We start from the raw sequence: 113,489 nt of genomic DNA, 5'->3' as shown, positions 1-113,489 counted from the left end.
TGACGTCCAGCATGGCGAGGAGCGCGTCGTCCGGCTGCTGCTCGTTCGTCTTCTTCGTCCAGTCACCCTGGTAGGGCACCTTCCACGTCTTCAGCTCGCAGTCCTTCCAGCCGCACCGGTAGATGGTGGCATCGTCGTCCGCGAAGGCGTGGGCCTTGAGGAAGGCCTTGTTCACCTGCTCGATGTCCAGGAACACGCCCTGGTACTGGCCATTGAGCTTGAGGCGCACGTAGGTCGCCTTGGACGCGGGCACGCGCATCGCGGCCATCAAGTCGAACGCCATCTTCTCCGCCAGCATCGTCGCATCGGCATACTCGGCCACGAGGTTGAGTGACGTGCGTCCCTCGAACCGGGCGTCCTTCGCGAAGCTCACGTTCCAGCTCTTCTTCGGGAAGTAGCGCGCGGAGGCACCTCGCAGGCGCACCTTCACCTGATACGTCGTCCCGCCCGCCTTGAAGACGGCGTCCTGCTCCGGCGTCCACACGTCTGCCTCGAACTTCTTCATCGCCGCCTCGGGGATGATGAGCTCGTACTCGGGCACGCTCGCTTGCAAGGCAGGCATCGTGAAGGGCCGCTGGGCCTCGGGCGTCACCGGAGGCGGGTCCACGGGCGGAGGGTCCACCGGAGGCGGGTCCACGGGCGGAGGGTCCACGGGGGGCGGGTCCACCGGCGGAGGTTCCACGGGCGGATTTGTCGGAGGCGGCTCCTCGATGATGACGGGAGGCGGTTGAGTGGGTGAGGACGGGGCTCCAGAGCCGCAAGCCCACAGCCACATCACCGGAAGGCAGAGCAAGAGTCGTGAGCGAGTCATCGCCGGGTGTTGAGCAAGGCTCGTGCCTCATGGAGGGAGACGTGCGCCGCTCGAAAGTGAACGAAGCCAGTGCCCTGAGACGCCGTGGGGTGGGTAGTTGATGAAAGGGATTTCCCTTCCTGGTCCGGTCATTTGCTTCACCCTGGAGGGCTGAGGACCCGTCGACCCCTGGGTCGGCGTGAGGGCTTCTTGAGAAGGAGCTGCGTCGCACGCGAGCCTCCCTGGTGGGGCAGGCGGGCAGGCAGGGAAGCCTTCTTCCCTTCTTCCCACCGCTGTTCCCGACGCGGAACGTCGGGCCTAGCTTCTTCAGGAAGAGGGGAGCGCCGCGACAGGGAGACGCCCGCGATGGAGACCTGGAACCAGTCGTCTGATTCCGCCCGCAACCACACGCCGCTGATGGTGAACCGCCGTATCGACGAGCATGTAGAGGCGTGCGTGCGGCACATGGCGACGCACGCGGACCGGCCGGAGATGAGCCGCTACCTCCAACGGTTGGAGCGCGAGTGGGACCTCAACCGCGCTGTCATGGTTGGCACGGCCGCGATGGGGGCGCTGGGCCTGTTGCTGGGCAAGAAGGATGGCGGCCGGTGGCGGGTGCTGAGCGCCGTGGCCGCGGGAGTCCTCCTCCATCACGGCGTCTTCGGCTTCGGGCCCTTGTCCGCTCCCTTGCGCGCGCTGGGCATCCGCTCGCGCCGGGAAATCGACCTGGAGAAGTTCGCCATCAAGGCGCTGCGCGGTGACTTCGAGCGCATCCCCAATGACGGCGGGCCCATGGCGAAGGCCAACGCGGCGCTCGTGGCCGCGCAGTCCTGACGCCGCGTCCCCAAGCATCGCCAGCCCCCGCTCACCCGATGAAGGGAGCGGGGGCGGCCTGTCGCCTCAGTGTCGAGGCGAGGTGTAGCCACCACCCTGCGCCGGCATCAGCGCGGGGGACCCGCCCTGGGGTGGGCCGTTGTTCGTCGCGCCGGTGTTCCCCTGGTCGAAGAAGCCGTTGAGGCCGGCGATTCCCAGCGAGAAGTTCGTCACCCAGCCCGAGTCCGGCTTGCCGGCCTTGGCGCCGATGTCGAGCGGCCTGCCGAAGTGCAGCCGCAACAGCAGGGGCCCCAGCGCCAGGTTCACACCGACGACGGCGTTGAGCACGCGGTGGTCCCACAGGTCCTCGGCGCTGTTGCCCACGCCACCCACGTCCATCGCCGCGATGGCCTCCAAGTCACTGAGGAAGGCCACGCGGATGATGTCGTTGAGGGGCAGCTGCAGCTCCAGCGTGGCGTAGGTGAAGTTGCGGCCGAGCAGCCACCGCTCGTCGCCGAAGTTCACGCCGCGCAGGGTGTCGAACGACGACAGGAAGTAGGAGCGCGCGTAGCGTCCGCCCAGCGTCGTGCCCGCGCCGCCGCGCAGGAACAGGTGGGTGCGGCCGTAGATGGGGAAGTAGCGCTCGGCATCCAGCCGGAGGTTGCCGTAGGCCTCGCTGTCGAAGGGCTGCACACCCAGCGTCATCTCCAACAACGCGGAGCTGCCCGACAGCGGACCGGTGGCGTAGTGGTACTTGAGGCTGTCGTAGCCCACCTGTCCACTCAACTCGGTCTGGAAGCGGATGGAGCCGTTCTTCGCGTTCCACAGCGACAGCAGCTCCCGGTTGGCCTCGTTGCGGTCCGCGAAGAAGAGGCGGAACTCGGTCTGGTCGTCGAGGAAGTACTTGGTTCCGCCCATGCTCAGGTCGCCCTGGACGAAGAAGAACGTGCTCAGGGGATAGCGCAGGCTGCCGAGCGCGCCGAAGTACCGCTCCGCCGACGTGAAGAAGACGGGCAGGTCATCGAACGTCTGGTCCACGCGGAAGCGCAGCGACTGGAACAGACCGCCGCCCCACGTCGTCCGGCCCGCGTCGTTGATGTACAGCATGTAGCCGTCCGTCAAATCGAAGCTGCCGTACACCGCCAGGGTGAGGATGAACTGGTGGTCCCTCATGCGGTCGCTCGCCGCCGCGAAGAGCTGACCGACGAAGCCGCCGCCGCCCGCGCCCGCGAAGCCGAAGATGGGGCCGAACTCCAGGTTCTTTCGCGCGAAGGGCTCGTACGCCTGCGCATCCGTGAGCGGGCGCACCGCCAGCGGGTTGGGCGGCTCCGGAGGAGGCTCCGGCGCCACGTCGAGCGCGAGCATGCGCGGCGGCCTGAGCACCGCGGGCTTCCGCTCACCCGACACGTGGAAGAGCATCCACAGGCCACCCTCGGGGCCGGGGCCCGGCTCGAAGACGCCGGTGGTCAGGTCCGTGCGGCGCACGATTCGCCCGTCCGCCATCAGCTCGTGCAGGTCGGAGCTGCTGTTGTTGAAGGCGGTGAAGAACACGCGGCCGTCGACCAGGGCCAGCGGGTCCGCGTGGTCCCTCTCCTCGCTCGTCAGCCGCTCCACCTGGCGGGGCGCGTCCAGCTTCACGCGGAAGAGGTTGAACTTGCGGTGCGACGTGGCGTCCGACGTGAAGACGATGCCCGCGGGGCCCCACGTCACCTGGCGCTCGGAGAACACGTCGTCGGTGAGCTGCAGGGGCTTGGCGTCCGGGCTCGCGTTCAGGTCGATGACGTAGACGTCGCGCAGGCCCTCGTCCTGGATGCCGATGAAGGCCACGTAGCGCCCATCCGGCGAGAGGGCTGGCGAGTACGCCGCGAGGATGCCGTGCTTGTCGATGCGGTAGGCCTTGCGGTCGCCCACCTCCAGTTGCACCGACGTGCCCACCTCCCGGTCGATGCCGGTGCGGATGGGGTTGCGTCGCACCAGCACGTCGTTGGCGCGCTTCTCCACGGTGTGTTTGTAGTCCTGCACGTAGATGATGTCGCGACCGGTGATTTCGGCGACGAAGGCCAGCTTGTCCTTGGACAGCGCGAAGCTGCGGCCGGAGATGGGGTGCAGCGACTCCACGCCGGGCACGCCGTCACCGGCCACCTTCACCGCCTTGTCCGGCGCGCGCGGGTCCATCACATACAGCCGGCTCTCGCCGGTCTCGGGGACGATGGTGCGCAGCGCCAGCAGGGTGCCGTCCGGCGAGCTGGACATCGCGGTGATGTAGCCCGGGGCCTTGTCGAGCAGGTCCAGCGCGGGCGCGGACTGCTCCGAGCCGAGGTACGTCTTGTAGGCCCGGCGCTTCAGCCAGTTCTCGAACCGCGCGGACAGCCGCTTCGGATCATCCCCCGTCAGGCGCTCCAGCAGCTCCTCGAACTTGAGCGACGGGGAGTCCTTCGAGCCGCCCACCAGCCGGGGCGAGTCCTCCAGCACGCGCTGGATGAAGCCCTTGCCGTACTCCTCCTCGAGGAAGGCCACGCGCACCTGACCGACCTTGTAGATCCACAGGTAGCCGTAGGGCCCGGGGGAGAAGAAGTCGAGGAAGGCGTAGCCCTTGTAGAGGTCCGGATTGACGAGCAGGTCCCGGACGAGCATCTCCGCCTCGGGGTCCATGCCGCGCTTGGCGTAGAACTCGGCGATACCTTCGATGAACCACAGCGGAATCGCCTGGAGGGGGTCGCCGAACACCTTGGCCTGCTCGGCCACGGTGCGCGTCTTCTGGATGGTGAACTGGTGCGCCAGCTCGTGGGTGCTGATTTCCTCGAAGAGTCGGTGATCACCCAGGTACGGCAGCGTGAGCTTCAGGTCCTCGGTGCTGGTGACGCCCAGGGTTCCCTCGGACAGCGGGAAGAGGTTCGTCTGAAGGAATTCCTGGTAGCTGCTGTAGAGGATGTACGGGAAGGTCTCCGTGGGGACGTACTGGAAGGTGTCCACCAGGTACCGGTACGCCTCTTCGATGAGCGGCGCGGCGCGCTCGGCGACGACGCGCTCTCGCTCGTAGAAGTAGAAGCGCACGCCGCCGGCCTTCGCGCCGAGCGACTTCGCATAGGTGTAGTTGAAGCCGCCGTCGGGGTTGCCGCCCAGCGCGGGGCCACCGAGCGCGGGCCCGCTGCCGAGGGCCGGGCCGCCGTCTCCGAGCGCGCTGCTCAGGGGCGTGCCGCCGTCCTCTCCGCCCGTGACGCCCGCGGTGGCGCCCGAGGGAGGCGTGCCGCCGTCCTCGTTGTCCGCGACGGCTCCCGAGGGAGGCGTGCCCGAGTCCTGCGGCTCCGCGAGCTGAGGTGCGGGGCTGGGGGAGAGGGTGGTGGAGGGGTCGGCGCCGGTGGGGGGATCCGCCGGGACTGACTTCGTGTCGCCGGTCTGGGGGTGGGTGGTGGGCGCGTCGGGGTTGGCTCCCCCTTGTGCCCCGGGCGGCTGTTCATGCGCCGTCCTGTCAGGAGGCTTGGCGACCCCGGTGGCCTGTGGGCCCACGAGGATGTCGACGTGCCGCCACTCGAACTCGAAGCTGTTCACCGGCGTCTTGCCCGGGCGACGAGGCACGACGAAGACCTGGGCCAACGCCAGCTCCGGGAGGAGCAGGGTCAGCGCGGCGGCAGCGAGGAGACGGGGGTTCACGAAGGTCACCTCTTGGGGTGGGGTACTGGCGAGACAGGTGCTTCCTAGGAGGCTCGCTCTCAGGAGTGAGCCTATACAAGCGCCTCGATAATTTCTTTTCGTTTACTTGCCGGGCGGTGGACGTCGCCGCTCCCTTGGGGAGAAAGAGGGAAGGGCTTTCGTTGGGTTCCAACGCCCGGTATGCATACGGGCCATGAGACGCTTCTTCCTACTGAGCAGCACGCTGGTCCTCGCCCTGGGTTGCGGCAAGGACGACGACTCCAAGAACAAGGCGGAGTGTCATCTTGCCGCCATCAACCTGTCGGCCTGTCAGCGTTCAAGCCTCGCTGCGGTGCAGTCCACCGGGGTGTGGAACGTCAATGTTGAACTGAACGACGGCTCGGGCTCCGCGGGAGCGCTGAAGTTGTCGGGCGGTTCAGGGGCCCAGATTCTGGGGCTGTCGGTGACGGAGCGGCAGCTCACGGAGGACACCTTCTATCTGGCCGCCGACGTGGTGGACACGTATGGCCGCACGGTGCGTTACGCGTTCGCGGGTTGCGAGGCGAGCGCGCCGACGAAGCTGGAGGGGACGTTCCGTCGGTGTGTGGACGGAGCGTTGGACCTGCAGGGCACCTTCAAGGGGGCTCGCCTGGAGCGCAACGCGGGCGAAGGCGAGTCGTCGGGCGTGGAGCTGGTGAAGGAGCTCGCGTTGCCGCGCGGCGCCGCGCGGGATTTGACGGTGTCGGGTGGCTACGCCTATGTGCCCGCGGGCCCCGAGGGCTTCTTCGTCTTCGACGTGACCAACCCGGCCGAGGCGCGGCGGGTGGGTGAGGGCAATCCGGGCAACGACGTCTACACGGACGTGGCGGTGAAGGGCACCACGCTCTTCGTGGCGAGCCAGAAGAATGGCCTGGCCCTCTACAACGTGGCGAACCCGGCGGCGCCCGCCTTCCTGCGTGCGTTGGCGGACCCGGCGGTGGAGGTGGTGTCGCTGGCGGTGGAGGGGAACCTCCTGTTCGCGGCGTCGCCCGCGCCCAACGGAGAGGTGCTCATCTTCGACGTGACGACGCCGGTGCAGCCGAAGCTGGTGGACCGTTACTTCGTCGAGGGAGCGCAGCCGCAGGGTGGCGAAGTGCCGATGGATGTGATGGCGGTGGGCAATCGCCTGTACGTGAGCAACTGGACCTACGGCGTGACGGTGTCGGATATCACCACGCCGTCGACGCCGAAGCTGCTGGGGCGGTTCAGTGGTGGCACGTCGCGCACGGTGGCGGTGGGCACGGTGGGTGACCGCACGCTGGCCTTCTCCGCTGGCGAGGACTGGGACGCGCACCTGACTGTGCTGGATGTCGCGTCTCCGGCGAACGTGCTCCAGGTGGGTGAGTTCCGGATTCGTCCGGAGGTTTCCATCCGCGCGCTGGCGCTGTCGGGAGCGAAGCTCTACGTGGCGCACTATCAGGATGGCCTGCGCGTGCTGGACGTGAGCAACCCGAGCGTGCCGCGGCAGGTGGCGTACTACAACACCTGGCGTGAGACGGACGCTGGCCGTGGCATCTCGTTCTTCGAGGGGCTCAACAGCGTGAACGTTCCCGGGGATGGGTACGTGTACGCGACGGATTCGTCACGAGGGTTGCTCATCTTCCGCGAGACGCCGTGAGCGTCAGGTCGCACCATCGGTTGAGGCGCCTCGTGAGTGAGGCGCCTCGCCGGTGTCGTGCGCGGAAGGTGCCGCGTTGTGCGGTCGCCTCGTTCGTGAGCCAGTACTTAGCCGGCGTCACGGAGTGAGCAACGAGTTGCCCGTGCCGGACCTGCCGAGGCTGGCGTCACGGAATGAGCAACGAGTTGCCCGTGCCGGACCTGCTGAGGCCGACGTCGCGGAATGAGCAACGAGTTTCCCGTGCCGGACCTGCCGAGGCCGGCGTCAGGGAATGAGCAACGAGTTTCCCGTGCCGGTCTTGCCGAGGCCGACGTCGCGGAATGAGCAACGAGTTTCCTGTGCCGGACCTGCTGAAGCCGGCGTCACGGCGCGAGCAGGGAGTGAGCCGTGCTGGACCTGCCGAGGCCGGCGTCACGGAGTGAGCAGCGAATTTCCCGTGCCGGACCTGCCGAGGCTGGCGCTGCGAGCGAGGCTGAGTTCGACGCCGGCATCTTGCAGTGCGCGTCGCGCGGAATACGTGTCGCTGCGTCCGGCTGCGTCGCGGGCGAGGTTGATCAGGGCACGGGCGCGTTCAGCATGAACGATGACAGTCCCCTGGCCGAACTCGGAGGCGCTGTCGCGGACGCTGGCGAAGGCGCTGTCGGCGATGTCCAGCGCGTTGCCGACATCGTCCTCGCCCTGTTGGAGCGCGGCATCCGCCGCGAGCATCCACTCCCCCGCGCTCTGGATGGCGGCGAGCCGCTGCTGACGTGAGCGCTCGGTTTCGACCGCGCGCTCGCCGAACGTGTCGACTTGCTGCTGCGTGGCCTGGGCGTTCTGTTCAATCTGGGTGTCTCGTGTCTTGAGTTCTTCCTCGAGTTGCTGAAGGCGATTCCGCAGTTGCGTCACCTCAGCGTCCGTGGCGGGCTTGGTGGCCTGGGCCGAAGGATTCGCGGCGGTGTTTCCATTCTGCTGCCCGCTCACGGAAGACTGCTGCTGTGGTTGAGCCGGCGTGGTCGATGTGTCGCCCGACGTGCCCGCGCCGCCCTGTCCATCGAGTTGCTCTGTTTCAGTCGGCCCAAAGCCACCGAGGGAGTCCTGGCTGTCAGGCTGTGTCGTGGTGCTCGTGCCGGAACCACCGGTCGCGCCCTGGCTATCAGGCTGTGTCGTGGCCTCCGTGCCGGAACCACCCGTCGCGCCCTGGTTATCAGGCTGTGTCGTGGCCTCCGTACCGGAGCCCCCCGTCGCGCCCTGATTATCGGGCTGTGTCGTCGTGCTCGTGCCCGAGCCGCCGGTCGCGCCCTGATTATCGGGCTGCGTCGTGGTGCTCGTGCCCGAGCCACCGGTCGCGCCCTGATTATCGGGCTGCGTCGTGGTGCTCGTACCCGCGCCACCAGTCCCCATTGGCTCCACGGGAGCCGTCGTCCCGCTCGTGTCCGAGCCGCCCGTCGCGCCCTGCGCGCTGGGCTGCGTCGTGGCATCCGTGCCCGAACCACCGATTCCTGGCTGGCCAGTGATGTCCGTGCCTGAGCCAGTGATGTCCGTGCCTGAGCCAGTGATGTCCGTGCCTGAAACGTCGGACGAGTCCTGTCCGCTCTGAACCGGGGTCTGCGGCGCCGTGCCGGCCGTTCCATCCAGCGCGCCAGCCTGCGATGCCGACGACGGAGCCACGGCCTCGGTGTTCGAGCCACCTGGCTGCGAAACCCGAGCATCACCCGAGTCATCCGAGCCCGTCCCCTGTCCTGTTGTCACATTGCCCGAACCACCCACGCCCGGGGCATCTCCGCCTGTCGTCCCCGAGGTCGTTGATGAAGCATCGGAGTCATCCGTCCCACTGCCCCCCGTGCCTTCCGGCACCTCGGCGGGGATGGGCTCATAGTTCCGATACGTTTCGTCGATAGCCACTTCGCCGGAAGTCGACGGGGCCTCGCCATCCGGAAGAGCAGGCGTGATGCTGTAGGGCCCATAGGGCGCCGTCCCATCCGCCATCGGAGATTGAAGGACGTAGTTGGGAGGGAGCCATGCGCCGTCCGCTGCCTCGGCGGCCTGCTCGTTCGCATCCCGCAGGGCCGAAGCCGCGGGGCCTCTGTTGGACGGATCCGTGGGGGAAGGGTAGGGCGCCTCGCTCTGACCCTGCGCGAGGCTCAATCCGGCGGCGATGGCGATCCACAGGTGCATGCCGGAAGGATGTTCACTGCATGAATTCTCCGGCACCTCGTCGGCCCAAGCGCCCCTCGTTGGCCCGCCCGGGCGGCGACCTGCCCCCGAAAACGAAGGACCGCGTCCCCGGGAATAGGAGACGCGGTCCCTGAAACTCCACTGCGCGAGGTGTCCGCGTCAGATGCTGATGCGCAACCCCGCGCCCAGCTCGAAGGTGGGCGCCGCCAGGGTGCGGCCATGAAAGGTCTTCTCGCCGACGACGACGTCGGGCACCGAGAAGCCGAGTCGGAACTCACCACCCTTGTGGCCGTAGTGAACGGCGCCATAGGCCTCGACCGTCAGGTAGCTGAGGGCGCGGTGGGTGACGTTGACTCGACTGATGTACGACTTGTCCGAGAGGTTGCTGAGCGTGAAGAAGTTGAAGGACGTGCGCTCGAGCGACCCGGGCCGGTCCAGGAACAGGTACGCGGCACCGTAGTGGCGCCCCAGATACAGCGGCTGGAAGGCGTCCTGCGTGAGCAGGTACGGATAGCCGAAGGAGCTCGTGTAGCCCGTCGAGTTGTAGAAGTACTCCACGCCCAGCACTGCGATGTCGTTGTCGCCGTAAGGGAAGCTGTAGTTGGCGCCACCCGTCACCTGGGGCGTGAGCCCCGAGGGGACATAGGCCTCCACCAGCGACGTGTCCTTGATGATCTCCTCGTACGTGGTTCCGACGGGGATTCGGTACAAGGGGCGCTCGGTGCCCTTCTTGATGCCCACTTCTCCGTAGACATCGATGGGACCCAGCGCCGAGGACACGTCGAACCCGAAGCGCGGCTTGCGGCCCCGCTGTGCCACGGCGCTGGCGCCGAACTCCGCGGGCCCGAGGACGACTTCCGCGCGCAGCGCCCCACCGATACGGCTCAGGCGGTTGACCGGGTCGGCCTCCACGGGGGGCGGAACGCCTCCCGTGTTGTCGACCAGCGCGCCCGCATCGGTGCCCAGGTCATCCATCACCGCGATGGCATAGAAGTTCCAGCCCTTCGCCTCCCAGGGAACGTGGACCTTCAACATGGACACGCCGGTGCGCAGGTCCACGAAGGCCAGCGGATTGCGCCGCTGCGGTGACAGGAAGTCGGTGGGGTTCCATATCTGCCCCGTGCCCCACTTCACATGCTGCTTGCCGATGGTGAGGAACAGGGTCCGTTCGATATCGAAGCGGAGCCAGGCCTGGTCCAGCAGCACGCGAGGATTGGACGGCGTGTTGTTGTCCGTGGTGCCCGTCTGCGTGGCCACGGTGGGGTCGTAGCTCAACCGCCCCACCACGAAGCCCCGCAGCCGGTCCATCGGCCGTGCGTCGAAGTACCCGTCCACCAGGGTGGGCGCGGAGAACGACGTGTCACCGAACGACGTCCCCTCCGTCGCCGCCGCGAAGCCGCGCATGTAGAACTGCCCGCCAATCTTCAGCGGGTCGTCCACGGCCTCATCGGAATCGAAGGCGCTGCGCGTCCCCGGCCCCGACAGCGCCTGCGAGTCCCGGTCTCCCGGCTCGGGCGGAGCCGGGGTCAGCGGCGGTTGCCGCTCGGTCGCGTCGCCCGTGTTGCTCGCGTCGGCATCCGCGGACGGCGCGGGGTCCTCGCCGAACACCTCGTCGTCACTGGGACGCCCCGTCGTGGGAGGCTCCCCGGGCGTGTCCGCCTGGGCGGGTTTGTCGTCCTCGCCCCCGAAGAGGGCATTCTCGTCCGGCCGCCCGGATTGCCCGAGCGCGGTGGTGCCGGCGAGGGCCACGGACAGGGCCGTGGCCAGGGTGAGGTTGCGCGGGCTCATCGACTCTTGCTCTCGAGCCAGGCCTTGGTGAAGAGGTTGGCCTCCAGCGGGCGCAGGTCCACGGACTTGATGAGGATGATGGTGGAGTTGGCCTTCTCCACCTCGTCGTAGAAGCGGATCTCCTCGGGGAACCAGACGTCGGCGCCCTTGGACTCGCTGAAGATCTTCTTCCAGCGCGGATAGAGCGCGGTGCGCATCAGCCGGCCGGACAGGGCGTAGTCCTCGCGCTTGAGGATGTTGTTCGTGTCCTTGTCTATCCACATCTTGACCAGGGGGTATGCCACGTCCACGTTGGGCTTCACCTTCAAGAGCAGCTTGTGGGCGGTGAATTTGCCCAGCTTCGCCTCGCCCTCGTAGGCCGGGTCGAACTCCTCGGCCAGACGGGACTCGTCGAAGTCGGCGCGTCGGCTGTCGGTGCCGGCGATGCGCTCGCGCTCGGTGCGGCGCTCCCACTTGCCCACGTTGGGGTCGTAGCTCCAGAGGTTCTTGTCCATCCGCAGGTAGCCCTTGCCGGCCTCCGTCTTGGGCTTGCTGAAGAGGATCATCAGCTTGTCGTCCGCGTCGCGCCGGTAGACGAACGCCTCGCGTACGTTGTCTGTTTTGTCCTTCTCCTTCTGCTCCATGTAGATGAGCGACTTGTAGTCGCCACCGTTGCGCTGACGGTCATCGATGGTCGCCAGCATCTGCGTCATGGCGGCCGGCTCCAGGGCCAGCGCCACGGGCGCGGACAACATGGCCACGGACAGCGCCGCGGCGGACAGCAGATTCTTGAGGCTCATGGATTTCATCCGATGTGGTGCATCGCCGTCACCGGCTTGAGGCGCGCGGCGAGGAAGGAGGGAATCAGCGAGATGAGCGTGGTGCAGGTGGTGATAAACACCATGGCGCCGACGACGGAGCCCGCGTTCACCACCAGGTGCAGCCGGTCCGACATGATGAACATCGCCACGGCCGCCGGGACGCCCACGTGGGCGGCGTCCACGCCCAGGCAGACGGCCAGCCCGATGAGCGCGCCCGCCAGGGTGCCCAGCGCCCCGAGCGTCATCGCCTCGAACAGGAACATCGCCACCACCCGGGTGCGCTGCATGCCGATGGCGCGCAGCGTGCCAATCTCCCGGGTGCGCTCCCGGATGGCGATCCACAGCGTGTTCATGATGCCCACGCCGATGATGACCAGCAGCACGAAGATGAGGATGCTGGTCAACCCGTTGAGCGCGGTGAGCGTCCAGGTGATGAACGACAGCTCATCCTCCCAGTTGGTGATGTCCAGCTTCTGTCCGGTCCACGCCTCGCGGTTGACGACCTCGAACTTCATCCAGAAGGCGCGAGGGTCATTGTCCATGAGCTGGTGGCCCGCGTCCGCCAGCACCGTGCGCAACCGCGCCTGGACGACGGGCACCTGGTTCACGTCCTTGAGGTACAGGTAGAGGGCGCCCGTGGTGTCGTCGCGCAGCTGGTACAGCGAGCGCAGCGTGTTGGACGGGACGAAGACGTTGAAGTCGCTCATCATGCCCACGTCGGTGGCGATGGCGGCGACGCGGACGTCCACCGTGTTGTTGGTGCCGCGCATGGTGGGGGCGGAGATGGTGACGGTGTCGCCCACCTTCACCTGGAGCCGCTTGGCCTGCTTCTCGAACAGGAGCACCGTGCCCTGCTCGTTCAGCCCGTCCAGGTTGCCCTCGTGGATCTGCAGGACCTGCCGGAAGCCCGGCTCGTCCTTCACGTCGATGCCGCCCACGCCCACCTGCATGGAGGCGGACTCGCTGACGATTTTCGCCCAGCCGCGCCCGCGCTGGACGGCGTAGTCCAGCTCCGGCACCTCCTTGCGGACCAGCTCGAGAATCTTGGGGTAGGCCGTCACCACCGGCGCGGCCTGGCCGGCGGTGACCTTGAAGAAGCCGCCCACGTTGACGTGGCCGGTGGCGAGCGTGGTGGCGGAGCGCAGCATCGTCTCCTTCATGCCCGTGGACAGGCCCATGAGGATGACGAGCAGCGCGGTGACGCCGGCGATGGCGCCGCCCAGCAGCAGCGTGCGCCGCCGGTGGGTGCCGAGGTTTCGGAATGCGATGAGGAAGAGTTGGAACATGGCCTTACTCGTCCGTCTGCATCGCCTGGAGAGGCGACACCCGCGTCGCGAGGAACGCGGGATAGAGGGTGGAAATGGCGGACACCAGGAGGACAATCACGAAGGCCGCGATGAGGTTGCCGGCGCTCAACGTGGGGTAGAGGCGGGGACCGGAGAAGAAGAAGTACAGCGCCTCGTTGCCGGCGGGGATGCCGGCGCTGCCCAGCGCGCTCATGATGCCGCTGCCGAGCAGCGCGCCGCCCACGCCGAACACGAAGCCGAGCAGCACCGTCTCCACCAGCACCATGCTCAGGATGAAGGAGCGCTGCGCGCCGATGGCCCGCATCGTCCCGACTTCGCGCACGCGCTGGAGGGTGGCCATCATCATCGCGTTGTTGATGATGACCAGCGCGACGATGAAGATGATGAAGACGGCGAAGTAGAGCACCAGCTTCGCCATCAGCACGAACTGGCCGATGAGGCCCGCGGCCTGCTGCCACGACACCACGCGCAGCTTCAGCCCCGCCGCCGTGGAGGCCTGCTTCAGCTCCTCCATCGTCTGCTGGAGCTGCTCGGGGTCCTTGAGGATGATGGCCGCGCTGAGCGCCACGCCCTGCTCGATTTCCTGCTGGGAGTAGACGCGCGAGGCCAGGTCGTCCCGGCGCAGCGAGCCCAGGGCACCCTCGAACGCCTTCGAGTCCTCGATGAGCCCCGGCGTGGCCTCCGCCACCAGCGTGTTGCCGCTCTCCTCGCCGAAGAGCGCTTCCTCGGCGTTGGCGCGGTCCACCGCCTTCAGGCCGCTGTTCTTCTGCAGCTCGGCGATCTCCGCCTTGCGGTCCGGACTGAGGTAGCCGTACAGCTCCCGGAAGGACATCAGGTCCATCAGGTTGATGACACCGGCCATGGCGGACTTCTCCAGCCCCTTGAACTGATAGGTGCCGTAGATCTTCACGTTGATGCTCTGCACGTAGCCGGTGCGCGTGAAGGCGGTGATGGTGAGGTTGTCACCCATGCGCATGCGGTACAGCTCCAACAGCGGCGCGAGCTCCGCGTAGAACTGCTGGTAGCGCGTGTCGAAGTTGTCGTCGGTGGTGGTGAGGAACTCCGACAGGAGCTTCTCCAGGGAGGCCTCCTTGCTGCCGAGCACCTTCTGCAGCCGCTCCACCGCCTGCCCCGTCTTGATGGGGTCCAGTTGGAAGAGGATCTCCCGTGGCTGCGTCTGGTTCTCCTTCACCCAGCGCTGCAGCTGCGGGTCGGTGTCGATGCGCTTCTGGTTGAGGTCCCGCTCCTGCTTGATGTTGTCCAGCCGGAGCGCCGTCTTCAGCTTGAGGAAGTTCTCGTAATAGAACTTGGACAGCAGCATGCCGCGCTTGCCCTGGGGCACCGGCTGACCGTCGACAATCTCCATGCGGTCGAAGGTGCGCTGGAAGGAGTCCAGGTCCGTGCCCACGTAGCGCATGTCCAGGAGGTCGCCGTCCGGAAGCTGCGGGGCGATCCGGTTCTCCAGGAACTCCAGCGAGGCGAACGGGTCCTGCTCGAAGGTGTCCCAGAACGCGTCGGTGCGAGCGCGCGCCAGGGCCTCCACCTCCAGCGGGTCCACGGCGGCGGAGCTGAGCAGCTCACGGCTCTTGTTGCGCTGCTCCTCCATGAGCGACACCATCTGCCGCACGTGTGACTTGACGCTGTCGAGGTTCGCGCGAAGGGCAGGGGATTCGCCTTCCTCCGCGCGCTTCTTGTAGAGGTCTCTCAGGCGCGCGAGCGTCAGGTCCACGGTGTTGCCGGAGGTGATGAGCGCGCCGCTGGTGCCCATGGGCACCACCGTCTTCACGTTGGGGTGCTTCTCCAGGACGGGCTTGATGCGGCTGAAGTCGTCCAGCACCGCCAGGTCCGGCTCGCCGCTCATGCCGCCGTACAGGCTCAGCTCGTCCTTGGAGTCGTCCGAGTAGACCTGGAGGTGGCCCGCGACGCTGCCGATGATGCTGCGGCTCATCGCGCTGTCCATGCTGTCGAGCAGCGCGCCGCCCACCACCACCAGCAACGTGCCGAAGAAGATGATGCCGCCGATGAGGATGTTGATCTTGCTGGTGAACAGGTTGCGGAAGGCCACCTGCATCAGCAACCGGAGCTGACCCATGTCAGTGACCCTCCGCGCCCACGGCGAGGGCCCGCTTCGCCTCGGAGGGGGTCAGCCGGTCCAGAATCTTGCCGTCCGCCAGACGCACCACGGCGTTCGCGTGGTTCATCACCTTGGCGTCGTGGGTGGAGAAGATGAAGGTGGTGCCTTCCTTCTGGTTCAGCTCCTTCATCAGGTCGATGATGTGCTGGCCCGTCACCGAGTCCAGGTTGGCGGTGGGCTCGTCCGCCAGCACCAGCTGGGGCCGGGTGACGAGCGCGCGCGCGACGGCCACGCGCTGACGCTGGCCGCCGGACAGCTCGTTGGGGCGGTGCTTGGCGTGATGGGCCAGGCCCACCTGCTCCAGCAGCTGATTCACCCGCTCCTTGCGCTGGTTCTTGTCCAGCTTGCGCTGGAGCAGGAGCGGGAACTCCACGTTCTGGAAGACGCTGAGCACCGACACCAGGTTGAAGCTCTGGAAGATGAAGCCGATGGTGTGCAGGCGCAGGTGCGTGAGCTGGCGCTCCGTGAGCTGCTTGGTGTCCTGGCCGGCGACGCTGACGACACCCGACGTGGCCGTGTCCACGCAGCCGATGAGGTTGAGCAGCGTCGTCTTGCCGCTGCCGGACGGGCCGGCGATGGAGATGAACTCCCCGGGATGCACCTGGAGATCCACGCCTCGCAGCGCCGGGACGACCACCTTGCCGAGGGTGTAGTCCTTGGTCACGTTGGTGATGGAGACGATGGGAGATTGCGCGACTGCGGCGTTCATGCGGTGCGTCCTTTCGATGCCTTGGGGGTGCGGGGCGAGGGGCGGGCGCCGCGCGAGGCGCGCCACCGCTCGGCGATGCCGGCCATTTCGGCCAGGTAGAATTCACAGAAGTCCGCCGCCTCGAGCAGGTGCTGCTTGTGCGCGAGCTGCGGCGCGCGGAGGGCCTCCTGGCACACGCGGACAAACGCCTTGACGCTGTCCTCCGCGGTGCGAAGCCGGCTCTCCCAGCCGTCGTTGTTCACGACGTAGTAGTGCTGCCGGTCTCCGGGCACGCTGGCGGGCTCCACCAGTCCAATCGCCATGCTGGCGCGGATGTTGGTGGACACGGAGGCCGCGCTCACCTTGAGCACGCGGGCAATCTGCTGGAGCGACAGCGGTTGGTCCGTCAGCATCAGGAGCGCGTGGATGCGCCCGCCGATGCGCGTGCTGCCCTGCCGTTCGAAGTACAGCCCCATCGATTCGATGAAGCGCTGCTCCGCGGCGCCCAGCTCCTTCATTCCCGGCCTCCGTCTCACCCGAGGAGGCCGCGCGCGACAGACGTCCGCGAAGGGCCAGGGTGGCGCCCGGCATCTAGTTCGTTCAGACCATTCAGTCAATACTGAATGAAGTGAACGCAAGCAGGGCCCGCGACCTGTGGAGGCCGCGGGCCCTGCTCATCCCCGTCTCGGGGGAAGACGTGCGTCACGGGTACGGGTCCGTGGGCTCAGTACGTGTCGGGGCTGGTGCTCTTGTCCCCGGAGGTGCCGGTCCCCATGTCCTTGTTCTTGTCGGTCCCCATGCCGGAGCCGCCGGTGCCTGGCTCCTCCATCGGGGCGCCCGGGTCCTGGGTGCCCGTGTCCGGGGCGGGCTGGTTGATGGTCGGGTCAGGCGTCATGACGTCCGTGCCCGCGCCGCCGGTGCCCGACAGCGAGATGCTCTTGGCCATGTTCTTCGTTTCCTTCACCTCGAAGCTGGCCCGGATCTCCTGGCCCTCCTTGAGGTCCTTGGCCTTCTTGAGCGTCGGGTCGGTGAACGTCGTGCTCTTGTCGATGTCGAGCGTCACCACCGCGCCCTGCGCGTCCTGGACGAAGACCTTGCTGCTCTCGGCCTTCACCACCTTGCCGCTCAGCTCCTTCTGGCCCATGGCGCTGGAGCCCATGGTGGAGCCAGAGCCCCCCATGGAGCTGTCCTGCTGCATGGAGCTGTCCTGCTGCGTGCTCCCGGTACCTGAGGTGCCCGAGCCACCCTGGGCCGCAGGGTCCTGCTGCGGCTTGGTCTTGTCATCGTTCGCCAGAGCCGCGCCGGACCCCAGCAGCGCCATCGCCGCGAAAACCCCAACCAGCTTCTTCATGGGAGAATCTCCTGTGTGAGTGCGACGGAGGGGTGTGCGTGATGCAATCGGTCCCTCCGCTGTTCCAAAAGCTAGGTGCGACCGTGGAAGGGGACAGGGCTGGGGGGGCAAGGTCGGCGCGTGCCCGGCCCCTCCCCTGCCGGTGGGCCATGGGCCGGGTGGACCCGAGGGCAGGCCTCAGGCGGCTTGTGGGCGGACGGGCTTTTCCCCTAGCGTCACACCGGCAAGCGTCCATCGGCCCCCTGGCCGCTGGCCCGACAGGAGACCCCCTCCGCGATGCCCCCGTCAGCCAAGCCCTCCGCTCCCTCCCCGTCCCAGGAGCTCCCCGTGCCCTCGTACCCCGCAATCGAGTCGCTGCTCGAGGCGACCCCCGCGGAGGACGTCCGGGCGCTGTTCGACCCGCTGAAGGACGGCCTGGCCGCCCTCAAGGGGCCCAAGGTGGACGCGGGCAAGAAGGCCCAGGCCGCGCTGACCCACGCCGAGCAGCTGCTGGAATTGTTGGTGGATACCCGCGAGCGGCTGATCGCCGAGGCGAAGGGTTCCAAGGGTCGGAAATGACGGGGTTTTCCCGTTGAATCGCGGTTTTTCGCCACGGACAGGCAACTGGCGGAGGGCTGGGCCGATAATCAGGGAAAGAGCACTGGATCATCCGGGAGCTCTGTCTACTTCTCGCAGCGCCTGGAGGATGAAATGGCGAAGATCGACAACATGATGGGTCCCGGCGTCCGGCTCTCGACCAACGTCACGACGGCGCGCCAGACCCCGAACACGGGCTTCGGCGCTCGGCTTCAGAACGGCCTGAACAGCGCGGCGGGCGCGGTGGGCACGGGCGTCGGCGCGGTGGCCGGCATGATTCCGGGCGGTCAGATTGTGTCCGCGGCGGTCTCCTCGGTTCACACCCTGTCCAACAACGCGGGCTCTGGCAGCGCGCCCTACGCGGGCGTGATGAGCACCGCGGTCGGCATGGGCGGCGGCACGGTGGCCCCGTCGATGGGTGGCGGCGTCGCGGCCGGCATCAGCGGCGTGGCGGGTGGCGTCGGTGGTGGTGTCGCGGGTCCGGGCACGGGCGCGCTGGGCACCAGCACGTCGGACACTGTCGGCGGCAACTTCTCGCTGAACCAGATGGCGGCTGAGAACTCCAAGCTGCTGAACCTGCAGGCGGCCATCCAGCAGGAGTCGCAGACCTTCACGGCTATTTCCAACGTGATGAAGTCGCGGCACGATTGCATCAAGAACTCCATCAGCAACGTCCGCTAAGCCCTCGGGGCGTGGCGGGCGCGAGCCCGGAGGGGAGGGGAGCGGCGCCGCTTCCCTCCAACCCGGGCCAGGAAAGGAAGAGCGAAGTCCATGGCGGAGAGCGTCTCGGAGATCTCGAACAGCCTGGTCCCCTTGGGGCGCCAGCAGGCCATGGTGTTGCTGGAGGCCGGCTATCTGTGGCTGGACATGGGGCAGTTCGACAAGGCGAAGGAGATCTTCTCCGGCGCCGCGGCGCTGATGCCCAGGAGCGAGGTTCCGCAGCTGGGGCTGGGCGCGGTGGAGTTCGCGCAGGGCCGTCACGACAAGGCGCTGCAGGCCTACCGCTCCGCGCAGCGCCTGGCGCCGCAGGCATCCCTGCCGCGCGCGCATGTGGGAGAGGCGCTCCTGTTCCTTGGCAAGGTGCCGGAGGCGCTCAAGGAGCTGAAGGCCGCCATCGACCTGGAGCCCGAAGGTGACGGGGCCCGTCTTGCGCAGGCGCTCCTCCAGGCGAAGGAAGCGGGAGTCCTGCCTCCCGCGAAGAAGTAGAGGCAGAAGGGGAGCTTCGCCCATGGCTGTCGGTGGCGTTGGACGCGGTGGTGGGAAGGGGCGCGCCGGCGGCGCGAAGGGGGCGTCGTCCGCGGCGCCCACGGGTGGCACGGCCTTTGGCGCCCGGGTGGACAAGGCGGAGTCTCTCGTCGGCGTTTCGGGTCTGGTAGGCTCCAGCAACGTCCAGGGCCCCCAGGCCGCGGATCCGGTCGCCGCGCAGGCGATGGCCATCGCCCGCGGATTGAAGAACGGGGGCTTCAAGAGCAAGGAAGAGGCGACCCGGGCGTTGGTCGCCGAAGTCCTGAAGGAGAAGCTGCGCATGAAGTCCTCCTCCCTCACCACGAAGATCGCGGACGCACTGCAGGATGACCCGAGGCTGAACCAGGTACTCGAGCGGCTGTGGTCCAAGGCCGAGTGAGCAGCGCTTGCCACTGGGCGAAGACAGGAAGGCCATTCTCACCAAGTACGGCCCCTACGTTCGGTCGCTCGCGGCGACCGTGCGCAAGCAGTTCAACGCCCAGCTGGAGCTGGATGAGCTGGTGGCGTACGGACAGATTGGACTGCTGGAGGCCGCTGAACGATTCGACCCGAAGGTGGGAGCCAACTTCCTCACCTTTGCCCACTACCGCATCAAGGGCGCCATCTTCGACGGTTTGAGGAAGATGGGGGTGTTGAGGGGTTCTGACGCCCGCAACGCGTATGTGGGCGAGCGGGCGGCGGCGTATCTCGGCAATTTGTCGGACCGGGAGTCGGGCTCAAGCAACCGGGGCAGCTCATTCGACGATGATGTCAGTGACATCTCGGATGCGGTGCAGGGTCTGGCGATGGTGTTCGCCTCCAGTCTGGAGGGGGCCGACAACGGCGGGTACACCGACGAGTCGCTGCCGGTGGATGTCCGGCTGGAGCAGGAGCAGCTGAAGACGCGGGTGCGGGCGGCGATAGAGAAGCTCCCGGAGAAGGAGCGCAAGCTTCTTCAGGGGTACTACTTCCAGGGCAGGACGCTGGAAGAGGCGGGGTCGGAAATCGGGCAGTCGAAGAGCTGGGCGTCGCGGCTTCATGCGCGCGCCATCGACCGCCTCAAGGAACTCTTGAACGAGGAGGAGGAACTTCCCCCTACCTCGACGGATGCAAGGAGGCTGTCACATGGCGGGTCCGATGGCGGGCATCTCCGCGGCGCAGGTGGCGCAGCAAAAGCTGCAGGATCAGGGCGTCCAGCAGACGAACAAGGCGGGAGCGTCGAAGTTCGACGGAGTTCTCGCTGACAAGGCGCAGGGCGCCGGCCAGGTGGACGCGGCCCAGGGCGTGAACAAGGCCCAGGCGGCGCAGGCGACCCAGAAGACGGACGCCGTCCGCCAGGTGGAGACCGTCAACAAGACGGAGAAGGCGGCCCTGAACAAGGTCAGTGCCACCGCCACCCAGCCGGTCTCCGCGAAGGCCGCGGAGCCTGTCGCCGCCAAGACGGAGACGGGCAAGACGGGCAAGGCCTCCGACATGATGTCGCAGGTGATTGGCGACCTGGAGAAGGGCCAGGGCAACCTGGAGAAGATCATCTCCCAGGCCTCCAGCGGCAAGCAGTTCTCCAACGCCGAGCTGCTGTCGCTCCAGGCGTCCATGTACCAGTACACCCAGCAGTTGGACCTGACGAGCAAGGTGGTCGAGAAGGCCACCACCGGCCTCAAGGACGTCGTCAAGACGCAGGTCTGATTCAGTCCACCGTCCTCGGTGGCGCTTGGATGAAGGGCGGCCTCTCCGAGTTGGAGGGGGCGCCCTTCCGCGTTTTCCGAGGCCCTAGTAAGCTCAATGTGCCCATGATTCGCCGACCGCAAGCGTTCGCCGCCCCGCTCCTCGCCCTCGTGCTCGTGACGGGATGTCACATCGAGCTGCAACATGAGCTGAGTGAAGCGGACGCCAACGAAATCTACGTCCTGCTCAGCAAGAACGGCATCAACGCGAAGAAGGAGAAGGAGGAAGGCGGCAACGAGGTGCGGTTCATGATCACCGTGCCCAAGACGGACGCCGCGGAGGCAGCGGAGTTGCTCAAGCTCAACTCGCTGCCCAGACCCGTGGAGAAGGGGCTGTCGCACTTCGCCAAGGGAAGCATGGTGCCCACCGCCACGGAGGAGCGCGCCATGCTCCTCAAGGCCATGGCGGGCGAGGTCTCCAACGCGCTCAACCAGATTGACGGCGTGTTGGAAGCACGCGCCATCGTCAGCGTGCCGGAGAACAACGACCTGACGCAGCCGGAGAACAAGCCGCTGCCGTCCGCGTCGGTGTTCATCAAGTACCGCATCGTCGAGGGCGGCAAGGCGCCCATCGAGGTCGCCGCCGTGAAGGCCTTCGTGGCCACGGCCGTGCCGGAGATGCGGCCGGAGGCGGTGACGGTGCTGATGACCGCGGCTCAGGGCCCCAAGGCGGAGAAGACGGACGAGAACCGGCAGCAGGACGTGCTGGGCCTGCGGATGACGGCCTCCAGCGCCAGCCAGTTCAAGATCATGCTGGTGGGCGCCTTCGTGCTCATCCTCGCGATGATGGGCCTGACGGGGTGGTCGTTCATGCGCTCCCCCGGCGGTGCCCCCGCGGCGCGTGGCACCCGTCCCCGCGTCCGTCCGCCCGAGGCCTGACGCCTTCCGCGCCCCTCCCGGTGGGGCGCCTTCTTTCTCCCAGCGGGCGTCCGTGGAAGCCCGCGAGGTGACGTTTGGACTCGTTCTTCACCTCGCTCAACAAGCGCCAGAGCATGTTGCTCCTGACCGCCGTCACCTTCGGCGGCCAGGAGAGCTTGGGGGCGATGGAGCACCTCCCGACGGAGGAAGGTGAGCTGCTGCGCCACCGCGCGCAGGAAATCCTGCAGATCCCCCGCGACAAGCGCATCCCCGCGCTGGTGCAGGAGATCAAGCGGCTGGTGAAGGACCGGCGCGGCCAGTTGTGGAGCGCGGAGCCGGAGCGCCTGGCCGCGCTGCTGCAACGCGAGCGCGGTGCGCTGATGGAGATGGTGCTGCGCGCGCTGCCCTCCGCGATGGCGGAAGCGGTGCGGGTCCACCTGCCGCCGTCTCGCGTGAAGCTGACCCGCGAGGTCCGGCCTCAAGTATTGGACATCGTCCGGTGGAAGCTGGAGGAGGCGCTGGCTCGGGAGTCGAGCGCCTCGCAGTCCGCGGGCTTCAAGTTCTCCGACGTGCTCATGCTCCAGCAGCGAGAGCTGCTCACGGTGAGCGACAGGTTGGGCGCGCGCGTGCTCGGCCCGGCCCTGGCGGGCCTTCCCGACGCGGAGCGGGAGACGCTGCTGGAGGCCCTGCCTCCGGACCTGAAGCTCCTGGCCGGCAAGTCCGTGGCGGCCAATGCGCCACGCAAGCTTCCCGAGGAGGACGCGCGCGCGCAGCTGGAGCTGCATGACGGACTGAAGAACCCGGCGGGCTCCATCCGCAGCGCGGGAGTCCAGCGGCTGGCGCGCGCGTGCGTGGCCCAGTCCCCTGAGTTCGCCGCGCGCATGCTGGAGAAGTACCGGGGTGAGTTCGGCAGCCTGGTGGCGAAGTGGGTGCGCGAGGAGCGCATCCGTCCCACCGCGCGCGGAGACGGTGGCCGCACCGACATCGTCATGGACCTGGAGCGGCTCGCCACCCGGGGCCTCATCGAGCGGCCCGTGCGTCTGGCGACGCCTCCGCCGCCGCGTCAGTCCGCCGTGCTTCCGCCGCCCCCTGGCGCACGCAAGGCCGCGGCCGCCGCGGCTTCCTCCGTCGCGCGTGAAGCTCCCGCTGGAGGGACCCGTGAGCCCGGCGCCGCGCCTCGAGAAGGAACAGGCGTGGCCCGTGAGCCGGCGAAGGCCGCCGCCGCCGCGCCTCGAGAGGGGACGGGCGTGGCCCGTGAGCCGGCGAAGGCCGCCGCCGCTCCTCGAGAAGGGACAGGCGTGGCCCGTGAGCCCGCGAAGGCCGCCACCGCCGCGCCTCGAGAGGGGACGGGCGTGGCCCGCGAGCCGGCGAAGGCCGCCACCGCCACGCGCCGGCCTCCAGGCGCGGAGCCCGCGGTGCGGCGTGACTTCATGGCCGAACGGGCCGCGAGGAGCGCGGGCGCCATGTCCAGTCGCGAGCCGTCGCGCGTCGCGCGTCCCAAGGATGGTGCCTCGGACGGCTCCGCGGTCCATCGCATCCCTCCTCGCCGTGAGCCCACGTCCGCTGCGCCGGCCCCGGGTGCTCCGCGTCGCGAAGGCACCTCGGCGGGTGCTCGCCGAGAGCCTCCTGGCGCGCCCGTCGCTCGTCGCGAGCCAGGTGGCCCCGAATCCCGCCCCGGGCGACCGGACCCGGAGGGGGCCCGCATCGGTCCTCCTCCCTCGCGTCTGGGCCTGGGGGGACCTCGGCCCCGGCCCGCGACCCCCGCGGGGGAGCCAGAGGCGCCTCCGGCTCGGGAGCGCTCGCGCGTGGGCCCCGCGGCGGAGGGTTCCCGCGTGCAGCGCCCGCCCGAAGAGCTGTCTCGCTCCTCTCGCGTGCGGCCCCGTCCCGATGCCGCCCCCCCGCCCCGCGAGGACCCGGAGGGCTCTCGGGTGTTCCGCTCGCGCTCCTCGGTCAGCGTCAAGGCGGTGCGCCCGGACCCGGCCCGGGAGGGCGCGAGCCCGCAGGAGAGGCCTCCTCGGGTGCTGGCCGGGCGAGCGGCTCCCGCTCCGGGTGCGCCCCCAGGGGTTCGGGAGGGCACGTCGGTGCAGCGCCGACCCCGTGGGGCGTCCGACACGGACGGCCCGGTGCCTCCTGGCTCCGGTGGGCGTGGACCGCGCGGCGGAACGCGCTAGCATCCGGCCCGCAAGGAGCGGCGCATGGCGATCGGCAAGGTGATCAAGGGTGACGGGACGGCGGAGCCGTCTCTCGTGTCGGAGCGGCCGGTGTTGCGGCCTCCGCGCGCGGGGGTGATGAACGCCGAGGTCTTCGAGGCCCGCCAGGGAGCCCAGGGCATCATCGAGGAGGCCCACCGCGAGAAGGAGCGCATCCTCGCGGAGGCCCAGCGCGAGCGCGAGGAGCTGCTCGTGAAGACGCGGGAGCAGGGGCGCCAGGAAGGGCTGGCCCAGGCCACGGAGATCATCCTCCGCGCGAAGATGCAGGCCGGGGAGCTGTTGGGCACGTACGAGAGGGACATCATCGCCCTGGGCCTGCGCGTGGGTGAGAAGATCATCGGCCGGAGCCTGGAGAAGGACCCGGACCTGATGCTGGAGCTATGCGCGTCCGCCATCGACAACCTGCGCAGCGCCCGCGCCATGACCCTGCGCGTGCACCCGAAGACCGCCGCCGTGCTGCGCGCCAAGAAGCCCATTTTGATGGAGCTCATCGGCCGCGCGGTGGACCTGGCCATCAAGGAGGACCCGGAGGTCGCTCCGGTGGGTTGCATCGTCCAGACGGAGTTCGGCACGGTGGATGCGCAGCTGCCCACGCAGCTGGAGATGCTCCAGAACGTGCTGCTGCCAGACCAGAACGGCCCGAAGGAAGGCCCGGCCTAGCCGGGACGGAACCACGTCCATGGCCATCGACCTTTCGCGCTATTTCGACCTCATCCAGGACGCCCAGACGGTGCGCGTCCGGGGCCGCGTCACCGAGCTGACGGGCCTCATCATCAAGGCGAGCGTCCCCAACGTCCGAGTGGGCGAGCTGGTGCTCATCAAGAGCCGCGGCCGCGGCCCCGTGAAGGCGGAGGTAGTGGGCTTCCAGGGCGACGAGGTGATGCTCATGCCCCTGGGCGAGCTGTACGGCATCGGCCCGGACAGCGAGGTCATCCCCACCGGCAAGCCCCTGAGCATCAAGTGCGGCGAGGCGCTCCTGGGGCGCGTGCTCAACGGCATCGGCGAGCCCATGGACGGCAGCGAACTGCCGGCAGAGGGCCTCATCGACTGGTCCGTGGACCGAAACTGCCCGGACCCGTTCACCCGTCAGCGAATCGAGCGGCCCCTTCCCCTGGGCGTGCGCTGCATCGACGGACTGCTCACCGTGGGCGAGGGCCAGCGCGTGGGCCTGTTCGCCGGCTCCGGCGTCGGCAAGTCCACGCTGATGGGACAGATAGCGCGCAACACCCAGGCCGACCTCTGCGTCGTCGCCCTCATCGGCGAGCGTGGTCGCGAAGTCCGCGAGTTCATCGAGGACGCCATGGGCGAGGAGGGCATGAAGCGCTCCGTGCTGGTGTGCGCCACTTCTGACCAGCCCAGCCTCGTGCGTCTGCGAGCCGCCTACGTCGCCACCGCCATCGCCGAGTATTTCCGGGAGCGCGGCGGCAATGTGCTCTTCATGCTCGACACGGTGACGCGTCTGGCGCGTGCCCAGCGTGAGATTGGCCTCGCCGTGGGGGAGCCCCCGGCCCGCCAGGGCTATCCACCGAGCGTCTTCTCCATGCTGCCGCGCATCCTGGAGCGCACGGGCAACTCGGAGAAGGGCAAGTGCACCGCCATCTACACCTGCCTCGTGGCCGGCGGTGACATGGAGGAGCCCATCGCGGACGAGGTCCGCGGTATTCTCGACGGCCACTTCATCCTCAACCGCGCGCTGGGCGAGCGAAACCAGTGGCCCGCAATGGACGTGCTGGCGAGCCTCAGCCGTGTGATGAGCGGCATCGTCTCCAAGGAGCACAAGAAGGCGGCGGGCAAGCTGCGAGAGACGCTGGCCACGTACGAGAAGCAGCGCGACCTCATCCTGCTGGGCGCCTACCAGTACGGGACGGACCCCCGCACGGACTACGCCATCGACAAGTACGACGCCATCATCGACTTCCTCAAGCAGGACACCCACTCCAACTCCGGCTTCGAGGAGACGGTGGAGCAGTTGATCGCCCTCTTCGAGGAGTGAGGGACAGGGGTGCACCCCGGTAAATCCGGGGTAGGATGGGGGTCACCATGCCCCCGTACCGGTTGCAAACCCTGCTGGAAATGCGGACCCGGGCCAAGGAGGAAGCCGAACAGGCCTTCTCCGACGCCATCAAGGCCCTCGAGCGGGAAAAGGTGGAACTCCAGCGGCTGATTGACGAGCTGGAGCGCCGCAAGCGCGAGCGCAAGGAGAAGGTGGCCGCCTACCTCAAGGAGGTCATGGCCAAGGGCGCCGGCATCAACGGCATGAACATGATGGGCCGCTTCGAGGAGCGCCTGAAGGACGAAGAGGCGCAGGTGGCGCTGGAAGTGGAGCGTCAGCGGGAAGCGGTGAAGGTGGCCGAGCGACTCGTCGAGCAGCGGCGGCGGGAAATGGCCGAGGCGGCCAAGGAGCTCAAGGCCATCGAGAAGCACAAGGAGACCTGGCAGAAGCAGGTGAAGCACGAGCGCCAGCAGCGCGAGGAGTTGAGCCAGGAGGAGATTGGCAACGCCTTGTTCCTGGCTCGGCAGCGCAAGTAACCTGCCGCCACCCCTTCCCTCGGGAACGATGTCATGAGCCGAGTCGACGACGACCGTGAAACAGCGCGCCTGGCCGAGCGCATCATGCAGGAAAAGAAGCTCGCCGAGGGCCAGGCGAAGAAGCGGACGGAGGGGGCCAGCGCCTTCCAGAAGCTGATGCAGCCCCAGGCCCAGCCGCAGGCGACGGCCCCTGCTCCTGCGCCCACGCCGCAGACGCCGGGTGCCTTCGCCAGGCAGATCCTGGCCAAGGCGACGCAGGAGGGGAAGACCTTCGGGGAGCAGGCCCAGCAGCCGCAACTGGGTGGCAACCCGGCGGGTCTGGCGCAGACGCAGCGCCGAGCGGACAGCGGGGCCACGGAGGCTCGTTCCGGCTCGCGCGCCGCGGATTCCAAGGAGGACAAGCGCACGTCCGAGGGGCGCGACAAGGACATGAGCAAGGCCGAGTCCGCGCTGGGACAGGTCAGCTCGGAGAAGGGCGCGCTCATCCGTGCGGATGCCGACGCGGGCGGCGGCAAGGGCAGCGGGGGCGGCGGCAAGGACAAGAAGGAAGGCGGCGGCGCGGAGATGGCGCCGGGGTTCCGGTTCAACCCCGCGCTGATGGCGCCGGTGCCGGTGGCCAAGCCCAAGGACACCGCCGGCTCCGAGCGGCTGCGCGCCATGGCCAGCGAGATTGCCCAGAAGATCGTGGACCGCGTGCGTGTGGGCACCAACGCTGCGGGCCTCGCCGAGTTCCAGATTGATTTGCGCGGCGACGTGCTCAGCGGCCTGTCCATCAAGGTCAGCGCGCGCAACGGGAAGATCTCCGCGACCTTCAGTGGCACCAACCGTGACGTGCTGAAGATGCTCGAGGAGCACAGCGAGGGGCTTCGCACCGCGCTGGGCGGCCGTGGCCTGAAGCTCGAGACGGTGCGCTTCGAGGCGAAGACATGAGCGTGGAGCCGGAGGACGAAGGTCCCGGCGTGCATGAGCGGACGATGCTGGTGGACCTCCGCCAGCTCAAGCCGGTGCGTCCGCCGGAGAAGACCGAGCGTCCGGAGAAGGTCGAGCGTTCCGAGCGAAGCGAGCGTCCGGAGAAGGTCGACCGGGGCAGCTGGCGACCCTTCCAGTTCAAGGGCCTGGAGAAGGTGTCCAGGGCGCAGGGGCTCCTGGCGGAGCGGCTGCGCTGGCTGACGCCGAACGATGGGACGCTCGGGGCGGTGTCCGCGCGGCTCAAGGGCCTGTTCGACGCGGAGGTGCGTCTGTCCCTGGAGTCCGTGCAGGTGCGGCCCATGGCGGAGCTGCGTCGGTTCCTGGGCGACCCGACGTTCCTCGCGGTGCTGGCACCGGGGGCGTTGCAGGGCAGGGCGGTGCTGGAGGTGGAGCTGTCACTGGCCCACACGGCGGTGGACCTGCTGCTGGGTGGCGCGGGCGAGACGGTGGGCCTGCGGCCGCTGACGGACATCGAAGAAGGGGTGATGGGCTACGTCATCCTGGAAGCGCTGCGGGTGCTGGTGCCCGCGCTGCAGGCCGGGGTGCCTCGCCCGAGGCTGGACGGCGTCGCGCGTGGCGTGGACGAGGTGTCCGCGCGCCTGGGCGACGACGGGCCGATGCTGGCGGTGCACCTGAATGCCACGCTGGGGCCGCACAGCGGCATGGTGCGGCTGGTGGTGCCCTCGGCGGTGTTGGAGGCGGCGGAGCCCGCGGTGGAGAGCGCCCAGCGGCGCGCTCGGGCGAAGGCGGACCTGGCGGTGCATGCGCGCCGGCTGTCCGCGGTGCGAAGCTGGCTGCGGGCGGAGATTGGCACCGCGGAGCTGACGTCCAATGACCTGGCGAGCCTGCGGGTCAAGGACGTCGTCCTGGTGGACGTGCTGTCGGCGCGGCCGGACCGGGGCGAGCCTGGAACGGCGCAGCTGCGCGTGGGCGCGGGGCGCTCGGGGCACGCGGAGGCCCAGGTATTCGTCGAGGACGGGCGCTACAAGGCCCGCATCACCGGCATCATCCCCGGGGAGTCGGGGAACCCGCGCTCGGCCACCGAGGAGGGTGGGGGGCGGGAGCAGGAAGAGGACTTCACCAACCCGGAGCTGGACGTTCCTCCGGAGCTCGAAGGGGCGCCCTTGGACGACGTGAACAAGCCGGACGGAAGCGACCTGCTCGGCGACGTACCGCTGCAGATCGCCGTGGAGCTGGCGCGCATCCCCGTCACCGCGGAGCAGGTGGTGGGCATGCGGGCCGGTCAGGTCATCGAGCTGAGCCGGGGGCCCGGCGAGCCGGTGGAGCTTTCCATCAACGGCAAGGTGGTGGCCCGAGGCGAGCTGGTGGAGATGGAAGGCCAGCTCGGCGTGCGCGTCACCACCCTGGCGAGCTGAGGACTTCATCCGCGACGGAAGCAAGCGGGCGGGAGCGGGCTGCCGGACGGGGGCCCGTGGCGGTCCTCCGGCCTTTGAACTAGCCTCGCCCCCATCCATGGCAGTCCTCCGCACCCCCCTCATGCGCCTGTCCCTGGGCGCCGCGCTGCTGCTCGCGCCCTCCACCGTGCTGGCCCAGGCGCCCTCCGCGCCCGCGCCGAGCGCCACGGCTTCGCCCGTTGCCGCCGTTCCGGCTTCGTCGCCCGAGGCCCAGAAGTCGGCCCCGCGGAGCGCCACAGCCCCCGCTGTCGCTCCGCCTTCGTCGCCCGAGGCCAAGAAGTCGGCCCCTAGCGCCACGGCGCCCGCCGTCGTTCCCGAGGCCCAGAAGTCGGCCCCGCCGAGCGCCACGGCGCCCGCCGTCGTTCCGGCATCGTCGCCCGAGGCCAAGAAGTCGGCCCCCAGTGCGACGGCGCCCGCCTCGGCGGACAATGTCCGGGTTGCGGCGCCTCCTTCCGCGCCGAGCACTCCAGTGGCCCCCGCGCAGAAAGCGGTGGTGGTGCCAGGCTCCACGGCATCAACCGTCCTTCCCACCCTGGCGGAGGGCTCTACCGAGGCTTCCGCTTCAGCAATGCCGGGCGCGGCGCCCGGGTCCGCGCCCACGCCAGAGGCATCCGCCGCATCGCGTCAGAAGACTCCGGGCGCGGAGCCACGCTGGGAGGACCCCGCGCTTGAGGGCGCCGCGGCGGCGACGGAAGCGGAGGCCGAGCCGGAGAGCATGGGGTGGATGCTCATCCGCACGCTGCTTGTGCTGGGCGCGGTGGTGGCGTCCATCTACCTCACGCTGAACGTGGGGTTGCGCCGGCTGATGGGCCTTCAGGGGGCCGTGCCGGGCAAGCAGACCGTCGTCACCGTGGTGGAGCGCCTGACGTTGGACCCCAAGCGCGCTCTCTTCGTGGTGAAGGCCGCGGACGAATACCTGCTGGTGGGCGGCGGCGAGGCGGGCCTGCAGCTGCTGTCGAAGCTGGATTCGGAGGCAGTGGAGCGCATCCGCGCGCAGCGCCCGCAGACGAACGTGGTTCCCCTGAGCCCTTTCCTTCAGAAGCTCCTTTCCCGCCGCTCCGGGGGCTCGTCGTCCCAGCCCCCCGGCGCCTGATGGCACCCGTCCCGTGAACGCCCAGACTCCTGCCCGCTCCTTGCTCCCGCGCGTCTCGCCCTGGCTCTTCGCGGCCGCGGTGTCGCTGCATCCCTTCATCGCCCTCGCGCAGAAGAAGCGCCCCGGCTCCATCCCCGACTCCGTGGCCAACGAGGCGGTGAGCGCCGACACCTTCACGTCGCGTCCGCTCATCCTCATCCTCGCGCTCGCGGCCATGGGCCTGGTGCCCTTCGCGCTGATGATGGTGACGAGCTTCGTGAAGATCTCCGTGGTGCTCTCCATCGTCCGCTCGGCGCTTGGCACCCAGCAGATTCCGCCCACCCAGGTCATCACCGGGCTGGCCGTCATCCTCACCGTCTACATCATGGCCCCCGTGGGCATGACGATGTACCGGGCCTCGGAGCTCAACGTCTGGGATTCGTCGGGGGCGGGCGCGTTCTCCTCGGCGAAGGTGGGCACCCTCCTGGACGGCGCCGACCGCGCCAAGGAGCCCCTGCGCGACTGGCTGATGAAGAAGGTCACCCTGAAGGACCGCTCGCTCTTCTTCAACCTGGCCAAGAAGATGCGTCAGGGTGAGGACCGGGACTCGGTGGACAGCAAGGACTTCATGGTCATCGTCCCGGCCTTCGTGGTGTCGGAGCTGAAGGAGGCCTTCCAGATTGGCTTCCTGCTCTTCGTTCCCTTCATCGTCATCGACATGGTGGTCGCCAACATCCTGCTCGCGCTGGGCATGCACATGCTGTCGCCCACCACCATCTCCATGCCCTTCAAGCTGCTCCTGTTCGTCCTCGTGGACGGCTGGTACCTCATCGCCAAGGGCCTGGTCGTCGGCTACCTGTAGGGAGGAAGGCACCCCATGAACCAGCTCACGTTCATCACCCAGGAGGCGTTGTTCCTGGTGCTCGTGGTGTCGGCCCCGCCGGTGTTGATGAGCCTCATCGTCGGCTTCATCATTTCGCTGTTCCAGGCCACCACGCAGATTCAGGAACAGACGCTCACCTTCGCGCCCAAGGTCATCATCGTCTTCGGCGTGCTGGCCATGACAGGACCGTGGATTGGAAGCCAGCTGGTGCGCTTCACCTTCCACGTCTTCGACCGGTTCCCCGCGCTCATCAAATGAACGCCGCGGACCTCGTGTCCGAGCTGGCTGCTCGGACCAACTTCTCCGCCGCCATCTTCACGGTCGCCCTGCTGATGTGCCGGGTGATGCCGGTGCTCATCTTCAGCCCGTTCCTGGGCGGCGAAGTGGTGCCCACGGAGATGAAGATGGGCATCGGGCTGACGCTGGCCATCGTGCTCTATCCCTCCATCGCGCACACGGTGACGACGATTCCCCTGACGGCGCTGCCGTACATCGCGCTGATGGCGAAGGAGGTCTTCATCGGGTTCTGCATGGCGTTCATCGTCAGCAGCGTCTTCGAGGCGGCGCGCATCGCGGGCACTCTCACGGACACCATGGCGGGCAGCAACAACGCCCAGCTCTACGTGCCGCAGCTCGGCCAACAAGTCTCCCTCTTCTCCAACCTCAAGGTGCAGCTCTCCGTGGTGCTGTTCCTCACCCTGGACGGGCACCACCTGGTCATCCGCGCCCTGGCGGAGAGTCTCGCGGTGGTGCCACTGGATGGCTTCCCACGCTTCAGCCATGGCTCGTGGACCTTCTTCGACGTGCTGGTGCGTGTCTTCGCGGACATGCTGCGGGTGAGCCTGGCCCTGTCCGCTCCCGCGATGCTGGCGACCTTCCTCACCGACGTGGCGCTGGGCGCCATCAACCGCGTGGCGCCGCAAATCCAGGTGTTCTTCATCTCCATGGCCATCAAGCCGCTCGTCGGCGTGCTCATCGCCTTCCTGGTGATGGGGGCGCTGCTGGCGCGCATCCAGGACGAGCTGGCCCACATGCTGCGGGTGCTCACAGACGCCCTGCGGCTGCTGGCCTGAGCCCCCTCCCCGGGAACGCGCGCCCATGTCCGACGACAGTGGAGACAAGACAGAAGAACCGTCGCAGAAGAAGCTCGACGACTCTCGCAAGAAGGGTCAGGTCTGGAAGAGCAAGGACCTGAGCGGCGTGTCGGTGCTCGTCGTGGGTCTGGCCGCCGTGAAGGCGACCTGGGACAACGTGGAGCGGGAGATCTCCAGCCTCTTCATCTTCAGCTTCGACCACCTGGCCAAGGGCGATGACCTGGGGGATGCCACCGGGCAACTGCTCTACCTGGGGCTTCGCGCGATGTTGCTCGTGACGTTGCCGGTGCTCGCGGGTGGCGCGCTGATTGGCGGGTTGATGGAGTTCCTGCAGGTGGGCTCCCTCTTCACGTTGGATCCGCTGATGCCCAAGCTGGACAAGCTCAACCCGCTGGGCGGGTTGAAGAACATGTTCAGCAAGAAGTCGCTGGTGGAGCTGCTCAAGAACCTCATCAAGATCTCCATCACCGCCAACGTCGTCTACGGCGTGGTGCGCGACGCCATGCCCATGGTGATGGAGACGGTCCGCCAGGACACGCACACCATCATGGTCATCATGGGGGAGCTGGTGACGCGCGTGGCCACCCGCGTCGCGCTGCTCTTCGTCCTCTTCGCCATCTTCGACATCTGGTGGCAGCGCAAGTCCTTCATGAAGGACATGATGATGTCCAAGGACGATGTGAAGAAGGAGTACAAGGAGAGCGAAGGCGACCCGCACCACAAGGCCAAGCGCAAGGAGTTCCACCAGGAGATCATGGAGGGACAGCAGATGGAGGCCGTGCGGGACGCGGACGTCATCGTCACCAATCCGGACCACGTGGCCGTCGCGCTCAAGTACGACCGGGAGAAGGACGGCGCGCCCCGGGTGCTGGCCAAGGGCATGGACCACAAGGCCGAGCGCATCAAGGGCATCGCCCGCGAACAGGACGTCCCCACGCTGCGCAACGTGCCCCTGGCCCACGCGCTCCTGCGGGTGGAGGTGGGCCACGAGGTGCCCGAGGAGCTCTACGACGCGGTCGCCGAGGTCCTCAACTTCGTCTACGACCTGAAGAACGGCGGTCCCGCCCCGGTGGCCCGCGCGTGAGCGGCCCTGGAGCGGTTATCATCGGCAGGACTTCTCGGAGCGCCCCATGAGTGACGACGCCGAAATCGCCATCGCGCTGAAGTACGACAAGGAGAAGGACACCGCCCCGCGCGTGGTGGCCAAGGGGCTGAGGCTCAAGGCGGAGAAGATTCGCGCCATCGCCAAGGAGCACAACATCCCCATCATGCGCAACGTGCCCCTGGCCAACGCCCTGTACCGGGTGGAGGTGGGACAGGAAGTGCCCGAGGAGCTCTACGACGCGGTCGCCGAGGTCCTCAACTTCATCTACGAGATCCAGCGCGAACACGCGGCCGCCGGAGGGCGGTAGGGGAGGGGGGCTGGACGGCCCCCCCCTTCCTGGAGTGAGCTTCGGAGTTCACGATGGCCAGAATCAATAATCAGCCCCCCGGACCCCAGTGGCCCTGGGGGGGACCCCGCAGCGTCCGTGAGCGCCTGGTCGACCCTTCCCAGGTCGACCGCAAGAAGCTGCGCAAGACGGGCAATCCCAAGAACCCGGCGCTCGCCTCCGCGGCGCTCCTGGACTTCATCGGTCCCGCGCACTCGTCGGAGGAGCTGCGCCTGCCCCTGCCCCCTCATCCCGGCGGGCATGACGCGGACCTGGAGGGCTTCAGCGACCGGCCCCACCTGGCCAGCGTGGCGGGGCGGGGGAGCGACGAGTCGCGCCACCTGATGGAGCGGGGGCTGACGCGCATCAACGCGTCCCCGGACCGCCTGGAGCGCCTCAAGGCGCTGCTCCAGCGAGAGTCCTCCATGCTCACCCTGGTGGACCAGGTGAACGAGGAGACCAAGGAGATCATCCGGCGCATGTGGGCCGAGCAGAAGGACGAGGGTTACTAGCGCATGCCGGAGGAACCTCAGGACGAGGCCCAGCTGGCGGCTCGGCTCCAGCGTTGGGCGGATGGCAAGGCCACGCTGCGCGAGGTGCGCGGCTATTCCAACGACGAGCTCTACGCCATCGCCAAGACGGCGTACTACTTCTTCTACCAGGGCCGCATCAACGAGGCCCGGACGCTCTTCCAGGGCCTGTACGCCGTGAATCCCACGGACGGCTACTTCGCCAAGGCGCTGGGCGTGGTGGAGATGGCCGCGGGCAACGGGACGGGCGCCCTGGCCGCCTTCGACGTCGCCGCCAAGCTGTCCCCCCAGGATGCGTCCGTCTACGTCGGCCGCGCCGAGGTGAAGCTCGCCCTGGGCAAGAAGGACCTGGCCATCGAGGATCTGCGACGCGCCGCGGCAATGACGCCGGTGGATGATCCGGTGGTGCGCAAGGCCGGCGCCATGCTCACGGCGCTCGGAAAGCGTTGATTCTGGCTTGTCCCGGCGTCTGGTTGTGGCCAGACGCCGGGTAGGTGAGCCCGGAACAGTCTGTTAGGCTCGCCAGGTAAACCCCAACCCCTCGTTGTGGAGAGGTGGAGTCAGTCAATGAGCACGCAGAAGGCGAAGATGGGCCCACTGCCTCCGGAACCCGCGGAGCTGGTGGAGAAGCGCGACAAGTTGCTGGCGGAACTGGAGTCGCAGTCCAAGGTGGCCCAGGGCACCTTCCTCCAGGTGGTTCGGACGATGAAGATGCTGGTGGCCTCCACGACGCCGGGCACTCCGTTCGACGAGAAGCTCTATGGCGACGTGTCGGGCGCCCTCCAGCGCTTCATGGCCGACCCCATCCTCCCCGTGCCTCCCACGCTGGGCCTCGTGGTGTCCTACCTGTCGGAGCGCCTGAGCACCTACGGGATGACCATCCAGAACGCCGTCAAGGAGGCCAATCCGGAGCTGCACGCGAAGTTCGCGTTCGCTCCCCCGGGCGCGCAGGCCCCCGCGGCCCCCGCTGCTCCGCCGGCTCCTGCCCGCACGTCGGGCGCCCCCGCCGCCAAGGACGGCTTCGAGAGCGCTTCCAACAAGCGCTCCCTGTCCCTGGACCCGGAGGCCAGCCCGCCGCCCCCGGCAGATCCGAAGAAGGAGCAGCAGCAGCTCGAGTCCTTCAAGGCCTGGATGAAGAATCCCAGCCTTGGAAAGCTCAAGGGTTAGGCCCGTTTCCCGGGGGGGACCCGGGCCTCGCGAAAAGGCCGGAAATGATCCCGGTTAATTCGCAGGAAACTTCCGAGCCCCTCCCCCGATAATCTTTTTGTAGCCGCCGCTGCACTTCATCCCGCAGCAAAACCGAATCAATCACTGGAGAACGACCATGAGCATCTCTGCCAACTTCAACGCCGCTGCGAGCAGCATCCTGGCCGGTTCCAAGGCCTCCAACGCGATGATCGCCGCCGCCCCCGAGGATCAGCGTCCGTTCCTGCAGGCGCAGGAGCAGATGCAGCGTGAGGCGAAGCTGGTCGAGCTCATCTCGAACTCCATGAAGAAGATCGAGCAGATGCAGAGCGCGATCGTCGGCAACATGCGCGGCTAGTCGTAAGCCCGCAGCCTGCTGCACCCTGGCCTCGCAACAGCTCCTGGAGCTGGTGCGGGGCCAGTTCATTTCCAGGGCCCGGTGGAAGCACCTCGTCGGCTTGTCCGAAACTTTCCGGCCCCGTCTCACGAGAATTCCTTCACCCCACCCCTTTTGGAGAAATCCATGGTCGCTCCTGTCAATGGCGGTTCCCGTTCCACGTCCACGGCGAAAACGAGCCAGGCGGAAGCCACGCCGTCGGATCCCAAGGCCGAGCAGGCCAAGCAGCAGGCCATCATCGACGACATCGGCAAGAAGCCGGAGACCAAGCTGACCACCGAAGACCGCGCCAAGTACGCGGACGCGGTGGGCACGAACCAGGTCCTGCAGAACCAGCCGTTCCTGAGCTTCTTCTCCAAGTCCACCACGGAGAGCCTGACCAAGAAGCTGGACGCGGACGTGGCCAAGTTCACGAAGGAGAACCCGAAGGCGTCGCTCAAGGACATCGAGTCGCACGTCAAGGACCGCTTCAAGGCCCAGATGTTCAGCGCGGTGGTGGCCCAGAAGGGCGTGGACATGGCCATCGCCAACCTGAAGAAGCAGCTGCAGAAGATTCGCGACGGCTTCGACGAGTAGTGCCTTCTCGGCGTCCCCTGACTGGTGGGCTCGCTGGAGGCGGGCTAGACTCCAGGCCGCCTCCGTATTCGCCCCGGGAATGAGTCCAGATGACGACGACCCAAGCCAAGGCGCCGGTCTCCAATAATGATGGGAAGCCGCTGTCCGGCCCGGAGTTGCTCGAGCGGGCCACTCAGGGCTTCGACCTGTTCCAGGACGGCCGCTTCCAGGAGTCCCTGGCCGTCTTCGAGCAACTCGCGGCCATGGATGGCTCCGAGGCCTACTTCCAGACAGCGCTCGGCGCCTGCCACCTGGCGCTGGAGAACCTGGACCAGGCGGAGGCCCACTTCAACCGGGCCATCGAGCTGGACCCCACGGACCTGACGCCGTTCGTCAACCGGGGAGAGGTCCACCTGCGCCAGGGCAAGGTGATGGAAGCCGCCCATGACTTCAACCACGCGGTGTCCCTGGACCCCGAGGGCAAGGACCCGCTGAGCGCGCGTGCGCGCATGCTGGCGGCCGCGGCCCTGGAGAGCGTGGAGGAGGCCCAGGGGGTCTCCGACGGCGACTCTGGTCCGGACGGACGTTAAGCCCTCCCTTCGCATCTTCCGACGGACACCCCGCCCGGCTCGTGAGGCCCCCCTTGGGCCCGGGGCCGGGCGCGGACTAGGATGGCTCCCCGCTGATGTCCGCCTCCAATCCGAACAGCTTCCTCTCCAAGTACTCCGACATCGTCCTCGCGATTGTCGTGGTGTTCATCGTCGGGATGATGATCGTCCCGCTGCCCACGCTGCTGCTGGACGTGCTGCTGACGCTGAACATCAGCATCTCGGTGGTGCTGCTCCTGGTGTCCCTCTACGTGCCAGCGGCGCTGCACCTGTCGGTGTTCCCGACGCTGCTGCTCATCACCACGATGTTCCGGCTGTCGCTGACCATCTCCACCACACGTCTCATCCTGCTCACGGGCGACCCGGGAGAAGTGGTGGTGGCGTTCGGCAACTTCGTGGTGCAGGGCAACTTCGTCGTCGGCGCCATCCTCTTCATCATCCTCGTCATCGTGAACTTCATCGTCATCTCCAAGGGCTCGGAGCGTGTCGCCGAAGTGGCCGCGCGCTTCACCCTGGACGCGATGCCGGGCAAGCAGATGTCCATCGACGCGGACCTCCGCGCGGGCTCCATCGACCAGGACCAGGGCAAGAAGAAGCGCCGTGACTTGGAGCGGGAGAGCCAGCTCTTCGGCGCCATGGACGGCGCCATGAAGTTCGTGAAGGGCGACGCCATCGCCAGCATCATCATCACTGTCGTCAACATCGTCGGTGGCCTCATCATCGGCGTGACGCAGAAGGGGATGACGGCCGCGGACGCGGCGCAGAAGTACACGCTGCTCACCATCGGTGACGGCCTCGTCGGCATGATTCCCGCCATCCTCGTCTCCACCTGCGCCGGCATCATCGTGACGCGCGTCGGTGGTGATGAAGAGGGCGCGCACCTGGGCAAGGACATCGGCACGCAGCTCACCGCGTACCCGAAGGCCATCGCCATCGCCGCGGGCATGCTCATCGTCCTGGGCCTCGTCCCGGGTCTGCCCAAGATTCCCTTCTTCCTGCTGGGCGCGGGCGCGGGCTTCGGCGCGTGGACGATGCTCAAGAAGAAGCGCGAGTCGGAGATGGTGGAGGAGGCCGGTCCGGCCATGGAGTCGGACCTGGGCACGCCGATGTCCTCGGAGCCCGCGCCCAAGGAGCCGATGAATCCGGACTCCGAGCTCTTCATCCCCGTCGTCACGCCCATCGTCCTGGAGGTCTCCGACGCGCTGGTGCCGTACGTGGACTCGCGCCAGGACAACGGGAAGTTCCTCTTCGAGCTCATCCCGTTCATGCGCGACGGCCTCTTCATCGAGCTCGGCGTGCGCTTCCCGGGCGTGCGCGCGCGCGGCAACTCGTCGCTGCCGCCGGGCGCCTACCAGGTGCAGATCAACGAGGTGCCCGTCGTCACCGGTCAGGCCACGCTGGGCCACGTGCTCGTCAACGACACGGTGGACCGCCTGCGCCTGATGAACATCCAGGGCTTCGAGGCCATCAACCCCGCCACCCGCCAGCCGGCCGCGTGGGTGCCCGAGCAGCACCGCGACACCCTGGAGGCCGCGGGCCTGACGACGTGGGACGTGCCCGGCTACATCATCCTGCACGTGGCCGCGGTGCTGCGGCGCAACGCGCGGGAGTTCGTCGGCGTGCAGGAGACGCAGACGATGCTGGAGCAGTTGGAGAAGGCGTTCCCCGCCATCGTCAAGGAGGTCATCCCCAAGGTCGTCAACGTGCTGAAGTTGACCGACATCCTCCAGCGGCTCGTGGAGGAGGAGATCTCCATCCGTGATTTGCGCGGCATCCTCCAGGCCCTGGCGGAGTACGGGCAGGTGGAGGCGGACAACGTCATGCTCACCGAGCACGTCCGCGCCTCGCAGCGCCGCTACATCTCCCACAAGTACGCGCGCGGCAGCGGCACCCTCGTGGTGTACCTGTTGGATCCGAACATCGAGGAGGCCATCCGCGGCTCCATCAAGCGGACCTCCGCGGGCGCGCACCTGGCGCTCGAGCCGGAGCTGGCGCAGGAAATCGTCCAGGCCGTCCGCTCCGAGTGTGGCCACCTGCCGCCCAGCGCCCAGCGCCCCGTCATCCTCACCGCCATGGATATCCGGCGCTACGTCCGCAAGCTGCTGGAGTACGAGTTCAACCCCTCGTTCTCCGTCCTCAGCTACCAGGAGCTGTCCCCCGAGCTGAACATCCAGCCGGTGGCTCGCATCTCCACCCGGTAGCCGCGTTGACCCGGGGTCGGTCCTCGCCGACCCGTCACCGTTCTGATCGGAATCCTTGCGCTTCAACGCAACTTCCGACGCGCGCTGTCGAGAATGGAAGTACGGCGGGAATGCGCGCTTCAGGGCGTGGGATTCCCCGAGATTCGGGAGGAAGTCATGACGAGTGTCACCCAAGCCGGCAACGCTCCCCGTACCACCAGCACTGGCAACACGAAGGTCGGGCTGAGTGAGACGGAGCTGACGAAGAACCTCGGGCTCATCGAGAACACGGTGGAGCGCGCCCTCTCGGAGATCGAGTCGGCGGTGAAGCAGCTCAAGCAGCTGGACGAGAACTCGTTCGCGGCCGGGGCTCCCCGTCCTGGCGACACGGCCTCGACGGCGGGCACGGGCGGCGCCTTCCCCACGGAGAAGCCGGTCCTCACCGAGGACACCTTCCGTCCCCCCGACAAGCTGAAGGTGGACGACAAGGGCACCATCACCACGCCGGGCGGCTACAAGATTGAGCAGCTGGGCCAGTTCGAGTGGAAGATCTCCGGCCCGGACGGCAAGAACACCCGCATCTGGGGTGACCCGCACGTCGACGAGAGCGACGGCGGCAAGTTCGACTTCAAGCGCAACACCACGTTCAAGCTGCCGGACGGCACGGAGATCAACTGCTCCACCGTGCCCTGGGGCAACGCGGGCATGACGGTGACGGGCAAGCTGGACATCACCAACGGCGCGGACCACATCGCCGTGACGGACATCGACAAGGGCAAGGGCAAGGTCGGTGAGCTGACGAAGGACGGCTACGAGACGACGGTCGCCTTCCAGTGGGACGACGCGTTCAAGAACAACAGCCGGGACTTGCTCGTCATGGGCAAGGACTCCGACGACTGGGCGAACGTGGGCAAGGAAGTCATCGGCGACGAGGGTGGCGGCGCCACCTTCAAGCACGGCAAGGATTTGGAGTTCCAGTACAAGGAGACTCCGTCCCTGCTGACGATGCTGCCCGAGCCGGCCAAGGAGAAGAAGGACGCCAAGACGGCGGACGTGTCCAAGCAGCGTGACGCGCTGATGCAGCAGATCTCCGACCACGTCAGCCGCGCCATCTCCGAGCTGGGCAAGTCCAAGGAGTCCGAGAAGGACCAGCCCATCGAGGACCGCTTCAAGTCGGTCACCAAGATGTTCAAGGCCTTGGATGAGATCAACTCGCTGAATGATATGATCAAGCCTCGGAACGTCTTCTTCTGACCTTGACCCGCAGGTAGAGGGGCCCACGCGTGGGGCCCCTCGCGAGGTGGCCGTGAGCAGCAAACCGGAGAGCGAAGCCCCGTCGGATGTTCGGATTCCGAAGGCCCTGACGGAGAAGCTCGTCCGCGGGGAGCTGCAGTTGGGCCAGTTCCTCGGGATGACGCGCGAGCGGCTCTTCGACTACGCCGGCATGGGCCACAGCATGCTGCAGGCCGGCCGCACCCGCCTCGCCCTGGAGATCTTCCAGGGCCTGGTGACGGCGGCGCCCCGTGAGCCCGCCTTCCTTACCCAGCTGGGCGCTACCTACCTGACGCTGGAGCGCACCGACGAGGCGTTCGACGCCTTCCAGCGCGCGCTCGCGGTGGAGCGCTCCAACGTGGACGCGCTGGTGGGCCGCGGTGAGCTGCTGCTGCGCCGGGGCAACATCCCCGACGGGCTCAAGGACCTGAGCCGCGCGATTGAACTGGACCCGAGGCTCCAGAAGCGCTCCACCCAGCGCGCGCGGAGCACGTTGCTCGCCCTCAAGTCGCAGGCGGAGCAGATCAAGGGACGCCCGGCGTCCTCGCAGAAGAAGTAGCGGTCGGCGGCGGATCAGCGTGGGGCGCCTTCACCTGGCGCTCCCTGTCCGCGCGCTCAGGCGCCAGCGACCACGGCGATGAGCAGCACCAGGAACACCAACCCCACCAGACCCATGACGACGAGCGGGACGAGCTTCTGCTTGTCCTTGAGCGCGGCCAGGGCTCCACCCGGCGCCACCTCGTCGGGGAGGGACGTCTCGGCGGAGGGCTGGATGGGCTCCTCCGGCTCCGGAGGGACGGGCTCCGGCTCGGGCTCCGGGGGCGCGGGTTCGGGCTCTGGAGGCGCGGGCTCCGGCTCTGGCTCCGGGGGCTTCACTTCCTTGCGCACCGGGGCGGGACGCTGGGGCGACGGGGGCGGGGCCTTCTTGATGTCCGTGGCGAGCTGGACCTGCTCCTCGGCGGGCTCGCTCGGGTCCACGTAGAGGAAGCGCGTGCCGCCCACCTCCAACTCGTCGTTGTCCTTGAGGGCCCTGCGGTTCACCCGCTTCTTGTTGACCTTGATGCCGTTGCGGCTGCCCAGGTCCTCGACGTGGGTGCCGGACCAGTCGCGGCGAATCTTGGCGTGCTTGCGGGAGGTGAGGTCGTCCTTGAGGACGATGTCCGCCTCCTTCTCGTCACGGCCGATGACGAGCTCCTTCGCGTCGGCGATTTCGATGCGCTCGCCTTCGCGCGGGCCGTTCATGATGCGCAGGTAGCGCTCCTCGGCGCTGGACAGCCCCCTCATCACGTCCTTCAGGTTGCCCCGGGCGATGAAGGACGTCTTCTCCGAGTTGACGTCGCCGTTGAGCTCCGTGACGCGATCAAACTTCACGTCGTACTGGGCGATGGCGATGACGTCGCCGTTGCGCAAGAGGCGCTTCTCGCCCTTGGGCAGGGGCTTGCCGTTGATCTGCGTGCCGTAGGCGCTGCCCAGGTCCTCGAGGAAGAAGAGGTTGCCCTCCTGGACGATGCGCGCGTGGTTGCGCGACACCGCCTGCTGGGCGAGCACCACCTGGCAGGACTTGTCCCGTCCCAGGGTGATGACCGAGTCGCCGAGGACGAGCTCAGTGCCCTGGGCTCCGGCCTCGCTGCGCTGCGTGACGGTGAGACGGACGCTCATCGAGGGGGTGGTGGTACGTGCGGGAAACGGCGGGGCATCAGAACGTCGCGTTGCTCAGGTACTTCTCGCACGCCTGATACTCGGTGGGGAACTCTTCCGACGTCGCGTACTTCAGGAAGTTCTTGCAGGCGATTTCCGCGTGCTCGTGCTTGTTGGCGTCCTGGAAGAGCTCGAAGAGCCCGTAGTGGCAGGGGGCGAACTTCGACTCCAGCTTCACGCACTTCTTGTAAGTGGTCTCCTCCTCGGCCAACAGCCCCTTCTCCCGGAACTGGCGGGCCAGCATGAACAGGGCAGGGGCGGAGTTCTCCGCCTGCTGTGTGTCCTTGACCTCCTTGAAGGCCGCGTCCGTGAGCGCCGCCTTGCGCTGGGCCAGCGCGAGGTTGTTGGTGCAGTTGGTCGCCTTGGGGTTGAGCTGGGCGCAGTTGGAGAAGGCCTCGCGCGCATCGGCGTAGCGGCTCAGCTCCATCAGCGTGTTGCCGTAGTCATGCCACGCGTCGGGGTTGTTCGGGTCCAACGCCACCGATTGCGCCATGGCCTCCGCCGCATCCTCGAACTGGTCCTCCCCGAAGGCGATGATGCCCAGCGTGTGGTGGGCCGCCGCGAGGTTGGGGTTCACGGCGAGCAGGGTGCGCAGCTCCTTCTTGGCCTCCGTGAACTTGCGCATCTTCATCAGCGTGTACGCCAGGTTGTAGCGCGTATCCAGGTTATCCGGATTTACCTTGAGGGCGCGGCGGAAGTTGTCGTGCGCCTTTCCGTAGGCGCCTTCCTCGTTATAGATGGCGCCGAGGTTCTGGTAGGCCTGGAGGTGCTCCTGGTTGTAGCGGAGCGCCTTGATGAAGTGCTTCTTGGCCTCGTCGTTGTTGCCGTTGGCCATGGCGATGAGACCCTTGTTGACCCACAGGTCGGCGTACTGGGGGGAGAACTCCAGGCCTAGGTCGCAGTACACGTCCGCGCGGACCAGGTCGCCGTTGTGCAGTTCCTGGGTGCACAGCTCGTTGTTGATGAGGGCGCGCTCATGGGGCGGCGGCGTGGTGAGGCAGCCGGCGAGCGGGAGCGTGAGGACCAGGGAAAGCGCGGAGGCGAGGCGGGCAAGACGCATGGCCGGCCGAGTGTAGGAGAGCGCCCCCTCCCGTGCAACGCCCCGGCGGGGCTGAATCCGGGCTGATTTCCGGGGGTTGCACCGGTTAGAGTGGACGCCCATGCGTACCTTGCTCTGCACTCTCACCTTCACCCTGGCCCTGCTTGGGGCCGCCCCGGCTCACGCCCAGTTCGCCAATCGCAGTCTCGGGTTGTCGCTGGGGTACATGGATTTCAACCGCACCAACGGGTTGGATGACGCGTTCTTCGTGGGCATCGACGCCAGCCTCTACATCGAGAACGGCTTCGAGGTGGTGTCCCTGTCGAAGATCGCCTTCCCGCGCGACTCGACGGACCCCAACAACAAGCGCGTGGTGGGCCTGGCCCCGTCGCTGGGCCTGCGCTACCTCCTGCTCGAGGAGAGCATCCGCCCCTACGTCGGCTCCGACATCAGCTACCTCGTGGTCTTCAAGGAGAGCACGAGCAACTTCGTGGGCATCGGTCCCAACGTGGGCGTGGACTTCTTCACGTCGGACTCGGTGAGCGTGGGGTTGCGGGCGCAGTACAACTTCTACATCGCCCTCAACGAGAAGACGCAGACGTCGCTGACGCTGTCCGCGGGCATCTCCGCGTACTTCTAGCGACTCACCCCAGGGCCCGGGCGCGCGGAGGTTGGGCGCCGCGCGGGGCCTTGGAGGGCAGCAGGGCGGCGGCCACCAGCAAGGTCCACTTCTCGTCGGAGAGGTGGTCTGGCTTCTCCATGGCCAGCGCGTCCTGCAGTCGGGCGCCCAGCGCGGCGAACAGGCGCAGCCGGGCCTCCATCCGGAGCTCCTCGCGGCGCAGGGCCGCGGTGAGCACCAGCTCCCGCTCCTCCGTGGACAGCCGCTTCACGCGAGAGACGAAGAGGGGGTCCGCCAGCAGGCCCTCCTCGCCGGAGGCGTTGATGGCGGAGGGCACCTTCAGTCGCCGCTCGCGCACGACGATGGTGCCGGCCAGCATGTCCCCCAGCCGCTGCTGCGAGCCGGACACGAGCGCGGCCACCCCACCCACGAGGTAGAAGAAGGGGAGCCGGTCCACCGGACGCGCCAGGTTGCGAAGGGCCGCGTGGTAGAAGCCGATGCGCACGCCGCTCTCCTGGATGACTCGCAGGGAGAGAGCGCGCTTGCCCACCGTCTGACCGCTCCAGGCCGTCTCCAGGGTGATGCCGTAGCCCCAGTCCACCAGGAAGTAGACGACGATGCCCAGCGCGCTGGCCACGCCGGGAAACGCCGACATGATCAAGCCCAGCCCCATCATCACCGCCAGGCTGACGGTGAGGACGATGACCGCGTCGAGCAGCCACGCCAGGAAGCGTGAATACAGCCCCGCGAGAGTGAAGCGGAACTCCACGTACTCAGGTGTGAGCACCGTGTGGGTGCCGTCCAGCAGGGTGTCTGTGGCCATCGTCACCGGCGCAGTGTAGCCGCGTCCCCGCACCGGCGGGGGTCCTCCGAGGTTGCTCCGGGTATGTCCCGCTGACACCTCCCGCCTCATGCCAGCCCGAACACCAGGCAGGAGGGAGCCAAGGGGGGCGCAGGCGGGCGGCCGACTGTGTTATTCATGGCTGTCGGGGTGGTGGGGTAGCCTCCCCGCCCCTCGCGAATCCGTGGCCCCCTCCGACACATCATCTTGGAACCGCCGATTGTGGCCGGCGGCTGCCTTCCAGTTCGCGCTCATCGCCGGGGTGACGCAGCTGAAGACGGCGGCCAACGCGCTGGTCCTGTCGCGCTTCGAGTCGCAGGCGTTGCCCTACCTGTACCTGCTGGGGGCCCTCATCACCGCCGCGCTGACGGTGCTGCCGCGCTTCAAGCCGAACTCGCCACTGGACTCGCCGGGCGTGCTGACGGGGCTGGGTGGGGTGATTGCGCTGGGGCTGGCCGCGGCGCTGTCCGCGGGGCAGCGCACCCCGGCGCTGGCGCTGTACCTGTTCGCGGACACCTTCTCCACGTTCGTGTCCTTCCGGTTCTGGTCGCGGATGGCGTCGGCCTTCGATGCGCGGGAGGCCCGGCGGGCCTTCACGGCGCTCAATGGCTTCGCCATGGGCGGCGGCATCGTCGGCGGCCTGTTGGTGCAAGGCCTGGCGGAGCCGCTGGGCACACCCGCCATCGTGGTGAGCGGCGCGCTGGGCCTGCTGGCCGCGGGTGCCATCTTCCACCACCTGTATCGCGGCGTGCCTCCGCCTCCACCGCGCGGCCGTCCGGCCCCCACGTCGTTCATGGCGTTCAGCTACCTGGCGGAGAGCCCGTACGCGCAGGTGCTCGCGGCGCTGGGCATCTCCTTCGCGGTGCTGTCGTCCTTCGTGGACTACCTCTTCCGCCTGCGCCTGGAGGGCACGCTGAGCGAGGACGCGCTGACCGCGCTCTTCGGCTCCCTGCAGCTGTGGATAGGCATGTTCTGCGTGGCCTTCCAACTGCTCCTCACGCAGCCGCTGCTGCGACGGCTGGGGCTCCTGCGCTACGTGGCACTGGTGCCGTTGGTGCTCGCGCCGCTGGCCGGGGCGACGCTCCTCACGCCCAGCCTGGCGCCCGTGCATCTGCTGCGCCTGGTCGAGACGGCCGTGAGCTACTCCATCCTCCCGGTGGGCATCCAGTTGCTGTACGCGGCGGTGCCGGATGATCAGCGCGAGGGCCTGCGTGTCGCGGTGGACGGACTGCTCCGCAAGAGCGGCGTGGTGGTGGCCGGTCTGCTGCTCATCGGCGCGGGGCGCGCGGCCACGGGCGCGACGATGGCGTTGGCGGTGATGGGCATGTGCCTGGGGCTCGTGCTGCTGCTGGTACGACTCAGGCCGGCGTATGTGGCGGCCCTGGGCGAGCAGGTGGGCGCGGCCGAGGACGAAGAAGTCGCGCTGGATGGCGAGGAGGAGCAGCGCCTGCTGGCGGAGGCCCTGTCCGCGCCCACGCCGGACCGCGTGCTGCGCGCGGTGGACCTGATGGCGCAGGCCGAAGTACCGCTGCGACAGCACCTGCCCGCGCTGCTGCGCCATCCGCACGAGCGAGTGCTCGAGCGGGGCGTGGCCCTGGCGCTGGAGCTGGATGCGCGGGAGCTGGCGCCGGTGCTGGAGCGACTGGTGGAGGAGGGGCCCCGACGCCCTCGGGACCAGGCCGTCTGGGCCCTGGCCCGCCTGTCTCCGGAGCGGGCAGAGCGGCTGTTGCCGGCGTTGCTCAACCACCCGGACGTGGGACTGCGGTGCGCGGCCATCGGCGCGCTGGTGAAGACGACGGGGAGTTCGGTGGCGCTGGCCTCGCTCCAGGAGTTGCTCGCGCGAGGCGAGGGCGCGCCCGTGGTGGAGCGTCGCGAGGTGGCGAAGCTGCTGGGGCGGCTCCAGGACACGCGCTTCACCGATGCGCTGGCGCGCTACCTCGATGATGGGGACAGCACGGTGCGCCGCGTGACGCTGGCCGCGGTGGGTGAGGGTGGCTATGTGGACCTGGCCCCTCGGCTGTTGCCGTTCCTCACCTGGCGCGAGGAGCGCAAGACGGCTCGTGAAGCCCTGGTCGCGCTGGGCGACGTGGTGACTCCGCTGGTCGAGGAGCACCTCAACAACAAGAAGGCGCCGCTGGCGATGCGGCTGCAACTGCCTCGCGTGCTGCGCGGCATCGGTACGCCGGCGGCGCTGGATGCGCTGCTGTTCTCCAACGTGCGCGACGATGCGTCACTGCACTTCCGCATCGGCGCGCAGCTGTCGCGGCTGCGGGATGAACACCCCGAGCACCCGGTGGACGTGGACCGCGTGCGCGAGGCCCTGGTCCGGCGACGCGACGTGTATCGGGCGCTGGTGGGGGCCTATCGCGACGTGCGCGCGGCGCTGGGTGACGGCTCGCTGCTCACCCGTGCGGTGGGCGACCGGTTGGACCAGGCGCTCGAACTCTCGTTCTTCCTGCTGGGGCTCCTGGACTCGTCGCATCGCATGCGCGGCATCCACTACAACCTGGTGGGACAGGATGCGCGTCGACGCGCGTTGGCGCTGGAGCTGCTGGACAACCTGCTCTCGGAAGAGGACCGCGAGCTGGTGATGGAGCAGGTGGAGGCGCACCATCGGGAGTTGCCGCCGGGGGCCTCAGGCCGGTTGTGGCGCAGGCTGGCGGCGTTGGTGCAGAGCGAGGATGTGGTGCTGCGCGCGTGCGCTCGACATATCGCGCGGGTGAATGGGCTGGATGTGCTCCCGCAGGAGGGTGAGTTGAGCGACCGGATTGTCCAACGGATGTTCGCCCTGGAGGGCGTGAGCGTCTTCTCGCAGAGCGACGTGGACGACATCGCGGCCATCGCCGCCGTGGCTCGCGAGGGCGCCTTCCGCGCGGGTGAGCGCATCTACGCGCAGGGTGACCCGGGCGACGCGCTCTACGTCATCGTCGAGGGCGCCATCGACGCGTTCCACGACGGCGAGCACGTGCTGCGCTTCCAGGGCAAGCAGGCCTTTGGAGAGGTGAGCCTGCTGGACGGCGCGCCGCGTCCCACGGACATGGTGGCCGCGGTGGACACGCGCGTGCTCATCATCGACCGGCGAGACTTCCTGGACCTGCTCGCGGACCGGCCCGAACTGCTCACCGGCTTCTTCCGCGCGGTGAGCCTCCAGCTCCAGGCGCTCATCGCGCTGCCCGACTCGCGCGAGACGGGCGAGCGACTGGAGATGACGGCGCCGCTGCCTCCCGTGGCTCCTCCGCTGCCCACGGGCCCCGCTCCCGATTCCCCCGAGCCGACCGAGAAGCGCACGCGCGGCGGCGACGCCTGAGCGTCGCCGCGGAGCTCAGCTCGAGCGGATGGTTTCCTCCAGCGGTCCAGGGACGCGGGGGCTCGAACCCGTGCCCTGTCCTTCACGGGCGCGTCTGGCGCTCTCCTCCCGGAGGATGTGCGCGGACGCCACGGGGATGAGGGGGCGCACGAAGAATTTCAGCGGCGCGAACGAACCCACGAAGCGCACCACGGTCAGTCCCGCATAGGCCCACGGATGGCGCTCCACCGTGGCCACCGGCACGAAGACCTCCGTCGAGCGCCGGGTCCACATCGCGCCATAGCGTTGCAGCACATTCCACCGCAGCCCGGGCACGCGGGTGGTGAGGAAGGTCCACGCGCGCAGGAACCAGGGAGGCCGCTGGCCCGCCATCGGCTCCCAGGCCTGGGCGCTCTTGGCCGCGGTGAACACCATCAGCCACCACGCGCCCCACAACGAGGTGATGGTGGTGATCAGCGGACTGCTGAGCCCCAGGCAGAAGAAGGGCGAGACAACGAAGGCCGCCGCCGGCACGCCGACCGCGAACAGAATCATCGCCCTGACCCGGCGCCGCACCTTCTTGCGCATCCACTGCACGTTGAGGCGGATGTGCGGCGTGATGGCGTCGTCTTCCGGCGCCACGCGCGTCAGGAGGCTCGCCTCCCGGGAGATGACATCGTGGTAGTCGCGCGACAACGCGATGATGACCCACTGGGCAAGCTGCATCGCCGCGAACAACGCTATCCAGAAGGGGATGCCGACCACGGAGAAGCCCTTGAACGTCGGCCCCGTGGAGCCCTTGTCTTCAGCTTCAGGATGACGCTGGCGCGGCGACTTCCCGGGCTCGGACTTGAGCTTGCCCGCCTTCGAGGAATCGCCCTCGGGCTTCTTGGGCCTGCGCTGCACGCTGGACCCATCCGAAGACGCACTGGAGACGGCTTCGGCCACCAGGGCCATCACCGCGTCCGAGACCTCGGTGCCCGCGTCCGGGTTGTTCGCGGCGGCCTCGATGTCTCGAAGCCGTCGCTCGATGTTCATCGCGATGCGGGCTTCAGGGTCCTCTTCGTCCGCGGTGGCCCGCGACGGTTCCCGTGGGCTTCTGTCTTTGTCGGAAGTCGGAGCCGCGTCCGTGTTCTTGCCCTGGACGGTGGGTTCCCGTTGCCTGGCAGGCGCGGCCGAGACGTCGGCGGCAAGCTCCGAGGGCGTCTCGCCGTCCTTCGCGGCTCGTTCCGGAGGACCGGCTTCGTTCGTGTCCACCTTCCCGCCCTGAGCCTCGGGGGCTTCGTCGGCACCGGGCGCGAGGGCGACGGCATCCGGGTCGGCGGGGTCCTCGGCCTCGCCCGCTTCTTCGTCCTGGGCGTCTGAATCCAGCTCCGCCGCCGCCGTGGCGCGAGCCGTGTCCGCCGGGGCCTCGCCGTTCCGACGCTGCTTGCGAAGCTCGCGGGCGGCCGCCCGTTCCGCCTTCCTCGCGTTCTGCTCGGCCACCACCGACGCGACCTTCTTGAGCGCCGACGACACCTCGGCGGCGACGGCTTCGTCCTGGGAATCCTCCACCGCATTGGCGGCCTTGTTCGCCGAGCCCATGCACGTCAGGGACAGCGCCAGGGCGACCACGGTCTGCATCAGCCCCACGCGCAGGTACTGACGGCGCGCCACCGGGTCTCCCAGCAGGGCCCGGGCAATATGAAACGGAAGGCTCAGTCCATGGATGAACTGTCTCAGCCGGCCCCGGGGAACGACCTCCGAGCCCTGTTCCTGGAAGTGCACGGCGCCTTTTTGCAGTTCTTCCCAGAAATGCTGGGCCAGCACGCGGCCAGTCTGGTTCTTTCCGCTCGCGGCGTCCTGCTGCTGCTCCCCTCGTGGTGAGGGTGGGCCCTTGGGGTCCTGTTCATCTGACACGCCAGTCACCGTATCACGTCCCGAGTTGTGCTAAACGGCGCGCTGTGAGCTCGAACCCCTGCTACCGCCCCCGTCCCTCCCGCCAGTCGCGCCTTTCCGGCGTGCTGGTTCTCGCGCTCGGCGCCCTGGCCGGCTGCGAGAAGAGCAGTCCTCCCCCTTCCGCCCCCGTCGCCGAGCAGCCTGCTCCCGCGCCGGCGAAGCCCGCGGTGCCCAGTGAGGTGACGTTGCTCGTCACCGGTGGCACCTTCGGCCAGCTTCAGCCGGTCGATGGCAAGGGTGGCGCCGCCGAGTTGCTTGGTCACTGGGTCAATGACGAGAAGCACTGTCCCGGCCCCATCAAGGATGGCCAGGCGACCTGCGCCGACTCCGGCACCCTGGCGCTCGCCACGGGCGACCACTGGAACGGGCCGGCCCTGTCGTCCTTCTTCCTGGGTGCCCCCACCGCCGAGGTCATGGGCCGCATGGGTTATGCCGCCTCCGCCATGGGCAACCATGAGCTGGCGTTCGGCAAGGACGTCTTCCTCAAGAACCGCGCCTCCGGTGGCTTCCCGTTCCTCGCCGCCAACCTCCGCGTGAAGGACCCGGCGCTCGCGGGCGACCTGTCCCTGCCCGCGTTCCAGGTGTTCGACCGCCGGGGCCTGAAGGTTGGCGTCGTGGGTCTCGCCTCGGAGAAGACGGTGCGTACGGCGATGGCTGGCCGCGCCGAGGGCCTGGAAGTCACGGGCTACGAGGAGGCGCTCAACAGCGCCATCCCCGAGGCCCGCAAGGCCGGCGCCGACACGGTCGTCGTCGTGGCCGACACGTGCGTCACGGAGCTGCAGCCCATCGTGGCCAAGCACCCCGAATGGAAGCTGTCCGTCGTCGCCGGTGGCCGCTGCCCGCAGCAGGTCTACTCGAAGGAGAACGGCGTCATCTTCGCGTCGCTGGACCGTGGCTTCGCCAAGTACCTGCGCGCGCAGATTTCGTTCGACCCGGCCAAGCCCGCCGGCGAGAAGGTCACCAACATCGAGGGCAAGCTCGTCGACGTGGCCGGTGGCACGCCGGACGCGGAGACCGCGCAGCTGGTCGCCAAGTGGAAGGCGCAGCTCGACGAGGTGCTGGGCCAGCAGATTGGCTTCACGAAGACGGGCATCACCCAGGCCTCTCCGCAGATGGCGAAGTGGATTGGCGGCGCGGTGCGCGAGTCGCTCGGTACGGACGGGGCCATCCTCAACAAGGGCGGTATCCGTGGCGACCTGCCGGCCGGCCCGGTGACGCGCGGCAGCATCTACTCGGTGATGCCGTTCGAGAACTCGCTGCTCGTCGTGAAGCTCAAGGGCGAGGACCTGGCCAAGCAGCTGGCCAACCCCAACGCCCTGGTCTCCGGCTTCACCGCCGCCGGGAAGAACAAGTTCAAGGACGCCAAGGGCAAGGCCCTGGACCCGGCGAAGGAGTACTCCGTCGCCACGGTGGAGTACCTGTACTTCGGCGGTGACGGCTTCGAGTTCGAGAAGCTCGCCCCCGAGCCCACCGAGACGGGCATGGCCTGGCAGACGCCGGTGGTGGATTGGACCAAGCAGCTGGAGTCCAGCGAGAAGAAGCCGCTGGAGAAGCAGCTGAAGTAACCCGCGCTCACGCGTGAGGTTCTCGAGGCGCCGGTCGGGCCCCCTTCCAGGGCTCACCGGCGCTTCGTCGTTCCGGCGCTACTCGCCTCCGGACGGAGACGTCGACGCGGCGGGAGAGGCTCCACACACCGCCTCGTAGCGAGCCAGGGTGTCGTGCACCGTCTGGCGCAGCCGCTCCGGCGTGCCTTCGTAGAGCACCTCCACCGCGAGCTGCTGCGTGGCGAGCGCCTCCTGGCAGCGGCCCAGCTGGAAGAGGATGGTGGAGTAGGTGTCGAGCACGCTGGCGTTACCGGGCGCCAGCGCGACGGCCCGCTGCGCCGCCCCCAGCCCCTTCTCCGGCTGCGCGGTGCGTGCGTAGTAGCGGGCCAGTCCGTTCTGAGTGCCCACGCTGTCGGGCACCAGCTCCGCGGCGCGCAGGCGGGCGGCTTCCTGCTCCTCGGTGGCGTAGCCCGCGGCATCCAGCGCCTGGGCGAGCGCGTCCCACGCGAGGCCGCTCTCCGGCCTGCGGCTCACCAGGTCCCGCGCGAAGCCGAGCTGCTGGTCCGGGTCCCCCATGGAGCGGATGCGCAGGAGCGCCACGGTGAGGTTGCCCGGGTCCTCCTTCAGCGCCTGCGCCATCTCCCATTCGGCCTTCTCCTGGCGCGCCTCGGCGGGCGCGGCGCCGGGTGTCAGGAGGATGAGGCGCGCGCGGACGGCGTGCACCTCCGCGGGGTCCAGGAGTCGGGTGTGGATGTCGCTCGACACGGGCAACAGCGGCGCGGTGATGCGCGGGTAGTGGACGTGTCGTCCGCCGTGGGCGTAGGCGTGGACCTGGCCCGCGATATCCTTCACACCCCGGAAGGACTCGTCCCAGGCGCTCCTCGGCTCCTCGCCGCGCATGAGGCGCTTCTGGAAGCGCTCGAAGCGCTCGGAGTGCTGGCTGATGAAGAAGTGAACCCAGAGCCACGCGGAGGCGTAGTACTGCCGCGACTCCGCGCTGCTCATCAGCCCCCGCCGGTCCCACTCCCACAGCTCGTCGAGCGTGCGCCAGCCGCTGCGCTTGACGTGGTCGAGGAACGGCGCGTGGAGCGCTCCGAGGATGACCTCCCGTCGCTCCGGCCTCAGGGTGATGGTCTCCAGGTAGGTCGCCAGCCCCTCGGACAGCCAGCGCGGCTGCCGCACCAGGGCGAACTGCGAGAGGTAGTGCGTCAGCTCGTGCGCCTGCGTGGAGATGTCCGCCGCGTCCTCGCTGAGCGCGTAGCTGTTTCCCGCCATCACCAGCAGCGGGCCCTCGGATGTGGTCGCGGAGAAGCCCTCGATGCCGACGTTGGTGAACTCCGACAGCTCCCGGCGGTTGCGCAGGACGATGACCTCCACCGTTCCCGGCGGGTCGAAGCTGCCGCCCCACGCCTGGAGCAATCCCTGCCGCAGCATCTCCAACTCGCGCGCCGCGTCCTCGGCCGTGTCCGTGTCCAGGTCGGTGCGGATGCTGAAGTGGGGGCTGCGCACTTCCACCCAGGGACGGCCGCCCTCCAGGGGACACAGCGCTCGCATGGAGCTGCATCCCGATAAACAGGCCAAGAGCCATCCCAGGAACGCCAGCCGACACGTCATACCCCTGTTTTCCCACAACCGGCGCCCGTAGGGCAGGGTGGGCGTACGGCCCTCCTGGGCTAGACTGTCGTCATGGAGATGGCGGAGTTCATCGAGTCGCGTCGACCTCGGTGGGAGAAGCTCGAGAAGCTTTTGGACCAGTCCGAGGTCCGCGGCCTGCGCGGCCTGAGCCTCGATGACGCGCGAACGCTCGGAAAGCTGTACCGCGCCGTGTCGAGCGACCTGCTCTGGGTGAGGGCCCGCAGCGGCTCGGCCGACGTCAGCGCGTACCTGAATGACCTGGTGGGGCGGGCCTATGCGCTCACCTATCCGGGGCGCCGCCCCCGGTTGGCGGACGTCTGGGGTTTCGTGGCGCGAGGCTTTCCCGCGCTCCTGCGCCGCGAGTGGCGCATGTACGTGGCGGCGGTGCTGCTCTTCCTGGCCGGCGTGGGCTTCGGCTACCTGGGGATGATGGTGGACCCGGACGCCGCGCACTACCTGGTGCCCGCCGAGCACCTGGACATGGACCCCGTTCAGCGCGCCGCCAACGAGGCCGCGGGTGACGGAATGTCGGCGGGCCAGCAGGCGCACTTCTCCTCGTTCCTCTTCACCCACAACATCCAGGTGGCCTTCCTGTGCTTCGCGCTGGGCGTGACGCTGGGGCTGGGCACCGCGGTGATGTTGTTCGTCAACGGCCTGTTCCTGGGCGCGCTCGCGCACGTGTACGCGGCGAAGGGGATGGCCGGCTGGTTCTGGGCCTGGATTCTCCCCCACGGCATCCCTGAGATAACGGCCATCTGCATCGCGGGCGCGGCGGGCCTCGTCATCGCGCGCGGCCTGGTGGCCCCCAAGGGACTGCCACGAGGGCAGGCCCTGCGCGCCGAGGCCGTGACGGCGGTGAAGCTCCTGTTCGGGACGCTGGTGCTGTTCGTTCTCGCGGGCTTCATCGAAGGCACGGTGTCGCAGATTCATCCGCCCAAGCTGTCGGTGGCCTTCAAAGTCACGTTCGCGCTCGTGGTGGGCAGCGGCGTCTATTCGTACCTGCTGTCGGACTGGCTGCGAGGTTCGCGCTCGGACGACGCGCGGCTGGATGCTCCTCGGGCGTCCTGACGGGCTCCCCGACTCGCGGTGCGCGTCTGTCGCTCGACAGGCGAGGGCGAGGCTCCACGCGCCCTGTCCCCGCCCGTGCTACACGGGACTCGTGTCCGAGCCGCTGCTCCTGCCCCTGCTTCCGCGCGAACCCGAGGTCGTCATCGAGTGCCCGCGCTTCTCGTTCGTGAAGCGACGCGCGGACGGCTCGGTGGACTTCGTGGCGCCGCTGCCGTGTCCGTACAACTACGGCAGCATCCCCGGGCTGATGTCGGACGATGGAGACCCGCTCGACGCGGTGGTGCTGGGCGCTCGGTTGCCTCGAGGCCAGCGCGTGCGTGTGCCCGTGGTGGCGGTGCTGGGCTTCATCGATTCGGGGCGGGGCGACCCGAAGGTGATTTGCAGCCTGGGCGAGTTGAGCGACACGGAGCGGCTCGGCCTGGAGTCCTTCTTCCGCGTCTACGCCTTCTTCAAGCGCGGCCTGCACCTGGTGCGGGGCAACGTGACGGACACGCGCTTCACGGGGTGGCTGCCGGTGACGTCAGCGTCTTTCGCATCCTGAGCACGCGGTAGTTCAGCTCGCCCTGCCTCATCGGGCCCACCCATTCCTCGTCCTCGAAGCCCATGCGGCGCCAGAAGCGCAGCGCCGAGGTGTTCGGCTCGGAGACTCCGACGCGCAGCACGTGCATGCCCTCGGAGCGCAGCCAGTCCTCGTAGCCGTGGAGCAGCGCCGCGCCGAGCCCCAGCCCGCGCACGTGGGGCGCGAGCAACATCAGTCCCAGGTACGCCTCCCCGGGCTTTCGATAGCCCTGGAGTCCTTCGAGGACGCCCACCCACTGGCCCGAGGTGTCGCGCACCGCGATGAGATGGCCCGCCTCGGAGGGCACTCCAGGAGGGCGTTCGAGGGGAAGCTGCCGTCCCTCGTCCGGGCGCGCGGGGCGGCCGAAGCACAACTGGAAGAAGTCCTCGCAGCGCTCCAGGAGCGGCTGGAACCGCTCGGCTTCGGGGTCCTCGATTCGCTCGGCGGTGAAGGAGCCCTGGGCCTGGAAGAGGGGGCGCATGGTGCCAGCCGCTACAGCACGCCCCGGGCCTTGATGTCGAGGTATCGGTTGACGGCCGCGAGGCTCAAGTCATCCGGTTGAACATCCAGCATCTGCACGCCGCCCTGACTCACTCGCGCCTTGAGCACCTCGCGGTCCGCGAGCAGCTCCGAGGCGACCGCGTGCTGGAAGGATTCCTCCGGCCCGGGCGGTGGCGTGCGCAGGAGCTTCTGGAGCGCGGTGTCCTTCACCGACAGGCAGAGGGGCACATGGCGCCGCGCGAGCCGGTGCAGCGGGGCCACCATGGTGGAGGCCTGCTCCTCGTCGAGGAAGTCGGTGAAGACGCACAGCAGGCTGCGCCGGGTGAGGCGGACGTTCAGCTCCTTGAAGAGGGCCAGGTAGTCCACGTACGTGAGGCTGGGTGTCGTGGAGTAGAGCGCATCGACCATCTTCCGGTACTGGCCACGTCCGGCCGCTGGGGGCAGGTAGGTCTTCACGCCGTCCGCGAAGACGGCCAGTCCCACCCGGTCTCCATTGCGCACGGCGACGAAGGCCAGGAAGAGCGCGGCGTTCACCGCATGGTCCAGCTTGGTCAGGCCGTCCACCTGCGCCGCCATGGAGCGACCCGCGTCCACGCAGATGAGGATGGATTGTGAGCGCTCCGACTCCAGCACGCGCGTCACCGGCTTGCCCCGGCGGGCGGTGGCCTTCCAGTCCACGTCGCGCGCGCTGTCTCCCTGGGCATAGTCGCGCAGGCGAGCGAACTCGCTGCCCCGGCCATCCCGGCGCAGCTGCCGCAGGCCCAGGTTCACCAGGTCCAACGCGGCTCCGGACAGCAACAGCCGGTTGGCGCCACGCAGGTCCGGGTACACGGAGATGGCCTGCGCGGCGGGGAACACGCGCTCATGGGAGACGAGGCCCAGCGGGCCCTGGACTCGCGCGTACACGTCCCCGAAGTCGAAGCGCCCGCGCTTCGCCGGCGTCACCCGGTACACCCAGCGCGTCTCGCTGTCCGCTTGGAGTTTCAGCGGGGCTTCCTCGGGCGTGGCGGTGAAGGACTCCGGCACGCCGTCCTTGAGCCGCACGCGCACCGTGCGACCGCCGCGATGCACCACGCGCAGCTCGACCTTGTTGGGCACGCCGACGTTGAGCCGCTGCGGCAGCACGCGCCGCACCTCCAGCTTCGCCGAGCGGGCGCTGAAGAAGTCCAGCAGGGCCAGCGCCAGGGCCAGCGCATCCAGGGCGACCACGGCGCCGCCCAGGCCGGGAAAGAAACCCGCGGCCATCATGGGCAGGGCCAGGAGCGCGAGCAGCCCCCAGAGGCGCCCGGTGGGAATCACCGGGGGACCTCCACGGCCTGCACCACCTCGCGCAGCACGTCCGACGGCGTGGCGCCATCCAGCTCCGCGTCCGGCGACAGCAGCAGACGGTGCTTCAGCACGGGGCCGGCGAGGAAGCGCACGTCATCCGGCGTGACGAAGTTGCGTCCGCGCAGGGCCGCCAGGGCCTTGGCCGCGAGCAGCAGATGCACACCCGCGCGAGGGCCCGCGCCCAGCCGGATGCGACCGGAGGCGCGCGTCGCCGACACCAGCTTGCGGATGTAGCTGAGCACCGGCGGCTCCACGTTGACCTCGTTGAGCGCGGCACGCGCGGCCAGCAGGCCCTCTTTCGTCACCGCGGCGCTCACGCCAGCGCGCGCCAGGTCTCCCGAGTCGAAGCCCCGGTGCACCGACGCCAGAATCGCGTCCTCTTCCTCCGGCGCGGGGTAGCCCACGTCGATCTTCAGGAGGAAGCGGTCCAGCTGCGCCTCGGGCAACGGGTACGTGCCCTCCGACTCCACCGGGTTCTGCGTGGCGAACACCGTGAAGAGGGGCGACAGCGGCAGGTTGCGGCCCTCCAGCGACACGCCGCGCTCCTGCATGGCCTCCAGCAGCGCGGACTGCGTCTTGGCCGGGGCGCGGTTGATTTCGTCCGTCAGCAGCAGGTCCGTGAAGATGGGACCGCGCACCAGCACGAAGCCCTGCGTCTTCAGGTCGAACACGCTGGTGCCCAGGATGTCCGCCGGCATCAGGTCCGGGGTGAACTGGATGCGCTTGAAGTCGGAGCTGATGCTTCGCGCCAGCGCCTTGGCCATCAGCGTCTTGGCCACGCCGGGCACACCCTCCAGCAGCACGTGGCCGCCAGCGATGAGGCCGCAGAGCATCAGCTCCAGCACCTCGTCCTGGCCCACGACGGCCTTGCGCACCTCGCGCAGCACGCCCTCGCGGATGGCGTGGGCGGCCTGCACGGCGGAGCCAGTGGGCACGAGGGTGGAGGCGGGGTCATTCGCGTTCATGGGGTTCCGGGAGTGCTGCGCCGGGCGGAGCCGGCGGAGTGAAGGCGTTGGCGCAGGCCCGCCGCACGGGCCGCGAGCTGCTGGAGGTCGGAGTCGTTGGCCGCGGTCTCGGCGCGGGCGGCCACGTCATTCAGGCCGCGCGCCAGGTCCTCGCGTCCGCGCTCCTTCAGCGCGTCCGAGACGGCGGTGTGCGCGGCGTGCGCGGGCAGCCCCGCATGCAGGGCCAGCTCCTGGGTGAGTCCACGCGAGACAAGCTTCGCGGCGAAGGCGTGGTGCCGCCCCTCGCGATACAGCCGCGCCATGGCGAACAGGGCATCGGTGGCGCCAACTCGAGCGGACTCGGGAGGAGGACGCGGGGGGCCAAAGCGCTTGAGCGCCACGGACCACAGCGCCACGCCGACGAGCAGCTGGAGCACCGCGAACTGCAGCCCGTAGCGCCGCGCGAAGTCCACCACCGAGCGCTCGTTGGTGAAGCCGTGATGGAACTCGTCGAACTCGTAGGGGCCCGGGCCCAGCGCGCGCAGGGAGGACAGCCAGAACTGCGCGTTGTCCGCGCGCGCCAGCGCCCCATTCATGGCCAGCTCCGGCGCGCCCACCACCAGCACCCGGCCCTGGCCGTGAGGCACCACCGCCGCCACCATGCGTCCCAGCCGCTCGTCCTCGAGCACGGGGACGGCGTTCTCCGGCAGCTCCAGATAGGCCTGCACCTTCACCTCCACCCGCTCCACGCCCAGCGTGTACGGGGAGGGGAAGGGCGGCACCAGCGTGCGCATGGGCAGCGTCGTGTCCGCCTTGGTGAGCTTCACCCCCAGGGCATCCAGCAGCGGGTTCTCCCGCGAGCCCCAGGGGACGTAGACCACCGTGCCGCCCGCCACCACGCGCTCCAGGAGCTCCGTCACCTCGCGGTCGTCCAGGTGGCTGGCGCGAAAAGCATTGAAGCCGACGCGCGGCACGTGCTCGTCGCCCAGGCCCGCATCGGGCTCGGCGGCGAGCTGCGTCTGCTCCAGGTCATCCTCGCGCGAGCCCTCCACCTCCACCGCCAGCAGCACCGGCGTCGAGGTGTCCGCGCCGGTGATGCGCAGGTCCGCCATGCGGCGGGTCACCGGCAGGCCGCTCTCCTCGGCCAGCAGGAACAGGGCGCGCGCGCCGTCTTCGTGCGCGCGATAGGTGGACAGGGTGTCGGCGAACTCGCCGCGCTTCGCGCCCTTCACGAGCAGCGAGCCGAGCACCGCGGTGAGCACCAGCCCGCCCACCACCAGCAAGGGAAAGCGGTCACGCACCGGCGGCCTCCAACGTGGCGGGCGCGGCCAGCATGGGCGCGGTGAGCGAGCGGAACTCCTGGTAGCCCGACTGGCCCACCGGGGTGTTGCCGTACCAGGCGAAGTCGAAGCGCAGCGTCAGCTCGCGGAAGCGGGGCTTCCACTCGGTGCGCCCCTTGAACTGGCTCAGGTAGTCCCAGTTGGACAGCGTCACGTCGTAGAGAATGGCGCCGTCGCGATGCAGCCGGGACAGCAGCGCCAGGTAGAGGCTGCGCACCGCCTCGCGGTACTCCCCGCGCGCCGCCAGCTCGTCCGCCAACTGGGCCCAGCCCTCCGGCGGGCGCGACAGCGCGTGCGCCGGGTCTCCCGCGAGCGTCGTGGCATCCAGTGTGGAGACCTCCAGGCCCGCCTCCCGGTGGCTCGGACGGGATTTGCGCAGGGCCCGCATCAGCACCACGCCCAGCACCACCACCGTGAGCCCCACCAGCATCACCACCAGGACATTGGCCACGGCGCCGCCGGTGACGGCGGGGGGCGCGACGTCCACCGGGGCGGGGGCCTCGTCGCGCTTGAAGAACTCCTTGAGCCACTCGCCCAGCTTGTCGATGAAGCGGCGCCACCAGCCCGGAGGCTCCGGGGGCGGCGTGGGCTCCTTGGTCTCTTCGTCTCGGGGCGGCGCCACGGCGAACTCCGGCCGCGCGAGGATGTCGCGTGCCCGCGCCGAGGCGACACGTGCGTCCGCCTTCTCCTGCGCCTCCACCGTCGACGTGGCCTGCGTCAGGCCTCGCTCCAGCGCGGCCAGGGCCGACTCGCAGTCCTCGTTGTCGTACGCCTGCCGCTCCACCGCGCGCACCAGCCGGTCCAGCTTGCCGCGCTCACCGGGGCCCAGGGCGCCCATGCGCTCGAAGCGAGGGTCGCTGGCGGTGTCCTCGCCCTCGCAGGCCTGTGCCACCTGGCCCAGCCGCCGCGCCGCATCGCGCCCGGAGGTGACGGGAGGACGCGGCGCCACTTCGTCCGCCCGGGCGGGGCTTCCGACGAGCAGTCCCATTCCCAGCGCCACCGCGAGCACGGCCGCGCTGCGCGGGCCCAGCGGCTTGCCGGAGTCTCGCGTCGGGAGCTGCTGCGCGGCCGCCATCAGGTCGAGCCCCTCCTGCCTCACCCGGCCATCCACCAGCAGCAGCGTGGCGGTGGCGGCGCGCACCGGCTCGAAGAGGGCGAACGTCGTGGCCACGAGGAACAGGAGCCAGGGCGCGTTGTCCAGCGAGGCGAAGCGCTCCGCGAAGGTCAGGTCGATGCCCAGGAGCTTCCGGGCCAGCATCAGCAGGAAGTTGAACGCGATGTGCAGGTTGAAGAAGACCAGGACCTGCACGCTCATGAGGATGCGGACCATCGTCGCGGTGCCACGCGCCGGGCCCAACAGCCGCGAGCAGTGCCCATACAGCCCCAGCACGCTCCCCCGGCCCTGCATCACCGCCGCGTAGCCCACGCTCGCCGAGGAGAACACGACGTAGGCCACGCCCAGGCCGAACAACAGGGCCATGCCGTCGAAGACGAAGAGGTAGCCCACCGCGACGCAGAGCGAGGGCAGGCGCCCCAACGCGGCCTTCAGCGAGTCCCACGTCGAGGGCTCGCCTTGACCCTCCAGGAGCTGGGCCTGGATGTGGTGACACGCGGCGCCCTGGCACACGCCTCGGAGGAACCACGCCAGCGTGAGCGCCAGCGTGGGCAGCACCAGCGGGCGTCCCAGTCGCACCGCCTCCGCCAGGTACAGCATGGCGGCGACGACGGCCGCGCCGCCGGGCAGGGTGAGGGCCCAGACGCCCGTGCTCCGGGCGCACAGGCGCAGCGCCGCGTCCATCAGCGAGACGGCGTTGCGCGGGCGCAGCTCGAGCGCGGAGACGGCCATGGGCTAGCTCGCCACCACGGAGGCGACCAGATAGATGCCGCCCCAGACGAGGAAGAGCCCCACCAGCGCGAGCATCCCGTTGCCCACCGTCCACTCACGCCGCTCACCCGGGCCCTCCAGCGCCTTGAGGCGCCGGCCCAGACAGCTCGCGCAGCGGTTGATGCCCTCGAACTGCGTGGTGCATTCCCGGCAGATGACCCGCCGGCACTCCACGCAGATACCGAGGCCGGCGCGCTCCGGGTGGTAGTGGCAGCGGCCCGAGCCCTGAATCATGCCGCCACCTTACGCAAACCCGGGCCCGCCACACCACCCCCGCGCGCTGTCTCGGAGCTCGGCTCAGAGCTCGTCCAGGAACTCGTCGTTGTAGGTGTACCGCGACAGCCGCTTGACGAGCGCTTCCATGGCCTCCACCGGCTTCACCGCGTGGAGCATCTGCCGCAGCTTCTTCACCTTCTCGTACTCGCGCAGGGTGAAGAGCTTCTCCTCCTTGCGCGTGCCGGACTGGGCGATGTTCACCGCGGGGAAGACGCGCTTCTCCGCGAGCAGGCGGTCAAGCGTGACTTCCGAGTTACCGGTGCCCTTGAACTCCTCGAAGATGACCTCGTCCATGCGGCTGCCGGTGTCGATGAGCGCCGTGCCGATGATGGTCAGCGAGCCCGCCTCTTCCGTGGCGCGCGCGGCGCCGAAGATGCGCTTGGGGCGCTCCAGCGCGCGGCTGTCCACGCCGCCGGACATGGTGCGGCCGGAGTTGTCGATCTCCTTGTTGTAGGCGCGCGCCAGACGGGTGATGGAGTCCAGGAGGATGACCACGTCCTTGCCGTTCTCCACCAGCCGGCGGGCGCGCTCCAGCGCCAGCTCCGCCACCTTGAGGTGGTCGGCGGTGGGCCGGTCCGAGCTGGAGGCGACGACCTCCGCCTTGATGCTGCGGCGCATGTCCGTCACTTCCTCGGGCCGCTCGTCGATGAGCAGCACCATGACGTGCGCCTCCGGGTGATTGGAGATGACGGCCTGGGCGATGCGCTGGAGCATGATCGTCTTGCCCGTCTTCGGCGGGGCGACGATGAGCGCGCGCTGGCCCTTGCCGATGGGAGACACGAGGTCCAACACCCGCGTCACCATCTCCTTGTGGCCGCACTCCAGCTTGAGCCGCTCGGTGGGGTCCACCGACGTCAGGTCCGCGAAGTGCGGCAGCCGGGGCGCGCCTTCCAGCGGGCGGCCGTCCACCGTGTCGACCTTCTGGATGATGCCCTTGTGGCCGCGCATCTGCGCGAAGGCCGTCAGGTACTGGCCCTGTCGCAGGCGCAGCTTCTGCACCAGGTTCTTGGGCAGCTCCGGGTCGTCCGGCGCCGCCAGGAGGTTTCGCTTCACCTGCCGCAGGAAGGCGTTGGGGCCCTTGGCCTCCGTGTCCAGCACGCCCTCCACGGGCGCCAGGTTCGACTGCTGCGCCGCCTGGCCCTGCTGACCACCGCCGTGGTGCTGGCGCGAGTGCTGCTGGCCGCCACCGTGGCCGCCGCCCTGCGGCTGCTGCTGACCCTGCTGGGGCTGCTGCGGGCCCTGCTGCTGCTGGGCCTGACGCTGCTTGTGCTGCTCCAGCTCCTGCGGCGTCAGGAAGACCTGGACCTGCTGCCCGTCCGGGCCCGGCTGCATCCGGTACGCCTGGCCATCCGGCGTGAAGAGCACCTGCGCGCCACGACGACGACGGCGCCGACGACGGCGGCGTCCACCGGGCTGGCCGGGTTGTCCGCCGGGGCCACCACTGGCCGAGGCGCCACCGCCTTCGCCCTCGTCTCCACCCTCGTCGTCGCCTTCATCGCCGCCATCGTCGTCCGCTTCGGGGGGAGGGACAGGACGGGCGGCCGCGGGCGGCGGCGGGGTATCACGTGGATCGCGGTTATCGGAGTTTTCGCTCATGAGGTTTCCAGACCGTGTGCGCCCCACACGGGCCATCCCGAGGGGAGGGCGGGGGGACGCAGGGTGACTCAGGCTGTGGGACAGGGAGCCGGGCGCGGGGCCCTGAGACACGGAAGGCCGAACCGCCGGTCCCTGGAGCACCCTGACGGCCCGAAAGCCGACCAGCGTGCATGAGGAACACTAACAGAGGACGCCCGGCGCGCTCCCGGTTTTTTCGCCCGGTGTTGGCGGGCGGACCCCGCCCAACCGTGGCGTCGTCAGCGAACGGTGAGGGTGAAGGGCATCATCGCCTTCATCCCCGGGCGCAGGAGCTCCAGGTTCACCCCCGCGTCGCGCGCCAGCTGTCGCAAGGCGGCTGGGAAGGGCTCGGAAGGCGCCGGGAGCAGGGCAAGGGCCGCTTGCACGCCCGGCTCCCCGCCCATGCTGGAGAAGAAGCCGCGCGCCTCGCCCATCAGCACCAGGTCCAGCTCCTCGGCCTGGGGGACGCCCGCGTGTTTGCGAGCGGACTCCACCGCGTCATGCAGGCCGCCCAGCCGGTCCACCAGTCCCCGCGCGAGCGCGTCCGTGCCGCTCCACACCCGGCCTCGGGCGATGGCGTCCACCTCCGCCTTGTCCTTCTTGCGCGCGCGGGCCACCTCGGTGATGAACATGTCGTAGGACGCGTCCACCCACTGCTGCACCGCCGTCTGCTGCTCCGGCGTCCAGGGCTGCCAGGTGTCGAAGACGTCCGCCATGGGAGAGCGGCTCAGCGTCTCCTGGCTGATGCCCAGCTTTTCGCCCAGCAGGCCCTGTAGCGCGGGCTTGATGTAGAAGACGCCGATGCTGCCGGTAATCGTCGTGGGCAGCGCCAGCATCTCCGTGGCGCCCATGGCCGCGTAGTAGCCGCCGGACGCCGCCATGTCCCCCATGGAGGCGATGACGGGCTTCACCTTCGCCGCGTCCAGCACCGCCTGGTACATGAGATAGGAGGCCAGCACCTCGCCGCCGCCCGAGTCCACGCGCAGGACGATGGCGACGACGGACGGGTCCGACTTCGCCGACTCCAGCGCGCGCACCACCGTCTCCGCGCCGGCGATGCGGCTGAAGCCCAGCGGGTCCTCGCGGCTCTTGCCTCCGGCGATGGTGCCCAGCACCGGCACCACGGCGATACGGCGACGCTTGCCCCAGCGGTCCTCGCGCTCGTCGCGAGGCGCGTACGCCGCGCTGAAGCGGGCCCGAGGCGCCATCTCCCGCACCTTCCCGTCCAGCTCCGCGGGGTGGATGATGGCGTCCACGAAGCCCAGCTCCTGGGCCCGCTTCGGCGTGGGCAGGCCCGCCGCCCACAGCTCGCGCAGCTTCTCCACCGGCACCTTGCGCGACTCCGTCACCGCGCGCTCGTACCAGCTCACCTCGTTGTCCAGGTACGCGCCCACCGCCTCGCGCGACGCGTCGCTCGGCTCGCTGAGGGTGAGCTGCTCGGGGGCCGTCTTGTACTTGCCCACGCGCGCCACGTCCCACTTCACCCCAAGCTTGTCCATCGTCCCGCCGTAGGTCTGCAGGTGCGCAGCCAGGCCGTTGATGTGCAGGAAGGACTCCGGCACCGCGTAGATGCGCTCCGCCGCCGTCGCCACGAAGTAGCCCATGTCATCCACTGACAGCAGCACCGCCATCACCCGTTTGCCGGACGCGCGCAGCCGCAGCACCGCCTGTCGGAGCTCCTCCGCCTTGCCCCAGTCCACCCCCGGCAGGCCCTCCATCTTCAGCACCACGCCCGACAACCGCTCGTCCTTCGCGGCCAGGTCCAGCCAGCGCGACAGCCGCAGGAACGGGTCCGCCTCGCTTACCCCGAGCACCGCCAGGAGCGGACTGCCGCCGCTGGCCAGCACGTCGTTCAAGTCGAGCATCGTGACGACGCCCCCGGGCGGACGCAGCGAGCGATAGCTCTCCGAAGACAGGCGCACACCCAGGACATGGTCCGTGCCGTCCTCGCCGCCGCCCGCCGCGTACGTGACGCCGATGTGCCCGGTGTCCACCGTCGCCGCCAACTGGAGCGCCAGCGGTACGCCGCTGACGAAGCCGTGCGACACGCCTCCGCCCAGCCGCAGCCCTGGAATCACCTCCGCCTGGAGCGTGTACGTCGCCTGACCCTGGCGGAAGGCCCCCTCGGAGAAGAGCCAGTCGATGCCCAGCGTGAAGCGCTCGTCCAGCGGGCGCAGGCCCAGGCCGAAGTCGTACTTGCGTTTGACCTCCAGGCTCCCCTCGGTGGGCGCGTTGAGGTCCTTCACCACCGCCGCCAGCGACAGGGCGCGCACGGGCCGGGCGGTGAGGCCCACGTCGAACGTGTCCAGCGCGTCGATGTCGTCATCGTCGGAGCTGAAGCCGTGCCAGGAGCCGCCCAGTTGCAGCGTGGGCGAGCCCAGCGACAGGCCCAGCGACGTGCGCCGGTAGTCCGGCTCGTGACGCCCGCGAATCCACTCCATGGACGCGCCCAGGCCCAGGCCCAGGAGCTGCGCGCCCAGGAAGACGCCGTCCGCGACGCTGTCCCGCTCCAGGTTGCGCTCGTGCAGGTAGAACAACTGCCCGGAGCGGACGAAGCCCAGCCCGGCCGGGTTGAGCGACAGGGCGGTGGCCTCGTCCACCAGGGCCGCGCCAGTGGGCGGCAGCGTCATCCCCCGCGTGGGGACGGGGGCCTGGACGATGGTGCTCGTCTGAGCGAGCGCGAGCGACGGGAGCAGCAGCAGGAGGGCGAGCAGGCGCATACGCGCCAGGACTCTAGGCCGCGCCCGCCCGAGGACAAGCGCCGCGTGTCACCAGTCCTCGGTTCCGGACACCCCGTCGAGCGGGTCATCCACCTTCTTCTTCTTTTTCTCCTCGGAGCGGGTGCGTCCGCCGCGGTCCTCCGCGCCCCAGTCCTCGGTGCCGCCCCGGTTGTCGAGCGGGTCGGAGCTGCGCACCACCTTCTCGCCGCCACCCTCGCTGGTGTTCACCATCTGATTCACCATGCGCTCCATCTCCTGCTTGAGCTGACCGAACTCGTCGCCCTGGAGCACCACGCGGCGGCTTCCGAGCTTCTTGCCGTTGCGCAAGTCGTAGTAGCCCAGGATGAGCTCGGAGCCCTCGCCCGAGGCCTTCACCGTGCCCACCATGGCGCGCTCCAGGCCCATGGACTTGCCCAGCCCCGCCACGCCGTTGGCCTGGGGGATGCCACGCGACACTTCGCTGGCCACGCGGTCCAGCTGCGCGTCGTAGGCCTTGTACGAGGCGGTGGGCACCAGCTCCGTGCTCACCTCCACGTCGTCCGGCGTCACCTCCATGAGCTGGCCGAACTGGCGGAAGCCCGGCCGTTCGATGCGCAACAGATGCTTGCCCACCGCCAGCGCGGGAATCGTCACCGGCGTGTGGCCGGCCAGTTCACCATCCACGTAGACACGGGCGCCAGCGGGCCGCGACTTCACCGTGGCGCTGCCGCGCAGCTGGGACGTGCGGCCGGTGGCCACCTGCACGCGCAGGGCGATGAAGTCCCGGCTGAAGCGCTTGGGGTTGAGCTCGAAGGTCGGCGACACGGCGATGAGGTCGATGAGGACGAGCTTCGCCTCCTCCACGTCGCCACGCAGGTGCAGGAGCGCCGCGTACAGCGCCAGCGACTCGCACAGGGGCGAGCAACCCCTCATGGACGACGGCGCGCCGTTGAGCTCCTTGAGGGTGGCGCGGACCTTCGCCTCCGCCTCGTCGTACTCCTTCTTGTCGAAGGCGGCGGCGCTCTCCGAGTACCCCTTGCGGGCACGCTCGAGCGCGGACTGGGCGGCGGGGTCTCCGGGCAGGCCGAAGAGCTCCTCGGGTTTGCGCACGGTGAAGCCGGAGAAGTTCCCCAGCGCCTCGTTCATGTAGCCCTCCATCTGGACCGCGTTGGCCTCGGAGGCCGGGTCCATGGGGACGAGGAGGCTGGAGACACGCCGGGCCGGGGCGGGGGACGCCGCCAGGGCGAGCGAGGGAAGCAGGGCGAGGACGAGGGCTCTCATGGGGTAACCTCTGAAACGAGCGACGCGAGCGGCGAACCGTCATTCAACCCGTGGCTCAGAAGCCTGTTCCTCCGGTGATGGGATTGAAGGGACGGCCCTTGTCCTGGGTCGCCACGAAGACGGCGCCCGCCGTCACCGCCGCCACGCCACCGACGGCGGCCCAGAACCAGGGCCGCTTCAGCAGGGACACGCCCGTGCCACCGCTCTCCGCGACGCGGGGCGACATGGCGCCGTGGATGAAGTCGCGGACCTGCTGCGCGGCCGCCTCGGGGCCCCGCTTGCGGTCCTTGCCCGACAGGTCGATTTCCACGCCGCGCAGCCGGGCCTGGGTGCGCACGTCCCAGACCTGGAGCTCCGCCTGGAGGCGGCCCTTCTTGTCCTGGGACACCGCGGCCAGCACCAGGTAGCGGGCATCCAGGCGCTCGGCGATGGCGCCCGTCTCGGGAGGCAGCGTCTCGCTGTCGAAGGCCTCTTGCGAGCCGGCGCGCACGGCGGCCTCGCGGATGGCGGACAAGCCCGGCCCGGGCACAAGCGTCGCCTTCACCTCGGCGCTCCCGGTGGACTTCACCTCCGCGTACTGGGCGAAGGACGTGTAGCCCGGCAGCGTCACGATGACGGCGTGGTGGCCGGCGGGGACGGACACGCCCTTGAGTGGCGTGACGCCGAGCTCCTGGCCGCGCACGTGGACCTGCGCGCCCGCGGGCTGGGACTCCACGGCGAGGGTGCCAGCGGGCCGCGCGCTCACTTCGGCGCGCGCCTCGTCGAAGGCCTTCTGCACGTCCTGACCGAAGAGCGCCTTGTCCGGGCGGGTGGCGGGCTCGGCCACCACGGAGCGGATGAAGGACTCCTTCGCGCCGGCCGTGTCGCCATTGAGCATCCGGGCCGCGCCGAGGAACAGGAACGCCTCACCCAGCCGCTCGGGCCGCAGCTCACCGGGGGCCTGCTCGTACGCCTCGGCGGCCGCGCGGAACTTCGCCTCGGCGACCTCCGGGTCCAGGTTGTCGTAGGCGGCCCGGCCGTCCTCGAACAGCCCGTCGGCCTTCGTCAGCGGCGTCGGCTCCGGGGGCGGGAAGGCCGCGCCCAGGTCCACGAACTGCACGTCTCCGCCGCGCTGCAGGTGACGCGTCAATTCCGTCTCCAGCTTCAGCGCCGCGGCGGACGCAGCCGAGGCTCGGGCGACGGAGAAGAGCGCCACGGGGCCTGTGGACACGGCGGGCGTGGCGGCCAGCGACGGCCTCGTGCTGGGCTTCTCCGGCTCGGTGGCGCTCGGAGGGGGCGGCGCCACCGGCGTGGCCACCGCGGCGGGCGGAGGCTTCGCGGCGGGCGCCTCCGGCTTGTCGGTGGGGTGCGGCTTCGAGTCCGGCTCTCCGAAGACCATGGGCTCCGGGGACGCGACGTCGTTCGTGTCCGCCGTGTCCGTGTCCTCCACGGGCGGGGCTTTCTTCACGTCCCTGCCCGAGGGCTTCTTCTTCTTCACCACCTTGGTGGGCACGGCCTTCTTGCGCGCGGACTTCTTGCGCGTCGTCTGGGCATGAGCGGGAAGGACGGCCAGCAGCAGGGTGAGGAGCAGGGCGATTCGGCGGAACGTAGTCACGGCGCCGGATGCTAGCCGAGCGAGGGGAGCCCCGTCACGGCCCTCCGCCCCGGGGGCAATCCGGGGCGGGGGGGACCCGCGGCAGGATGACGGATGGCTAGACGTCCAGCGCTTCGACCTCGCCCGCGCGCTCCATGATGAACCGGAACCGGGCACTCACGTCCTTGCCCATCAGGTCATTGATGACGCGGTCCGTCTCGATGGGGTTGTCGATCGTGACTCGCAGGCTCATCCGGTTTTTCTGGTCCAGCGTCGTCTCCTTGAGCTCGTCGGCGGTCATCTCACCGAGGCCCTTGAAGCGCATGATGTTGGGCTTGGCGTTGCCCTTCACCTTCTCGCGGATGATTCTGTCGCGGTCCGCCTCGTCCAGCGCCCAGTACGTCTCCTTGCCGATGTCCACGCGGAACAGCGGAGGCTGGGCGATGTGGATGGCGCCGCTCTCGATGAGCGGGCGCAGGTGCCGGTAGAAGAACGTCAGCAGCAGCGTGGCGATGTGGTGCCCGTCGCTGTCGGCGTCCATCAGCAGGAAGACGCGGCCGTAGCGCAGCTTGGTGATGTCGAAGTCCGCGCCGATGCCGCAGCCCAGGGCGCTGACGATGTCCTGGAGCTCCTTGTTGCCCGCGACCTTGTCGGTGGACGCCTGCTCCGCGTTGAGCACCTTGCCCCGCAAGGGGAGGATGGCCTGGGTGCGCCGGTCGCGGCCCTGCTTGGCGGAACCACCTGCCGAGTCACCTTCGACGAGGAACAGCTCGCTCAGGTTGGGGTCCGTGGACGAGCAGTCCGCCAGCTTGCCCGGCAGGTTGAGCCGGTGGCTGACGGCCGTCTTGCGGCTGACGGCCAGGGACGCGGCGCGACTGGCCTCGCGAGCGCGGGCCGCCAGGATGATGCGGCCGACGACGGCCTCGGCGATGCTCTTGTTGTCGTTGAGCCACTTCTCCAGCGCCGGGCGCAGCACGCCGTCCACCTGCGCCGTCACCTCGGGGTTGTTGAGGCGCGACTTCGTCTGGCCCTGGAACTGGGGCTCCACCACGTACACGGACAGGATGGCCGTGATTCCCTCGCGGATGTCCTCCGCGGTGAGCGTCACGCCCTTGGGCGTCAGGTCGTGCGTTTCGATGTAGTTGCGCACCGCCTTGACGATGGCGCCCTTGAGGCCCGCCTCGTGCGTGCCGCCCATGGGGGTGGGCACGCCGTTGACGTAGGAGCGGATGTGCTCGTCCGTGGCCTCCGTCCACCCCAGCGACGCCTCCAGCCGCACCCCGTTGTCGCGCGAGTGGTAGAAGTTGGTGCTGCCCACCGGTACCAGCGGCTTCTGCCGCTCCGTCACCACCTTGGTGAGGTACTCGGCGATGCCGCCGTCGTGCTTGTACGTCACCGACGTGGCGGGGCTGGCCGTCTCATCCTTCCAGATGACGATCATGCCCTTGTGCAGGTAGCTCTTGGCCTCCAGCCGCTCGCGCACCAGCTCCGCGTCGAACTTCAGCTTCTCGCCAAAGATTTCGGGGTCCGGCTCGAAGGTGATCGACGTGCCCGTGCCGCGCGCGCCGCCGTCCGCCTTCAGGGGGCTGGTGGGCTTGCCTCGCGCGTACGTCTGGATGTGGCGCTTGCCGTCGCGTTTGATCTCCACCGTCAGCTTGCGGGAGAGCGCGTTCACCACGGAGCTGCCCACGCCGTGCAGACCGCCCGAGTGGGTGTAGTTGCCCTGCTCGAACTTGCCGCCCGAGTGCAGCGTCGTGAGGATGACCTCCACGGCGGGCTTCTTGAGCTTGGGCATGATGTCCACGGGGATGCCGCGCCCGTTGTCCACCACGGTGATGCTGCGGCCATCCTTGTGGAGCGTCACTTCGACGGTGGTGGCGTGGCTGTTGATGACCTCGTCCACCGAGTTGTCGAGGATCTCCCACAACAGGTGGTGATACCCGGTGCCGTCCGTCCCGCCGATGTACATGGCCGGGCGCTTGCGCACCGGATCCAGGCCCTCGAGGACCTGGATGTCGGCGCCTGTATAGCTTTCCTTCTTCGTCGCCATGGCGTCCTCTGGCTAGTCCTTCTTCTCGGGCAACGGGATGAAGACGACGGGCCGGGCCACGTCCTCCACCGCGTCGCGCTTGGACATCTCGTGGCCCTTGCCGCCGCGGCCCGTCACCCCGTACTTCGCGGGGGCGAGCTGCAGCTTGCGGCCCTTCTGCGTCTCGAAATCCAGCTTCGCGTCCTTCTGGTTCGGCGCGGTGACGAGGAAGTCGACCACCTGGTCGTCCGCGTCCACCTTGATGACGGTGACGCCCTTGCCAGGGCCGGCCAGCTCGTTGATCTCCGCCGCCTTGCACACCAGCGCGTTGGTCTTCTTGGTGAGCACCGCGAGCAGGTCCTTCTCGCCCACGGCCTGCACGCCGATGATCTCATCGCCCTCGCCCGTCTTGGCGTAGCGACGTCCGGCGCGCGTGGAGACCTCCAGGTGAGGCTCCAGGAGGAAGCGCATGCCCATGCCCTGCTTCGTCACGCCCAGGAGCTTCTGCGGACTCGCCAGCCGCGTGTCGAGCGAGAGGGCGGCGACCACGCGCTCGCCGTCGTCGAACTTGAACAGCTTCTGGACGGGGTCGCCGTAGCCGGTGGAGGCGGGGATGTCGTTGAAGCGGGTGACGTAGGCGGTGCCGAAGTTGCTGAACAGGACGAGGTTCGCCTTCAGGCTGCCGGCGAGCACGGCCATGACGGCGTCGCCCTCGCGCAGGCGGGTGGAGGACGGGTCCTTGACCTCGCGCACGCGCTTGACCCAGCCGTCGCGGGTGATGACCACATGGGCATCCTCGTCCGCGATGAACGCGTCGGCGTTGAACTCCACTTCCTCGGAGCCCGCGCCACCAATCTTGGTTCGGCGCTTGTCGTTGTAGAGCCCCTTGATTTCGGCGAGCTCGTCCTTGACGGTGCCCCAGACCTTCTTCTTGTCCTTGAGGATGCCCTCGATGCGTTTGATCTCCGCGCGCTTCTCCTTGAGCTCCTTTTGGACGACCAGGATCTCCAGGCGGGCGAGCTTGTAGAGCTTCATCTCCAGGATGGCATCCACCTGGAGCTCATCCAGCTTGAAGCGCACCATCAACTTCTGGGCGGCGTCCTGCTTGCCCTCGGACTGGCGGATGATGCGGATGATCTCGTCCAGCGCGTCGTAGGCCTTCTCGAAGCCCTCGAGCAGGTGGACGCGCTTCTGCAGCTCGCCCAGCTCGTGCTGGTAGCGCCGCGTGACGATGCCGAAGCGGAAGTCGAGGAAGAACTGGAGGATGCTCTTGAGGTCCAGCCGGCGCGGCGTGCCGACCTCGGGGTTGTCGTCGCTGGGGACGAGGCAGGTGAGGTTGACGCCGAACGTCGTCTGCAGGGGCGTGTGCTTGTAGAGGTACGCCATCACCAGGTCGGCGTTGGCATCCTTCTTCAGCTCCAGGACGATGCGCACGTCCTTGGTGGACTCGTCGCGCACGTCGACGATGAGCGGCAGCTTCCGCTCGCGCACCAGGTCGCCAATCTTCGCGACCAGGGTCGACTTGTTCACCGTGTAGGGGATGGACGTGACGATGATCTGCGTGCCGCCGCGCTTGAGCTCCTCGGTGTCCCACTCGCCGCGGATGCGGACGCTGCCCTGGCCCGTCTCGTAGATGTCGCGCAGCTCCTTCTTGTCATTGAGGATCTGCCCGCCGGTGGGGAAGTCCGGGCCCTTGATCCACTTGAGCAGATCCTTGGTGAGCAGCGCCGGGTTCTCGATGAGCGCGACCAGCGCGTCCACCAGCTCGCCCAGGTGGTGGGGCGGGATGTTGGTGGCCATGCCCACGGCGATGCCCGTGGTGCCGTTCATCAGCAACTGCGGCACCCGCGAGGGGATGACGATGGGCTCGTTGCGCGTGCCGTCGTAGGTGGGCCGGAAGTCGACCGTCTTGCGCTCCAGCTCACCCAGCATCTCGGTGGCGAGCTTCTCCAGTCGGCACTCGGTGTAGCGGTAGGCGGCCGCGGAGTCGCCGTCGAGCGAGCCGAAGTTGCCGTGGCCGTCCACCAGCGGGTAGCGCAGGGAGAAGTCCTGCGCCATGCGCACGAGCGCGTCGTAGATGGAGGCGTCGCCGTGCGGGTGGTAGCGACCCATGATGGCGCCGACCACCTGTGCGCACTTCTGGTACTTCGTGTCGAACGACAGGTTCAGGTCGTTCCACATGCCGTACAGGATGCGGCGCTGCACGGGCTTGAGGCCGTCGCGCACGTCCGGCAGGGCACGCGAGGTGATGACCGACAGGGCGTAGTTGATGTACCGGCGACGCGCCTCGTCAGCGAGCGAGGCGGGGATATATCCATCTCCACCACCCGCCGAGCCCGAGGCTCCACCCCCGCCACCCGCGCCTCCCTGCTTCTTTGGCGTCTTCTTTTCGGCTTCTGCGCGCATGCTCTTCAAACCCAGGTGAGAACGTCTCGTACCCGAACGCGGTGCGTGACTCGCGCACTCCGCGCCATGGAATCTGGAAGCTGTAACAAAGCGGCGGGACTACCATGGCCCCCTGACAATTGGAACGAATTCGGGGGGTTGCGTATCCTCGGAGGCATCCTACCTGAAAGCCCGTCCAGTTCGGTCCCAAGGTGAAACATCCCTGTAACCCCTTGGAATTCCGAGGGCGAGGGCCCGTAGGACTCACCTGGGGACGGGACGGTGGGTGCGGGTAGGAGAGGACGCCCGGTTGGCTCCTGGGAGGCCCTGGGCAGGTAGGACAGGGTGGGCTTGCTCCCTTGCCCGGGCCTCGACGCGGCGTGCTGGAGACGGGGGTATGAAGCAGGGCGAGCGATGACCCAGGTCCATTCCTTCTACCGTGCGCTCGCGCCTCCCGAGCCCCTGCGCCCGTTCATCCAGGCCTTCTGGCTGTACGACGGGTATCGGCCCGGGCATGGGCTGGAGCGAGTGCTGCCCACGGGAACGCTGGAGCTGGTGATTCCTTTGGCGGGGCAGCGACTGGAGTGGCGGGAGCTGGATGGTGAGGCGGGGGCGTGCGCGGAGGCGTTGGTCTCTGGTCCTCGGCGCGCGGCGTTCGATGTTCCCACGGCGCAGCAGTCCATGCTCGCGGGCGTCCACTTCCGCGCGGGGGGCGCCTGGCCCCTCTTGGGCGTTCCCCTGGATGCGCTGGCCGGGCGGCACGTGGAGCTGTCCTCGTTGTGGGGGCCTGTCGCGACGCGGTGGGTGGCGCGACTCTCAGAGGCGTCGAGTGACGAGGAGCGTTTCGCGATTCTGGGCACGGCGTTCCTTGCCCGGCAATCGTCGCTCCGGACCGTGCATGAGGCGGTGTGGACGGCGCTGGGGCGACTTCGAGCGAGTACGGCGGACGTGCCTGTCTCTTCGCTCGTCGCGGGCTCGGGCTTGAGTCACCGCAGGTTCATCGAGTTGTTCCGGCGCGAGGTGGGACTGACGCCGCGAGACTTCCTCCGGGTCCGCCGCTTCCAGCAGGCACTCCAGCGCACGAGAGAGGACGCGACGGCGTCGCTCACCTGGCTGGCGCATGAAGCGGGGTACTGCGACCAGTCCCACTGGTTGCTCGAATGCCGGAAGCTCTCCGGATTGGCTCCGGGGGCCCTGTCAGCGGCCGCTCGCGGCGCCACGGCGCTGCCGCCCGAGGAGCGGGGTCAAATGCTTCCTATTGGGTGAGGCACTGGCGCGCGCATCTTGCCGCGCATGAACGTCATCCTGGGTGCAACGGGAGTGGTGGGAAGCGCGGTCCTCGACGAGCTCGTGAAGCGGGGTGTGCCCACGCGGGCGGCGTTTCGCTCGCGAGTACCGGACCCTCGCGCCACACAGCATGCGCGTGTCGACTTGAGCACGGGCGAAGGACTGGAGGCATGTCTGGACGGTGCGCGGACGGTGTTCCTCGCGACGGGGGACATGGTCGACCAGGTTGGCGCCGAGGTGCGAGTCATCGAGGCCGCGCGTCGCGCGGGGGTGAACAGGCTGGTGAAGCTCTCGATTCTCTGTGCGGGGAGCGAGGCGTTCTTCCTGGCTCGTGTCCACTGCGCCATCGAGCGTGAGCTGGAGCGCTCGGGAATCCCGAACACCGTGCTCCGGCCTGGGGGCTTCATGCAGAACTTCGTCACGTACTACGGCCACGCGCTGAAAACCGAAGGGGTGCTGCGCCTGCCATGGGGCGATGGAGAGGAGAGTCCCATCGACGCGAGGGACATCGCCCGCGTGGCGGCGGTGTGTCTGACGTCGGAGGCATTCACGGGGAGGCACCTGGACCTCTGCGGCCCCAAGGCGATGACGTACCAGGAGATGACGCGCGTTCTCGGTCAGGCGGCGGGCCGCGAGCTCAGGTACGAGTCCATCCCTGACGGGGTGTTTCGCGAGGCGATGCTGCCGTATGCCGTGAGCCCCGCGCACGTCGAGGGGCTCATCGACATGTTCCGCTTCCACCGAGAGGGCCGGGCACCCAGGGCCAGCGACGCGGTGCTCGAAGTCACGGGCGCCCCGCCGCGCTCGTTCGAAGACTTTGCTCGGGAGCATGCCGGGTCATGGCGCGAGGACTGAGGCCCGAGCCGGGGGAGGGCCTGGTCCACGGGCTTCGTTTCAGAGGCAGCCCCGCGCGCGGGTGGGTTCTCCCTTGGGTTGCTGTGGGGGCGCGGCGCTCCCCAGGTCCCAGTCGTCGAGCCGGTCGATGTCCGTGATGGCGCCCGCGAACAGGCCGAGGGCACCGCGGCTCTTCGCGCGAAAGGTGCCTCGCACGATGACATAGCGAGGAGGAGTGCGCTCCTTCGAATCCCACGCCTCGCCGAGCACGAGCCACACCGCGCTCATGGGAACGCCATGCTGATGGTCCTGGGGATTGAAGTAGAGGGCCGTGCCTTCATGTTCGAAGGTCCCATAGCCGACGACCTCGACGCGCTTGCCGTCGTAGGCTTCAGGGGCCGCGAGCAGTCGTACCACTGAGACGGACTCGACAGCCGGAGAGGGGGCGCTCGCGCCTGCGACGGCCAGGTAGACGACGAATGCGATGGTGACGGGCTTCATGATTCGCGCGACTCAGCGACAGCCCTGCGTCCGAGTGGGCTCATTCTTCGGCTGCGTGGGGAGCGCGGGGGAATCCATGACCCAGTCCTCGAGGCGGTCGATGTCGGTGATGGCTCCCGAGAAGAGACCCATTGCACCGCGGCCCTCCGCGCGAAAGGTTCCTCTCACGACGACGTAGCCCGGAGGCGAACCCGCTTTGGGCGCCCCCGTCTGTCCAAGCACGAGCCACACCGCGCTCATGGGAACGCCATGCTGGTGATCCTGGGCGTTGAGGTAGAGCGCCGTGCCTGTTGAGTCGAAGAACCCGTAGCCGACAACCTGGACGCGCTTGCCGTCGTAGGCCTCGGGGGCCGCGAGCAGTCGTACCAGGGAGACCAGTTCGAAAGAAGATGCGGGCGCGTCCGCACCCGTGACGGCCAGGTAGACGACCAGTGCGATGGTGACGGGCTTCAGGGGGACTCTCCCGACTGGGTTGCCTCCCGCGTGGAACCATCAGCGTTCCGCGCGAGAGGAGAACGTCTCGGTCGTGATTCCGCTTCAGGGCCGAATCCGCGTGCGGATGGCAATCGGGTGGGGGTACCACCGCCCGATTTCAGCCCCATTTGCGCGCGAGAGATAGAAGGTCCCTAGGGAACTCGACCACTTCACGCGCCGCGATTCGAGCGAGGAGCCGTGCCCCGTGGGCTCCGCGTCAGCTCAGGGCGTCGCCTTCGGCGCCTTGCCCCAGTTGCCGTCCTTGAAGATGCGCACGCCCCGGCCACCGCCGCCGCCAATCATGCCGGGCACGGTGGCCTGGATGGGCTTGCCACCGGGTGGCTGATAGACGACCCGCGCCTTGCGCGCGGACGGAATGGACGCGTGGGTGGTGTCGATCAACAGGTAGACCGTCTTGCCGTCGGACTGGATGCGGTCGGTGTCGTGCTTGTGGCTGAGCTCGGCCAGCAGCTCGCCGTCATCCACGGTGCTCGCCTCGCTGCCCAGCAGTCGTACCTTCACTCGCAACCACGTCTGGGCACTGCCGCCGCCCCCGGACGCATAGTCGCGCACGCCCTGGATGATGACGGCCAGGTCGGCGCCGTTGCCCGGGGCCCCCTGCGCGAGCCGCAGCCCCGTCTGCTTGCTGGAGTCCGTGTCGATCAACAACGTGGCGTTGGAGCAACGGCTCTTGCACTCCTCGCCCCAGGGGTCCTTGTCGAAGCGCAACCGCATGGCGAAGTCGCTGCCCTGCGGCGCGATGACGGCGTCGACGATGACCGGACGCTCCCCGTCCGCGGGCGCCGTGTACTTGAAGGTGGACCGTTCCTTGGCGACGACGCTCGAGCCGGCGAGGAGGGTGCAGACGAGCAACGGCAGAGAGCGCTTCACGGTGGGTGGACCTCCGAGAAAAAGACGCCCATTCAAGAGGGAAGAGGCCGTGGCGGCAAGTCTCAAGCGTTAGAGTCTTCCCGGGAGGTATGAGAGATGCGAATTCCCTACGTGCGTCAGCTCAAGCTGGGGCCCATGGACAACTTCGTCTACCTGGTCGGCGCGGCGGACTCTCCCGACGTCGTGGTGGTGGACCCGGCGTGGGATGTGGAGGCGATTGAGCGCGCGGTGGCGCAGGACGGCAAGCGCCTGGCCGGAGCCTTCGTCTCGCACTGCCACTTCGACCACATCAACGGTCTGCCGGATTTGCTGTCGCGGCATGACGTGCCCGTCTACGCGCAGCGCGCGGAGGTGGAGTTCTCCGCGGAGTTGCGCGAACTGAAGGACGCGCTGCGTCCGCTGGGGCCCGGGGACGCGGTGCCCGTGGGCGCCGAGGTCTTCCAGGCACTGCACACGCCAGGGCACACGCCGGGCTCCCACTGCCTGCTGGCCGGTGACGCGCTCGTGTCCGGGGACACGCTGTTCATCAACGGCTGCGGCCGGTGCGACATGAACGGGGGAGACCCGGAGGCGATGTACCGCTCACTGTCTCAGGTGCTGCTCAAGGTCCCGGACTCGACGCGGCTGTTGCCAGGGCACGACTACGCGGACGTGCCGGTGGCTCCCCTGGGTGACGTGCGTCAGAAGAACCCGTACTTCGCCTTCCCCGACGTGGCGTCGTTCGTCGCGTTCCGAATGCGCCCCCGGAAGTGAGCACTCCGTGAAGCGGGACCGGAGGGGACACGGCCCTCCGGTCCGCTCCGGTGCCGACTACGGACGCTGCTGGGCGAACATCCAGTCCCAGAAGCCCTGCAGGCCGTAGGTCTCGGACCAGCCCATGTGCGCCGTGCCCGGGTACAGCACATAGCGAACGATGGAGCTTCCCGTGGAGGTGACGCCGGGTTGCGAGGTCCAGGTCTGCGTCGTCTTGCTGAACAGGTACGTCGTCGTCTGCGTGGATTGGACGAGGGGCGGGAACGCCCAGTAGTTGTAGTTCTTCGTCACGGGGAGCACCCAGGACTGCTCGCCCCACCGGTCCCCGTAGCTGCTGGCGGCCCACACGGGGACGTCCTTCATCTTCGTGAGCGTGTCACCCGGGGCGCCGATGTTGGAGGCGATGGTCGCCAGCGCCGCCAGCTCGTTTCCGTAGAGCGTGGCATAGCGCCAGGCACCCCAGCCGCCCATGCTCAACCCCGTCAGATAGACGCGCTTGGGGTCCACCCGGTAGTTGGCGACGATGTACTGGACGAACGGACGGATTTCCGTTGGCGAGTAGTTGTCCAACCCCTGCGGGACGAAGATGAGCGCCTTCTTCTGGCCGTAGTACGTCTTCCAGGTGGTGCTGTTGCGGATGTTCCGCAGCGCCCCGTTGCGCGTCACGACCTCGTAGAGCGCCGTCGGGTTCTGCGCGACGCCCAGCTCGCCGATTCCGTTCAGGTGGATGACGACCGGGTACGTCTCCGTCGAGGTGTTGTAGCCCGGAGGGATGTACTCGCCATAGGGAAGCGGCGAGCCCGCGGGACTCGGCATGTGCACCGAAATCTGGTCTTCGACAGGGGTGATGAGCGGGGCAGGGCGGGTATCGAGTTCCTGGGCGGGAGTCTCTTCCTGGCCCGGCCCGCAGGCCGTGAGGACCGCTACGAAGACGGCGAGCGCAACGCTTCTCATGAATCCACCTCGAGGTGTGGGAGGAGTGCGGCCCTGTCTGTCTATATCTGGATTCACAAGCCCACCAGTTTCTGTTGTTTCTTGAGTTGCAATTGCATGTCCGTGGATGGAGCGTTGACAGAGGCGCGAAGGGGCCGAGCGAGGAGGAGATGGCGTGCCCGACGCCCATGTCGTAAATGTCCTGTCTGGTCGAATCCTTGTGGCGCCACACGTTGGAGAGTTCTCGGACATGAGTGGGTTGACGGATGCGGAGTTCCTGCGCGACGCCTACATCCAAGAGGGCCTGAGCCCCGTTCCTGGGGTGGTCATCGCCGCATGCACGGTGGGGGATGACTACGACAACCCCGGCAATCGCATCGGCGTGCGCAGGGACGGCGCGTGGCTGGAGTTCGAAGTGTTCGGTGAGGCGGTCCTCTCCGTGGATGCCACGGAGGCGGGACTGGCGTACGTCCTCGGAGAGAACGGGACGGTGATTCGCTTCGACTGGAAGACGCCGAGGACACGGGATGCGCTGAAGGCCTCTCGCAAGGTGTTCAAGAACGCGGCCGTCGAGGACCTCGGGCCGCTGCGTCGACTCCGCGTGCTGGGGAACGACGTCGTCTGTGTGGGCTCGGTGGGGCAGGCCTACGTGCTGGGCAAGGCACGTTTCAGCACGCTGCCCCAGCTCACCATCGACGGGGAGGACGTCACCCTCGAAGCCCTCGCGGGCCACGGCCGCGACGACTTCATGGCCGCCACCTCCGAGGGGCATCTGGCGCACTTCGACGGAAAGCGCTGGCGCCGCATCTCGCTTCCGCTGGAGACGGGCTTCAATGGCGTATGCACGCTGAAGAGCGGCTATGCCCTCTGCGGTGGCGAAGGCGCCGTCCTGCTGGGAAGCGGCGACGACTGGCGCGTCATCCGGCCTCCCGACACCGAGCGCGACTACTACGGAATCGCGACGTTCCAGGACCACGTCTACGTGGCGCATCTGGGAGGCATCGACCGGGTGGTCGGCGACAGGCTGAAGCCCGTGGCCATTTCCAAGGCGGACTCGCTGCGCTTCACCGGGCTGCGCGGCGCCGGTGATGGCGTGTGGGCGCTCGCGGACCGGACCGTCGGCTGGATTCACGACGACCGGTGGCACACGGTGGCGGCCGAGCCTCCCTCCGAGTGAGCACGGTCCCGGTTCCTTGACGCGGGACCGGAGGCGACAGCGGCCTCCGGCCCACTCACGTCACCCTGCGACTACCAGTAGACGGCGACCGACGAGACGCGGTCGTTCCACGAGTGCCAGCGGCGGAACGGCCACCAGCCCGTGTACCAGCCGTAGCTGCCCATGTTGCCGACGGCCCAGGCGCGCGCGACCCAGAGTTGGTGACCGCCGAAATAATGGTGCTCGGTCATCACCGTCCAACGGCCACACTGGGTGCTCCACATGGAGGAGATGCGGTCGTTCCACCAGCCCAGCGTGTTGTAGCCCCAGCCCGGATAGACGGAGAAGTTGGCGCCGCCGTACCACGAGTGCTCGAAGAAGACCGACCAGGGGTTGCACGGCCCAAGCTCCGCGCCCGTGGGCTGCTCGGAGGGAAACTGGCCCGTCTGGTTGAAGTACTTCGTCACGTCCGCCGTGGTGCGGAAGCCCTGCACCACCGCCTGCTCGGCGGAGCGGGCGTCCAGCACGTAGTGCGACAGGTGGATGTCCTTCTCCTGGATCTGCTTCGCGGTGTACTTCACACCGTCGACCAGGATGGGGAGCTCCGGAAGGAAGCCCTCCACGGGGGCCTGCTCGATGTCCTCACGCGCCGAGTCCTTGAGCACCTTGCTCAACGGAACGCGCACCATCTCTCCATCCCTGCTGGGAATCTCGCCCGTCTCGTGCGGGGGCACCGGCTCGATGTTCTGGGCCACGGCCGTGCCACCGGTCAGCAGCGTCGCCAGCGTCAGCGAGCCAATCAACGTCTTGAGCTTCATGTCTGCTCCTGGGGGTATGGGATTGCCCGTAGCCGGAAATAGCTACGTGGCCCGCACGTATAGTCCGTCTGTTTTGCACAAGACAAATCCGTGAAATTCCGTTTAGCGGATAAGTCTTGACCCACGTTCGGACGGACCCGGGTGCGTGCGGAATGGCAATCCCTCGCAACCTCCTGGCCCCTGGTGGAGGGCGACAGTCGCCACGGAGGATGACCGTCGCCTTGGAATGAGCAGGCCTTCGCTCAGGGGGTCAATTCAGGCGCGGATGGAAGAATCCAGCCTGTCTTTGCTGGGCGAACATCCAATCCCAGAAGGCGAGGTTCTCGTACGTGGGCGTGCCGAAGTCGGTGCCCTGGGGGTGCACGGTGAAGCGCAGGGGAGAGGTCCCCGCGCCGTGGGCTCCCGTCTGGGTGGACCAGGTGTCGTTGGTGGCGTTGAACACGTACGTGAGCGTCGCGGCGGGCGCGGCGAAGGTCAGGTACTGGTCCCAGCCATACGCTTTCGTCAGGCCGCGCAACCAGGAGTGCTGGGCCGTCCACGCGTCGGCTGTCTGCCAGGCGTCCACCATCCACACGGGGACGTTGACCAACTGGGTGAGCGCGGGGCCGGGGCCGCCCAGGTTCGCGCCCACGGGCGCGAGCGCGGCGATGCGGTTGCCGTGGCTGTGGCCATAATTCCACGCACCGGAGCCGCCGAGGACGCGGCCCGTGACGTAGATGCGCGACGGGTCCACGCGGTAGTTGGCGATGAGGAAGTCGACGAGGGCGTTGAGCTGCGTGGCGTCCCAGTTCGCGGAGGCGCGCGGTGCGAAGACCATGGCCTGCTTCGTGCCGAAGTACGTCTTCCAGGTGGCGTTGTCGCGGATGAGCTTGAGCGGGCCGTAGCGGGACACCATCTCCACCAACTGGGCCTCGGTGCTCGTGGTGCCCATCTCCCCGGAGTCGTGGAGCTGGAGCACCAGCGGATAGGTCGTCGTCGGAGACGTCAGGTAGCCCGGAGGCAGGTACTCCGCGTAGGCGTACGGCGCGCCCGTGGCGCTCGTCAGCCGGCCGACGAGCTGGTCCTCGGTGGTGATGGGCAGGCCCGACGAGGACACGCGATAGGTCGCGGTGACGGTGGTGGCCGCCGCGGGCATCGTCAGGGTCGTGGTCGCGGACGTCAGGTTCGCCACCGTGGCCCCGGTCCACTGGTCGAACACGTAGCCAGAGGCCGGAGCGTCGGCGGTGAGGGTGACCTGCGTGCCGCTCGTGTACTGGCCGTCTCCCGAGCCGCTGTTGACGGTGAGGGTGTACTGCGTGGGCGAAGACACGCGGTAGGTCGCGGTGACGGTGGTGGCGGCCGCGGGCATCGTCAGGGTCGTGGTGGCGGACGTGGTGCTCGCCACCGTGGCACCGGTCCACTGGTCGAACACGTAGCCAGGGGCCGGAGCGTCGGCGGTGAGGGTGACCTGCGTGCCGCTCACATACTGGCCGTCACCCGCGCCGCTGTTGACGGTGAGCGTGTACTGGGTGGGTGGAGGCGGCGTCGTGCCGCGCTGCTGCGCCAGCATCCAGTCCCAGAACGCCTGCGTGCCGTAGGACTCCGACCAACCGGTGTGGTCCGAGCCGGGAATCACGATGAACCGGGCGATGGCCGTCCCCGTGCTCACGGCGCCCGCCTGCGACGTCCACTGCTTCGTCGTCTTGTCGAACAGGTACGTCAGCTTCTGCGAGGTGTTGGAGATGTTCACCACCTGCGACACGTCGTAGTTCTTGGTGTAGCTGACCAGCCAGGCCTGCTGCGCGGCGATTTCGTTGTAGCTGCTGGAGGCCCAGATGGGCACGTCCTTGAGCGTGGTGAGCGTGTTGCCCGGCGCTCCGATGTTGGTGGCGAAGGGGGCGATGGCCGCCAGCTCCGCGCCATACAGGTTCGCGTACCGCCACGTCCCCCAGCCGCCCATGCTCAGGCCCGTCAGGTACACGCGCGTGGGGTCCACCCGGTAGTTGGCGACGATGAACTGCACGAACGGACGAAGCTCCGCGGGCGAGTAGTTGTCCAGGCTCTGCGGCGTGAAGACCATCACCTGCTTGTTGCCGAAGTACGTCTTCCACGTGGCGCTCGCGCGGATGTTGGCGAGCGCGCCGTGCCTCGTGGTGATGGCGTACAGCTCCGCCTCCGTCGTCGCCCGACCCAGCTCTCCCATGCCGTTGAGGTGGATGATGGCCGGGTAGCTCTGGGTCGACGTCAGGTAGCCCGGAGGCAGGTACTCGGAATACCCGAGGGTGGCTCCCGAGGCGCTCGGCAGGCGGGTGACAATCTGGTCCTCCACGGTGATGTTGACCGCGGAGCGCTGGACGTCGAGCGCCTGGGCAGTCGTCTCTTCGGGGCCCGTGCCACACGCGGCCAGGAACGCCACGACGACGCTGAGTACGACGCTTCTCATGGAACACCTCTCGAGCGGGAGTACGACCCGACCCACTCTAGTAGGCGTTCTGTAATTGTTTCAATGTTGCGTTTGCCACGGAGTATGAAGTGGCGGCTCAGGCCCGGCGGGCCCGGGTGCCCACCGGGGGCATCTGGATGCCCCGGGGTCGAGCGTGGAGGGACCAGTACGCGGCGACGACCAGCAGGCCCACGGCCAGCAGCGTCCACAAGGCGGCCCACACGATGGAGGGCACGTAGGTGACGTCGGCGAGCAGCGCCGCGTCGCTCTGCGCGCGCACGGTGCTGTTCCAGAGGTCATCGCGGAGGTCGAACACCGCGTACAGCGCGGTGAAGGCGGCGATGAAGAGGTTCAGGAGGTCCACCGCGCCATCCGGCAGCCACTTCGCGCACGCGCCCATCACCACCGCGGTGCCCACGCAGAAGGCCAGGGTGAACATGTCGCCCGCGTACAGCAGGCCCATGATGACGAGCCACGCGGAGGCGGCCACGAGGACGCCCCGGCGGAGCTGGAACCGGAAGGTGGCAATCAGCAGCCCGGCCCCGGCCACCGCGCTCCCCAGGTAGCCTCCCGAGTACAGGACGACCTGTCGCAGCACGCCCGGTGGGAGGCGGGACATACACAGGCCCCCCTGGTCGGCCATCAGGTGGATGCGGTCCACGGACCCACCCAGCAGCAGGGTGGCGAGCGCGTGCCCGCTCTCGTGCATCATCACCACCAGCACCTTGAGGGGCCACAGGACGGGCGAGTCCCAGAAATACCAACCCACTCCCAGCATGGCGAGCAGGAGGGCCAGGCGGCCGAGGTCGAGCTTTGCTCCGCTGGCGGTCCTCATCGTTTTCCGGGCCTCCCCTCCATCAGACACCCCAACACTTAAGCTCGGTCCCTCTTCCCGGGAAACTCCTGGCTTGCCGCGAAGCGTCGGACCCTCCGAGGGGGTCGCCTCCGGGCGCCGGACGGGGTAGGGAGTTCTCCATGAAGAAAGCGCTGCTCCTGCTCTCGCTCGTGGCTGCCCCGGCTCTGGCCGGGGAAGGGAAGTGGACCCCCCAGCAGGTGCTGGACCTGGACCCGGCGTGGCTTCGCGCCCAGGGGCTCCAGGTCTCTCCCCGGAAGCTCTGGGACCCCAAGCGTGGCACCGGCCTGCTCGCGGGCGCGGTGAACGTGGGTGGGTGTACCGGCGCCTTCATCTCCTCCACGGGCCTGGTCATCACCAACCACCACTGTGCCTTCGGCGTCATCCAGGAGCACAGCACGCCCCAGAGGGACCTCATCACCCAGGGGTTCCTGGCCTCGGAGCGCAAGGACGAGCTGCCCGGAAAGGGCGCGCGGGTGCAGGTGCCCCGCAGCTTCACGGACGTGACGGCGCAGGTGCTCGCCGCGGTGCCGCAGGGCGCGGACGACCTGGTCCGCTACAAGGCCATCGAGCGCAAGCAGAAGGAGCTGGTGGCCGAGTGCGAGAAGCGCCCCGCCACGCGCTGCCAGGTGTCCACGTTCGACGGCGGCGTCAACTACACGCTGGTGGACGCGGTGGAGCTGGTGGACGTGCGGCTCGTCTACGCGCCGCCGCGCGCGGTGGGCGAGTACGGCGGCGAGGAGGACAACTGGATGTGGCCGCGCCACACCGGTGACTTCGCCATCGTCCGCGCGTACACCGCGCCGGATGGGGCCTCGGCGCCGTACAGCGAGAAGAACGTGCCGTTCAAGGCGGAGTTCTTCTTCCCGCTGGCCACCGAGGGCGTGAAGCCGGGCGACTTCGTGATGGTGCTCGGCTACCCGGGCCGCACCTACCGCGCGCTGCTCGCGGAGGAGATGGCGGAGCGCCAGTCGCGGCTCTACCCGCGCATGCGCGACGTGTTCGGCGAGGCCATCCGCATCCTGGAGGAAGAAGGGGACAAGGACCCGGCCGGGAAGATCGCCGTCGCGTCCACCGTCAAGAGCCTGCACAACGTGCACAAGAACGCGGGCGGGCAGCTCGCGGGGCTCAAGCGCGGGAAGCTGGTGGAGAAGCAGCACCAGTCCGAAGCGGACGTGGCAGCCTGGGCCGGCAAGAACAGCGCGAAGTGGGCGAGCGCCCTGACGGCCCGCGACGCGCTGCTGGCCGAGCAGAAGGCGAACACGAAGGTATTCGAGCGCGAGTTCCTGCTCGGGTCGACCTCTCGGCTGGCCCGAGGCCCCGCGCTGGCGGTGACGCTGTCGCGGCTGGCCGCGGAGCGCGCGAAGCCGGACCTGGAGCGCCGCCCGGAGTACATGGAGCGCGAGCAGGCCCGCATCAAGGACCGCCTGGAGCGCGAGCAGAAGAACGTGTTCCTGCCGGCGGAGAAGCGGCTGCTCATGGCCTACGTGCGGCGCGCGCAGGCGCTGGGCGCGGACGAGCGCATCGCCGCCGTGGACAAGCACTTCGGCAAGGTGTTCGTGGAGAAGGACGTCGCCGCGAAGGTGGACGCGCTCTATGCCGTCACCCAGGTGCTGACGCTGTCCGAGCGCATGAAGATGGCGACGGAGACGGTCGCGCAGCTGGAGGCGCGCAAGGACCCGATGCTGGCGTTCGGCGCGGACCTGGCGCGGGAGCTGGAGGCGCTGGACGACGTGGGAGACCGTCGCCAGGGCATGTCGCTGCGGCTGCGTCCGGACTGGCGCAAGGCGGTGCTGGCGCATGCGGGCAAGCCGGTGGCGCCGGATGCGAACGGGACGCTGCGCGTGACGTTCGCCAAGGTGCAGGGCTACTCGCCGAGAGACGGCGCGGTGTACACGCCGCAGACGACGCTTACGGGCATGCTCGCCAAGCACACCGGCGAGGAGCCCTTCGACGTGCCGGAGCGCGTGTCGAAGGTCGCCGAGTCCAAGCGGTTTGGCGCGTGGGCGGACAAGAAGCTGAAGGACGTGCCGGTGAACTTCCTGGCGGACGCGGACACGACGGGTGGCAACTCCGGCAGCCCCACGGTGAACGGCAAGGGGCAGTTGGTGGGCGTCAACTTCGACCGCGTCTGGGAGAACGTGGCCAACGACTTCGGCTACAACCCGGACGTGGCCCGCAACGTCAACGTGGACGTGCGGTATGTCTTGTGGATGTTGGACCAGGTGGAGAACGCGGACACGCTCTTGAGGGAGCTGGGCGTGCGCAAGGGCCCGAAGGTCGCAGGGGAGACGCGCTGATGACAGACCCGGCGGACACCGCTCCGCCCCTGCCCACCTTCCGGCCGGAAGAGCAGGTGTGCGGCAACTGCAAGCTGTGGAGCCCTCACTCGGTGGATGAGCGCCGGGGCTGGGTGGGGCCGTGTCGGCTCCAGTCCTCGCGGGGCATGTTCCCTCCGTCCGCCCCCATCTGTGACAAGTACGCGCCCCGAGGCACGGCCGTGGCCCCGGCGGCGCATTCTGCTTCGCGCGAGCGGACCGCGCGCAGCGTGGCCCCGGTGGTGATTCGCCGCCGGGTGGACCCCAATGAAGTCGTGGACCTGGAAGGGCTGAACATGACGCGTGAAGAGTTGATGGACATCTTCCGGGAGGCGTCCGGCCTGACCGACGCGCCCCCGCTCGCTGGCAAGTGGGAGGGCGGCATGGTGCGCCTGGTTCCGGGCAACCCGGAGCTGCAGGCCAAGGACCTGCCCATCGACAGCCTGTTCCACAAGGTCGTCATGGTGCGCGACAGGCTCCGAGTGCTCGAGCAGAAGCTCAACGCCCATCCGAAGCTGTCCGATGCGGAGAAGGTGGAGATGCAGAGCTACATCACCCGCGTCTACGGCTCGCTCACCAACTTCAACGTCCTCTTCAAGGACAAGGGTGACCAGTTCGTCGGCGCGAAGGGTGACGAGTAGTTGAATAGTGTCGATTTGACACGAAGGTGGCGCCGGGTGTTGACTGGCGTCATGTCCTCGACTGGCAGACCGGCGGACCACGCGGAGCGGATGTCGCGAGCCCTGTTGTCGTTGGAGGGGCTCTCCGTGGGGGATGGCTTTGGCGAGCGGTTCTTCGCGGCGCGGAGCCTGGTGGCGGAGTGGGTGGAGGCGCGCAGGCCGCCTTCCGCTCCGTGGCCGTACACGGACGACACGGAGATGGCGCTCTCCATCGTCCAGGTGCTCGACGAGCACGGGCAGGTGGAGCAGGAGCGGCTCGCGCAGCTGTTCGGCAAGCGCTACCGCGCCAATCGCTACCGGGGTTATGGCGGCACGGCGCTGGATATCCTCGAGCGCATCCACCTGGGGATGCACTGGCTGCCCGCGTCGTCCCAGGTCTTCGACGGCACGGGGTCCAAGGGCAACGGCGCGGCGATGCGCGTGGCTCCGTTGGGCGCCTACTTCGCGGGCGACTTGCGGCGCGCGGCGGACGAGGCTCGGTTGTCCGCGGAGGTGACGCACTACCATCCGGATGGACAGGCGGGCGCCGTGGCCGTCGCGGTGGCGGCGGCGTGGGCCAGTCAGGACGCGGCGACGCGCGGGCGGGCGCGCAACCTCTTCGACGTGGTGCTGGAGTACACGCCGAACGGGGCCACGCGGCGCGGGCTGGAGAAGGCTCGGGGCTGGTCGCTGGAGACGACGCCGACGGCGGCCGCGAAGGAGCTGGGCAGTGGCTTCCAGGTGCTGTCGGAGGACACGGTGCCCTTCGTGGTGTGGTGCGCGGTGCGGCACCTGGAGCACTACGAGGACGCGTTGTGGTCCACGGTGTCCGGGCGGGGCGACATGGACACGACGTGCGCCATGGTGGGCGGCATCGTCGTGCTCGTCACGGGCAGGGCGGCGATTCCCGCGTCGTGGCTGGAGGCTCGGGAGAAGCTCCAGCTTCGGGCGCTGGAGTAGCGCCGTGTGCCTCAGGGGTGGTGGCCGCGCTCTTCCATGAGGCCGAAGGTGCGCTGCCGGGCGCGGTGCAGGGTGCTCTTCACGGTGCCTTCGGGGATGCGCAGCAGGCGGGCGATTTCGGGGTAGCTGAGACCGCGCACCTCGCGAAGGTGGAGGACCTGGCGCTGCTGCTCGTTGATCTCCTGCATGGCGTCGGTGAAGTGGCGCTCCAGCTCCGCGCCCACCGCCTGGACTTCGGGCGTGAGGGGCTCGGAAGGCTCCAGGCTGAGTCGCTCGCGGCGCTTGCGTGCGCGCAGCCAGTTGATGCTGCTGTTGACCATGACGCGGTGGAGCCACGTGGTCCAGGCCGCGCGTCCGCCGTAGCCAGGAGACTTCCAGGCGAGTCGGGCGAAGACGTCCTGCACCACGTCCTCCGCATCGTCCGCGTCGCCGACGATGCGGCGGGCGATGGCGAGGGCGCGGGCACGGTGCTCGTTGTAGAGCTGAGTCAGAGGCGGAAGGTCGATGACTGCGGCGTGCATCACGGGTGGGCTCCTGAACACCCCAGCGGGGACCTCCCTTGGAACGAACCGGTCGCGAAAAGGGTCTATCGGCCCGTGGCGGTGGGGTTTTTCCACCGCACATCTGGCGGTACGGACAGGAACCCGGTGCCGGGTTTCCGCTCGTACTTCAGGGCATGAAGGTGGGTAGGCTCACGGTGTCCTGGGGCCGCGTGGCGCGGGACGTGGGCGGGGTTCACGGGGTGTTCTGACGGCCGGGTCGAACGCCGCCTGGCTCCGTGTCATTCACGGAGGAAGGTCGTGGATGGACAAGAAGATGAGGCTGGGCGGTGGGGTGGTGGACTCGTTCCGGATTCCGCCCATTGAATTCGTGCGGGGGGAGTGCACGAGGCTGGCGATGCCGTCATATGGCCCAGCGCTCCGTCGCCTGCGGGACGCCCTGGATGTGATGACGGGCGCGGGGGCACTGCGTGTCACCGTGGCGAATTCGTTCACGGACCGGGGGGGCGGTTGGTGGGACCGACTGAGGCGCCTGACGGCGGCCCGTGCGGTGGCTGAGGAGTTGCGCCAGCCCATGGAGGTTGGCCGAGCGCTCTGTGTTCAGCTCGGTATCGACCCCGACCGATTCCCCACCGCGCTGAATTGGCTGGAGCGGAAGTTGCTCGACTTCGAGGTGGCGACGGCTTCGACGGACATCGTCATCGTCGCCGACTCGGGGTTGGGCGTCGTCAAACGGGAACGGTTCCTCGCGCACGTCGACGCGGCGCTGCGGTCCGAGCGATTCGCGGTGTTGATGCTCGACGGGCCCCGCGACGCGGTGCGCCCGCCGATGATTGCCTGGAAGGATGTCCCCAAGCCGTGGGGCCTTTGAGCGAGACCCGGCGCGCCCGCCCTTCATGACGCCTGAAGGGCGGGGCTGTCGTGGGCGCTACTCCTGCTCGTCCTGCTTCGTCAGGCCCCAGTCCTTCAGGCGCTTGAACAGGGTGGAGCGGGCCACGCCCAGCTCGCGAGCCACGCGCTCGCGGTTGTTGTTGTACCGGCGCAGCGCGGCCTCGACGATCTGCCGCTCCAGCTTCTCCAGCATCTGCTCCAGCGTCATCCCAGGAGGCAGCTCCGGCACCGCGATGCCGGTCTCCTTGTTCATCTCCTGGTCGAACGTCAGGTCCGCCGCGTCGATGACCGGGCCCTTGCGGAACAGCAACGCGCGGTGCACCACGTTGCGCAGCTCGCGGATGTTGCCCGGCCACATGTGTCCGCGGAGCCGCTCCACCGCCGCCGCCGAGAAGCTCACCGTCTGCCCTCGCGGCGCGTACACCTTCACGAAGTGCTCGGCCAGCGCGGGCAAATCACTCTTGCGGCTGCGCAGGGGCGGCAGGTGCAACGGAATCACGCAGAGGCGGTAGTACAAATCCTCGCGGAACTTGCCCTCGCGAGCCGCCGCCAGCAGGTCCAGGTTCGTCGCCGCCACCACCCGCACGTCCACGTGCATGGGCCGGCTGGCGCCCACACGCTTGATTTCTCCGCTCTCCAGCGCGCGCAGCAGCTTCGCCTGCAGGTCCAGCGGCAGCTCGCCAATTTCGTCCAGGAAGAGGGTGCCGCCGTCGGCCTCCTCGAAGGCGCCCTTGCGCGCGTTCGCCGCGCCCGTGAAGGAGCCCTTCTCGTGGCCGAACAGCTCGCTCTCGATGAGCTCCTTGGAGATGGCCGCGCAGTTCACCGGCACCAGCGGCTTGTTCGCCCGCTGTGAGCACTGGTGGATGGCCTTCGCCACCAGCTCCTTGCCCGTGCCGGACTCGCCCAGAATCGTCACGGCCGCCGTGGAGGGCGCCACGCGCTCGATGAGGTCCGCCAGCCCCTTCACCGCCGTGTCGTTGCCGATGATGCCGTGGAAGGAGGCCACTTCCTTCTTGGACCCCGTCGCCGCCACCTCCAGCACCAGCTCCGTCTCACCCACCCGCAGCGTGGTGGGCAGCGTGACTTCCGCCTCGAACAGGCGCACCGGCCCCAGCCACGTGCCGTTGGTGGAGCGCAGGTCCACGACGTGGAACGTGCCTTCCCGCCGCGTCACCTTCAGGTGCTTGCTGGAGGCGAACCGGTCCTGGAGGACCAGGTCACAGCCCGCGTCCTTGCCCGCCGTGAAGCTGTCCCCGGTGAGCCGGTGCACCGACTCGTTCAGGCCCTGCTTCACGCGCACCTGCGCCGGCTGCCAGCGCGGCACCTGCGCGTCCTTCTGGATGGACGTGGTGTGGCCCACCTCGGTGGCGACATCCGCGCCCTCGCCGCCGCCGCTCAGGCGGAACACCGCGCGCCACTGACCGAGCACCAGGTCGGCGCCGTCGGGCAGCTCGGCGTCGGTGACGGACGTGCCGCCCACCACGGTGCCCTTGCCGGAGAGGTCCTGCACCCGGCACCGCGTCCCGTCCCACAGCAGCGCCACCTGCTGACGGCTCACCTCCGGGTCCGGAATGGCGACGTCGCTCTGCTCGCCGCGCCCGAGCACCAACCGTGCCCGGTCCACGCCCACCCTCAACACCTCCTCGCCACGACGAAAAAACACCAGCTCCGGCATCCACGACCCTCCTGTGCGCCCGCGCTTTACACGTCCCGGCGCGCTGACTTCAACCCCACGCGTCGGGTTGGGCGCGCCCCCAGGTGCCGCGTGCTACCGACGGGGCAGGAAGGTGGGCCGGTTGAGGAAGCCGCCGAGCCTGGCCGCCCGGAAGCTCGGGTCCTTCTTGTCCGGGGGGAAGATGGTGATTCCCGCCGCCAGGAGGCCCAGCCGCTTCTGCGCCTCCGGGTCCAGCCGGAGATTCACATCCATGGCGGGCTCGCTGTACTCCAGCCGCTTGCCCAGCTTCAGCGTGCCGGTGGCCAGCGCCTCCACGTCCTCGCCCTTCAGCCGCAGCTCCTGCACCGTGCCCAGGCCCTTCTCGAAGTTGATGCGGCCCACCAGCGCGCCGAGCGCCACCTGCGGCAGCTCCATGGGCATCGAGTTGCCACCGCCCATGGGGATGGACGCCTTGCCGCCCTTGATGATGAGCCCCTGTGAGTCGAGCGTCAGCTCGCCGTTCGCCTGGGACAGGTCCGGCTCCGGGCTCTTGCCCTTGGGCAGCGTCAGCGCCAGCACGCCATTGAGCTCGCCATCCAGGTCCATCCCGAGGAAGGCCGGCAGGTTGCCACCACTGGCCTTGAGCCCGTCCAGCTCCGCGCGGACCTTCATGTCGCCCAGCCAGCCCATGGAGCCCGCCACCGTTCCACCCAGTGCGTTGGCGCGAATGGCCAGCCCCGGCGGGAAGAGGGTGGGGCGCACCGCCACGCTGTCGATGACCACCGCCTCGCCCAGCTCCGCGGCGCCCGGCAGGGTGCCCTCACCGCTGACGAGCATCGCCAGCGTCTCCGCGCTCAGCGGCTGGGGCGGCTTGCTCACCCGCACGTTGGTGGCGGTGACACCCGCCAGCCCCGGCCTCAACGAGCCGATGCGCACGGCGAGCCCCGCCTGCGCGGCCTCCGAGACCAGGCGCGTGCGCACCGTGTCGTACGGGAAGGTGATGAGCAGGCAGAGGATGAAGGCCACGAGCGCGAACGCGCCGTAGCCCAGGATGATCTTCCAGCGCGCGAGCTTGGTGTCAGAGGACATGGGTTATTGCTTCATCCGGTAGGTGGCCACGGTGGTCCACGCCGTCAGCGTGTCGTTCGGCCTCGGTTCGATGCGCAGGTACTTCACCTTCACCACGCCAGGACCGCTCTCCACCGTGCGCATGAAGTCCGTCAGCTTGCGCAGGTCCACGTCGGAGAACGTCAGCTCCACGGAGCTCTCCATGATCTTCCCATCGCCCACGCCCACGTCGCCCTTGGGCGTCATGTTGGGCACCTGGAGCCCGGCCGCCGTGGCCTTGTCCTCGATGTAGGTGATGAGCTGCACGTTGCTGGACGTCAGCTGCGTCTCCACCGCCTGCCGCGACGCCTGCGCCTCGCGATAGCTGGCCGCCAGCGCCTGCACCTCCTGCAGCTTCGCCAGCTTGTCCTGTGTGCGCTTGCGGTAGCCGGACGCGGTGTTGGCGAATGTCATCAGCACCGCGAACACGACGAACACCGCCACCGCCGCGCCGGCGATGGACACCATCCGCCGCTCACGGTCACTCAACCGCTCGAACCACGTCTGCACCGGCGCGAGCACTTCCTGAAGCCTGGCCATGACTAGCTCTCCCCCCCTTCCGCACCAGGGCACTGCACCTGCACGTCCAGGCGGAACGTCACCTTCTGCCCGTCGCGGGTGCGCTCCACCTTGCCCTGCTTCACTTCCTTGAAACACGCGTGGTTCTTGAGCGCGTTGGACAGCGTATCCACCTGCTTGGAGGAGTCCGTCTCCCCCTGGAGGATGACGCGGTCCGTGTCGATCTGGATGCGGTCGAACTTCACCGGCAGGTCCGTGGGCACCTTCTGCGTCACCTCCGCGAGCAGGTTCACCGCGGACATCCGGGGCAGCGCCGCCGCCGGGCTCTCCACGCCCTTGAGCAGGTTCAGCGCGCGGTTGTAGTCCTTCTCACACTTGCCGAGGATGCGCTGGGTCGTCTCGCACAGCGCCGCGTCCACCTGCGCCTCGCGCCGCGACAGCACGGAGTTGCGCACCACGCCGAAGGCGATGAGCAAGAGCAAGAGCGTGGCGGCGAAGGACGCCAGCAGGCCCAGCTTGTCCTTCACGTAGTCGAAGTCGCCCTTGAAGGCGAGGTCGTCGCGTCGGTAGTTGAAGCGCGGCGCACGCGCGCCCGTGGCGTTGCCTCGCAGCGCCAGCGCGTAGGCCTGCGCGGCGGACGGCTGCTCCGCGGAGGGAACCGCTTCCGAGGTGTCCGCGGGAAGCGCCAGCACGCGCACCGGCAGGTTCAAGTCCCGGGAGAGCTGCTCCGCCAGGCCCGGCATCCGCGCCGAGCCGCCACACAGCACCAGCGCGCCCACCTGCTGGCGGCTGCGCGCCGTGTAGGCCTTCAGGGTGGGGCGCAGCTCGCGCAGCACCGGCTGGAGCCCGCGCACGAAGGCCGCCGCCGCGCGCTCCGCGTCCGGCCCCTGCGCCGCGCTGGCCATGGCCCCGTGCTGCTCCTTCCAGTGATGCGCTTCGGCGAGCGAGGTCTGGAACTCCGTCGCCAGCGCCTTGCTCAAGTCCTTGCCGCCGCCCGCGAAGGTGCGCGCGAACTGCACGCCCGTGCCCGGCCGGCCGATGGCCACCGAGGTGCGCTCGTGGCCCATGTCGACCACGGCCACCACGCCTCCCTCGCCGCTGCCCTCGAAGAGGCTGGCGGCCTGCTGGAGCATGTTCTGGTAGGCCAGCGCCGGGTGCGTGACGATGCGCGGGTCCACCTTCAGCTCGCCCAGCAGGTCGAGCAGCGACTTCAGCTCCGCCCTGCGCACCACGCCCACCAGCAGGTCGCTGGCCTTCTCCTTGCCGTCCGTCTCCTTCTGGCCCACGACCTGGTAGTCGTAGACGACGTCGGAGATGTCGAACGGGAGCAGGCTGCCAATCTCGAAGGGCAGCGTCGCTTCAATCCGCTTCCCGTCGGAGAACGGCAGGCTCAGCGAGTGGGTGATGAGCGCGGGGCCGGGCAGGGCGACCACGACCTGGTCGGCGTGACCTGGTGGCAGCTTGCCAATCAGCTCCTGCACCGCGGCGCGCAGCGTGTCGGCGCGCTCGCCCTCCTGGGCGCGGCGCACCTCCACGTAGCTCCGGGTGGCGTGTCCTTTCGTCCGCGCCTCCAGCACCACGCCCTTCACGGAGTGGCTGCCCAAATCGAGGCCAAGAATGCGGGCCATGCTATTCCTCTCTCCAGTACAGGAGCCTGCCCAGCGTGTCGTCCAGCCGGACCACTGCGGTCAGCGTCTTCTGCACGTTGCCCGCCTCTCCCACGGATTTGATGGTGAACGTCTGACTCTTGTCGCCGATGAGGCGATTGCCCGCCACGTTGGACTTCACGGCGGGATTGACGACGATGCCCGCGCTCTCCACCACGGCGACGAAGTCCTGCACGCCCATGCCGAAGAAGCTGAACATGCGCGCGCTGCGGATGCGGGTGATGAGCTCGTTGAGGAACACCGGGTCCTTCAATCGCGGGTCCGGCCGGGCCGGGTCCGCCACGGACATGATGGCCAGCCCCATCATCACCGGGTCATCCGTGTTGATGTTGGGCCGGGAGTTGATGTCCGGGTACACCGTGAGCCTGTCACGGAACGCCGACATGAACTGGTCATTCACCCCGTGCACCCGGTACAGCTCGTCGATGCTGTCGAAGCGCGCGTTCTTCGGCTCGTAGCTCGGCTCGTAGCGACTGTAGGGCGAGCCCTCGTCGGAGAAGCCGGAGGGCATGGGGTTGACGGGGTCCGCCGGGTTGATGGTGGAGCCCGTCTCGTCGTCGTCCGCCCAGTCCTTGATGGCCAGCATCACTTCCCGCGGATTGCCGCGGACCTTGTTCGCGTCGTCGCGCTCCCAGAGGAACTCGAAGCGCTTGTCTTCGAGCATGTCCAACATCCGCAGCGCCGTGGGAAGCGCGTCGCCCGCGCCCGCCACCAGCCGGTGCACGTTGAGCTTCTCCTCCTCGTCGGAGATGGTGGACAGGAAGCAGCCCTCGAAGCCGCCGAACGAGCGGCGCGTCATCTGCTGCGACATCTCCCGCGACGCCGGGTCCTCGCCGTCCTTCATGTCGAAGTTCGGGTCGTCCTCGTCCACGGGGGCCAGTGGCGGAGCGTCGTTTTCGGGCTCCAGGCCCTCGCTCTTCACCATGCCCTTGAGCATGTGGCAGTCCACCCGCGCCATCTTCCAGAGCTGGAGGTTGAGCGACGTCGGCTGCGGGGTGTTGCCCTGATTGCCCTGGTTGCCCATCAGGCTGCCCAGCAGCGACGCGGGGTTGGGGATGGGCGTCTGGTCCACCTGCTTCTGGAAGCGAAGCAGGAGCCGCGACAGCGCCACGCCCGAGCGCGCCATGTAATACGCGCGCACCTCGTCCCGCTGATTGGCCGCGAGTTGGAGGTCGACCCGGCTGTTGTAGGCGAACTCGGTGGCGATGACCGTGAGGAGCGCGATGGAGACCACCGCGATGATGAGCGCCACGCCACGCGGGCGCCGCTCCCCACCAGGGCCGCGCGCGGCTCCGGACGTGGGCGGACTGGGACGGCGCCGCCGGGGCGTCTGCTGGAAGAAGGGCAGGGGCATCAGTACCTCGGCAGCTCGGTGTTCAACATGATGCGCGCCTGGGTGGAGTAGCGCGCCTCCTTGCCCGTCTCGTCCACGGCGGTAATCGACATCCGCACGCGCGTGGGCAGGATGGTCTTCTGCTCCGTGCGGCGGGTGTCCCACTCGTCATCCCATTCCTTCTTCTCGGAGTTCCAGTACTCGAACTCCAGCTTCTTGGCGCCCTCGAACAGCACGTCCGTCGTGCCGCCCCGGTCCATGCGGTCATCCACGTTGGGATTCACGCGGCGCTTGAGGTCCACGCGGCCCTTGGCGGCCCGGTCGTCGGAGGCCTCCAGGAAGTACTCCACCACCGCCTGGTCGGACTCCTTCACGTCCGTGTACAGCCGCTGGTGGGCGAACGTGGTGAACAGCAGTCGGTCGCTTTCGCCCACGAAGTTGGTGGGGCGGTCCTGCTGGTCGCGGAAGCGCTTCAGGTCGAACCTGTCGCTCACGTACGCGGAGCCAATCTCCCGGGCCATCCGGTTCATCGCCACCCGGACCTGCCGGTAGCGGTCCGCGTCCTCCTCCACCGACTCCTTCGCCGTCAGGCCCGTCTGGAAGGCCATGGCCACCACCGTGCCCATCAGGGCGGTGATGGCCACCGCCACCATGACCTCCATCAGCGTGAAGCCGCGCGCGCGCCCGGTCCTCATCGGTCGTTCCTCTGCTGCATGCCGGGGAAGTTCGGAATCGACGGACGACCGCCTCCGAAGATGCCGCCGCCCGGGTTGGGAACGACGCCGCCGTTACCGCCGCCTCGCTGCGGCTGGCTGCCGCCATTGGCGCGCTGCAGCCACTCCGAGCGGCGCATCAGCGGCTTGCGCGTCTCAGGATGGAGCATGGTGCCGTTGGGGCCGGGGATGGGGTTCTGCACGATCATCCCCGGGCTGTCGGGGTCCACCCACTGGTTGTCGGCGCCCGGCGTGGTGCCCTGCGTGGCCGTGAAGCCGCCGTTGCGGTCCGAGCCCGGCCCGAGCGACACCACGTGCGTCACCAGGTCGATGCTCTCCAACTGGGTGCCCTCCTGCCAGTACACGGTGAGGTGCACCTCGCGCACCGTCTGGGTGAGCTGCTGCACCATCTGCGTGAACATGGGCTGCGCCATGCCCATGGCCGCGCCCCCCAGGCCTCCGCCCGCGGGCTGCGGTCCACTGGAGGCGCCATCCTTGCCGCCACCGGCACCTCCGCCGAACAGACTGGCGATGCCGCTCATCGGGTCATCCGAGTCCCCTCCGCCGATGGGCAGGTTGAAGAGGGCGCCGATGAGCTGGTCCGGCGACACGCCGTCCAGCTTCGGGGCGATGATGCGCGCCTTCCACTTGAACTGGGACCAGCCCTCGTCGGAGAAGTCGCCGGACTCCTCGTCGTCGTCGGGCGAGAAGCCGTCGTCGTAGAGCTTCTGCTCCACGTCCGTCATCTTCGCGCGCGCCAGGAGCGAGGCCACCGTGAGGCGCTTGGTGTAGACGTGGTTGGACACCGCGCCCGCGTTCAGGTCGAAGATGGCCATCAACGCGAGGCCCAGGATGGCCAGCGCCACGACGACTTCCAGCAGCGTGAAGCCCGAGGCGCGCCTCATCGCGGCACCTCCAGCACGTCGTTCGCGATGGTCACCTTGCCGGTGAGCGGGGACACGTCCAGCGTCCAGGCGTTGTCGCCCTGGCTCACGTACACGTACGCCTTCTCCGTGTACCCCTGCGGGAAGAAGTAGAGGTACGCCACGCCGTTGTCGACGGCCTCCTTCTGCTGGCGCGTCCACACCGACACGCGCACGTCCGCGGGCAGGTCCCTGGCCGGCACTTCCTCCGAGGTGAACGAGGAGAAACGCGCCGCGTTCTGCACGCGCTCCTTTTCTCCGTCCATCAGCTCCTGCGCGCTGGGCGCGTCTCCGCCCGAGGCCACGTAGCTGCGGCGCTCCTCGTTGCCCTGGGTGTTGCCCCGGTTGGAGCGCCGGGCCTGCTCGCGCTCGCGGTTCTCGTCGCGCAGGGCGGTGTCGCGGTCCCTGGACGTCGTCACCGCGCTCTCGGCGCACTCGGCATGGTAGCGCGTGGCCTTCTCCTCCTTGGGGTCCGGAATCTCGAAGACCAGCCGGCACGTCTTGCCGCGCAGGGCCGCCGAGTCGTAGAGCGAGCGGATGGTGCCCGCAAGCTCCCCCGCGGCGCCCTTGGCCTTGGCGCCCGTGAGCGAGCCGATGCCCATCACCGCCGCGGAGAACAGCATCGCGACGATGATGATGGCGATGGAGATCTCGATGAGCGTCAGGCCGCGCTGGGCTCGGTGGAGCGTGCGCCGCCCGGTCGCTGTCCTGACACGCGTCATGGTTGCCCCCAGTCCGTCAGCACGCCCCCGCTGCTCAGGTCAGCGTCCGTTCCCACGCCGCCCTTCTTCCCGTCCGCCCCGTAGGAGATGACGGCGCCATTCCTGCCATCCATCCAGTAGACGTACGGGTGACCCCACGGGTCCAACGGCACGGAGTCGATGAGCTTCGCCTCGATGAGCGGCGTGAAGCCCTGCTCCTTCGACGGGAAGCGCCCCATCAGCCGGTTGTGCGCCTTGAACAGGCCCTCCAGCTTGCGAATCTCTCCGCGAGCCCGGCGCTGCTCCGGCACCAGCGAGCGGTCGTCCGTCACGTACACGAGGACGAACGCCAGCACGGTGGCCACCAGGAAGATGGCCGCCAGCAGCAGCCGCCCCTTCGTCTGGGGGCGCAGGGCCCCCGCGGGCGAGGGCATCTGGGATGGAAGTGAGGTTTGCACGTTCATACCCGAAGCCCTGTCAACACGCGGGGTGCGCTACTTCTTCACTTGTTCTTGGCGGAGGCGCCGTCCGCGGAGGAGATGTCCGCGTCGTTGCCCTCGCCGCCGGCGGTGCCGTCCGCGCCGTAGGAGATGATGACGGGCTTGCCGCCTTCGTTCAGGTACACGTAGTCGTTGTTCCACGGGTCCTTGGGCATCTGCTCCAGCGACTGGGTCTCCACCAGCGCGTTGAGGCCCGAGGACGTGTCCGGGTACTTCCCCTTCTTCGTGTAATAGAGCTTCAGCGCGCCCTGGATGCTCTTGATATCCAGGGAGGCCCTGTCCCTTCGGGCCGCCTCGAGCTGCGGAATCACCGCCACGCCGACGGCGGCGGCGATGAGGCCGAGGATGGTGATGACCACCATGATTTCGATGAGGGTCATGCCGCGGCGGTTGCGGCGGCGGCGCTGCTGCGAGTGGGTGTTCTGGCTCATGTCTGCTCTCACCTCGGGGTGACTTTCTGGCAAGCCACCGCATCGTGTTCAGGACTTCCTGTCAGGGTGCCCGGGGCCCGTCCACCACCCCTGCGGGCGGCACGGGGGCTCGGGGCCCGTAGAGTCGGGCCCCCACCGTCACCAGCGCCGCCGCGAGGGCAATCATCGCCGCGAGCGTCGCGCGCTGAATCCAACGGTCGAGCGTGTCATTCGTCATGTCCCTGGCACCTCACCGGATGGCCGAGTTCACCTGGAGAATCGGCAACAGGATGGAGAGGGCGACGAATGCAATCACCGCGCCCATCACCACGATGAGCAGGGGCTCGAGGAGCGAGGTGAGTGCGCCAATGCGCACGTTCACCTGCGTCTCGTAGTTGTCCGCGACGTTGGTGAGCATGTCCTCCAGCTGTCCGGAGCGCTCTCCAATGGCGACCATGTGGTACACCAGCGGCGGAAACTCCCCGGAGCGCTTGAGCGGAGTGGCGATGCTCTCGCCCTCGCGGATGGAGTCGCGGGCCTTTTCGATGACTTCGGCCAGCACGGTATTCGTCATGATGGCCTTGACGATGTCCATGGCCGCCAGCAGCGGGACGCCGCTCTTGAGCAGCGTGGACAGCGTGCGGGCGAAGCGGGAGATGGACAGCAGACGGACGAGGCTGCCGACGACGGGCGCCTTCAGCACGAAGCGGTCCCACTTCGGCTTGCCCTTGGGGCTCTTCGTCCAGCGCATGAAGAGCCACACGCCCAGGGCCATCATCGGCACGGCGACGAACCACCAGTTCTGGAAGAAGTTGCTCGTGGCGATGAGGATGCGCGTGCTCAACGGCAGCGTGGCCTTCATCGTCTCGAAGATCTTGGTGACCTTCGGCACCACGAACACCATCAGCGCCACGAGGATGCCGCCGCCCACCACCATCATGATGGCGGGGTAGAGCATGGTGCTGAGGATCTTCTGCTGCAGCCGGGCCTGGTTCTCCGTGAAGTCGGCCAGGCGCGTGAGCACCGCGTCCAGCGCGCCGGACGCCTCGCCCGCGCGCACCATGTTCACGTAGATGTTGGGGAAGATTTTCGGGTGCTGAGCGAGCGCGTCCGCCAGCGTCGAACCCTCGTTGACGCGCTGCTTGATGTCGGAGAGGGCGCGCTTGAAGCGCTCCTTCTCCACCTGGTCGACCAGGGCGGTGAGCGACTCCACCAGCGTGACGCCGGCGCCCAGCAGCGTGGACAGCTGCCGGGTGAAGATGGCGACGTCGTCGGTGTTGACGCGGCCCCGGCCCAGCTTGCGCAGGTCGATGTCGCGCGACACCTGCGCCGCGTTGGCGCCCTTGGACACCGCGCCCCGGCTGCCTTCCGCCTGGGCCAGCACGTCCGTGAGGAACACGCCGTCGGCGCGCAGCTTGGAGCGCAGCGTCTTGGGCGAGTCGGCTTCCAACAGGCCCTTGATCTGCTTGCCCGCGGAATTGAGACCTCTGTACTCGAAGACCGGCATGGCTCGATGACCCCGGCCCCTCCCAGGGAGGAGCTGTCGGTTACATGTCCTCCTGGGTGATGCTCAGCACTTCGGCGATGGTCGTCTCGCCCAGCGAAATCTTCCGCGCGCCGTCTTCCAGCAGGGTGATCATCCCCTTGCTCGTGGCGGACTTCTTGATGGTGGAGGCGTCCACGTTCTTCAGCACCAACTGGCGCACGTCGTCGTCCACGGGCAGGAACTCGTAGATGCCCGTGCGGCCGCGGTAGCCGTTGCGGTTGCACGTGGGGCAGCCCACGGCCTTGTAGATGCGGTCCGTCCCGTAGCGCGCCTTGAACGAGGCGAGCGAGTGCCCCAGCTCCTTCAGCTCCACGTCCGTGGGCTGGTAGGCCACGCGGCAGTCGGGGCACACCCGGCGCACCAGTCGCTGGGCGAGGATGCCGGTGAGCGACGAGGCCACCAGGAAGGGCTCCACGCCCATGTCCACCAGACGGGTGACGGCGCCCGCGGCGTCGTTGGTGTGCACCGTGGAGAGCACCAGGTGGCCCGTGAGGGAGGCCTGGATGGCGATCTCCGCGGTGTCCTTGTCGCGAATCTCGCCCACCATGATGACGTCCGGGTCCTGGCGGAGGAACGAGCGCAGGCCCTGGGAGAAGGTGAGGCCGATCTTCGGGTTGATGGCCATCTGGCCAATGCCCTTGAGCTGGTACTCGACCGGGTCCTCGACGGTGAGGATGTTCAGGTCGGAGGTGTTGATCTTCGACAGGGCGCCGTAGAGCGTCGTCGTCTTGCCGGAGCCCGTGGGGCCGGTGACGAGGACGATGCCGTGCGAGCGCTTGATGACCGCCTCCATCGCGTGGAGCGTCACCTGGCTCATGCCAATCTCCGCCAGGTCCAGGAGCGTCGCCGTCTTGTCCAACAGACGCATGACGATGCGCTCCCCGTTCGTGGTGGGGATGGTGGACAGACGGATGTCGATGTCGCGGCCGGCCAGCTTGATGCGGATGCGGCCGTCCTGCGGAAGGCGCTTCTCCGCGATGTTGAGCTGCCCCATCACCTTCACGCGGCTGACGATGGCGTTCTGGTAGCGCTTGGGCGGCTTGATGACTTCCTGGAGCACACCGTCCACGCGGAAGCGCACGAGCAGCTCCCGCTCCATGGGCTCGATGTGGATATCGCTCGCGCGCTCCTTGGCGGCGCGGAAGAGCACGGAGTTCACCAGCCGGATGACCGGTGCCTCGTCGTCCGTGTCCAGGAGGTCCTGCGGCTCGTCCAGCTCGTGGGCGAGCGCGTCCAGGTCCTGCGTCTCCATCTCGTCGACCAGCTGCTCGGCCTCGTTGATGGAGCGGTCATAGACGCTGTTGATGGCGTCGGTGATGGTGGAGGCCAGCGCGAGCCGGGGGCTGATGCTCTGCCCCAACAGCAGCCGCGCGTGGTCCATGGTGGACGTGTCCAGCGGGTCCGCCACCGCCAGCACCACCGCGTCACCCTCCACGGACAGCGGGAGGATGTGCGACTGCTTGGCGAAGTTGATGGGGATGCGCTTGACCAGCTCCGCGTCCACCTCCTCCGTGAAGATGCGCGCCAGGTAGGGCAGGTCCAACTGGTGCCCCAGGGCCTTGACGACGTCCTCCTCGGAGACCGCCTTGAGGCCCACCAGCACCTCACCGATGCGCCCACCCTTCTCCTCCTGGGCGGCGAGCGCCTCGTGGAGCTTCTCCTCGGTGAGCGAGGGGACGAGCGCGCGAAGGATTTCCCCCAGGGGCCTTCCGCAGAGGAAGGCCTGCCCGTGGGCGACGACCTGGGTGGAGTCGTTCCGGGCGGTGGCCGCGCCGGGCGCGGCGGTGGCGAGGGTGGGGTCGGCGGTCACGTTCATGGGCTCTTAGTTCCCCGATTCAGGCTGGATGCGCAGGCGCTCTGGCGACGCGTCTCCGGAGGACTCCGGAGACGGCGCTTCGGGCGTCGGGGCCGCGGGGGCTGACTCTTCGGAACCCGCGGGGGGCGGAGCCACTTCCCGCACCTCCGGCTCAGGCGACGGGGCAGGCGTGGGCCGCGTGGACGGCGCGGAGTCCTGGCGAGCAGGCGAGGAGGAGCTCGGACCGATGACCTTCTCCCCGTGGAGCCCGGGGCCGCCGTTCTCCGCGCGGTTGCGCTCCCGGATGACGGCCTGGTTCATGCGCGACAGCGGACCGGGCTTGCGGCTGAAGTCCACCGCCACGTCGTAGCCCGGCACCTGGCCGTAGAACTGCTCCACGAACTGCTGCCGCTCCTTCATCTTGCGCTCGAAGATGGTGCGGAAGTCCTCCGGGCCCCGGATGATGTAGGGCGTCAGGAACAGCAGCAGGTTCGTCTTCGTCTTCTTGCGCGACGTCTCCCGGAAGAAGTTGCCGATGATGGGGATGTCGCCGAGCACCGGGACCTTGGTGACGGACTCGATGGTGCGGTCCTGCATGATGCCGCCCAGCACCACCGTCTCCTGGTCCTTGGCGATGACCGTCGTCTTCGCGCTGCGCTTGCTCGTCGTCGGACCGAGCACCGGGTCATTGGAGGCGATTTCCTCCGTCTGCTCCGTGATGACCATGCGGATGTAGTCGCTGTCGTTGATCTGCGGCTTGACGGTCAGCTTCAGCTCCACGTTCTGGCGCTGGATGGGCGCGTACAGCGAGCCCAGACCGCCCAGACCGGCGAGCAGCGACGGATTGAGGCCACCCGCCGCCCCGCCAGCGCCGCCCACCTGGGAGCCCAGCGAGGAGGGCGAGAAGCCGGACTGGAAGGGCACGTTCTGGCCCACCGTGATTTCCGCCTCCTCGTTGTCGCTGGTGAGGATGTGCGGCGTGGAGAGCACGTTGACGTCGGAGCTCTGCTGCATCGCGTGCAGCACCACGCCGAAGGCGGGGATGTCCAGGCCCAGCTTCTCCAGCGCCGGAATCACCGGACCCTGAAGGCCCGCGAGGAAGCCGCCGAAGGACGCCAGGTTCGCCAGGCTCAGCGAGGGCGGAAGGCCCTGGCCGCCGTTGTTGGTGCCAATCAGGCCGGGCGCCGCGCCGCGGTCCGTCTGGAGCGCGAAGCCGCTGTGCAGGTTGACGCCGAACTCGGCGTTGCGGTCCAGGTTCACCTCCATGATGACGGCCTCGACGAACACCTGGCGGCGCGGCGTGTCGAGCTGCTGGATGACCTGGACGATGTTCTTGTAGTCCGTCTGGCTGGCGACGATGACCAGCGAGTTGGTGCCCTTGTCGGCCGAAATCTTCACCTCGCCGCTGAACAGCTCCGCGGCCTGGGTGGTGCCGGCGGGACGCGGGGCGCCCTGGGGCATGTTCGGCATCGGCGAGCGCGGCCGGTTCGCGGTGCCCTGGGCCAGCGACTGGAGCGTGCTGGCCAGCTCCTCCGCGTTGGCGTTCTCCAGGTAGTAGACGTTGATGCGACCGCCCGTGCCGGAGGGGATGTCGATCTGCGTGACGATGTCCTGGATGCGCTCGAACGCGGCGGGGCTGGCCACGATGATGAGCTTGTTGGTGCGCTCGTCCGGGATGATCTGCGACAGCGTCACCGGTCCGGCGGACGCCTCCTGGCCGCCCGAGGCGGGCTGGGCAATCACCTCACCACCGGGCTGTCCGGCGGGCGGCACGCCCTGGGTGAAGGTGCCGGGGCGCTGACCGGGACGGGCGCCCTTGGCCTCGAAGAGGCGCTGCACCGTGGTGGCCACGTCCTGCGCGGAGGCGTACTGCACCTGGATGACCCGCAGCTCGTCGCTGGCCGCGCGCGTGTCCAACTGGTCGATGAGGCGCTCCAGGCGGTGGATGTTGGAGCCCACGTCGTTGACGATGATGGTGTCCGGCGGATACGGGATGGTGTCGCCGTCCTTGGAGACCAGCTGCTGCAGCACCCCGCGCAGGGGCTCCACCTCCACGTTGCGGATGCGGAACAGCTTGGTGATCATCTGCTCGTTGGTCGTGTACGGCTGGCCATCCTCGACGATGGTGGGGATGGGGTTCTGCTTCGCCGAGCGCTTGTCGACGATCTTCATGAACCGGCCGTACTGGTACGCGGCGAGCCCGTTGGCGTCGAGTGAGGCCAGGAAGGCGGAGTAGAACGCGTCGGCGTCCACTTCGACGCGGCCGTTCTCCGGGCCGATGATGGAAATCTTTCCGCGCACGTTCTCCGGGAGGATGAACGTGCGGCAGGTGGCGTCGGCGACCGTCTGGACGAGCTTTTCGATCTCCACCTTGTCGAAGTAGATGCCGTAGCGCGCGTTGCGCCGGGCCTCTTCGCACGTGGGCGTACGCCGGGAACCCTGATTGGACTCGTCGGCGCCCGGGGGCGACGACTGGGGAGTGATGGTCCGCTCACCCGGCGCTGAAGGCGCGGAGGTGCCGGGCGGAGGGGGGCGGCGCTGCGCCTGCGCGGGGACGGCGAGCGCGAGGCACAGGCAGAGCATCCAGGACGGGAGCGTCTTCATGGAGGAGCGGGCGCGGCGTGGGGTTTAACGGACGTTGTAGGACTTGCGGATCGGCGCGCCGTTGCGCTCGATCTCGATTTCAATGCGGGATGAGTCCTTCATCTTCGAATACACCTCGAGCGCCTTCTCGGGGCTGTTGAGGTCGAATCCGTTGATGCGGCGGATGACGTCGCCGTTCTGGACTCCAATCTTCGAGTAGATGGAGTCCGGGCGGATGGAGAAGAGCTTGAACCCCACGGCCTGGCCGTCCTTGAAGGCGGGAACGATGCGCGCCTGCATGGCCACGTCGTTGAGGTTGTTGAGCGTCTTGTCGATCTCCGCGCGAGGCACTTCGTACTCGTTGTCGCTGACGGCGCGGATGCCACTGGTGGACGCGGTGTTCGCCTGCGCCACCGGAGGCGTGGGCGGCGTGAAGGCCTGAGCGCCGTCGCCCGGGTTGCCGTCGATGAACTCCTTGCGGCCGCCATTGAGGACGATGACGCGCTCACGCTCGATTTCGAGCACGGTGGCGCCCTGCAGGGCATTGCCCACCATGTACGTCTGCGAGCGCTGCGTCACCATGTCCTGGATGGAGGCGAAGGACCAGTCGGGGTTGCCCGCGACGAGCGTGCCCAGGAGCTTCACGCGCAGGCCGCTCTTCACGGGGGCTGCGTTGGGGTCGACCTGAGGCGCGGTGGGTTCCGCCACCGCGACCTCCGGCTCCGGAATCTTGATGCCAGTCACCCGGGACAGCTGCTCCATGTCCGGCAGCGCCAGTGCGGACTGGGCTGGCCGGGCGTTGGCGGGCGCGCGCGCGGCGGCCCCCGACGTGGGCACCGGGGAGATGGCGGACTCGACGAACAGGTTCACCGTCTTCGCCGCCAGCAGCGCGACGAGGAGGACGAACAGCAGGTTCACCGTCCAAAAGTATTTTCGAAAGAAGAGTTCCATCACGCTTCCGAGAGAAAGCCGAACCCGTGGAGAGCAAGCCAGGTGCCACCGCGGGCCAGTGGGGCCAATCAAGGGGGACGGCCAAGCGCTCGAAATTATTCCGGAATGAGGGACAGCTCCGGGCGACTGAGCGAGCTGCCCCGAGCCTTGGGACAAATTGTCAAAGCCAGGTGGGGGCCTTTGTGACGGCCTGTCAGTCCTCGCTTCCGGCGGGGGGCTCGCCGCCGTTGGACTGCTCGCGCTCCAGCTTGCGGTAGATGGTGCGGGCCGCGATGCCCAGCAGCCGGGCGGCCAGCGTCTTGTCGCCCTTGGTGTGGCGCAAGGTCTCGTGGATCACCCGGCGCTCCACCTCTTCCATGGGCGTTCCAATGGGAATGACCAGCTGGGAGGCGGCGCCGAGCGGGCCCTTGCGCACCGACTCGGGCAGGTCGCTGGCCTCCAGCACCTCGCCCCGCGCGAGCACCACCGCGCGCTCGACGGCGTGCTCCAGCTCTCGCACGTTGCCGGGCCAGGCGTAGTTCTCCAGCGTCTGGAGCGCCTCCGGAGAGAAGCCGCGCAGCACCTTGCCGTTCTTGGCGGCGAAGCGGCGCAGGAACGCGTCCGCCAGCAGGGGGATGTCCTCCCGGCGCGAGGCCAGCGCGGGGACGCGGATCTCCACCACGTTGAGGCGGTAGTAGAGGTCCTCGCGGAAGCGCCCCTCGGCCACCTCCTTCTGGAGGTCCTTGTTGGTGGCGGCCACCAACCGCACGTCCACCTTCACGATCTGCGTGCCGCCCAGCCGCTCGATTTCGCCCTCGGCCAGCGCGCGCAGGAGCTTCACCTGGGCGGGCAGCGGCATCTCACCGACTTCGTCCAGGAAGAGGGTGCCACCATGGGCGCGCTCGAAGCGGCCCTCGCGTCGGGCCACCGCGCCGGTGAAGGCGCCGCGCTCCACGCCGAACAGCTCCGCCTCCAGGATGTTCTCCGGTAGCGCGCCGCAGTTGACGGCGACGAAGGCGCCCTTGGCCCGGCTGGAGTACTCGTGCACCGAGCGCGCGGCCAGCTCCTTGCCGGTGCCGGACTCGCCCAGCAGCAGCACCGTGGCGGTGGAGGGCGCGGCCTGGCGGATGGTGTCCAGCATGGCGCGGAAGGCGGGGGACTGGCCCACCATGGTGCGCCCGCCCGCGGCGCTCATCTCCGCCAGCTTCGCCTTGAGCGTCTGGTTCTCCGAGACGAGGGCCCGCTTCTCCAGCGCCTTCTGCACCGCCTTCACCAGCGCGTGGCGCTTGAGGGGCTTGGTGATGAAGTCGTAGGCGCCGTCCTTCATCGCCGCCACGGCCGTCTCCACCGTGCCGTAGGCGGTCATCAGCACCACCTCCACGTCGGGGCGGATGGTGCGCGCCGCGCGGAGCAGCTCCTGCCCGTCCATGCCGGGCATCATCAAATCCGTCACCATCACCGTGACTTCCGGACGGCGCAGCATCTCCAGCGCCTCCGTCCCGTTGGCGGCGGACAGCGTGGCCATGTTCTCCCGCTGGAAGATGCGCGTCACGGAGTCGAGGTTGGCGCGGTCGTCGTCGACGACGAGAACGGTGGAGGTGGTCATGATGGGCGCCGCTTCTTGCAATCCCCGTTCCCTACGCGTGCTCGTCGTCCGACTCGACAGGGCCACCGCCCATCCGGCCGATGTCCTCGCGCTTGACGGACTCCAGGTTGAACTTGAGCGCGCTGGCCAGCATCCGGTCCAGCGTTTCGTCGAAGTCGGGCTTGCCGCCATTCTTGCGGAAGCGCAGGAAGTTGATGCGCGCGACGACGAAGTTCTTGAGGTAGGGGCTCTGCAGGCCCCGCTCCTTGAGGCCGTTGACGACGGCCACCACGGCGTCGTCCAACTCCAGGAGCCGGTCCGCCCGGGCCTCTCTCAGGGCGAGCGCGGCCCCGAGCGGCTTGTCGAGGAAGTCCTCCACCACCTTGACGAACGGGTGGTAGGCGCCCGCGGAGAAGCGGGGGCGCTTCTCGTACGCGGCGCCGAGCGTGACGAAGGAAGGCTCCTCGAACAGGTGCGCGAAGGCGGTCTCCTTGCCCTCGCGGCCCGCGCCGACGAGGCCCCGGTACATGCGGACCACCTCCAGCGAGCGCTCCTTGAGGTTGTGGGCCTTCTCCGTGTTGAGGGCGAGGATTTGGTAGGCCACGTCCTCGTCGGGGAGCAGCAGGGCGATGATGGACTTGGCGCCCAGAAGCTTGCTTGCGTGCAGGCGGTGGTTGCCGTTGGGCGTCCAGTACTTGCCGTCCTTGCGCACGGCGATGACGGGGTCCAGGAAGCGGTCCAACCGCTCCATGGCGCTGGCGAGCCGCTTCACGTGGGGCTCGGACAAGTCCCGCTGGTAGGGCGTGGGCTCCACCTTGTCGATGGGCAGCACCGCGAGCACCACCGGGTGGCCACCCAGGGGCTCGCGGTAGACGCCGAGCACCTCGCCGCCGTCGGTGCGCACGGCCTCGAGGATGTCGATGGGGTACTCCACCGAGTCGCTGGCCACGTCCGCGGGCGTCAGGCCCCGGGACTTGGGGTCCGCCTTCTTGCGGCGGGGCTTGCGAGGGGTGGTGGCCGGCTTCGCCTTCGCGGCGGCGGCCGTCTTTTTTCGTGCGGACTTCGCTGCCATGGGTGCGCCCTCCTGCGCTGCGGACGAAAGGTGTAGCCGGAGGCCCTGACATTCGCCTCCCCCAACACGTGGGGGAGGGGGCCTCCCGCGTCGCCCACGCTAGGGGGACGCGGGAGGTAGGGCTACTCTCCCGAGAGGGTGAGCTGCCGGAAGCGGACAGTGGGCGCGCCCACGGTGCCGCCTCGGAACTGCAAATCGTTGCCGACGCCGTCCATGTCCTGGAGCATCTTCAGGACGTTGCCGGCCACGGTGACTTCCTGCACCGCGTGCGTCAGCTCGCCGTTCTCAATCCACAGGCCGTTGGCGCCCGCGGACAGCTCGCCCGTCACGGGGTTTGCCCCATGGCCGAGCAGCGACGTGACGTAGAAGCCCCGGTCCACCTCGCGGATGAGCTGCTCGGGTGGCGTGGTGCCCGGTTCCAGGTACAGGTTGCTGGTGCCGATGGTGGGCAGCGCGTTGTAGCCGCGCTTGGCGTTGCCCGTGGGCCGCGCCTTCGCCTTGCGCGCGGTGAAGGCGTCATAGAGGAAGTTCGACATCACGCCCCGGTCGATGATGGGGGTGCGCCGGGTGGGCACGCCCTCGCCGTCGAAGGGCGCGGTGGCCAGGCCTCGCGGCAACAGGCCGTTGTCCACCAGCGTGACGTGCTCGCTCGCGAGCCGCTTGCCCTGGAGCGACGCCAGCATGCTGGCCTGCTGGTGCACGGCGTTGCCGCTGGCCGCCCTGGCCACGCCGGACATGAAGGACGCGGTGACGAGCGGGTCGAAGAGCACGGGAACCTGCTGCGTCTTCACACGCTTCGCGCCCAGCATCCGCACCGCGCGCCGCGTCGCTTCGCGGCCGATGGACTCCGGCGAATCCAGGTCCGCGAGGAAGCGCTTGTAGTCCAGCCAGTAGCCCTTCTGGAGCTGGCCGTCCGCGGCGGCCACCGGCAGCGCGTACAGGTACACGTACGTGCCCGAGTAGCCTCCGGCCATCCCCTCCGACGACGCGACGTACACCTCGGACATGAAGTCCCCGGCGCCCACCGCGTTGAACGTCGTGACGCGCGAGTCCTCCGCGCGGCCCGCCTTCTCCATCTCCAGCGCGGCCTTCACCTTCCAGTCGCCGGGCAGGTTCGCCACGGCCGGGTCATACAAATCGCCCGTGTCTCCGTAGCGGCCCAGTTCCTTCGCGCCGGGCAGGCCGTTGAGCTTGCTGGGCGCGGCGGCCTCGGCCAGCTTCAGCGCCTGGTCCACGAGGTGCTCCAGCCCCGAGGGCTCGAAGTCCGACGTGAAGGCGAAGCCGAGCCGGCCCTTCACGACGACGCGCAGGCCCACGCCCTTGGACGTGGACTGGGTGAGGTCTTCAATCTGTCCTTCGCGCACGCGCACGTTGCTCTGGCGGCTCACCTCCAGGAAGGCTTCGGCCTGGTGGGCGCCCTTCTTCGTGGCGCGCTGGACGATTTTCTTCGCGAGCTTCTGGTAGTCCATGGTGTCTGGCGCTCTCTCTCAACCGACCTGGGTTCCGCCCACGGTGACGTTGTCGATGCGCAGCGTGGGCAGGCCCACGCCCACCGGCATCGACTGCCCGTTCTTCCCACACACGCCCATGCCCGGGTCCGGCTGCGGGTCGCACCCCACGCGGGACACGTTCTTCAGCGCCTCCGGCCCCACGCCGATGAGGATGGCGTTCTTCACCGGCCGGCCCAGCTTGCCGTCTTCAATCTGGTACGCCTCGCTCACCTCGAAGACGAAGTTGCCGTTGCTGATGTCCACCTGCCCGCCACCGAAGGTCGCGCAGTACAGCCCGCGCTTCACTTCCTTCAGGATGTCGTCGGGGTGGTGGTTGCCCGGCGCGAGGAACGTGTTCGTCATGCGGGGGATGGGCAGGTGCCGGAAGGACTCGCGCCGCCCGCTGCCCGTGGAGCGCTGCCCCATCAGCTTCGCGTTGAGGCTGTCGTAGAGGTAGCCCTTGAGCACGCCGTTCTCGATGAGGACCTTGCGCTCCCCCGGCGTCCCCTCGTCGTCGATGTTGATGGAGCCTCGGCCGCTGGCCACCGTGCCGTCGTCGATGACGGTGACCAGCTCGGAGGCCACCTTCTCTCCCAGCTTGCCGGCGAACAGCGACGTGCCCTTGCGGATGAAGTCCGCCTCCAGGCCGTGGCCCACCGCCTCATGCAGGAGGATGCCGCTCCAGCCGGGCGCCAGCACCACCGTCTGCGGGCCCGCGGCGCAGTCCACCGCGCCCAGCGTGGCCACCGCCTGTCGCGCCGCCTCACGGGCCACTTCCTCCGGGGGGAAGGTGGCCCAGTGGGTGAACGGCACCCGACCGCCCCCGCCGTACATGCCCGTGCGCCGCTCGTTCTTCTTGCCCTGCACCACCACCTGCACGGAGATGCGGCACAAGTCCTGGGTGTCCTCGGTGTAGCGCCCCTCCGTGTTGGCCACCGCGAGGCGCCGCGTCTGGTCCGCGTAGGCGCCATTGACCTGCGTCACCCGCGAGTCGAACGCGCGAGCCGCCTGGTCCGCGCGCGTCAGCAGGGACGCCTTGAGCGACACCTCCACGTCCGACAGCGGGGTGGGGACCCGGTAGTGGCTGGGCACCGCGACGCGGGAGACGGGGAAGGCGCGCTCGGAGCCCTGGCCCTGGGCAATCATCGCCGCCGTGGAGGCCGCCCGCAGCAGCGCGGGCTCGTCCCAGTCGTCGGAGAAGGCGTACCCCACCTTTCCTCCGGAGATGACCCGCACCCCCACGCCCTGGACCAGGCCCGTCTGGGCGCTTTTGATGCGCGACTCCTCCAGCACCACGCTGGTGCTGTGGGTGCGCTCCACGTAGACCTCCGCGAAGTCACCCCCGCGCTCCATGGCCACGGCCAGCAGTCGCTCGAGCAGCGACTGGGGCAGCAGGGGAACGGGCGAGGGCCGCCGGGCCGCCAGGGGGGCGAGCTGGGAAGAAGGGGCGCGTCGGGTCGGCGCGGACGCTCGGGGCATTCAGGAACTCCCTCGGTGAAGCGGTGGGGGGGTGTGGAAACCTACATAGGAGGGGAAATCTCCGGGAGCAACGGACAATGGCCGCCCTTCTTTCCCCGCGGGCTGGCCTGTCGCATTCCCACCGTGGGGGCCGGCGCTTTAAGATGGCCGACGTTTCGGAACCTGGACCCCACCCCATGCCTGCTCGTCCTCCATCCTCTCCTCGCGCTGGCGCCGGCCGTTCCGGCGGTGACGCGGGGGCGGACTCTCCATCGGCGAAGCCGTCAGCCCGGGCTCGCCCTCCGCGCGAGGCGTCACCCGCCGACGAGGATTTCGCCGCACCCCTCTCCGGGGAAGAAGGCTATCCCGACGGCCCCGCGAACCCGGAGCTGTACGGTGACGCGCAACCTCCCCGCTCCCGCACGGATGAGACGCGCGTGGGCGCCGTGCCGGAGTCGCGCGAGGACGCGGTGCGCCGCGACGACGACGACGACAACTCCGAGTCCACGCGCGCCGGTCCGCCCGTGCAGATGCTGGTGCTGGCCGGACCGGACCGGGGGCGCAAGAAGCGCTTCCAGGGCGTGCGGATGGTGGTGGGGCGCGGCAAGGACTGCGATTTCGTACTGGACGACCAGTCGGTGTCGCGCCGGCACCTGGAGCTCGTCTACGGCCAGACCGGCGTGGCGATGCGAGACCTGGGCAGCATCTCCGGCACCCAGGTGAATGATCAGCGCGTGGACGAGTGTCTGCTCAAGCACGGCGATGAAATCGCCATGGGCAAGACGCGCCTTCGCTTCGTGGACGAGGCGGAGCAAATCAAGGAGATGCGCGCGCAGGCGGAGGCTCGCGAGGCCGAGGAGAAGCGCGAGCGCGAGGAGGCCGCCAAGGAGAAGGACGAGGCCCGGAAGGCCGCGGGCGCCGCTCGTGGTTCAGACGTGGATCCGAATGATCCCCGGCTGAACGAGATGACCAACGCCAACTACCGGGTGCCGGACGGGTTCCAGGACAAGGCGCAGAACAAGGGCAAGGGCGCCATCGCCATCCCCCGTCCCCGTCCGCCCCCCAGGAGCGTCGTCACGGGCGGAGGGCCGAACTCGAAGACGAAGCTGCTCATCGCCGTGGGTGGCGGTGTGGTGGTGCTGCTGATGCTGGGCCTGTTGTTCATCCCCTCCGGGCCGCCGCCTCCGCCGCCGGTGGACCCGAACATCGAGCGCTCGAAGCTGCTGATGCAGAAGGCGCGCGAGGCGGTGCGCGCGGACGACTACGCCACCGCGGTGCGGCTCGTCGAGGAGGCGGAGAAGCTGCGGCCGGGCGTCGACGAGGAGGGCCTGGGCAAGGCTGCGAGCAAGCAGTTGGAGGTGGTGCAGTCCTTCGAGTCCGTGCGCGCGCTGATGGTCGCCCAGCAGTTCGAGGAGGCGCGCACGAAGCTCGCGGCCACGCCGCAGGGCACGGCCAAGATGGACGACATCCGGCGCAAGCTGGAGACGGAGCTGGAGGAGAAGGACGCCGCGTTCCGCATCCAGCAGATGGAAGACGCGCTCGCGGCCCGGGACCCGGAGGCGGCGCGTCCGTTGCTGGACCGCGTGCCGGACCTGAACAAGCCGGCCTATGCGCAGAAGCTCCAGGACCTGGAGGCGGAGCTGGCGAAGGAGTCCGCGGACGGTGCGCGAAGGGACCGCGCCAACCGCGAGCGCGCCGCGCTGAACGCCAAGGAGGAGCGCAAGCTCTTCCTCGAGGAGGCCTTCACCGACGTGGAGCGGCGCTTCAACGGCGGCGACTACCAGCGCGCGGTGCTCGAGTGCGACCGCGTCACGGAGAAGTACAAGGCGGAGAAGGACGTGAAGGAGCGGGCGCGCCAGTTGAAGACGCTCATTCCCCAGTTCCAGCGCTCGCTGGACGACGCGCAGAAGAAGCTGGCGTCCAACGCGCTGGAGTCGGCGTCGAAGCCGCTGCGCCGGGCGGCGGAGCTGTACCGGCAGATTGGCTTCCAGGGCTCGCTGGGCAACACGCTGGACGAGCAGCTGGCGTCGGCGGCCCTGGCGGCGGGACAGGCGGCGCTGAAGAAGGGGGACCTGGCGGCGGCGGGGCTCAACTTCCGCGAGGCCCTGCGCCTCAACCCGGGGGACCGCCGGGCGCGTGACGGCCTGGACGACCTGCAGAAGAAGGTGGAGGAGCTCTACATGCGCGCCTATATCGAGCGCGACAGGGACCCCCAGTCCGCGGCGGTGAAGTTCAAGATTGTCATCGAGACAGCGCCCGAGGGCTCGGATACGAAGCGCAAGGCGGAGATGTACCTGAGCGAGCTCCAGCCGTGAGCGGCGCTGCTGCAACAACGAAGGTTCGTGGAGACATGGGATGAGCGAGTCGTCGCTGCGTGAACTCGGAATGGACCTCATCGAGGAGCGCCAGTTCGAGCGCGCCCTCGCCGTGTTCGCGGAGGCCGTACGTCGCGTCCCCGCGGACCACCGCTCGCGGATGATGGCGGCCCGGTGTCTGGCGGAGCTGGGCGAGCGCGAACGCGCCGTCACGTCGTACCACGCGTGCGCGGAGGGACTCCTGCGCCGCGACTACCTGCTGTCCGCCATGGCCGCGTGCAAGCTGGCCCTGGAGCTGGCCCCCAACGAGCGACGCCTGAAGGACACGCTCATCCGCGTCCACTCGCGCGCGGTGCGCAGCGCGCCCGGTCGCGCCGCGGTGCCCCCGCCGTTGCCGCCGGAGACGCTCTACGACGGCAAGGTGGAGACGGACCTGATGGGCCTGGTGGGCGAGGAGCTCTCCAACCGCGCCATTGAAGTACTGGCCGCGCCGGACCCGGGCGGCTCAGCGGACCCCAACAGCCGGCCTCCGCTGCCGTTGTTCGCGGAGCTGGACCGGGAGGCCTTCATCGACCTGGTGGGACGCATGGCGTGGCGTCGGGTGAGGCCGGAGGAAGTGGTGAGCCGAGAGGGCGAGCCGGCCGACCACCTCTACGTGCTCGTCGCGGGCAAGGCGGAGGTGACGCGGCAGATGGACGGCGAGGCGAAGACACTGGGCTTCCTCGGCGGTGGCTCCATCTTCGGCGAGATTGCCCTGTTGACGGGCGCGCCTCCCACCGCGACGGTGTCCGCGGTGTCGGACACGGAGGTCTTCGAGATTCGCCGCGAGCACCTCAACGCCGTGGCCAAGAATCACCCGGCCGTGCCGCAGGTGCTGGCGGACTTCGCGCAGCAGCGCATGGCGCGAAACCTGATGGCGACTTCGCCCATGTTCCAGACGCTGCCGGAGTCGGAGCGCGGAGCCATGCTGCAGCGCTTCGCCTTCCGCGCGCTCCAGGGGCACGAGAAGGTGCTGGTGGAGGGTGAGCA

At 68.7% G+C, this 113,489-nt stretch carries 98 protein-coding genes (2 of these 98 cut by a window edge); 45 read left to right on the top strand and 53 right to left on the bottom strand.

Annotated elements, in window-relative coordinates:
• Positions 1–811 carry the start of a CotH kinase family protein gene (locus HUA75_RS21325; protein ID WP_174487401.1) on the bottom strand. The gene continues 989 nt to the left of window position 1, outside the view, so 811 of the gene's 1,800 nt are visible here — the first part of the coding sequence; it begins with the start codon at positions 809–811; its stop codon lies off the left edge, out of view.
• Positions 812–1,156: 345 nt separating this feature from the next.
• Here HUA75_RS21325 and HUA75_RS21320 point away from each other — a divergent pair, with 345 nt between their 5' ends.
• Entirely contained in the window at positions 1,157–1,624 is a 468-nt protein-coding gene (locus tag HUA75_RS21320) for a DUF2892 domain-containing protein (RefSeq protein ID WP_174487400.1), read from the top strand.
• A gap of 66 nt (positions 1,625–1,690) precedes the next feature.
• Here HUA75_RS21320 and HUA75_RS21315 read toward each other — a convergent pair whose 3' ends face one another.
• Positions 1,691–5,254 carry a tolB protein precursor protein gene (locus HUA75_RS21315; protein WP_174487399.1) on the bottom strand — a complete coding sequence of 1,188 codons (3,564 nt, stop codon included), beginning with the start codon at positions 5,252–5,254 and terminating at the stop codon, positions 1,691–1,693.
• Positions 5,255–5,447: 193 nt separating this feature from the next.
• Here HUA75_RS21315 and HUA75_RS21310 point away from each other — a divergent pair, with 193 nt between their 5' ends.
• Positions 5,448–6,890: an LVIVD repeat-containing protein gene (locus HUA75_RS21310; protein ID WP_174487398.1), complete on the top strand. Its 1,443-nt coding sequence runs from the start codon at positions 5,448–5,450 to the stop codon at positions 6,888–6,890.
• A gap of 411 nt (positions 6,891–7,301) precedes the next feature.
• Here the strand turns inward: HUA75_RS21310 and HUA75_RS21305 are convergent, their stop codons facing one another.
• The 8 genes from HUA75_RS21305 to HUA75_RS21270 all read right to left on the bottom strand — a co-directional run bounded on the left by HUA75_RS21305 (position 7,302) and on the right by HUA75_RS21270 (position 17,115).
• On the bottom strand, positions 7,302–9,047 hold the full coding sequence (locus tag HUA75_RS21305; RefSeq protein ID WP_174487397.1) for a hypothetical protein: 1,746 nt from the start codon (positions 9,045–9,047) through the stop codon (positions 7,302–7,304).
• Positions 9,048–9,206: 159 nt separating this feature from the next.
• Complete coding sequence (locus HUA75_RS21300; RefSeq protein ID WP_174487396.1) at positions 9,207–10,835, bottom strand: hypothetical protein; 1,629 nt, start codon at positions 10,833–10,835, stop codon at positions 9,207–9,209.
• Entirely contained in the window at positions 10,832–11,614 is a 783-nt protein-coding gene (locus tag HUA75_RS21295) for an outer membrane lipoprotein-sorting protein (RefSeq protein ID WP_174461804.1), read from the bottom strand. Before HUA75_RS21295 ends, HUA75_RS21300 begins: the two co-directional genes overlap by 4 nt.
• 5 nt (positions 11,615–11,619) lie before the next feature.
• A complete protein-coding gene (locus HUA75_RS21290; RefSeq protein ID WP_174487395.1) occupies positions 11,620–12,921 on the bottom strand; it encodes an FtsX-like permease family protein in 1,302 nt (433 codons plus the stop codon).
• Positions 12,922–12,925: 4 nt separating this feature from the next.
• Positions 12,926–15,034, bottom strand: a complete 2,109-nt coding sequence (locus HUA75_RS21285) for an ABC transporter permease (RefSeq protein ID WP_141648441.1) — start codon at positions 15,032–15,034, stop codon at positions 12,926–12,928.
• Position 15,035: 1 nt separating this feature from the next.
• Positions 15,036–15,785 (bottom strand): ABC transporter ATP-binding protein, encoded by a 750-nt coding sequence (locus tag HUA75_RS21280; RefSeq protein WP_141648440.1) that lies wholly within the window; start codon positions 15,783–15,785, stop codon positions 15,036–15,038.
• Complete coding sequence (locus HUA75_RS21275; RefSeq protein ID WP_141648439.1) at positions 15,782–16,282, bottom strand: GbsR/MarR family transcriptional regulator; 501 nt, start codon at positions 16,280–16,282, stop codon at positions 15,782–15,784. Before HUA75_RS21275 ends, HUA75_RS21280 begins: the two co-directional genes overlap by 4 nt.
• A gap of 206 nt (positions 16,283–16,488) precedes the next feature.
• Complete coding sequence (locus HUA75_RS21270) at positions 16,489–17,115, bottom strand: hypothetical protein (protein ID WP_141648438.1); 627 nt, start codon at positions 17,113–17,115, stop codon at positions 16,489–16,491.
• Between the two features lie 327 nt (positions 17,116–17,442).
• Between HUA75_RS21270 and HUA75_RS21265 the strand changes: the two genes are divergently transcribed.
• The 28 genes from HUA75_RS21265 (at position 17,443) to HUA75_RS21130 (ending at position 40,385) form a co-directional block, all read left to right on the top strand.
• Positions 17,443–17,673: a hypothetical protein gene (locus tag HUA75_RS21265; protein WP_371745608.1), complete on the top strand. Its 231-nt coding sequence runs from the start codon at positions 17,443–17,445 to the stop codon at positions 17,671–17,673.
• 132 nt (positions 17,674–17,805) lie between these two features.
• Positions 17,806–18,372 (top strand): hypothetical protein, encoded by a 567-nt coding sequence (locus HUA75_RS21260; RefSeq protein ID WP_141649236.1) that lies wholly within the window; start codon positions 17,806–17,808, stop codon positions 18,370–18,372.
• A gap of 90 nt (positions 18,373–18,462) precedes the next feature.
• Entirely contained in the window at positions 18,463–18,897 is a 435-nt protein-coding gene (locus HUA75_RS21255) for a tetratricopeptide repeat protein (RefSeq protein ID WP_141649237.1), read from the top strand.
• Between the two features lie 22 nt (positions 18,898–18,919).
• Positions 18,920–19,315 carry a hypothetical protein gene (locus HUA75_RS21250; protein ID WP_141649238.1) on the top strand — a complete coding sequence of 132 codons (396 nt, stop codon included), beginning with the start codon at positions 18,920–18,922 and terminating at the stop codon, positions 19,313–19,315.
• Positions 19,316–19,322: 7 nt separating this feature from the next.
• A complete protein-coding gene (locus HUA75_RS21245; RefSeq protein WP_141649239.1) occupies positions 19,323–20,159 on the top strand; it encodes a sigma-70 family RNA polymerase sigma factor in 837 nt (278 codons plus the stop codon).
• On the top strand, positions 20,041–20,601 hold the full coding sequence (locus HUA75_RS21240) for an ATP-dependent helicase HrpB (RefSeq protein WP_246137878.1): 561 nt from the start codon (positions 20,041–20,043) through the stop codon (positions 20,599–20,601). The genes HUA75_RS21245 and HUA75_RS21240 overlap by 119 nt, the downstream gene beginning before the upstream one ends.
• Positions 20,602–20,705: 104 nt before the next feature.
• Positions 20,706–21,518, top strand: coding sequence for a type III secretion protein (locus tag HUA75_RS21235; RefSeq protein WP_141649240.1), 813 nt, complete (start codon positions 20,706–20,708; stop codon positions 21,516–21,518).
• 74 nt (positions 21,519–21,592) lie between these two features.
• Entirely contained in the window at positions 21,593–23,668 is a 2,076-nt protein-coding gene (locus HUA75_RS21230) for a hypothetical protein (RefSeq protein ID WP_174487394.1), read from the top strand.
• Between the two features lie 24 nt (positions 23,669–23,692).
• Entirely contained in the window at positions 23,693–24,367 is a 675-nt protein-coding gene (locus HUA75_RS21225; RefSeq protein WP_141647476.1) for a FliH/SctL family protein, read from the top strand.
• A gap of 19 nt (positions 24,368–24,386) precedes the next feature.
• Positions 24,387–25,700, top strand: coding sequence for a type III secretion system ATPase SctN (sctN, locus tag HUA75_RS21220; RefSeq protein WP_141647475.1), 1,314 nt, complete (start codon positions 24,387–24,389; stop codon positions 25,698–25,700).
• 47 nt (positions 25,701–25,747) lie between these two features.
• The gene (locus HUA75_RS21215) at positions 25,748–26,236 is read left to right on the top strand and encodes a flagellar assembly protein FliH (RefSeq protein ID WP_174487491.1); all 489 of its coding nucleotides are present in this window, start codon (positions 25,748–25,750) and stop codon (positions 26,234–26,236) included.
• A 33-nt stretch (positions 26,237–26,269) separates the two neighbouring features.
• The gene (locus HUA75_RS21210; protein ID WP_174487393.1) at positions 26,270–27,166 is read left to right on the top strand and encodes a flagellar hook-length control protein FliK; all 897 of its coding nucleotides are present in this window, start codon (positions 26,270–26,272) and stop codon (positions 27,164–27,166) included.
• The gene (sctQ, locus tag HUA75_RS21205) at positions 27,163–28,581 is read left to right on the top strand and encodes a type III secretion system cytoplasmic ring protein SctQ (RefSeq protein ID WP_174461810.1); all 1,419 of its coding nucleotides are present in this window, start codon (positions 27,163–27,165) and stop codon (positions 28,579–28,581) included. The genes HUA75_RS21210 and sctQ overlap by 4 nt, the downstream gene beginning before the upstream one ends.
• Positions 28,582–28,678: 97 nt before the next feature.
• Complete coding sequence (locus HUA75_RS46865; RefSeq protein WP_254627652.1) at positions 28,679–29,713, top strand: flagellar biosynthetic protein FliO; 1,035 nt, start codon at positions 28,679–28,681, stop codon at positions 29,711–29,713.
• Between the two features lie 13 nt (positions 29,714–29,726).
• Positions 29,727–30,554: a type III secretion system export apparatus subunit SctR gene (gene sctR / locus HUA75_RS21195; protein WP_141647472.1), complete on the top strand. Its 828-nt coding sequence runs from the start codon at positions 29,727–29,729 to the stop codon at positions 30,552–30,554.
• Positions 30,555–30,569: 15 nt separating this feature from the next.
• Entirely contained in the window at positions 30,570–30,833 is a 264-nt protein-coding gene (fliQ, locus tag HUA75_RS21190; protein WP_141647471.1) for a flagellar biosynthesis protein FliQ, read from the top strand.
• Positions 30,830–31,648: a flagellar biosynthetic protein FliR gene (locus HUA75_RS21185; RefSeq protein WP_141647470.1), complete on the top strand. Its 819-nt coding sequence runs from the start codon at positions 30,830–30,832 to the stop codon at positions 31,646–31,648. The genes fliQ and HUA75_RS21185 overlap by 4 nt, the downstream gene beginning before the upstream one ends.
• A gap of 25 nt (positions 31,649–31,673) precedes the next feature.
• Entirely contained in the window at positions 31,674–32,753 is a 1,080-nt protein-coding gene (gene sctU, locus HUA75_RS21180) for a type III secretion system export apparatus subunit SctU (protein ID WP_141647469.1), read from the top strand.
• A gap of 46 nt (positions 32,754–32,799) precedes the next feature.
• The gene (locus tag HUA75_RS21175; protein WP_141647468.1) at positions 32,800–33,081 is read left to right on the top strand and encodes an EscU/YscU/HrcU family type III secretion system export apparatus switch protein; all 282 of its coding nucleotides are present in this window, start codon (positions 32,800–32,802) and stop codon (positions 33,079–33,081) included.
• Between the two features lie 53 nt (positions 33,082–33,134).
• A complete protein-coding gene (locus HUA75_RS21170; protein WP_141647467.1) occupies positions 33,135–33,611 on the top strand; it encodes a hypothetical protein in 477 nt (158 codons plus the stop codon).
• 3 nt (positions 33,612–33,614) lie between these two features.
• Positions 33,615–34,079, top strand: coding sequence for a SycD/LcrH family type III secretion system chaperone (locus tag HUA75_RS21165; protein WP_174487392.1), 465 nt, complete (start codon positions 33,615–33,617; stop codon positions 34,077–34,079).
• Positions 34,080–34,196: 117 nt separating this feature from the next.
• A complete protein-coding gene (locus HUA75_RS21160; RefSeq protein WP_174461811.1) occupies positions 34,197–34,796 on the top strand; it encodes a hypothetical protein in 600 nt (199 codons plus the stop codon).
• Between the two features lie 157 nt (positions 34,797–34,953).
• Positions 34,954–35,172, top strand: a complete 219-nt coding sequence (locus HUA75_RS21155) for a hypothetical protein (RefSeq protein WP_141647464.1) — start codon at positions 34,954–34,956, stop codon at positions 35,170–35,172.
• A 165-nt stretch (positions 35,173–35,337) separates the two neighbouring features.
• Positions 35,338–35,787, top strand: coding sequence for a hypothetical protein (locus HUA75_RS21150; RefSeq protein ID WP_174461812.1), 450 nt, complete (start codon positions 35,338–35,340; stop codon positions 35,785–35,787).
• An 89-nt stretch (positions 35,788–35,876) separates the two neighbouring features.
• On the top strand, positions 35,877–36,356 hold the full coding sequence (locus tag HUA75_RS47760) for a tetratricopeptide repeat protein (protein WP_141647462.1): 480 nt from the start codon (positions 35,877–35,879) through the stop codon (positions 36,354–36,356).
• Between the two features lie 95 nt (positions 36,357–36,451).
• The gene (gene sctV / locus HUA75_RS21140; protein ID WP_141647461.1) at positions 36,452–38,575 is read left to right on the top strand and encodes a type III secretion system export apparatus subunit SctV; all 2,124 of its coding nucleotides are present in this window, start codon (positions 36,452–36,454) and stop codon (positions 38,573–38,575) included.
• 156 nt (positions 38,576–38,731) lie between these two features.
• Positions 38,732–39,808, top strand: a complete 1,077-nt coding sequence (locus HUA75_RS21135; RefSeq protein ID WP_174457183.1) for a DUF1521 domain-containing protein — start codon at positions 38,732–38,734, stop codon at positions 39,806–39,808.
• Positions 39,809–39,860: 52 nt separating this feature from the next.
• A complete protein-coding gene (locus tag HUA75_RS21130; protein WP_246137666.1) occupies positions 39,861–40,385 on the top strand; it encodes a tetratricopeptide repeat protein in 525 nt (174 codons plus the stop codon).
• 56 nt (positions 40,386–40,441) lie between these two features.
• Here the strand turns inward: HUA75_RS21130 and HUA75_RS21125 are convergent, their stop codons facing one another.
• Both HUA75_RS21125 and HUA75_RS21120 read right to left on the bottom strand, forming a co-directional pair.
• Complete coding sequence (locus HUA75_RS21125; RefSeq protein WP_174457182.1) at positions 40,442–41,485, bottom strand: FHA domain-containing protein; 1,044 nt, start codon at positions 41,483–41,485, stop codon at positions 40,442–40,444.
• Positions 41,486–41,522: 37 nt separating this feature from the next.
• Complete coding sequence (locus tag HUA75_RS21120) at positions 41,523–42,584, bottom strand: lipopolysaccharide assembly protein LapB (protein ID WP_174457181.1); 1,062 nt, start codon at positions 42,582–42,584, stop codon at positions 41,523–41,525.
• A gap of 100 nt (positions 42,585–42,684) precedes the next feature.
• Between HUA75_RS21120 and HUA75_RS21115 the strand changes: the two genes are divergently transcribed.
• Entirely contained in the window at positions 42,685–43,203 is a 519-nt protein-coding gene (locus tag HUA75_RS21115) for an outer membrane beta-barrel protein (protein WP_141646955.1), read from the top strand.
• 4 nt (positions 43,204–43,207) lie between these two features.
• Here the strand turns inward: HUA75_RS21115 and HUA75_RS21110 are convergent, their stop codons facing one another.
• Positions 43,208–44,005, bottom strand: a complete 798-nt coding sequence (locus HUA75_RS21110; protein ID WP_174468798.1) for an RDD family protein — start codon at positions 44,003–44,005, stop codon at positions 43,208–43,210.
• A gap of 202 nt (positions 44,006–44,207) precedes the next feature.
• On the opposite strand from HUA75_RS21110, the gene HUA75_RS21105 reads away from it, so the two are divergent.
• On the top strand, positions 44,208–47,330 hold the full coding sequence (locus tag HUA75_RS21105) for a cyclic nucleotide-binding domain-containing protein (protein ID WP_141646953.1): 3,123 nt from the start codon (positions 44,208–44,210) through the stop codon (positions 47,328–47,330).
• A 15-nt stretch (positions 47,331–47,345) separates the two neighbouring features.
• Here the strand turns inward: HUA75_RS21105 and HUA75_RS21100 are convergent, their stop codons facing one another.
• A complete protein-coding gene (locus tag HUA75_RS21100; protein ID WP_217446163.1) occupies positions 47,346–49,208 on the bottom strand; it encodes a hypothetical protein in 1,863 nt (620 codons plus the stop codon).
• A 44-nt stretch (positions 49,209–49,252) separates the two neighbouring features.
• Between HUA75_RS21100 and HUA75_RS21095 the strand changes: the two genes are divergently transcribed.
• Positions 49,253–50,812: a bifunctional UDP-sugar hydrolase/5'-nucleotidase gene (locus tag HUA75_RS21095; protein ID WP_174487391.1), complete on the top strand. Its 1,560-nt coding sequence runs from the start codon at positions 49,253–49,255 to the stop codon at positions 50,810–50,812.
• Between the two features lie 78 nt (positions 50,813–50,890).
• On the opposite strand, the gene HUA75_RS21090 is transcribed toward HUA75_RS21095, so the two are convergent.
• The gene (locus HUA75_RS21090) at positions 50,891–52,345 is read right to left on the bottom strand and encodes a DUF1570 domain-containing protein (protein WP_246137612.1); all 1,455 of its coding nucleotides are present in this window, start codon (positions 52,343–52,345) and stop codon (positions 50,891–50,893) included.
• 132 nt (positions 52,346–52,477) lie between these two features.
• Between HUA75_RS21090 and HUA75_RS21085 the strand changes: the two genes are divergently transcribed.
• A complete protein-coding gene (locus HUA75_RS21085) occupies positions 52,478–53,494 on the top strand; it encodes a stage II sporulation protein M (protein WP_141646950.1) in 1,017 nt (338 codons plus the stop codon).
• A 91-nt stretch (positions 53,495–53,585) separates the two neighbouring features.
• On the top strand, positions 53,586–54,035 hold the full coding sequence (locus HUA75_RS21080; protein WP_141646949.1) for an inorganic diphosphatase: 450 nt from the start codon (positions 53,586–53,588) through the stop codon (positions 54,033–54,035).
• On the opposite strand, the gene HUA75_RS21075 is transcribed toward HUA75_RS21080, so the two are convergent.
• The 12 genes from HUA75_RS21075 to HUA75_RS21020 form a co-directional block, all read right to left on the bottom strand.
• Entirely contained in the window at positions 53,992–54,534 is a 543-nt protein-coding gene (locus tag HUA75_RS21075) for a GNAT family N-acetyltransferase (RefSeq protein WP_141646948.1), read from the bottom strand. The genes HUA75_RS21080 and HUA75_RS21075 overlap by 44 nt on opposite strands.
• A gap of 11 nt (positions 54,535–54,545) precedes the next feature.
• Positions 54,546–55,853 (bottom strand): DUF58 domain-containing protein, encoded by a 1,308-nt coding sequence (locus HUA75_RS21070; RefSeq protein WP_174487389.1) that lies wholly within the window; start codon positions 55,851–55,853, stop codon positions 54,546–54,548.
• Complete coding sequence (locus HUA75_RS21065; protein WP_141646946.1) at positions 55,850–56,848, bottom strand: MoxR family ATPase; 999 nt, start codon at positions 56,846–56,848, stop codon at positions 55,850–55,852. Before HUA75_RS21065 ends, HUA75_RS21070 begins: the two co-directional genes overlap by 4 nt.
• On the bottom strand, positions 56,845–58,128 hold the full coding sequence (locus HUA75_RS21060; RefSeq protein ID WP_174461817.1) for a DUF4350 domain-containing protein: 1,284 nt from the start codon (positions 58,126–58,128) through the stop codon (positions 56,845–56,847). Before HUA75_RS21060 ends, HUA75_RS21065 begins: the two co-directional genes overlap by 4 nt.
• Positions 58,121–60,013 carry a DUF4129 domain-containing protein gene (locus tag HUA75_RS21055; protein WP_174487388.1) on the bottom strand — a complete coding sequence of 631 codons (1,893 nt, stop codon included), beginning with the start codon at positions 60,011–60,013 and terminating at the stop codon, positions 58,121–58,123. Before HUA75_RS21055 ends, HUA75_RS21060 begins: the two co-directional genes overlap by 8 nt.
• 3 nt (positions 60,014–60,016) lie before the next feature.
• Positions 60,017–60,286, bottom strand: a complete 270-nt coding sequence (locus HUA75_RS21050; protein WP_141646943.1) for a hypothetical protein — start codon at positions 60,284–60,286, stop codon at positions 60,017–60,019.
• A 63-nt stretch (positions 60,287–60,349) separates the two neighbouring features.
• Positions 60,350–61,924, bottom strand: a complete 1,575-nt coding sequence (rho, locus tag HUA75_RS21045; protein WP_141646942.1) for a transcription termination factor Rho — start codon at positions 61,922–61,924, stop codon at positions 60,350–60,352.
• 257 nt (positions 61,925–62,181) lie between these two features.
• Complete coding sequence (gene sppA / locus HUA75_RS21040; protein WP_174487387.1) at positions 62,182–64,662, bottom strand: signal peptide peptidase SppA; 2,481 nt, start codon at positions 64,660–64,662, stop codon at positions 62,182–62,184.
• Positions 64,663–64,710: 48 nt separating this feature from the next.
• Complete coding sequence (locus HUA75_RS21035; RefSeq protein WP_141643840.1) at positions 64,711–65,922, bottom strand: PEGA domain-containing protein; 1,212 nt, start codon at positions 65,920–65,922, stop codon at positions 64,711–64,713.
• 55 nt (positions 65,923–65,977) lie between these two features.
• Complete coding sequence (locus HUA75_RS21030; RefSeq protein ID WP_174487386.1) at positions 65,978–67,516, bottom strand: PEGA domain-containing protein; 1,539 nt, start codon at positions 67,514–67,516, stop codon at positions 65,978–65,980.
• 97 nt (positions 67,517–67,613) lie between these two features.
• A complete protein-coding gene (locus tag HUA75_RS21025) occupies positions 67,614–69,545 on the bottom strand; it encodes a type IIA DNA topoisomerase subunit B (protein WP_141643842.1) in 1,932 nt (643 codons plus the stop codon).
• A 12-nt stretch (positions 69,546–69,557) separates the two neighbouring features.
• Entirely contained in the window at positions 69,558–71,930 is a 2,373-nt protein-coding gene (locus HUA75_RS21020) for a DNA topoisomerase (ATP-hydrolyzing) subunit A (RefSeq protein WP_141643843.1), read from the bottom strand.
• Positions 71,931–72,323: 393 nt separating this feature from the next.
• Between HUA75_RS21020 and HUA75_RS21015 the strand changes: the two genes are divergently transcribed.
• Both HUA75_RS21015 and HUA75_RS21010 read left to right on the top strand, forming a co-directional pair.
• Positions 72,324–73,175, top strand: a complete 852-nt coding sequence (locus tag HUA75_RS21015; protein ID WP_174487385.1) for a helix-turn-helix domain-containing protein — start codon at positions 72,324–72,326, stop codon at positions 73,173–73,175.
• A 27-nt stretch (positions 73,176–73,202) separates the two neighbouring features.
• Complete coding sequence (locus tag HUA75_RS21010) at positions 73,203–74,051, top strand: NmrA family NAD(P)-binding protein (RefSeq protein WP_174487384.1); 849 nt, start codon at positions 73,203–73,205, stop codon at positions 74,049–74,051.
• Between the two features lie 39 nt (positions 74,052–74,090).
• On the opposite strand, the gene HUA75_RS21005 is transcribed toward HUA75_RS21010, so the two are convergent.
• On the bottom strand, positions 74,091–74,531 hold the full coding sequence (locus HUA75_RS21005) for a hypothetical protein (RefSeq protein WP_174487383.1): 441 nt from the start codon (positions 74,529–74,531) through the stop codon (positions 74,091–74,093).
• A 696-nt stretch (positions 74,532–75,227) separates the two neighbouring features.
• The gene (locus HUA75_RS21000; RefSeq protein ID WP_141643850.1) at positions 75,228–75,896 is read right to left on the bottom strand and encodes a hypothetical protein; all 669 of its coding nucleotides are present in this window, start codon (positions 75,894–75,896) and stop codon (positions 75,228–75,230) included.
• Between the two features lie 96 nt (positions 75,897–75,992).
• Here HUA75_RS21000 and HUA75_RS20995 point away from each other — a divergent pair, with 96 nt between their 5' ends.
• Positions 75,993–76,649, top strand: coding sequence for an MBL fold metallo-hydrolase (locus HUA75_RS20995; RefSeq protein ID WP_141643851.1), 657 nt, complete (start codon positions 75,993–75,995; stop codon positions 76,647–76,649).
• A 57-nt stretch (positions 76,650–76,706) separates the two neighbouring features.
• Here the strand turns inward: HUA75_RS20995 and HUA75_RS20990 are convergent, their stop codons facing one another.
• Positions 76,707–77,603 (bottom strand): PHB depolymerase family esterase, encoded by an 897-nt coding sequence (locus tag HUA75_RS20990; RefSeq protein WP_174487382.1) that lies wholly within the window; start codon positions 77,601–77,603, stop codon positions 76,707–76,709.
• Positions 77,604–77,832: 229 nt separating this feature from the next.
• Here HUA75_RS20990 and HUA75_RS20985 point away from each other — a divergent pair, with 229 nt between their 5' ends.
• Positions 77,833–78,759, top strand: coding sequence for a hypothetical protein (locus tag HUA75_RS20985; RefSeq protein ID WP_174461823.1), 927 nt, complete (start codon positions 77,833–77,835; stop codon positions 78,757–78,759).
• 71 nt (positions 78,760–78,830) lie between these two features.
• On the opposite strand, the gene HUA75_RS20980 is transcribed toward HUA75_RS20985, so the two are convergent.
• From HUA75_RS20980 to HUA75_RS20970, 3 genes are all read right to left on the bottom strand, one after another.
• Positions 78,831–79,556 carry a hypothetical protein gene (locus HUA75_RS20980; protein WP_141643854.1) on the bottom strand — a complete coding sequence of 242 codons (726 nt, stop codon included), beginning with the start codon at positions 79,554–79,556 and terminating at the stop codon, positions 78,831–78,833.
• Positions 79,557–79,806: 250 nt separating this feature from the next.
• Complete coding sequence (locus tag HUA75_RS20975; RefSeq protein ID WP_174487381.1) at positions 79,807–81,978, bottom strand: PHB depolymerase family esterase; 2,172 nt, start codon at positions 81,976–81,978, stop codon at positions 79,807–79,809.
• 97 nt (positions 81,979–82,075) lie between these two features.
• Positions 82,076–82,813 (bottom strand): M50 family metallopeptidase, encoded by a 738-nt coding sequence (locus HUA75_RS20970; protein ID WP_141643856.1) that lies wholly within the window; start codon positions 82,811–82,813, stop codon positions 82,076–82,078.
• A gap of 140 nt (positions 82,814–82,953) precedes the next feature.
• Between HUA75_RS20970 and HUA75_RS20965 the strand changes: the two genes are divergently transcribed.
• From HUA75_RS20965 to HUA75_RS20955, 3 genes are read left to right on the top strand one after another with little or no spacing between them, the layout of a single operon-like run.
• Complete coding sequence (locus tag HUA75_RS20965; RefSeq protein ID WP_174487380.1) at positions 82,954–85,131, top strand: S46 family peptidase; 2,178 nt, start codon at positions 82,954–82,956, stop codon at positions 85,129–85,131.
• Entirely contained in the window at positions 85,131–85,790 is a 660-nt protein-coding gene (locus tag HUA75_RS20960) for a hypothetical protein (protein WP_174487379.1), read from the top strand. Before HUA75_RS20965 ends, HUA75_RS20960 begins: the two co-directional genes overlap by 1 nt.
• Before the next feature lie 51 nt (positions 85,791–85,841).
• Positions 85,842–86,768 (top strand): ADP-ribosylglycohydrolase family protein, encoded by a 927-nt coding sequence (locus HUA75_RS20955; protein ID WP_174487378.1) that lies wholly within the window; start codon positions 85,842–85,844, stop codon positions 86,766–86,768.
• Positions 86,769–86,779: 11 nt separating this feature from the next.
• Here the strand turns inward: HUA75_RS20955 and HUA75_RS20950 are convergent, their stop codons facing one another.
• Positions 86,780–87,289: an RNA polymerase sigma factor gene (locus tag HUA75_RS20950; RefSeq protein WP_141643873.1), complete on the bottom strand. Its 510-nt coding sequence runs from the start codon at positions 87,287–87,289 to the stop codon at positions 86,780–86,782.
• Positions 87,290–87,572: 283 nt separating this feature from the next.
• Between HUA75_RS20950 and HUA75_RS20945 the strand changes: the two genes are divergently transcribed.
• The gene (locus tag HUA75_RS20945) at positions 87,573–88,139 is read left to right on the top strand and encodes a hypothetical protein (RefSeq protein ID WP_174487377.1); all 567 of its coding nucleotides are present in this window, start codon (positions 87,573–87,575) and stop codon (positions 88,137–88,139) included.
• A gap of 57 nt (positions 88,140–88,196) precedes the next feature.
• On the opposite strand, the gene HUA75_RS20940 is transcribed toward HUA75_RS20945, so the two are convergent.
• The 19 genes from HUA75_RS20940 to HUA75_RS20850 form a co-directional block, all read right to left on the bottom strand.
• Positions 88,197–89,834, bottom strand: coding sequence for a sigma 54-interacting transcriptional regulator (locus HUA75_RS20940; RefSeq protein WP_141643860.1), 1,638 nt, complete (start codon positions 89,832–89,834; stop codon positions 88,197–88,199).
• 93 nt (positions 89,835–89,927) lie between these two features.
• Positions 89,928–90,902 (bottom strand): type II secretion system protein GspN, encoded by a 975-nt coding sequence (gspN, locus tag HUA75_RS20935; protein ID WP_141643861.1) that lies wholly within the window; start codon positions 90,900–90,902, stop codon positions 89,928–89,930.
• Positions 90,903–90,905: 3 nt separating this feature from the next.
• The gene (gene gspM / locus HUA75_RS20930) at positions 90,906–91,460 is read right to left on the bottom strand and encodes a type II secretion system protein GspM (RefSeq protein WP_141643862.1); all 555 of its coding nucleotides are present in this window, start codon (positions 91,458–91,460) and stop codon (positions 90,906–90,908) included.
• A gap of 2 nt (positions 91,461–91,462) precedes the next feature.
• Positions 91,463–93,067: a pilus assembly protein PilM gene (gene pilM, locus HUA75_RS20925; RefSeq protein ID WP_174487376.1), complete on the bottom strand. Its 1,605-nt coding sequence runs from the start codon at positions 93,065–93,067 to the stop codon at positions 91,463–91,465.
• A gap of 1 nt (position 93,068) precedes the next feature.
• The gene (locus HUA75_RS20920; protein WP_141643864.1) at positions 93,069–94,460 is read right to left on the bottom strand and encodes a general secretion pathway protein GspK; all 1,392 of its coding nucleotides are present in this window, start codon (positions 94,458–94,460) and stop codon (positions 93,069–93,071) included.
• On the bottom strand, positions 94,460–95,134 hold the full coding sequence (locus tag HUA75_RS20915; protein WP_141643865.1) for a type II secretion system protein J: 675 nt from the start codon (positions 95,132–95,134) through the stop codon (positions 94,460–94,462). The genes HUA75_RS20920 and HUA75_RS20915 overlap by 1 nt, the downstream gene beginning before the upstream one ends.
• The gene (locus tag HUA75_RS20910; RefSeq protein ID WP_141643866.1) at positions 95,131–96,057 is read right to left on the bottom strand and encodes a prepilin-type N-terminal cleavage/methylation domain-containing protein; all 927 of its coding nucleotides are present in this window, start codon (positions 96,055–96,057) and stop codon (positions 95,131–95,133) included. The genes HUA75_RS20915 and HUA75_RS20910 overlap by 4 nt, the downstream gene beginning before the upstream one ends.
• Positions 96,054–96,797 carry a prepilin-type N-terminal cleavage/methylation domain-containing protein gene (locus HUA75_RS20905; RefSeq protein WP_141643867.1) on the bottom strand — a complete coding sequence of 248 codons (744 nt, stop codon included), beginning with the start codon at positions 96,795–96,797 and terminating at the stop codon, positions 96,054–96,056. The genes HUA75_RS20910 and HUA75_RS20905 overlap by 4 nt, the downstream gene beginning before the upstream one ends.
• Positions 96,794–97,240 (bottom strand): type II secretion system protein GspG, encoded by a 447-nt coding sequence (locus HUA75_RS20900; protein ID WP_141643868.1) that lies wholly within the window; start codon positions 97,238–97,240, stop codon positions 96,794–96,796. Before HUA75_RS20900 ends, HUA75_RS20905 begins: the two co-directional genes overlap by 4 nt.
• 38 nt (positions 97,241–97,278) lie before the next feature.
• Positions 97,279–97,707 carry a type II secretion system major pseudopilin GspG gene (gene gspG, locus HUA75_RS20895; protein WP_141643869.1) on the bottom strand — a complete coding sequence of 143 codons (429 nt, stop codon included), beginning with the start codon at positions 97,705–97,707 and terminating at the stop codon, positions 97,279–97,281.
• Between the two features lie 61 nt (positions 97,708–97,768).
• Entirely contained in the window at positions 97,769–97,924 is a 156-nt protein-coding gene (locus HUA75_RS20890) for a hypothetical protein (protein WP_174457160.1), read from the bottom strand.
• Positions 97,925–97,936: 12 nt separating this feature from the next.
• Positions 97,937–99,193, bottom strand: a complete 1,257-nt coding sequence (gene gspF, locus HUA75_RS20885; RefSeq protein WP_141643870.1) for a type II secretion system inner membrane protein GspF — start codon at positions 99,191–99,193, stop codon at positions 97,937–97,939.
• Positions 99,194–99,233: 40 nt separating this feature from the next.
• Positions 99,234–101,048, bottom strand: a complete 1,815-nt coding sequence (gene gspE, locus HUA75_RS20880) for a type II secretion system ATPase GspE (RefSeq protein WP_141643871.1) — start codon at positions 101,046–101,048, stop codon at positions 99,234–99,236.
• Between the two features lie 6 nt (positions 101,049–101,054).
• A complete protein-coding gene (gene gspD, locus HUA75_RS20875) occupies positions 101,055–103,631 on the bottom strand; it encodes a type II secretion system secretin GspD (RefSeq protein ID WP_174457159.1) in 2,577 nt (858 codons plus the stop codon).
• 24 nt (positions 103,632–103,655) lie between these two features.
• Positions 103,656–104,561, bottom strand: coding sequence for a type II secretion system protein GspC (gene gspC / locus HUA75_RS20870; RefSeq protein WP_141647405.1), 906 nt, complete (start codon positions 104,559–104,561; stop codon positions 103,656–103,658).
• A 193-nt stretch (positions 104,562–104,754) separates the two neighbouring features.
• Entirely contained in the window at positions 104,755–106,146 is a 1,392-nt protein-coding gene (locus HUA75_RS20865) for a sigma-54 dependent transcriptional regulator (protein WP_141647404.1), read from the bottom strand.
• A 31-nt stretch (positions 106,147–106,177) separates the two neighbouring features.
• Positions 106,178–107,197 carry a ParB/RepB/Spo0J family partition protein gene (locus HUA75_RS20860; RefSeq protein ID WP_174457157.1) on the bottom strand — a complete coding sequence of 340 codons (1,020 nt, stop codon included), beginning with the start codon at positions 107,195–107,197 and terminating at the stop codon, positions 106,178–106,180.
• A 122-nt stretch (positions 107,198–107,319) separates the two neighbouring features.
• On the bottom strand, positions 107,320–108,666 hold the full coding sequence (locus HUA75_RS20855) for a TldD/PmbA family protein (RefSeq protein WP_174487375.1): 1,347 nt from the start codon (positions 108,664–108,666) through the stop codon (positions 107,320–107,322).
• An 18-nt stretch (positions 108,667–108,684) separates the two neighbouring features.
• Positions 108,685–110,166 (bottom strand): TldD/PmbA family protein, encoded by a 1,482-nt coding sequence (locus HUA75_RS20850; protein ID WP_174487374.1) that lies wholly within the window; start codon positions 110,164–110,166, stop codon positions 108,685–108,687.
• A gap of 176 nt (positions 110,167–110,342) precedes the next feature.
• Here HUA75_RS20850 and HUA75_RS20845 point away from each other — a divergent pair, with 176 nt between their 5' ends.
• Together HUA75_RS20845 and HUA75_RS20840 are read left to right on the top strand one after the other, a co-directional pair.
• Positions 110,343–112,460, top strand: a complete 2,118-nt coding sequence (locus HUA75_RS20845; RefSeq protein ID WP_141647400.1) for an FHA domain-containing protein — start codon at positions 110,343–110,345, stop codon at positions 112,458–112,460.
• A gap of 40 nt (positions 112,461–112,500) precedes the next feature.
• Positions 112,501–113,489, top strand: the 5' portion of a protein-coding gene (locus HUA75_RS20840) for a cyclic nucleotide-binding domain-containing protein (RefSeq protein ID WP_141647399.1). 343 nt of this gene lie beyond the right edge of the window; the window shows 989 of its 1,332 coding nt (coding positions 1–989); it begins with the start codon at positions 112,501–112,503; its stop codon lies off the right edge, out of view.

The sequence above is a fragment of the Myxococcus sp. CA040A genome (assembly GCF_013336725.1).
GTDB lineage: Bacteria > Myxococcota > Myxococcia > Myxococcales > Myxococcaceae > Myxococcus > Myxococcus llanfairpwllgwyngyllgogerychwyrndrobwllllantysiliogogogochensis.
This window is presented reverse-complemented; position numbering and strand designations above follow the sequence as displayed.

What these genes read in the sequence shown, in the direction of transcription:
- HUA75_RS21320 (WP_174487400.1), top strand. Translation starts at nt 1,157, where the DNA reads ATGGAGACCTGGAACCAGTCGTCTGATTCCGCCCGCAACCACACGCCG.
- HUA75_RS21310 (WP_174487398.1), top strand. Translation starts at nt 5,448, where the DNA reads ATGAGACGCTTCTTCCTACTGAGCAGCACGCTGGTCCTCGCCCTGGGT.
- HUA75_RS21305 (WP_174487397.1), bottom strand. Translation starts at nt 9,047, where the DNA reads ATGCACCTGTGGATCGCCATCGCCGCCGGATTGAGCCTCGCGCAGGGT.
- HUA75_RS21300 (WP_174487396.1), bottom strand. Translation starts at nt 10,835, where the DNA reads ATGAGCCCGCGCAACCTCACCCTGGCCACGGCCCTGTCCGTGGCCCTC.
- HUA75_RS21295 (WP_174461804.1), bottom strand. Translation starts at nt 11,614, where the DNA reads ATGAGCCTCAAGAATCTGCTGTCCGCCGCGGCGCTGTCCGTGGCCATG.
- HUA75_RS21290 (WP_174487395.1), bottom strand. Translation starts at nt 12,921, where the DNA reads ATGTTCCAACTCTTCCTCATCGCATTCCGAAACCTCGGCACCCACCGG.
- HUA75_RS21285 (WP_141648441.1), bottom strand. Translation starts at nt 15,034, where the DNA reads ATGGGTCAGCTCCGGTTGCTGATGCAGGTGGCCTTCCGCAACCTGTTC.
- HUA75_RS21280 (WP_141648440.1), bottom strand. Translation starts at nt 15,785, where the DNA reads ATGAACGCCGCAGTCGCGCAATCTCCCATCGTCTCCATCACCAACGTG.
- HUA75_RS21275 (WP_141648439.1), bottom strand. Translation starts at nt 16,282, where the DNA reads ATGAAGGAGCTGGGCGCCGCGGAGCAGCGCTTCATCGAATCGATGGGG.
- HUA75_RS21270 (WP_141648438.1), bottom strand. Translation starts at nt 17,115, where the DNA reads ATGAAGAAGCTGGTTGGGGTTTTCGCGGCGATGGCGCTGCTGGGGTCC.
- HUA75_RS21260 (WP_141649236.1), top strand. Translation starts at nt 17,806, where the DNA reads ATGGCGAAGATCGACAACATGATGGGTCCCGGCGTCCGGCTCTCGACC.
- HUA75_RS21255 (WP_141649237.1), top strand. Translation starts at nt 18,463, where the DNA reads ATGGCGGAGAGCGTCTCGGAGATCTCGAACAGCCTGGTCCCCTTGGGG.
- HUA75_RS21250 (WP_141649238.1), top strand. Translation starts at nt 18,920, where the DNA reads ATGGCTGTCGGTGGCGTTGGACGCGGTGGTGGGAAGGGGCGCGCCGGC.
- HUA75_RS21240 (WP_246137878.1), top strand. Translation starts at nt 20,041, where the DNA reads ATGGCGGGTCCGATGGCGGGCATCTCCGCGGCGCAGGTGGCGCAGCAA.
- HUA75_RS21235 (WP_141649240.1), top strand. Translation starts at nt 20,706, where the DNA reads ATGATTCGCCGACCGCAAGCGTTCGCCGCCCCGCTCCTCGCCCTCGTG.
- HUA75_RS21225 (WP_141647476.1), top strand. Translation starts at nt 23,693, where the DNA reads ATGGCGATCGGCAAGGTGATCAAGGGTGACGGGACGGCGGAGCCGTCT.
- sctN (WP_141647475.1), top strand. Translation starts at nt 24,387, where the DNA reads ATGGCCATCGACCTTTCGCGCTATTTCGACCTCATCCAGGACGCCCAG.
- HUA75_RS21215 (WP_174487491.1), top strand. Translation starts at nt 25,748, where the DNA reads ATGCCCCCGTACCGGTTGCAAACCCTGCTGGAAATGCGGACCCGGGCC.
- HUA75_RS21210 (WP_174487393.1), top strand. Translation starts at nt 26,270, where the DNA reads ATGAGCCGAGTCGACGACGACCGTGAAACAGCGCGCCTGGCCGAGCGC.
- sctQ (WP_174461810.1), top strand. Translation starts at nt 27,163, where the DNA reads ATGAGCGTGGAGCCGGAGGACGAAGGTCCCGGCGTGCATGAGCGGACG.
- HUA75_RS46865 (WP_254627652.1), top strand. Translation starts at nt 28,679, where the DNA reads ATGGCAGTCCTCCGCACCCCCCTCATGCGCCTGTCCCTGGGCGCCGCG.
- fliQ (WP_141647471.1), top strand. Translation starts at nt 30,570, where the DNA reads ATGAACCAGCTCACGTTCATCACCCAGGAGGCGTTGTTCCTGGTGCTC.
- HUA75_RS21185 (WP_141647470.1), top strand. Translation starts at nt 30,830, where the DNA reads ATGAACGCCGCGGACCTCGTGTCCGAGCTGGCTGCTCGGACCAACTTC.
- sctU (WP_141647469.1), top strand. Translation starts at nt 31,674, where the DNA reads ATGTCCGACGACAGTGGAGACAAGACAGAAGAACCGTCGCAGAAGAAG.
- HUA75_RS21175 (WP_141647468.1), top strand. Translation starts at nt 32,800, where the DNA reads ATGAGTGACGACGCCGAAATCGCCATCGCGCTGAAGTACGACAAGGAG.
- HUA75_RS21170 (WP_141647467.1), top strand. Translation starts at nt 33,135, where the DNA reads ATGGCCAGAATCAATAATCAGCCCCCCGGACCCCAGTGGCCCTGGGGG.
- HUA75_RS21165 (WP_174487392.1), top strand. Translation starts at nt 33,615, where the DNA reads ATGCCGGAGGAACCTCAGGACGAGGCCCAGCTGGCGGCTCGGCTCCAG.
- HUA75_RS21160 (WP_174461811.1), top strand. Translation starts at nt 34,197, where the DNA reads ATGAGCACGCAGAAGGCGAAGATGGGCCCACTGCCTCCGGAACCCGCG.
- HUA75_RS21155 (WP_141647464.1), top strand. Translation starts at nt 34,954, where the DNA reads ATGAGCATCTCTGCCAACTTCAACGCCGCTGCGAGCAGCATCCTGGCC.
- HUA75_RS21150 (WP_174461812.1), top strand. Translation starts at nt 35,338, where the DNA reads ATGGTCGCTCCTGTCAATGGCGGTTCCCGTTCCACGTCCACGGCGAAA.
- HUA75_RS47760 (WP_141647462.1), top strand. Translation starts at nt 35,877, where the DNA reads ATGACGACGACCCAAGCCAAGGCGCCGGTCTCCAATAATGATGGGAAG.
- sctV (WP_141647461.1), top strand. Translation starts at nt 36,452, where the DNA reads ATGTCCGCCTCCAATCCGAACAGCTTCCTCTCCAAGTACTCCGACATC.
- HUA75_RS21135 (WP_174457183.1), top strand. Translation starts at nt 38,732, where the DNA reads ATGACGAGTGTCACCCAAGCCGGCAACGCTCCCCGTACCACCAGCACT.
- HUA75_RS21125 (WP_174457182.1), bottom strand. Translation starts at nt 41,485, where the DNA reads ATGAGCGTCCGTCTCACCGTCACGCAGCGCAGCGAGGCCGGAGCCCAG.
- HUA75_RS21120 (WP_174457181.1), bottom strand. Translation starts at nt 42,584, where the DNA reads ATGCGTCTTGCCCGCCTCGCCTCCGCGCTTTCCCTGGTCCTCACGCTC.
- HUA75_RS21115 (WP_141646955.1), top strand. Translation starts at nt 42,685, where the DNA reads ATGCGTACCTTGCTCTGCACTCTCACCTTCACCCTGGCCCTGCTTGGG.
- HUA75_RS21110 (WP_174468798.1), bottom strand. Translation starts at nt 44,005, where the DNA reads ATGGCCACAGACACCCTGCTGGACGGCACCCACACGGTGCTCACACCT.
- HUA75_RS21090 (WP_246137612.1), bottom strand. Translation starts at nt 52,345, where the DNA reads ATGCGAGCGCTGTGTCCCCTGGAGGGCGGCCGTCCCTGGGTGGAAGTG.
- HUA75_RS21085 (WP_141646950.1), top strand. Translation starts at nt 52,478, where the DNA reads ATGGAGATGGCGGAGTTCATCGAGTCGCGTCGACCTCGGTGGGAGAAG.
- HUA75_RS21075 (WP_141646948.1), bottom strand. Translation starts at nt 54,534, where the DNA reads ATGCGCCCCCTCTTCCAGGCCCAGGGCTCCTTCACCGCCGAGCGAATC.
- HUA75_RS21065 (WP_141646946.1), bottom strand. Translation starts at nt 56,848, where the DNA reads ATGAACGCGAATGACCCCGCCTCCACCCTCGTGCCCACTGGCTCCGCC.
- HUA75_RS21055 (WP_174487388.1), bottom strand. Translation starts at nt 60,013, where the DNA reads ATGGCCGTCTCCGCGCTCGAGCTGCGCCCGCGCAACGCCGTCTCGCTG.
- HUA75_RS21050 (WP_141646943.1), bottom strand. Translation starts at nt 60,286, where the DNA reads ATGATTCAGGGCTCGGGCCGCTGCCACTACCACCCGGAGCGCGCCGGC.
- rho (WP_141646942.1), bottom strand. Translation starts at nt 61,924, where the DNA reads ATGAGCGAAAACTCCGATAACCGCGATCCACGTGATACCCCGCCGCCG.
- sppA (WP_174487387.1), bottom strand. Translation starts at nt 64,662, where the DNA reads ATGCGCCTGCTCGCCCTCCTGCTGCTGCTCCCGTCGCTCGCGCTCGCT.
- HUA75_RS21035 (WP_141643840.1), bottom strand. Translation starts at nt 65,922, where the DNA reads ATGAGAGCCCTCGTCCTCGCCCTGCTTCCCTCGCTCGCCCTGGCGGCG.
- HUA75_RS21025 (WP_141643842.1), bottom strand. Translation starts at nt 69,545, where the DNA reads ATGGCGACGAAGAAGGAAAGCTATACAGGCGCCGACATCCAGGTCCTC.
- HUA75_RS21020 (WP_141643843.1), bottom strand. Translation starts at nt 71,930, where the DNA reads ATGCGCGCAGAAGCCGAAAAGAAGACGCCAAAGAAGCAGGGAGGCGCG.
- HUA75_RS21015 (WP_174487385.1), top strand. Translation starts at nt 72,324, where the DNA reads ATGACCCAGGTCCATTCCTTCTACCGTGCGCTCGCGCCTCCCGAGCCC.
- HUA75_RS21010 (WP_174487384.1), top strand. Translation starts at nt 73,203, where the DNA reads ATGAACGTCATCCTGGGTGCAACGGGAGTGGTGGGAAGCGCGGTCCTC.
- HUA75_RS21005 (WP_174487383.1), bottom strand. Translation starts at nt 74,531, where the DNA reads ATGAAGCCCGTCACCATCGCATTCGTCGTCTACCTGGCCGTCGCAGGC.
- HUA75_RS20995 (WP_141643851.1), top strand. Translation starts at nt 75,993, where the DNA reads ATGCGAATTCCCTACGTGCGTCAGCTCAAGCTGGGGCCCATGGACAAC.
- HUA75_RS20990 (WP_174487382.1), bottom strand. Translation starts at nt 77,603, where the DNA reads ATGAGAAGCGTTGCGCTCGCCGTCTTCGTAGCGGTCCTCACGGCCTGC.
- HUA75_RS20985 (WP_174461823.1), top strand. Translation starts at nt 77,833, where the DNA reads ATGAGTGGGTTGACGGATGCGGAGTTCCTGCGCGACGCCTACATCCAA.
- HUA75_RS20980 (WP_141643854.1), bottom strand. Translation starts at nt 79,556, where the DNA reads ATGAAGCTCAAGACGTTGATTGGCTCGCTGACGCTGGCGACGCTGCTG.
- HUA75_RS20975 (WP_174487381.1), bottom strand. Translation starts at nt 81,978, where the DNA reads ATGAGAAGCGTCGTACTCAGCGTCGTCGTGGCGTTCCTGGCCGCGTGT.
- HUA75_RS20970 (WP_141643856.1), bottom strand. Translation starts at nt 82,813, where the DNA reads ATGAGGACCGCCAGCGGAGCAAAGCTCGACCTCGGCCGCCTGGCCCTC.
- HUA75_RS20965 (WP_174487380.1), top strand. Translation starts at nt 82,954, where the DNA reads ATGAAGAAAGCGCTGCTCCTGCTCTCGCTCGTGGCTGCCCCGGCTCTG.
- HUA75_RS20960 (WP_174487379.1), top strand. Translation starts at nt 85,131, where the DNA reads ATGACAGACCCGGCGGACACCGCTCCGCCCCTGCCCACCTTCCGGCCG.
- HUA75_RS20955 (WP_174487378.1), top strand. Translation starts at nt 85,842, where the DNA reads ATGTCCTCGACTGGCAGACCGGCGGACCACGCGGAGCGGATGTCGCGA.
- HUA75_RS20950 (WP_141643873.1), bottom strand. Translation starts at nt 87,289, where the DNA reads ATGCACGCCGCAGTCATCGACCTTCCGCCTCTGACTCAGCTCTACAAC.
- HUA75_RS20945 (WP_174487377.1), top strand. Translation starts at nt 87,573, where the DNA reads ATGGACAAGAAGATGAGGCTGGGCGGTGGGGTGGTGGACTCGTTCCGG.
- HUA75_RS20940 (WP_141643860.1), bottom strand. Translation starts at nt 89,834, where the DNA reads ATGCCGGAGCTGGTGTTTTTTCGTCGTGGCGAGGAGGTGTTGAGGGTG.
- gspN (WP_141643861.1), bottom strand. Translation starts at nt 90,902, where the DNA reads ATGTCCTCTGACACCAAGCTCGCGCGCTGGAAGATCATCCTGGGCTAC.
- gspM (WP_141643862.1), bottom strand. Translation starts at nt 91,460, where the DNA reads ATGGCCAGGCTTCAGGAAGTGCTCGCGCCGGTGCAGACGTGGTTCGAG.
- pilM (WP_174487376.1), bottom strand. Translation starts at nt 93,067, where the DNA reads ATGGCCCGCATTCTTGGCCTCGATTTGGGCAGCCACTCCGTGAAGGGC.
- HUA75_RS20920 (WP_141643864.1), bottom strand. Translation starts at nt 94,460, where the DNA reads ATGCCCCTGCCCTTCTTCCAGCAGACGCCCCGGCGGCGCCGTCCCAGT.
- HUA75_RS20915 (WP_141643865.1), bottom strand. Translation starts at nt 95,134, where the DNA reads ATGAGGACCGGGCGCGCGCGCGGCTTCACGCTGATGGAGGTCATGGTG.
- HUA75_RS20910 (WP_141643866.1), bottom strand. Translation starts at nt 96,057, where the DNA reads ATGAGGCGCGCCTCGGGCTTCACGCTGCTGGAAGTCGTCGTGGCGCTG.
- HUA75_RS20905 (WP_141643867.1), bottom strand. Translation starts at nt 96,797, where the DNA reads ATGACGCGTGTCAGGACAGCGACCGGGCGGCGCACGCTCCACCGAGCC.
- HUA75_RS20900 (WP_141643868.1), bottom strand. Translation starts at nt 97,240, where the DNA reads ATGAACGTGCAAACCTCACTTCCATCCCAGATGCCCTCGCCCGCGGGG.
- gspG (WP_141643869.1), bottom strand. Translation starts at nt 97,707, where the DNA reads ATGAGCCAGAACACCCACTCGCAGCAGCGCCGCCGCCGCAACCGCCGC.
- HUA75_RS20890 (WP_174457160.1), bottom strand. Translation starts at nt 97,924, where the DNA reads ATGACGAATGACACGCTCGACCGTTGGATTCAGCGCGCGACGCTCGCG.
- gspF (WP_141643870.1), bottom strand. Translation starts at nt 99,193, where the DNA reads ATGCCGGTCTTCGAGTACAGAGGTCTCAATTCCGCGGGCAAGCAGATC.
- gspE (WP_141643871.1), bottom strand. Translation starts at nt 101,048, where the DNA reads ATGAACGTGACCGCCGACCCCACCCTCGCCACCGCCGCGCCCGGCGCG.
- gspD (WP_174457159.1), bottom strand. Translation starts at nt 103,631, where the DNA reads ATGAAGACGCTCCCGTCCTGGATGCTCTGCCTGTGCCTCGCGCTCGCC.
- gspC (WP_141647405.1), bottom strand. Translation starts at nt 104,561, where the DNA reads ATGGAACTCTTCTTTCGAAAATACTTTTGGACGGTGAACCTGCTGTTC.
- HUA75_RS20865 (WP_141647404.1), bottom strand. Translation starts at nt 106,146, where the DNA reads ATGACCACCTCCACCGTTCTCGTCGTCGACGACGACCGCGCCAACCTC.
- HUA75_RS20860 (WP_174457157.1), bottom strand. Translation starts at nt 107,197, where the DNA reads ATGGCAGCGAAGTCCGCACGAAAAAAGACGGCCGCCGCCGCGAAGGCG.
- HUA75_RS20855 (WP_174487375.1), bottom strand. Translation starts at nt 108,666, where the DNA reads ATGGACTACCAGAAGCTCGCGAAGAAAATCGTCCAGCGCGCCACGAAG.
- HUA75_RS20850 (WP_174487374.1), bottom strand. Translation starts at nt 110,166, where the DNA reads ATGCCCCGAGCGTCCGCGCCGACCCGACGCGCCCCTTCTTCCCAGCTC.
- HUA75_RS20845 (WP_141647400.1), top strand. Translation starts at nt 110,343, where the DNA reads ATGCCTGCTCGTCCTCCATCCTCTCCTCGCGCTGGCGCCGGCCGTTCC.